The sequence below is a fragment of the Martinezella tropici genome (assembly GCF_008370325.1).
Taxonomy (GTDB): domain Bacteria; phylum Pseudomonadota; class Alphaproteobacteria; order Rhizobiales; family Rhizobiaceae; genus Rhizobium; species Rhizobium tropici_B.
Map to the genome: position 1 here is coordinate 1 of NZ_VNIP01000014.1, position 115,343 is coordinate 115,343.

Consider the following 115,343-nt stretch of genomic DNA (forward strand, 5'->3'; position numbering starts at 1 on the left):
GCTTGACAGCCGTAGCCGCGCTGGTGGTTGGAGATTCTCAGGCATGGCTGCTCATCCAGGCATTGCTCGGACGGAGCTCGTGCACAACACGCTTGGTCGGCGAAGCTGGGAAGGGCTCGCAAGGACATTCTTGGGGTTCCTGCTGCAGCCAGCATCACAGGGCGCGCTGCCTTCATTGTATGCGGCAACGTCTGCTCACGCGGTTGGAGGTGGCTACTACGGTCCCGACAGGCTCCGTGAAACCCGTGGGCACCCACACCCCGCGCGCATTCCCGCACAAGCACTTGATCCTGTTGCCAGGCAGAGGTTATGGGAAATATCGGAACGAATGACCGGGGCAGCGTTCTGAAGATCGTCGTCGCTAATAGCGAAAGCCAAACTCTAGCGGTCTTCAATTGGTGTCCGCTTAAGGCAACAGCCGCAACGTCAGGGGTCTGGATGGAAGGACACAATAACGCCGCAGGAGAGTTTGCGGCGTTAAACTGCTAGAGGGCGTCGAGAAACGACAACAGCTTGTCGTCAGCTTTAAACCTGCGGAAGGGCTGCTCATTAAGCGGCCCCACCTTCGCTAAGGCCGCCTCCTTTATCGCAAGATGTGCATGAAGGTACGCCTGGGTGGAACGGGAGGATTCGTGGCCTAGCCATAGCGAAATCACCGTGCTGTCGACGCGGCATCCAGCAATTCCATCGCCGCGCTGTGACGAAGAACGTGCGGTGAAATGCGCTTAGCTCGCAATGATGGGCATTGCTGTGCCGCCTGCTTCACATACTTCGCCAGCAAATACTGGACCGCGTCCGGACTCATCCGAGATCCATGCACGGGTGGGAAGAGGATGTCGGAGCGGGCCGGTCTTGGGTCATCCAGCCATTGTTTGAGGACGGAACTCAGAATTTTGGTGAGCGGCGTGACGCGCTCCTCCCGCCCTTTCCCGAAACATCGGATAATTCATTCCGGCGACGTTGATAACAGGCATCAATTCCGACCTTCCTGGGCGGATCACCGCGCAAGTCAGCCAGAATGTCTATGACAGCGCAACAGGCCATCGCCTACTGATCCCGCAGGGCACGAAACTGTTCGGTCGCTATGACAGCAAGGTTTCCGTCGGCCAGAGCCGCGTGCTCGTCGTCTGGTCCGATATCATTTTTCCGAGCGGCTCGACATTGCAGATCGGCGGCATGGCCGGCACGGATGCGGAAGGCTATGGCGGGTTCAAGGATAAGGTGAACAACCACTATCTCAAAACCTTCGGCTCTGCGGTCATGATTGCGCTGATCGGAACCGGCATCGACATGGCGGTGCCCCAGAGCTCAACACTTGCCACCCAGGATACTGCATCCGATGCGGCAAGACGCAATTTTGCCGAGACCTTCGGGCGAGTAGCCGATCGCACGATCCAGCGCAATATGGACGTGCAGCCGACGCTCGAAATCCGGCCTGGCTACAAATTCAATGTCCTGGTAGATCAGGACATCGTGTTGCCGGGCCTATATCGCTGAAAGAATGTCAAGATCTTCGGCTTGGTAGCTCTGGGATCGCTTGGCAAAATCGATTGCTATAACTGGTCTTGGCCCCCAAGCTGCCAAACCGGTCGTCGGACCTCCAGCGCTGGCCAGCCTACGCAGTATCGAGTACATACGTCAGCTGAACATCTACTTGGAAGAACTAGGGCATGAGTAAATTGACGAGCGTTCAGCGGCCGGAAACGGTATGGCTGGGGGAGCTTATACGCAGTCGCCGCAGGGGAAGATTTTCAATTGAATCGCTTGCTCAACGATCAGGGATCAGTGCGGGCCTTCTTAGCGAGATAGAACGAGGCAAGGGAAATCCGTCATTCTCAACGCTACTAAAGCTTGCTGAAGCGCTTGAGATGGACCCCGTTGAGTTCTTCCGCATCAGTGCAACAGCGTGGAAAGACGAACGGGTGGTCAAGAAGGCCGAGCGTCAGCGCATGTCGTTCGCGGATGGCCGTCTGGTCGAAATCCTTAGCCCCCGGTTGGACCTGCCTTTAATTATGTGGAAGGCAATCTATCCGATCGGTTTTGATGGCAGTGGACGCCCAATCACCATGCCTGCGGAGACCTGCCTCGTCATCACGCGAGGTCAACTCATTATCGAGCAACCAGACGGCGACACGTTGTATCTTAATCAGGGGGATTCTTTTCGCTTGGAGGCCGGCAGTCTTTTCGGACCACGGAATAGTGCCCCTGACATCACCGAGGCCATAGGTTCCTCACTCGTGTCGCCGCTATGAGAGTTGCGGTGGAAGCACGAGTTGACCAAAGGACTCAGCACCAATCCACTCCCTTATGTCGGACTCAACTGAATGGTCTCGTCGTCTAGTTGAACCCGGGCCTGCGCGATAACATCGGGCATGTCGCAGGCGACGACCCCTCGCAATCTGCCATCCCTATGGTAAGCTACGGCAAACGGACGCTCGCGCAAAGTGCCGTGCAGGAGCGTTGTGTCATCGCTGGAACTAATGCGGCCGATGATTTGATAACGATGCTGATACTGATCAGACCAGAAATATGGAATCGAATCATAGGGGCGGAATAAGTTCGGATCGAGAAGATTGGAAGCAAGTGCGCTCGCTTGCTCGCTCGCATTGGTCCAATGCTCAACGCGTAGGCTCTCTGCGAATCGGGAACTGGGACGAGAGGCGACATCACCAGCTGCCCAGACATGGCCTCCGCCCCCAATGACCCGACAGCGTTCATCGCAGGCGAGCCCGTTTCGTAGCAAAAGCCCGCTTCCGTCCAACCAGTCCGTTCGTGGATTGGCACCAACACCGACGACGACCAGATCGGCCTCAATGCGGGAGCCGTCGCTGAGATGCAGAGCTCGTATACGCTTGTCCGCCACAAAGGAGGAAACGGTCGTACCGAACCGCATGTCGACCCCGTTTTCGCGATGTAGCGCAGCAATCGTGCCCCCAACAAGGGCTCCGACGTCACGGATCACCGGAGAATGCCGCAGCTCGATAACGGTCACCTGCAGTCCGCGAGCCCGCGCCGAGGCAGCGATCTCGCAGCCGATGAAGCCTGCACCGATGACAACCACCCGAGGGCCTTCATCAAAGGCTTCGCGCACGCGTCGCGCGTCCGCGGCCGTGCGGAATGTCGTCACGCCCTTGATCCTGTCTGGCAGGCCGGGAAGAGAGCGGGCGCTCGCACCCGTAGCGATGATGATGTGGTCAGCTGCAACGCTTGAACCGTCATTGAGGGTGACCGCTTGGTCGCGCAAGCTCAGCGCCGTTGCCCGGACACCTAGACGCAGATCGACGGTGTCATAGAAGCTTGCCGCCTCCAGCAAGCGAGGTGTGATAGGCTCGTCGGAGGTAAGGAACTGCTTTGATAGTGGCGGGCGGTCATAGGGAAGCTCGCCTTCCTCGCCTATGAGCACAATCTCGCCGCCGAAACCCTTACGCCTCAGCGCCTTCACCGCGCGCACACCCGCCAACGATGCTCCCACAATCGCAATTCGTCCTGACACGCGCTCACTCCCCAAGCAATATCTCGGTTGCAGCTCTTTATTTCGATGGCAAGCTGGGGCAACACGACCTCATCAACAGTCTATCCCTTCGTTGTCGTCTGGCCAATCTTCTGTATGGAAAGGCGCCTCCATGTAGTGGATGAAGCGCCACGTTCCGGCACACCAGCGAAAAATCGTGGTGACCCGGCTGTAACTGGTCCAGTCGAGATCCCAGCGACATATAAAGGTTGCGAGGGCCAGCCCATCGGCAAGTTCACGCACATGAATATCGCGCAGGCGAACTCGCGAGGCGGTAACTCGATACTCCGTCCGTAACAAGTGGTCCGTGATGCTTGCTCGATCCAGCAAAATTACACCGAGTTCCTCGGCAATGTAGCTAAGACCAGCGTCTGCTTCGTCCCATCTGTCGGCTATTCTCTGCAGGTCGCGGGCAGTCCATGCGGATGCGTACTCGTCAAGAACCGCGGTCACCTGAGCCGCGACTGTAGCTGTGCTTTGTGTCACTGATGTCCCTCCATAAGTCTAGTTTCTTTAGGCGTCGAGCGTAGCAAGATGCAGCCGCTCCTCAATCGTCGAGATCCGCTGCGATAACAGCCGGCAGATGCATCATCAAATGACCGATTGGACTTGATGGACGAATTCTTTGCCGGCCACCAGCTGATCTTCGACAATTCGCGTAACAGCTCATAGCCCGATCTCTTTTCATATCCTTCCTCATCTTCGTTGACATATTGAAGAACCTTCGATAAATCGATGAATAAATCAAGACCTTCTGTTTGCGCCGGTCTGAGGAACTCCGGTTTGAACAGATTGAGACGTGGGCACCCCATGCAATACTGGTGCGCCCGCCGACTGACGTTGCGTGGACCCGAGGGAGGTGGGCTACTATGACAAACTATGATTACATCATAATTGGTGCCGGCTCGGCAGGTTGTGTGCTGGCGAACCGTCTGTCGGAGGATCCCTCTGTCAAGGTTCTGGTACTCGAAGCAGGAACTCACGACAGGTTCCTGTCAGTCCGTATTCCCGCAGCTATGGTCGGGATGAAGAAAAGCCTGGATTGGGCCTATCCGGCTGAGCCCGACGCATCGCGCAATGGGCTCGAAGACATATGGCCGGCCGGCAAGCTCATTGGCGGCGGCAGTTCGATCAACGCTATGTGTTGGGTTCGTGGTAACCGAGCCGACTACGACAACTGGGCGAAACTTGGTAACGAGGGCTGGGACTACAACAGCGTTCTTCCCTACTTCAAGCGGTCCGAAAATTGGGAAGACGGCGCCGACGCTTATCGTGGCGTTGGTGGCCCCCAGCAAGCTTCCAAAATGCGTGTATCGAGCAAGCTCATTCCCGCCTTTATTCAAGCTGGCGCAGAAGCCGGGCTGCCGATCAACAAGGACTATAATGGTGAAAGTCAGCTTGGCGTGAATATAGGGCAGGTTTCCCAGAAGAACGGGCTTAGAGCGAGTGCTGCGCAATCCTATCTCGTTCCTGCGCTGCGTCGGAAAAACCTCACCTTGACTCTTGGCGCACACGTTACGCGGATTCTCACAGAGGATGGGAAGGCCATCGGGGTCGAATATCTTCACAATGGCCGAGTTACTCGCTCGCACGTGGATCGCGAGGTGATCCTGAGTTCCGGTGCCCTTGCCTCGCCAAAAATCCTTATGCTTTCGGGCATCGGCCCTGCCGATCACCTGCGCGAGCACGGCATTTCGGTGGTTTCCGATCTGAAGGGCGTGGGCGAAAACCTGATGGAACATCCTCACACCTACGTCAAATATCAGACCACCGAGCGAACACTCAACACTGACCTCACGCCTGTACGGGCGTTAATGCACGGTCTGAATTTTGCCTTTCGCAGGCGTGGTGGCGTGACGGCCGGATTCAGCCACGGCATTGCTTTCGCGCAGTCGGAAGCCGCAGCGTGGCCAGACATCGAAATGCAGTTCATCACCTTCGGCCTTCATGGTACGATCAAAAAAGTCACTGACGCCACGGGTGCGACCCGCGAGGTCATGGCGCCGGTCCTCGACAAGGAGTCGGTGGTTACCGCAATGCCAGCGTTTCTGCATCCATCTGGCCGCGGGACAGTTTCTTTACGCTCGGCAGACCCGCTAGACAACCCTGTCATTCGCCACGAGTTGATCGGCCATCCAAACGATGTGGCTGGCTTGATTGCTGGCGTGAGGTTGGCTCGCCGGATCTTTCAGCAGCCATCCATCAGAAAGTATCTCTTGGCAGAAGTACTGCCGGGCGATGCGCTTCAGACTGACGAGGAGCTGGCGCATTATCTCAGTTTTGCTGCGTTCAAGGGCGCCCATGCCTCAGGCACCTGTAAGATGGGTATCGACGAAAACGCAGTCGTGGACCCCAGTCTGTGCGTTTATGGGGTGCAAGGGCTTCGCGTCGTGGACGCGTCTATCATGCCTGTCGTCGTCAGTGGCAACACGAACGCACCGACGATGATGATCGCCGAGCGTGCTTCCGATCTCATCAAAGCTGGCGCGGCAAACAAGGTGCACGCAAGGCGGATAGCCGAGCCCGCAGTCGCTGCGCAGTAATCACCGTTTTGCGGGTTTCTGTTTCTTGCCGCCACCCGTTTCATTTAATCCCCTAGAAAACGATTGGATCACACATGCGTGCCGCACTAGGTCTTGAAAATGGACATACGCTTTCGATTGAAAATGTTGAGATGCTGCCTCCGGGCCCGAATGACGTCATCGTCAAGATAGGCGCGAGTGGCGTCTGCCACACGGATGTCGCGATTCTACAAGGGGCTTTGCCGCTGCCGCTACCGCTAATCCTAGGTCATGAGGGCGCAGGTGTGGTCGTGGAAGTCGGGTCTCAAGTCACATCGCTGGCGGTCGGCGATAAGGTGATCGGGTCTGTCGGAGCCGTCTGCGGTCATTGCTGGCACTGCAATCATGGGATGACTCACCACTGTGATAACAGTGCCGTGATCACGATGGGGCCAAAGAAGATCCGCCGTGCAAATGGTGATACTCTGCCGGCTTTTGTTGGCTTGGGAACATTCGCGGAAGCGATGACTGCGCATGAAACCAGTCTCGTGAAGGTGCAAACTGATCTGCCTGATGAGCAACTCGCGCTCATCGGTTGCGCGATCACGTCGGGACTGGGCGCTGTTTTCAACACCGCGAAGGTGACGCCTGGCGCCAGCGTGGCCGTTGTTGGCTGCGGGGGTGTCGGGCAAGCGGTGATCCAAGGGGCGCGGATCGCCGGTGCCGGCCGCATCATCGCAATTGATCCCGTCGCAAAAAAGCGTGAGGCGGCTATCAAGTTCGGGGCCACCGACGCGATCGATCCGACGGAAACCGACCCGGTTGAATATGCTCGCAGCCTAACCGGAGGGCGCGGCGTGGATTTTGCCTTCGAGGTTGTCGGCAAGCCTGCCACAATTCTGCAGACGTGGGACCTCGCACGCAAGGCCGGCACAGTTACGCTTGTCGGAATGCCCGCGGTGGACGCGACGGTGACCCTGCCAGCGTTTGCTCTTTCCTCTGACGACAAGCGCCTTCTGGGCAGTCTTTATGGCGGCACTCAAGCGCGACGCGACATCCCGCTGATCGTTGAGCTGGCCGAAACCGGCCGCCTCGATCTCGGCTCGATGATCACACGTCGACTTCTTCTCGATGAAGTCAACGACGCTGTACGCGCCTTGGAAGCGGGAGAAGAGATTCGCTCCGTCCTGATCTGAGCCTGGAGCATAACAGTTGAAGATGAGCGGCGATGCATCTGCCGCTTATCAAGCCCGTGCCACGCGCAATATGGCCGCTTCCTCTTGGCCGGTCGCCAGTAATGGTCAGGGCTCCTCAAGCGAAGCTGAATCGCGCCGTAACAAGCGTTGATCAGGATATGGTTTAACGGGAGTAAAGCCATGACCAAGTCCGCACCTTTGCGAGGTCCAAAGGCACGCAATATAACAGTCGATACGCTCGTTATAGGCTCCGGAACCGGGATGGCCGCAGCGCTGGCGGCCAGAGAACTTGGTCTTTCGGTGCTCGTCGTCGAAAAGACGGCCTATGTCGGAGGGTCGACGGCCCGTTCAGGCGGTGCGTTTTGGATCCCCGCCAATCGCGTCCTAAAAAGGTCAGGCTCCGACGACACACTCGAAGAAGCGGGAAAATATCTTGAGGCGGCTGTCGGCGATGCCGCGCCGAAAGCACGCTATCACGCTTTCCTTAAACAAGGTCCAGCGGCTGTCGAGATGCTGGAGCGCACCACATCCCTGAAATTTTTCTGGGCGCGCGAATACGCTGATTACCATTCCGAACTTCCAGGTGGCTCTTCGCTGGGGCGCGCCTGCGAAAGCAAGCCGTTCGATCTTTCGGTGTTGGGCAAGGAAAGACTACGCTTAAGACCGCCTGCCGTGGAAGCTCCATTGCCGATGCCGATTACGGGCGCAGATTATCGCTGGATCAATCTGATGGCCCGTTTGCCCATGAAGGTTATTCCGCTGATGCTGAGGCGTTTGCTGAAAGGTATTGGCGGTCGCCTGTTGGGAAAGCGATATGTCGCGACGGGTCAAGCCCTCGCTGCCGGGATGTTTGCCGGTCTCATAAAAGCAGATGTGCCTGTCTGGACGAGGGCTCGCGTTGTCGAGCTGCTTGCCCACGATGAGTGTGTCGTCGGCGCTGTGGTTGAGCAGGATGGCGAGATCGTGCGTGTTCAGGTTCGCAAAGGTGTTGTCCTCGCCGCCGGTGGATTTGACCATAACATGACGATGCGGCACCAGTACCAATCGGCATCTCTTAAAGCTAACCTAAGCCTAGGAGCGGAGGGAAACACGGGGGACGCGATTGATCTGGCGCAGAGCTTGGGGGCTGATCGTCGCTTCATGAATGAAGCTTGGTGGTTCCCAGCTATTGCACCAGTCAAAGGTGGCTCTCCCCTTGTGCTGCTCGCCGAGCGAGCATCCCCCGGGTCTTTCATCGTTGACAGCAACGGCTCGCGCTTTGTCAACGAGGCGAAAGACTACATGAGCTTCGGCCAGAGCGTGCTCGCCCGCGAAAATGAAGGAAATCCTGTCGGGGATATGTGGTTGATCTTCGATCAAGGATTTCGCAACAGCTACGTCCTAGGCGGGACAGTTTTTCCTCGGGCCGCCATCCCTAAGTCCTGGTTTGACGAACGCATAGCGTTTGTTGCTGAAACACCGTCGGAACTCGCGCGCGCCGTCGGGCTACCTGAAGCAGCTTTCCAGGCGACGTTAGATCGTTTTAACGCTCAGGCTGCCCGAGGGCGTGACACGGATTACCATCGAGGAGACAGCGCTTATGACAGATACTATGGCGATCCGACTGTACAGCCGAATCCCAATCTGCGCGCCCTAGGTCAGCGGCTGTATGCAGTTAAGGTTGTCCTATCGGATCTTGGTACCTGCGGTGGCCTCGCCGCGGACGAGTATGCGCGCGTTCTGCGGACGGACGCGACCCCGATCAATGGGCTGTACGCAATAGGAAACAACGCGGGTAACGCCTTCGGACACGTCTATCCAGGCGCCGGCGCAACCATCGGGCAGGGCGTGACTTTCGGTTACATCGCGGCACAGCATATGGCCTCCACTGCCCAACACTTCGATATACCGAAGGCCCCACTTTCGCACGCATCTGCTGAGGTGCGACGCTAGCCGAGAACACCGGTGATGTCTCACTAATCCTAACCGACGGAAAGGCTTTCAAGCACAAATAACGAAAATTACAGTTGAAATATTGAAGGTTCTTCGATATATCGAATTCAAGCCCAAGGCGGTATTGTCCGCTGATGATTAGGAGGAATCAGATGAACGGCTCACCCTCAAAGGATCGTATCAAGGTCAAGGTGGTCGATTGCGACGTCCACCCGGTGCCTGAGAGCCTTGAAGCATTCACCGAGTTTTATCCGGAACCCTACCGCAGTCGGTACTTCACAAAACACGCGACAGAGGTTCCTCTTTCGTTCTTTCTTTACACCCCTCATCCAAATCTCGTGTCCTACGGCATGCAGGGACCGGGTGGATATGCAACACCCCCAGGCAAGATGGGCGGTAGCGGTAGCGATCCCGACTATCTCGCCAAACAGCTTTGTGTTGATCACAGTACCGACTACTGCCTCTTTAATCCTTTGTTCTTCCGTGCGCGTCACTGGGATCCACAATGGGATTCTGCCCACTGCAGCGCGATCAACAACTGGCTGGCGAAGTGCTGGTTGGAAGGCAAGGCCAACGCACATGGCCGTTTTTACGGCTCCATCCAGGTATCAGCGATGGATCCAGAGGGTGCGGTCAGGGAGATCGAGAAGTGGGCGGGGCATCCTGCTTTCAAGCAGATCTATTTCCTCGCCGATTCGGGGATTCCCTTTGGTCATCCGTCTCTCGAACCAGTTATGCGGGCGGCATCCAAGCACAATTTCCCCATTGGAACGCATCTGTTCCGGCACGCAGGCCTGCGCTCGATGACCCCGGTCGGCTTTCCTTCCTATCATGTGGAAGTGCTGCCCGAATGGATATTCACCTATATCGGACACGTATCGAGCATGGTGTTTGGTGGTGTGTTCGAACGCTATCCGAATCTCAAGCTGGTCTGTATCGAAGGGGGCGCAGAGTGGGCAGGTCCAATGATATGGCGCATGGACCGCCATTGGGAACAGCTGGGGGCGGAAATTCCCCATCTCAAACGCAAACCGTCTGAAGTTATTCGAGAACACGTGCGCTTCGCCACGCAGCCGCTCTGTGAGCCAGAGGGGCAGGGCGATCTTCGTCGCTTCCTCGAATGGGGTTTGGCGGAAAACTGCATAGTATTTAGTTCCGACTACCCACATTACGACTTTGACCCGGCCACGTGGGTGGCGAACCAGCTGCCATCTTCTTGGCGCGACCGCCTTATGGCGCAGAACGCCATTGAAACTTACGGACTGCCCGCCGAGCGTCCGCGCGACTATCTCGATGACATGGATGCAGGTGATCATCGCATGAGGGCTGGTGAAAAGCGGCAGCTCGCGCTGGCTCAGCTCGCGAATGGTCAACTTGGTGTCGCTGGAGCGCAATTCGATCGTACCGCAATCGAGTCTTCCGACTGATTGGTGCGCAGCCATAGTTGCCGGATGTCTAGAACTCCGGCGAGGGCGAAATTTCATGGGAGGAATAGGACATTATGACAAGCGGTTATGTTGTGGCTCGCGTTGATGAAATACCGCCAGGGACACATAAATTTGTATCGGTCGGAAAGTTTGGGATCGCCGTTTACAACGTAAATGGAGAATTCCGTGCGGTGACCAACTATTGCCCTCACAGGGGAGGCCCACTTTGCGTTGGGAAACGATACCCGATCGTAGAGTCTAGCGAACCTTATGACATCAAAGTGTCTGGAACGGACGAAATCCTGCGTTGTCCTTGGCATGGGTTGGAATTCGACCTGCGTGATGGTCAAGCGGAGGTCGGGAAACTGCGAGTTCGCATGCACCAGGTGCGCGTAGAAAACGATCAAATCGTTCTCCAGGGAGTTTAATCATGTCAAAAGAAGACGCCAAGCAGAAGATTGCTTTCGACGCCGCTGTGCATCCTCGGATGGCCTATCCCGAGCAGATCAACGAGTATACCGACGGCTGGTACAAGCAGCTCGTCTATAACCGTTCAAACCGCTTTTACAATCCGGTTCCGACTGGAGTGGCACCTTTCGGTGAATGGCTTGAGCAATCCCGTCCAACAAAAGGGGAAACCATCGCGACCGCGGCCGGAAACAGACCTATCTATGAAGCCGGCGCAGTGGCGGGGTTGGCACAGGACTTTCTGCGTAATAACGGCGTTCAGCGCGCCGTGCTGACGCCTATGCTTCGCGGCATCATCCCTGCCGCCGATCAGGGTAATGCAGTTTGTGCTGCCTATAATGACTGGCTTGCCGATACTTGGCTTGCTGAGACTGACGAGGATGTCGAGTTCCTCGGCACCATACGCGTCAACCCCATGGATTCCGCCTCGGCAGTTAAGGAAATCGAGCGCTGGGCCAGCAACGGCAAGATGGTGCAGATTGGCGTCCCCGTTGAGTCTCAGCATCCGTATGGTCAGCGCTACTTCCTCGATATTTGGGAAGCGGCTGCGGCTCACGGGCTCCCTGTGATCATCAAGTCCGAAGGCGCGATGGGCATCGATCTGCCCGTATCTATTCTTGGCACGCCGCGAACGCACATCGAGTACAGCATGATGCACCGCGATCGGTTCTTCCACCACGTCGCCAGCTTCATTGCCGAGGGTGTGTTCGATCGTTTCCCGGACCTGCGCATTATCTCCGCTGACGGTGGTTTCGACATGTTGGCTCCAGCAATCTGGCGAATGGACATGGACTGGCCGATTACCCGCACCGAAGTCCCTTGGGTGAAGAAAGCGCCGAGCGAATATCTTAAGAATCATGTCCGCTTCGTTGCCAGCAAGCTTGAAGGTCCGCCCGATTCACAGCCTGACACGGTAATCGAATGGGCACAAAGGACCGGAGCTGCAGATCTGTTGATTTACGGCAGCGGCTATCCGCTCTGGAGTGCGATGACACCGGATGAGCTTCTCCCTGCATTGAGCGCGGAAGATCGCGAGAGGATACTCTGGCGTAACGCCTATGACCTGTACGAGCCGCGGCTCGCTAAAATAACGAGTAGAGACACCGCTACCGCTAGATCGTCAGCGAGTACGCCGCACGATGTCCGGCCTTCCTAAGCATCCTCAAAATAATCAGGAGACAAAAATGACGGTTGAGACAAAGAAGATTGTCGAAGTCGATCTTAAGCTTTGCGAGCGCCAAGGCGTCTGCATTGGTATCGCACCATCTGTCTTCCAGTTTGGCAAAGACGGTCAGTTGGAGATTCTAGAGGCTGAACCGCCGGAAGACATGTGGGATGCGATCGAGGACGCGGCGGCTGCATGCCCGCTGAACGCAATCACTTTACGGAGTAAATAGTGATGGCTCGTCGCATCGCCATTGTAGGCGCTTCATTGGCTGGTGTCCGCACAATCAAGGCGTTGCGGCGAAAGGGCTTTGACGGGGATGTCGTCTTGATTGGCGAAGAGAACGAACTGCCGTATGATCGTCCTCCGTTGTCCAAGCAATTTCTGACATCAGATGATCCCGTCGCAGCAAAACTGTTGGAGCCAGAGAGTTTCTACGACTCAGTCGATCTGCGCCTTGGCGTCAGGGCGACTGGACTAAGCCTCCGAGACCAGTCGATCGCTCTCAATGACGGCTCCCGTGTCTATGCCGACCATATCGTCATTGCCACCGGCGCTAACGCGCGCTCCCTGCCCGGACTTCCTGACAGCGATAGGGTCGCACGGCTTAGGACCATCGAGGATGCACGCCGGATCCGCTCTGCTTTCGCAAACGCAGAGCATATCCTTGTCGTTGGGGGCGGCTTTATCGGCTGCGAGGTGGCAGCCGCCGCCCGAAAGCGCGGTCTGGCGGTTACAATCATCGAGCCGGCATCCGCGCCGGTCATACGGGGCGTCGGGGCACTTGTAGGCGGCATAATCGCCTCGCTGCACCGGGAACGCGGCGTCGACGTCCGGCTGGGGGTTAACGTGCGATCGGTTGATCAAGGTGTAGGTGGCTGCCTAGCAACGCTGAGCGACGGAACACAGATCGAGACCAGCTTCATTGTGGTCGGTGTAGGGGCAGTGGCAGGCACCGGTTGGCTCCAAGGCAGCGGTCTGGATCTCAGCAACGGGGTCCTTTGCGACGCGCATTGCCGGGCGGTCGGTGGCGGCGGCCATGTGTGGGCTGCCGGAGACGTCGCAGCTTGGCCGAGTGGCCTATTCGGAGAGGTCCGGCGCATCGAGCATTGGACCAATGCGGCCGAGCAGGCGGGGTGCCTTGCCACAAACCTACTCGACAGCGATGCAGCGAGTGGGCACGATCCTGTGCCCTATGTCTGGTCGGATCAGTACGAGCATAAGATTCAGATTCTCGGTAGCGTCAATGGAGACGACGACACCAAGTTGCTCCAAGGAAGTATTGAAGACCTGCGCTTTTCACTCGCCTACTCGCGCGCCGGATTACTCCGCGGCGTCGTTGCCTTCGACATGCCTAGTGAGGTCGTGGCGATGCGGCCTCTTATCGCTGGACTGGCGCCGATGGCGAGCATGTCATGAAAAAACTCAGCAGATGCGGCTGAACCGGAGCCGAAGCGTTTGACCGCCTCAAGGCAGAGGCGATGGACGATCAATATAAAGCCTTCTCCCACAGGGTGCGGGCAATCGAGAGAGCGGGTCCAAACGATGACACAGCTATCCAACGCGAACGACCCGGCAGGAACGGGAAGTGACGCAAAGATGGTCGGCGCCGATAAACTGCGGAGCCTTGCAACAGCCGAGAGTCCACGGGCTCTGGGCGGCTGGCTCACAGTTGCCTCCAGCGAATATCTAGCCGCCCTGTCGGCCTCTTCTTTGGATTACATCGGCATCGATTGCCAACATGGGCTCAGCAGTGAGGCCGACGTTGCGCGAATGCTGGTCGAAGCGGGTCCTTCGCCGGTCCCTCTGTTAGTGCGTGTGTCGGCCAATCGTACCGAACTGATCCAGCGCGTGATCGATGCAGGCGCCGACGGTGTGATCATACCGTTGGTCAACGATGCCGAGGAGGCTCGTTCGGCCGTGAGCGCGGTTAAATTTCCGCCAGAAGGCGTGCGCAGTTATGGCCCTGTAGCGCGTCACATTCCGCGTGAACCGGCAGAATTGGCTCGCCGCGTGCTCGTCCTTGCTATGATTGAAAGCGAAGCGGGGGTAAAAAATGTCAATGAAATCCTGGCTGTTCCGGGGATCGACGGCGTCTATGTCGGACCAGCCGACCTCGGCTTGTCGCTAGGCTTGGGTCACCAACAATTTCCTACGACCCCCCAACTCAGTGATGCGCTGAAAACGATTGCCGCCGCCGCCCATGGCGCTTCCAAAATCGCTGGACTTCACTCTGGAAGCGAGTTCTTTGTCGAGATGTATCGGTCCCTAGGCTTTACGCTACTTACGATGGGCATCCACTCCTCGTTTGTTCTGGCTGGTGTGGAACGCGCTCTTGAACGCGTGAACGCGCCCAAAAATATCCTGTCCGGCACGTCACCTTACGGATGAAGCAAGCAGCGCGGGAGGCGCTGCGACGTTCCGTAGCCATAGGCAATATCAAGAAAAGCAACCAGGGAGTGGATTGGGAGATCCACGCTCGACACTAACAGCTGAGACGATGATCAGATCTCGGGGGGAGCCGACCATGCAGCATGATAAATTCACAGATAATAATCTGAACTGTTCTTCGACGATGCCGGCGAAGCGAATATTGAGATCTGCGCTCTTTCTGGGAGCCGTAGCAATCATCATACCTTCACAAGCTTTTTCGCAGACTGTTGATCAGAAACAGGCGGGGATGAACGTTGTCAAAAAGCGCGAGCGTCATGCCCTCAAGGTGAAATCATTAGTTAATAATGACGAAGCCGCTGCGGCTGCCTTGAAGGCGTCTTCCTCCAGCCCAGCAATCTCCGCCGGCGATCAAGCTCTGATGCAAGCTCGATCGAAGACGGCTGCCCGTTTCGACAACTATCAGATCAAGGGGTTCAATATCCCTTACCCATCTTACTCGGACTCGCTTTTACAAGACTACGGCAGCATTCGTTCAAAGCTGGATGAATATGGGATCGGTATCGTCGGGGATGTGACGGCAATTGGCGCTTACAATCTTCTCGACGGTCCGCGAAGCGGGCCGGGGCCGGTCATGGCCGACGGGCGGCAGAGCGATCAGCAATTCTGGGGCCAGAAACTCTCTGGAACGAACTTTCTTCAAGCTGGACTCTCCTTTGATACTGATCGTTGGTGGGGGGTGCCTGATGGCCAGATCGTCGTGATGGGTGTCAACACGGTTAGCAGTTGGCAGAACTACAATCCCAATCAGACGGCGGTCGCCGCTATTACCTGGTACCAAACCCTTTTTGACAAGTCTCTCGAACTGAAGTTCGGGATTCAGACAAATGAAAAAGAATGGGTCGGCACGGTGATTGGTGGAAACATCGCGAATCCGATTGGAAGCAGCGCGGCGGTCCACTATGAGATGGGTCTGGGCCCCGTTCCGGCTGCTCAGCCATCGGCGAGGCTTAAGTGGAACATAACGGATAACATCTACGAACAGATCGGTGTGATGCGGAGCCTTCCCATCAACGGCCCCACCGGCAATCCGATCTACGACAACAGGATCTACAACCCGTCCAACCTGGATTTTGACGTCCCCAACGGCGGTTTGCTGGCGATAAACGAAATTGGATACAAGACGGCTGCCTCTCCGGGCGTTCATTCCACTTGGCTGCGCGGCGGTATCATGTGGAATAATTCCGATTTCAACAATTTCGCTACCGGCCGCAAACAGTCTGGTGCGGTTGCGGGTTACCTCCTCGGCGATTATCAGCTGACGCAAATTGCTCCGGATTCGATATTTAGTGCGTATCGCGGCCTTTATGCAGGCGCAACGATGATGATGGGCGATGAGGACGTGCTGCCTTTCTTCGCGTCTTATGAAGCTCGTCTCTATGGCATCGGCCTCATGGATTCGCGACCGCAGGACATGATCAGCCTTTCTTACACCTACAATGATATCAGCAAATCGCTGGGGCGGCAGATCAATTCGTTTTCCAATTTGTCCGGGCTCTTTGCGAATTCTGCCAGTCAGACAGCCCAGCTCAGCTACACGGCCCATGTGACCGACGGTGTGTCTGCAACGCTCGGTGTTGGTTACACGATGAACCCAAGTGTGACGCAAAGACGAGAAGATCGTAACGCTCTCAACGTCATCTTGGCGCTATTCATGCCGCTCTGAGCAGTTTTTTTCGAGCGATTATTCCCCTTATCTTAGGCAAAAAACTAATTTCCGGATTAATGTAGAGAAGGAAAAATGGCGATGAAGGCAGCCGTATTTCAGGCCGTTGGACTTCCACTTGAAGTCATTAGCATGGAGGATCCGAAGCCGGGCACCGGGGAGGTCGTTGTCAAGGTCGGGCGTTGCGGCATATGCGGAACCGATCTGCATATGACTGCACCCGGCGGAATGGCGCCGAGCCGCGGCAGCGTCATCGGCCATGAGATTTCGGGCGAGGTCATCGAACTTGGTAAAGGGGTGACTTCCCTTAAAGTCGGAGATCGTGTCGCCAGCCTTCCACTTAAAGGGTGTGGTCACTGCGGATCATGTCTCAATGGAGAACCCGTTTGGTGCGAGCGAGGCGCTGACTATCTCGGGGGAGGCTACGCTGAGTATGCAAGGGCTGGAGAACGGGAGTGCCTGCTTCTTCCCGCGGATCTCTCACTCGCTGACGGCGCCCTAGTGGAGCCGCTTGCCGTCGCGCTGCATGGTGTCAGGATGGCACAGGGTCTGCCCGGGTCAACCGTCACGGTCATCGGCGCCGGTCCCATTGGTCTTTCTGCCATTTACTGGGCGCGTCGTTTCGGAGCGTCCCGAATCCAGGTCGTTGAGGGGAACGCTGCCCGTATTGAAATGGCGATGGCCATGGGAGCCCACAGCAGTCGCCCGCCGGCACCGTCGGACGGTCAGGACCTCGGTTCCGTCAAAGAAGAGGGTGCGGAATTTGTTTTCGAGTGTGTCGGCAAGCCAGGTCTTCTAAGCGCGGCGGTCGCGATGGTCCGTCCGCGGGGAACCGTTGTGTCACTGGGATTTTGTATGGCGCCCGAGCCTTTCGTAACAGCTCAAGCTGCGATGCGGGAAGTGGTTTTGAAATTTCCGATCCTATATTCGATGCGCGATTACGAGATCGCGCTTGACTCTCTCGCTGCTGGCCATGTCGAGCCACGCGCCATGATCACAAACGTTGTCAGTCTGGATAGGCTCCCGGAAACCTTCGAGCAGTTGAGGAATCCAACCCACGAATGCAAGGTGATGATTGATCCATGGGGTTGATCGACCACCATCTTGCCGGGAGAGGAACCTGCGTCAAGGCGCTGAGGGCAGTTGGGATTCTACGCCGGTCATGCTGATGGAGATATCCCACAGCCGACGTGCGGCCCCCGTATCGCTCGCCCCGCTCGGCACGAGAGGCCTCTGTTGAGGGGCCTTTCAGCTCCTTGAAGTCGGAAGGCCCATAATAGCGACCGGAGACCACGTCACCTGTCGCGGCGGGCAGCGTAGGCCATGAGCCTTTTCTCGCGTTGTTCAGGAACAGGCCTATGAGCGGGAATAGAAAGAGAGCTGGCCCAAGGTGGCGTGCGAGATCTGTCGCGGCGACGACTGGATATTCAATTGTAATTTGAAGGACAGGTATATGGCTATCTCTAAAATCCTTGTAGCGAACCGATCCGAAATCGCCATTCGCGTGTTTCGCGCGGCCAATGAGCTCGGCATCAAAACGGTGGCGATCTGGGCGGAAGAAGACAAGCTTTCGCTCCACCGCTTCAAGGCAGACGAGAGTTACCAGGTCGGGCGCGGCCCGCATCTGGACCGGGACCTCGGGCCGATCGAGAGCTATCTGTCGATCGACGAGATCATCCGCGTCGCCAAGCTGTCCGGTGCCGATGCCATCCATCCGGGCTACGGCTTGCTGTCGGAAAGCCCTGAATTCGTCGATGCCTGCGATGCCGCCGGCATCATCTTCATCGGCCCGAGGGCCGACACGATGCGCCAGCTCGGCAACAAGGTGGCGGCGCGCAACCTGGCGATCTCGGTCGGCGTGCCCGTCGTGCCGGCAACCGAGCCGTTGCCGGATGATATGAATGAGGTCGCCAAGATGGCTGAAGAGATCGGCTATCCGGTCATGCTCAAGGCCTCATGGGGCGGCGGCGGCCGCGGCATGCGCGTCATCCGCTCCAAGGCAGATCTCGCCAAGGAGGTGACGGAAGCCAAGCGCGAGGCGAAGGCCGCCTTCGGCAAGGACGAGGTCTATCTCGAAAAGCTCGTCGAGCGCGCCCGCCATGTCGAAAGCCAGATTCTCGGCGACACGCATGGCAATGTTGTACACCTGTTCGAGCGCGATTGTTCGGTTCAGCGCCGCAACCAGAAGGTCGTCGAGCGCGCGCCGGCGCCTTATCTGACCGACGCGCAGCGCCAGGAACTGGCCGCCTATTCGCTGAAGATCGCCGATGCCACGAATTATGTCGGTGCCGGCACCGTTGAATATTTGATGGATGCCGATACCGGCAAATTCTACTTCATCGAAGTCAATCCGCGCATCCAGGTCGAGCATACGGTGACCGAGGTCGTCACCGGCATCGATATCGTCAAGGCGCAGATCCACATTCTCGATGGCTTTGCCATCGGCACGCCGGAATCGGGCGTTCCGAAGCAGGAAGACATCCGGCTCAACGGCCATGCGCTGCAGTGCCGCGTGACGACGGAGGATCCGGAGCACAATTTCATCCCGGACTACGGCCGCATCACCGCCTATCGCTCGGCTTCCGGCTTCGGTATCCGTCTCGACGGCGGCACATCCTATACCGGCGCGATCATCACCCGTTACTACGATCCGCTGCTGGTGAAGGTCACCGCCTGGGCGCCGAACCCGCAGGAGGCGATCGCCCGCATGGACCGGGCGCTTCGGGAGTTCCGCATCCGCGGCGTGGCGACCAATCTGACCTTCCTCGAAGCGATCATCACGCACCCGAGGTTCCGCGACAATACGTATACGACGCGGTTCATCGATTCCACGCCCGAGCTGTTCGAACAGGTGAAGCGCCAGGACCGTGCCACCAAACTGCTGACCTATCTTGCCGATGTGACCGTCAACGGCCATCCGGAGACCAAGGGCCGGCCGGAGCCGTCCGCCAAGGTGGCCAAGCCCGTTCTGCCCTCGATCAATGGCGTCGTTCCCGACGGCACGAAGCAGAAGCTCGACCAGCTCGGCCCGAAGAAGTTCGCCGAATGGATGCGCGCGCAGAAGCCGATCATGCTGACCGATACGACCATGCGCGACGGGCACCAGTCGTTGCTGGCGACGCGCATGCGTACCTACGACATCGCGCGGATCGCACCCGTCTATGCCCGGGCACTGCCGAACCTGTTCTCGCTGGAATGCTGGGGCGGGGCGACCTTCGACGTGTCGATGCGCTTCCTGACCGAGGATCCGTGGGAGCGGCTGGCGCTGATCCGGGAAGGCGCGCCGAACATTCTGCTGCAGATGCTTCTGCGCGGCGCCAACGGCGTCGGCTACAAGAACTATCCCGACAATGTGGTGAAGTATTTTGTTCGCCAGGCTGCAAGCGGCGGCATCGACCTGTTCCGCGTGTTCGACTGCCTTAACTGGGTCGAGAACATGCGCGTCTCAATGGACGCTGTGCAGGAAGAGAACAAGCTCTGCGAAGCCGCCATCTGCTATACGGGTGACCTCCTCAATTCGGCGCGTCCCAAATACGACCTCAAATATTACGTTGCGCTGGCGCAGGAGCTGGAGAGGGCAGGCGCCCATATCATCGCCCTGAAGGACATGGCGGGACTGCTGAAGCCCGCGGCCGCCCGCGTTTTGTTCAAGGCGCTGCGCGAGGCGACCAGCCTGCCGATCCATTTCCACACGCATGATACCTCGGGTATTGCCGCCGCGACGGTGCTCGCCGCAGTCGACGCCGGCGTCGATGCCGTAGACGCGGCGATGGATGCGCTGTCCGGCAATACCTCGCAGCCCTGCCTTGGCTCGATCGTTGAAGCCTTGTCGGGTTCGGAACGGGATCCGGGTCTGGATTCCGAATGGATCAGAAAAATCTCGTTCTACTGGGAAGCGGTACGCAACCAGTATGTGGCGTTCGAGAGCGATCTTAAGGGACCGGCGTCCGAAGTCTACCTGCACGAGATGCCCGGCGGCCAGTTCACCAATCTCAAGGAACAGGCCCGTTCGCTTGGACTTGAAACGCGGTGGCACAAGGTGGCGCACGCCTATGCCGATGCCAACCAGATGTTCGGCGATATCGTCAAGGTGACGCCGTCTTCCAAGGTCGTCGGCGACATGGCGCTGATGATGGTGAGCCAGGACCTGACGGTTGCCGACGTGGAGAACCCGGCAAAGGACATCGCGTTTCCGGACTCGGTCGTGTCCATGCTGAAGGGGGATCTCGGCCAGCCGCCCGGCGGATGGCCGGAAGGCATCCAGAAAAAAGCGCTGAAGGGCGAGGCGCCCTATACCGCCGTGCCGGGTTCGCTGCTGCCCGCCGCTGATCTCGACGCGGAACGCAAGGTCATCGAGGACAAGCTGGAACGGCCGGTCAGCGATTTCGAATTCGCGTCCTATCTGATGTACCCGAAAGTCTTCACCGACTTCGCTCTAGCCTCGGAAACCTATGGTCCGGTCTCCGTCCTGCCGACGCATGCCTATTTCTACGGGCTCGATGACGGGGAGGAAATGCTGGCCGATATCGAACGCGGCAAGACGCTTGTGATCGTCAACCAGGCGGCGAGCGCTCCGGATGCGCAGGGGCTGGTCACCGTGTTCTTCGAGCTCAACGGGCAGCCGCGCCGCATCAAGGTGCCGGATCGGGCGCATGGCGCTTCAGGCTCGGCGGTTCGGCGCAAGGCGGAAGCCGGCAACGTCTCGCAGCTCGGAGCGCCGATGCCGGGCGTCATCTCCCGCGTCTTCGTCTTCCCCGGCCAGGCGATCAAGGCCGGCGACGTGCTCCTCTCCATCGAGGCGATGAAGATGGAAACCGCCCTGCATGCGGAAAAGGATGGAACCGTCGCTGAGGTGCTGGTCAAGGCCGGCGACCAGATCGACGCCAAGGACCTGGTACTGATTTTTGGTCATTACAAAGTTCCATAAATCGTACTATGCCGGATCGGATGCCTAAGGCATTGATAATGTGGGATGCGACACGAAAGGAGCGGTTCGATTCCGTTCACATCAATAGATCCGCTTTTGTTGGCCGTGGCTTTTCGTCTTTAAAAAGTGGCGCCGCCGCCAAGCGCAGGACGACTGCTTTGCGTCTCCAAATCGGTCGTTCATGCGGTTACCGAACCGTCCTGAAAGCCGTCGTTCGCACGCGCCGACGGGAAGGACCAAGAAGGGCGGGGAGTTGTCGTTCGCTGCATCCTAGACAAACGGCAGCAATGCGCAGAGAGCTGCCGGTCGGTGTGCCGACCTGATAGTGAAGGACAGCGCAGGGAGCAGGCTTTGTTCCTGAAACAGACGTAGCACCTCAATCAACGTGACCGGCCGAGGCTGACGCCAATCCTGGCCGACAGCAGGCGCTCAGAAACTTCGTCCATACGGAAAACCCGATCGCCCTCACCGCCGCTGACAGGGACAGTGAGGCAAAGTGCCACCGGCCTAGCCTGCCGATTTTCGTGGGGTGTAGCTACTGTATGAATATACAGTGGGCCTTGACTTCAGCCAGAACTAGTGTGGACTGATACATAGTATTGCTGTGTCCCAAGCCCCCGTCAGAAGGTACGCGCAGGCTTATTTTCTTAAATCAAAAAAGGAGAGCATTCATGGCACTTAAACCAGGACCAAAGCCGATAGCGAAATCCACAGGGAAACCAGATCAGCGCCGTCGTGATAACAAAAGCACACCAGGGAATACACCGTCCCTCAAACCTAGCAAATCTAGCAAGCCCACCAAATAAGGCACATAGAAGAGGGCTCTCGCTGATTTGCACTTCTACCCCGGTATTCGATTGAACCTGCGCGAAATGCCGCGCGGACTGCGTGCCTGTCGGATGTTGGATGTCAGCTTTCTCGAATTCCCCGTCGATACCGGTCAGTCCGATAACGGCCCCAAATCGGTCATTCAAAGCGGACAAAGCCGATGTCTGTCACTGAGGAATTTCAGGCAGATAGCTTTTGCAAAAAATGGATCGACGGTTCAAAACCTATCAAGAGCGTAGTATAGTAGCTCAAGTTTTCGAAGCGGATCCCAACGGGGTTATTGTTCAGAGCGCGATTCGCAGAAGTCCTTTGCGTGCTGGGCGCCCTCGCTTTCCATCCGCAGCAGGTCGTCACCAATCGCTAGACGACGCTGCTTCCGCCGAGGGCGGCTGCCAGGGTAGTGACGAAGCTAGCTCCGCCGCGCCCGTCCGGATCTGCGACATCGGCTGGATGGGCGATCACGGCGCCTGGAGCCGCTGGATCTGGGCCTGACCATAGGGGAAGCAGCTTTCCGCGATTGGACCCGGCGGCAAGGGCGTCGGCAAAGACTTCATGCGCGCTGACGGGCTGGTGAAGCCTGACCCAATCGCCTGCCGGAGCGCCGACGGAATTTACCGGCACCCCGCCGCCCACAGGTGTCGGCCCGACACCCAGATGTTGTCCCATCAGGGCCTTTCGATGCGCCCGGATGGTGACGCTGGCCCCGCGATCAATTTGCCAGTCGACAAGCGCAACATCGGTCGCACCATCGAAGGTGAGGCCACGCCGGCTGATCGAGGAAGTACCTTGCAGGCACCAGACGTCGTCGACGATCACCGTCGTACTGCGGATGGCCAGTGGCCGCCCCGGCATGCCTATTGGATGACCGATCACGACCCGCGGTCGCTGCCCGTTAAGGCCATCGACCATGCCTCCCGCCAGGGCGAGCGTTCGCGCCACCTCGAGCCGGTTGGCAAAGAAGAAGGCGGAAAAGGGCTCATAGCCCGTCACGAAGGGCGGTTCTCGAGGCACGAGGATAACCACGCGGAGGCGCGGCTCTATGGTCAACCGGTTGGCGAGCGCGTTAACGAGGTCGACTGCCGCCGCCGGGTCCTGCGGTGGGCCGGCATCATGCGTCGTATGCGCCAGCAGCGGGGTCTCGATGTAAATGAGCTCGCGGGCGTGCGCTATGGCGCGACGGAGCGCCCATTGTGCGTCGCGACGACCATAGTTGGACGAGCGAAGCTCGCGTGCGATCTGCCGGTGCAGCTCGGGATCGTTCGGCGTCGATGCCCAATTGCCGAGTTGCGTGGTGACCCAGTTCACCGCTGCGGCGATGTCGGTATCGGGGATAATCGCGAGCTCGGGTGTCTCGACATAGGCCGGCACGGTCTGCAGCACCGCTGCCGCGATTGTCGAAGGGGCCGCCGGCGGAGTAGGTGGCACCGACGTGGCATTGGCCTGAAGCAGCACCCAATTGGTCGGCAGGCCGGCGATTGGTCCTGTCTGGAAAGCCTGCGCAACATCGGCGGTCGGCACGACCGGCCGCGTCCGATGAGCTGCAGCGATCCACAGATCGAAGCCGATCTGGCTCGTTGCGACAAGGCTCGGCGCATGCACTTCATGCCAACCGGCGCCACCGGGGTTGGCGAGCCGGGGAGATTGGGCGTCGGCCTCGCGCGTCAGCCAGGCGCCGGTGAGCATCGACCGGTAGATATCGGCTGCGGCTCCAGGCTGTAGCTGCAGCGCGAAGAGGCTTTCGTTGCGCGACATGGTCGGCAGTCGCGGCGCCTCGCGGGGGTTGGCATCGGTCGAGAGATGCCGGACGACGCCTTGGATAAAAGCGATCGGGTCGCCAAGCACTGCCGCCAGCGGAAACGGTCCACGTGACGGCGCGCCGATCATGGGATTGGACGCGGTACCGCGCCAGAACATCGCGGCGAGGATATTGGCGGGCGGCAGCTGGGGCGCCGGCACATCAGCGCCGACAGTCAGGTGCAAATTGCCCATCAGCTTGACGCGTGGCACGGCGCTGGCGGCAGTCAACCATGTCAGCGCCGCGTCCATGCGCAGCGTGGTTGTGCCGCCGGGACGAACGACGTCGGAACCGAGGTTGAAGGGATCAGCCAATCGGACGGTGTCGGTTGCCGCGCCAGTCGTGATGGTGGCATTGCCGTCGCTGCGCCGCAGCAAGGGCTGCTCGTCCGGCGAAACCCCCATGAGGATCTGGATGGGATAGAAACGTACGGCGACGCCCGCTGGCAGTCCCGCCGGCAGCGTGACGAGAACGTCGTTGCTGCCGGCGATCCAATTGGCCACCGCGGTCTTGAGCGGCGCCAGCGCAGCCATGACGCTGGCGTCATTGCCAGGAACTGGCGTCGCCGCGGGCGCGATCGGCCAGGCGCCGTTCGGCCCCGGGATATTCGGAAAAGGCCATTGACCAAGGTCAAAATAGGAGCTTGCGGCAAACATCGGCCCGGTCTGGAACGCTGCTGCCGGATTACCACCCTGCAGATTGAGGATGACTTGCCCGATCCAGCCGAGTGCCGAGCGGCTCTCTGGGAGCAAAGTGATTGGGCTGCCCTCCCTGAGGATCGAGGCCTGTGAGGCGTTGGTCCTGACGTCGGCGCCTGGCACGCCGTCGCGCGCGGTGAGCGTGATGTTGCCCAAGAGGTGGAATGTCGGATCGCACACGGCAAGGCGCATCGTGTCTCGCGCCGGCGTCTGCGGACCGGCTGCCGGCCAGCTCACGGGCAGGTTGTTCAACCGGCCTTGTACCTGCCAGCCAAAGCGGAGCAGCGCTGGCGTGGTCAAGGCGCTTTGCGTGCCGCTTGGATCGGCATCGGCAGCGATCGTCAGCCCAGTCGGGAATGCATAAACCAGGCCGTCGCCAATGTGCTGGCTTTGTATTGGCGCGGCCCCGGCGACCCCTGCGGTATAGAGGCTGATACCGGCGTTGACGCCGGGCGGGTCTTGCCAGGGGCGACCGTGCAGATCGACTGCGTGGACGAAGTTGCCTGCAGGCACAAGTCCAGCGATCGCAACCAGCGTTCCGGCTGGTGCTCCCGCTGGCGTGGGACCACCCGCGGCCGGGGTGCCGGCGATGATCGCCGCAAGCGCTGCGGCGAAGGCGAAGGGGTCGATCGCAAGCCCATGCTCGTCATACATCGTTACGTCGCCAACCGGCATGATTTGCTCGCCAGCATTGGCGATCCAAGGCGTTGCGAAGGTCATGCCAGGGTTGGTGATAAGGAATATGGCGGGTACTGGCCGGATTGACCGGTCGGGCGGCGCTGCGTTGGCCGGCTGCAAATTGCTGACCATGAGGCGTTCGAGCCGCAGCCTCGCTTGAGGATGGATGCGAAAGACCACGGCGTTGCCCGTCGTCGTCGGCCAGGGTGTCCCGTCAAGACGAGACAGCCCGAGGCCGGTAGGATTGGGCTCGGTGATCAGCATGCCGGCGAGCGGGGCGTACCACTGCGCGGCGACCGTGAAGCTGAAATTGGCGACGTTTGCCACCGGCAGCGCTTGCGTCCACACTGGCGAAAGCAAAGGGCCTGCCAGGCCGAGGGCCGCCAGCCCATCATTATTCAGTCGCTGCCGGATGTCGCCCTGACCTGCAATGGTTATTGCCATCTCGTCGATCCTTGCTGCGAGGCGCTCTGCCCGAGGCCGTTGGTCAGCGTGACGCTAACCGTCACCGCGACCGAGGCTCGGATCCAAAGCACGAATCTGCCGCCGCCGAGGAGGCGGCGCACCAACATGGTATCCATGGTGTGAGCCGGCGACGGCACCTGGCTTTCGGTCGCAACGAATGGCAGGCCTAGTACCGAGAAGCTGCGGGTCGTCCACGGAATGAGCACATTGCTCGGCCGGGAACGGACTTGCAGTGTCCAATCGTGGCCAGGTGCCAGCGTTTCCGGGGCGTTGGTGTCCATCGCGATCCAGAGCGCCGGAGCGAGGATATTCTGGCGCTGCGTCAGCACGAAGCTTGAGATGACCGGCGCCGGATCGGCGACGAAAGCTGGCAGATCGAGCAGTGCGTGCGTGGAGCGTCCGAGGGGATCGGTCACGTCGATGCTCAGGGCCAGCGGCGCCCCCCCGGTACGATCGATCCGGAGAAAAACATCGGCGCCGACATAGGCCGCGTGCTCGGTCGAGCCGAGCATGGCGTCGATGCTGGGGAAACTGGGTAGTCCGGCGAATGTCGACGATGCCATAACCGGCGCGCTGCTTCCCTGCCGGCTCATCCAGGACAATAAATGGTCGCCGATGGTCGCGCTTGCACGCGGCGCGTCGCTCGTGACTTTGACCACAGCAAGCGTCAGCGACCGCCGAGGCGCAATCTCTGTCAGCGCAAGCGCTGGCGGCCCGGCAGGCGGGAAGAGCAAGCCGTAAGAACGGGAGGTAGGCGAGTCGACGGCGAGGCCGGCCCTGTCGAGGTCGTCGTCCGGCCGGATCACCGCCCGGTATTGCAGCAGTTCCCAGCTGCGGACGGCCGTCGCATCGGTAAAGGTCGTCGTGGTCCATGCGGCGGGATTCGGCGACACGGCTGCAACCCTCTCCATCGTGCCGAGGGTACGTGCCACGACGGCGTTGCGTCCACGGTAGAGTGTGACGCGCGTGGGCGGAGTGGCGCCGGCTGCCGTCACGGTGATTTCGGGGGAGCCTGCCGCACCCATCGTTGCCCTGATTTCGGGCATGGGGAGCCGCAAGGGGTGCGGGATGGCGTACGCCAGAAACCCCTTTCGGCCATCGGCATCCGGCACGGGCCAGCCGGAGACGACGTTCGTCTCGCTGACACCGACCACGATGAAACAATGGATCAGGCTGCTGCCGCGCGGAAGCAGCGCCTCGTAGCGCATCGTGCCGTCGGGGTGGATGGGCGGCAGGATCGGTTCGTCGCCGAGCTTGCGGTACGCCGCCTTGATCGTCGCTAGATGCGCATTGCCCTTGTGGAGATCGAAGAGTGTCTGCATCCGGCTATGGAAGCCCTGGGTCAGCACAGGGCCGGGCAGGCCGCAGGCCGCGAGGATCGCCGCTTCGGTGGCCTCGAACACGCGATAGCGCCAGGCCCCGGTCGGCGCCCAGGCGACACTGGCGTAGGAGAGCCCGGCGGCGTCCGGCAACGAGGCCCAGACCGGATATTCGGGAGGCAGCGGTATCGGTGTCGGTGGAGGGAGCGGATTGGGGGCGATCACTATTTCGCGGGCGTGACCCCACCCGCTCCATTCACCGGGCCGGATCGTCTCCTCCGCCCGAGCGTAGATCGAGACCGCCTTTTCCTTTGCGACGCCATAGACAATCGACAACGCCGTCCATTCGATACGATAGCGGCGCTCCGTGCCAACAAAGGGGCTGGCGTTGGTTACTTCGGTATCGTCGGGATGCAACGGTGTTACGGTCACGTCAGCAGGCTTTTGGATGACCATGCCCGACGCATCGAAGCGAATGAAGGTGTCGACGATGCCGGCCCCGAGCTGCGGCTTGTCCGGCGGATCTGCGAGGGGATCAGGGGGCGCCGGGTAGGGATCGAACAGGTCGACGACGAGGTGGAGCTGCCCAAGCGTACGCTCGCTCGCTTCCCAGACGATTTCGGTGCTGGCGTCGAGCGCACAGGGATCTGCCCCGGTCGGTGCACTCGCGCGCGCCCGGCAAATCGTGACGGTCGGCATCTGCACGTCGCCAGGCCCGAGGGCCAGCCACGCACCGGACCAGCCGCTCCACTGGCCGAAGAGGTCGCCGGCGGCCGCCGCATATTGATAGTTGAGCGCGGCGCCGGTGATCGGCCTCGGCACGCCGCTGTCGCGAAGCATGACGGTATTCGGCGTCAGTGCTGGGTCGGGCGATTGCCCCATCGCCCGCACGGGGGTCGCCGCGCCGATCGGTACCCAGCTGTCGCCTTTGGGCCGCCGGCGCATCCGATATTGGCCGACACCCGGCTTGTCGAAGCGGGCGAGGGCATAGGCACTGGCACGGCTGCGACCGGGCTGCGGCGAGGTGCGCGGCGTCTCGATCTTCATCGCGCTGGTAAACGGTGCGTCCGGCTTGGGGGCGCCCTCGACGAAGCTCGGCGCGGGCAGCAAAGGGTTCGGCGCATCCGGTGCTGCGCGGAAGGTCGGGGCGAGCACGATGGCGGCCAGCTCGCGATCGACCTGCCTGGCAATGATTTGCGGCGGCTTGTTGCCGAATGGCCAGATCGAGGGTGTTTGCACGGCGGCCTTGATCTGGCCGCTCCATGGCACCGTCACCATGAAGTCGTCAAGCTCCTGGAGGCGGCCGGTGGGCTCGCCGACGTCGGCGCCGGTGCCGTAGCCGAGTGCCAGGCTGGCCCAGGTGTCGGTGGCAACAGCCGTGGTGAGATTCTGCAGCGGCCGCGTCGTCATCTCCGAACGATCGATCGTACGACCGTCCCCGAATTCGTATTTGAGGCCAGCGATCTGCTGCTCGAATCGTGGCAGCAGCCTCGGCTTGGCGTTGGCAAGTTGCTGCGCATCGACATCCGGCGGCGGATGGTCGGCGAGCACTTGCAGCAAGTCGCTCATGATGTTGGCGCCGAGTTGATCGACCAATGCCGCGGGGTCGGGCGGTACCCAAGGGTCGAGCCCTGCGAGCGCCGGCCATCCTATGACCGGACCCCAGTCCTTGAGCCGCTGTATTGCCGCGGCCACGGGGTCGTCGATATAGGAGGAGACGTAGCCCTGCTGATCTGAACGATAATAGCTTGTGTTGACGAGGTGCGCCGGCACCGGCAAGCCGACGCGCTGGATTTCCTGCCATCCGCCGTCATCTGCCATCACGATGGCGGAGAGGCCTCGGGCGTCGATCAGGGCGCTTTCATCGCTCAGCCGGACCCCGAGCATAGGCCCGCCACGTAGCGTGATCATGCCCGGCCCGCCACTGGCCATCGCCACTGGATCGTTATCCGCACGCGACAGGCCGTATGCGGTCACCGGAGCATTCACCTCAAGCTCGATGAGGAACATTTCGGTGAGCCCGTCCCACCAGAAGGTGTCGGGAGCGATCCGGTGCCAGTTGTCGATGGATTTCGCTCGAGGTCGTTTGAGCGCCGTCCGCCGCCACACTGTGAATGGCTCGAGTGGGATGCCAAGGCTGGCGTTCAGTACCCAGCGCAGGGCGATGTAAGGGCCGCGTCCGCGGGCTTTGCGCGCCGTCCGGTCGTCAATGGGCGCCGGACGCGCCCAATCCTGCGCCTCCGGTGAGCGGTCCTGCGCGGCAAGTTGCCGGCGTGGATCGACGACGATCGCATCCAGGAGGAATTCGCCCGGCAGACAGACGCGCGGTGCCATTATGCCACCTCCCAGATTGCAGCATCGAGGGTCATCTTGAGCAGCTCGATATCCGATATGTCGCTGCCCTCGCCGAGAAACTGGTTTTCATGCACCCTAAGCGAGAGCGCGATCGGCTTGTTGCGGCCCGCGTCGATGGCGACGATGACAAGATTGAGGCCGGGCTCGCTGATGATATGAAGCGGTGCCGCGCCTCCGATACCCGCCGTCGGGACCACCTCGAGGTAGGGCTTGTCGACGAGGCTGATTACCTCGCGCTGCAGCCGCGGCTGTCCAGGCGGCTCGTGGTTCTGCGGCTCCTTGCGGGTGCGCACCAGCGGTTCGGGGGTGCGGATGACGATGAGCCGGGGCTGCAGCGCGCCACCATCAGGCACCCACAATACCTCGACCTCGGGGCTTTTTACTTCGACGACGGGCCGCAGGCCTGCCTCGCCGAGCGCCGCATCGATCTGCGACCGCGACAGCTGAGGCGCGTTGAGCAAGGCCAGGAGTGCAGCGATATCTGCACCGCTGGCCGGAAACTCGACCGGCTTGCTCACAGAGACGTCGGCGCACATGGCCGCCGGATTGGCGTAACGCGAGGTGGTAAAGGCACGTCGGAAGAGCGGCGTCATGAGCTTGCCAGGTGGAGGCGGCGGCGGATTGACCGGTTCGATGTCGAGGATGAAATCGGTGCTCGGCTCGAGCAGCAGGTTGATATCGACGATGGTGTGACGGGTGACGGCCCCTGACGTGGGGATGCAAGGCGCGTTGGCCAAGACATCACGGATCATGCCCTCCCACGGAGACAGCACCGACACGCCAACGAGCGGTCGGGTATTGACCTGATCGGTTGCCACTGCGGTGACGGCGTCCTTGATCACGGCAAAGGTGTTGGGGAACCCAGGCGAAGTGGGCGCGGCGTTCTTGTAGGAGGCAGCGCGGACCTTGGCCTGCAGCTCAACTCCGTAAGTCTTGAACATCGTCAGCAGATAGTCGACGGCGAAGACGATTCGGATCGGCAGGCCGTGAAAGTAGAACCGTTCGCCCTCATCGGGATCCGTCGTGATGACCCACGGGTCGAGCCTGACCGGCATCGTCTTGGCCTGATCCTGCCGGTCACCGGGTGAGGCGATGACACGGGGCGCCAATGGCTGGTTGTCGGTGCGGAAGCGGAAGGTCTGTGTCGGGGCAGCGTTCCACGTATTCGCATCCGATCCGTCGGCGTTGCATGTTGCCCATTCCCACTCGACCGAAACCGCGTATTCGGTATTGGGGAGGAGGAGCGCGGGCGGTGCCGTCATGGGTGCGAGCGCGCCATTGATCTCGCTCTTTTTGTGGTTCTGGATCAGCGTCTCGTCGGTTTCTCGTGCTACCTCGGCTGCGGTCAGCGTCTCAATGACGCCGACGAGATAGGAGGGGCGGTTAAAGCCCTCGGCGATGATGCTCTGCAGGTCGACGATGCCGAACTGGACATAGGCGGTTCCAGCCGGGGTGTTCGTATCGACGAGGATGATGGCGCCGTCCTCTTTTCGATTGGCGGTTGAGAGTAAATTGAAGACCTCGATAACGCGGCAAGCCCAGGGTCCCTTAGGATTGATCCATGATTTTGGCAGGTCGTTTTGTGTCTGGATGCGGAGGCTGCCGTTGCCATCTGCCGCGATCTTGACCGTGTCGAGCTGGTTGCCGTCGGCATCGAAGTACCGCATCTGAAGGCGGCCGCTCCGCACGAGCTGGTCGGGCGCGAAGATCAGCACCCGAAGCGTCACGATTTGACCGGTCGCAAGCGTCAGAACGTCCGAGTAGTCGTCACCCCGGCTGGCTTCCGCGAGCAGTTCGTCGATGATCTCGGCGAGTGGATAGCCGCGCCGAAGGTCCGGTGCCTGCGGCCGTTGGAACGGCGCTTCGAGCAACTTGGCGTAGCAGCCGCGGGAAACCCGCTGCCGTGTCGCATCGGCAAGCCCGGGCAGGAGCCACGCCAAGCTGGCCCGCTGGTCCGACGAGCTCGTTACGGCGGCGAAATCGCGGATCGTGGTGAACCTCGGGCGTTGGGCTTGCGCCAAGTGGACATCGGGGCGCTGCAGCGCCACCGCGCCGGCAGCGGTGCAGCCGTCAGGGCATGTGACATATCCTCCGATCACTCGGGCAGGCGCAACGTCGACCAAGAGATCGGCGACTGGATTGCCGGAACGCCAGTTCTCGGCGATGTCTAGGCGAAGCTTGGGTGCGGTCTGGCGCATCGATTGCGGCGGATCGGGCCAGGCGGTGCCGAATATCTGCCAGCCGATGCTCGACGGCCCGAGCGGCTGGTCGTGGAACGTCCAGAGCACCGATGTGGCAGGCGCGACCTCGTCGCAGATCGTTGCCCAATGTTGGCGGAGAAAATCCTCCGCGTGGCGGCTGCGTTCGACGGCGCTGGGGTGCGCATCAGGTACGCGCGTCAGCAGCGCGAGCTCGCGCTTGCTCTCGGCGGTGGGGTTGGGAGCGTTCGGCCACCAGACAGCAGGAACCTCGCCGGGGGTTAGCGCATGGTCGATGGAAATGCCTTTGAGACGGTATGTATAGTAGGGCGTCCCGCGATGCACCGCCGGCGAGGATGGACCAATGGGGCCGATCGCGACACTGGTCGTGATGGTCTTGCTGGCATCGTTCGGGTCGGGCTGCGTCGCCGAGAAGACGCCGTCGATGCGGGGCGTGCAGTCGAAGTGCAGCACGATGATCGCGTCGATCGGCACGGCTTCGCCGTCGGGGATGGCGCTGCCGTCGGCATGTGCGTCGACAAGCTTGCCATCGATCGGACGGTCGCTACTGACACCGGCCAGCAGTGCCGCCGCTCGCGACTGCAGGCTGACGCCATTAACGAGCGGCGGCGGGGCCGGTGGATCGTCGGGACGGGAGCCCAGTGTCACGTGCACGGAGCCCGATACGGTGAAGAAGAACAGGTCGACTTCGCCATGCACTTCACCGTCGATCTGAACGACGTTCTTTGTCGGCTGATAGAGATGGGTCGGATCACCGGGATAGTCCGGATCGTGCACCGGCGGGCCGTCGGGCACCTGTCCCGCGACGACCGTGAGCTTGGCCGCTGCCTCGATGCTCACCACCCAGAGATGCAGCTCTCCCCATAGTCTGATCTCGCCGGTAAAGAGGATCGGTGCAAAACCGAGGCCGGCATCGGCAGCGGCGCCGACCGAAAGATAGAGCCCATCATCCACGTCGCCCCAGGTGAACGAGACGGAAACGCCCGTCGCGATAGCGAAACCGCCGAGCCGCAAGGGTAGCAACGGGAAGGTGCTGTCCTGGCCTTCATCGTAGTTGTCGGGAGAGGCTGAACTGTCGGGTATACCCTTGCCGCGGATCATGAAATAGCCGCGAGCCTTGAAGAGGTCGAAGAAAGTGACCGTGGCCGGGTTGTACCAGGAGCCCACGTCGATCGCGAAATGCGCCAGGTCATCGAAGGGAAAGATTGCGCGCGTCGGTATGTGGACAGCAAGCAGAGGCTTGATCTCGTAGTCGAAAGTAAGCCCGATGGTGATCCGGCGCCGCCCGAGGTCGATGTCGATGACCGCAAGGATCGTCGCAGTCGGATTGCCTTCTCGTGGCGGCCGGATCGCGATGATCTTGGCCTTCATGACGAGAAGGATGCGCGGCCCGGGCATCTCGAAGATGAGCATGCCCTTGACGTTGAGCGTAAAGCCGGCGTCCATCGTTCCGAGCACGGCGCCGAGGCCGATAGCCCAATGATCGATGTCCGGCACCCAGCCGGTAATCTCCATCGGATTGCCGTTGACGCGCGTTAGCCAGTCGAGCGCCGGGACTGGATCGTTGGGATGCTCGTCGCGGCGGAAATGCAGTGCGAAGAGACCGCCAAAGCCGAAAATCCCAAGCCCCGAATTGCCAAGGGCAATGGGCACGGGGAAATCGACCTCGAGCATCAGCAGGATTGCGGTGGCCTGCGGTCCCGGCGCGGGCGGCGTCGGCACGTGGCGGACGGAGAGCCCTGCCGCGACACGGACGCCGAGACCGGGCAGAGAGACATCGAGCTGGCCGGCGAAGCCGTCTGGATAGATCGCGAGATATCCGCCGCCCTCGATGGCGCCGCTGATGTTGATGTGGACGCCAAGCGCTGTGATCGTCGGCAGCTGCCCGCCTTCGAGCGGGATACGGATGGTCGTCTTGTCGACGGTGATGACGCCCAGGTCGACCTTGAGGCCGAGGTCGAGTTCCAGATTGGCCGGGTTTGAGCGGGCTATGCGTGCGCCGGACACCTGAAGGATGTCGCCGAGCGGTGCAGGCACCCTGATGCCGCCTGTGCTCGGGATATTGATGGTAAATCCCTTCGAGGAGTCGAAGACCGGGATTACGTCGCGGATTTGCGGCTTGTCGGAGGTTTTGAACCCCACAGCCTTGTAGCGGACGGTAATGGGATTCGTGGGGTCGGTATCGATGAGCTGCGTGCCGGCGAGGTTCAGCGTGACGACGAGCGCCACCTCCACGTCAAGCAAGAGCGCACCCTGCGTACCATTGGGATCGTGCGCGACGACCAGCTCGCCGCCGTAGAGGGTGATGCGCGGTACGTGGACGACATCAAGTTCGGCCGCGGCAAGCGGGACGCTCGCTCCGATACCCAGCGCGACGAGATCACCAGCCGGCGTGTTGGAGGTTGCGACGGCGTCGAGCAGCGGCGCGAGGGCAATCAGCAGGCCGAAATAGTCGCGCCAGAAGTAATCGGCTACGGGGCCGGCGGCAAGCGCGGTGGGCGGCGGCGTCTGCAGGAATCCATCGCTGTCCTGCTCGAAGAGGCTCGCCAACATCTGCCATCGCCCGACGGTGTCGTCGAGGGTAAGCTGGAGGCGTATGTCGAGCACGCCGTCATTGGGATCGGCCGCCTTGCCGACTGGCAGCGAGATCGGTCCCTGACCCCGAGGTATCGGGTTCTGCTGCTGGACGGTGGTCAGGTAGCTCTCGAGAACCGTGGTGACGTCGACCTTGAGGCGGATCTCGATGGCAATCAGGCGATTGTGGTCGAGTTCGACACGGACATGCAGCTCCTTGAAGCGGATGCTGTCGTTGCCAGGCGCTTCGCGCTTAATGACTGGCGGTTTAAAGGGAGCCGGCACAGGCTTGCGGGCAGGCCGGGCAATCTGCACAGCGGCTGTCGCGGTAGTCGCCGGCCGACCGCCGGTCGGGATGCTGGCGAGGACACGGCGATAGGCGCCGCGCCCGGGAGCAAGGTAAGGATCGGTAGGGGGCTGCTCGCCCTCCGGCAGCTCGATGATCTGGTTGGTGACGCCTTGCGCTGTGAGCAGCTCACGGATCGCCCAGATGCGGCGCTGCGACAGTGCAAAGTTGTACTCGATGACCGGGACTTTCTCCTTGCTGGCCTCGCCAGCGAGGGTGATAGGTGTATCCGGTTCTGCTTTGGCGGCGGCCACGAAGGCGTTGAAGTCCGAGCTGGTCACGAGCTCGTTGTCCACACCCTGCCAATTCTGCTGGTTGGGATTGGCGGTATCCGCCGAGGGAATGGTCCGGATATTCTCTGGATTGCTGGCGAAGGTAGCCCAGGCGGGATCGTCGACCGTCTCCGGCGTCGCAGACGAGCGGAGCGGTTGATCGTATTGGAACTGGCCATGGAAGGTGACCGGGCTCGGCGGTTGGGCCGCGATATTCCAGGTGGCGCCGATGTCCACCAAGGCGCCGTGGGGCAACGACACGGAAGCGCGGCCGGCGGTGATCGGCAGAGCCCGTGGTGGTTCCCCGGCCGTTGAAAGCGTCGCAACCGCCGTCTCTGGCGCAAAGACGATGGTGAGTTTTTCCTGCTCGGGGAAATCCAGCATGCCGATGGCATAGCCGGGAGGACCCGCGGTTGTAACGGTCAGCACGGCCTTTTCGGAAGTGGCATTGAAGCCACCCTCCGGAGCGGTCAGCGAAGGCGGTAGCAGAGCCACGCGCACATCGGCATGGCGCGGCTGGGCGCCAGCGTGCACATCGAGAATGTCGATGCCGACAGTGCGGCTCGTCTGATTGGGCGCCAACTGGACGACGATGGGGTCGGTGGTCTGCGTCTTCCCGTCGATATTGATGTTGTAAGGCGGCTGCCCGCCCGTGACGTCGACCACCCATAGCGATTTCCGCGGAACCGGTACGATCTCGGACGTGAAAGGCGGAGCTGGAGGCGCCGCGACGTCAGGCACGGCGATCTTGTCGACCAGTCCGCCGAACTCGTCGTAGATAGTGATCGTCGCCCCTTGCGCTGCGTCCGGGTTGACGACATCGAGGCCAAAGATTGCCGACAGGCCACCGTCGCTGCCGAACTGGAACAGCAGTTCCCGCGCTGAAACGTCGACACCGAGGCCTTTGAACGCCGGCGGCTGGATGAAGACCCGCACATCTGGAGCATAGAAGCCGCGAAAATCATCGCCGACGCCGAACTTTTCGAGGATCGCTGCTGGCGTCTCGGTCCCCGAGAGGTCGAGTAGCAGGCTGTTGAAGCCGAAGCCGAGAACATCGTCGGGGCCGAAGAAGGCGTAGGGCGGCTGCATGCGCAATAGATCGCCGTAGCCGGCACCCGCCGGATCGTTAATGTCGAAAGCGGCCCAGGAATCGAAGTTGATTGATACCTGCGGATCGCTACCACCACCCGTGGTGGCTCCGGCAGTTTGGTCGATCGACAGCTTTATTTTGGGCAGAACGAGCGTGACCTCGGGATTTTGCGGGTCAGGGACAAGCATGCCGTCCGGCTGCAACAAGGCGCCTGTGAGGAACGGCAGATGCAACGTTGCAGCATCGAACAGTAGATCGAGATGGAAGACCGTATCGACAGAATCCGCTGCGGTCTGACCCGGCGCGGGTTGGCCCTGGCCAAGCCCTGCCAGAAGCGCGGCAAGCGGGCCGTTGTTGAGCGCTGCCGGATTGCCGCCGGGACCGCCGGAAACGACGAGGTCGGCAACGGGTGAAGAAATGCGGGGGGCGGTCAGCTGGAAGGTGATCGCGATGTCGGGAAAATCCCAATATGCGCCCTGCGTGCGCTGCGTACGATGGTCGACTGTCGCGTTGGGGTTCCAAGTGATGGTGAAGGGTGGTGTGAAAGTCGGCAATGCATTGCTAACGTTGGCGCTGAAACGGGCAATCCCGCTAAGGCAGATTCCATTGTCATCGAAGGCTGTCTCGATTTCGGTAACGAATAGCGCGCTCAGCAGTTCGTGCAGCGGTTGGCCAATGGCCGCACCGCCGACGACATAAGGACTGACCATATCGAGCAACGCCAACGTCGCCATAGCGGCCTCACGAGAGACAGTCGCAAATGCTGTTGAGTTCAAAAACTCAACGATCGGGAAATGTCGTTAGAAATGCACTCGGCGTGCTGCGAAAAAACAGAATCTCGTCAAGAATTCGGAACGAGACGCGATTTTCGATTGAATGCCCCACTACAGGATCGGGAGATTACCCCTAAAACGGGAGCTTTGAAAGGGCATTTTTATACAACGGTTGTACAAGGTTCTGTCGCAAACTTTTCACCCGGGTTTGCAACTAGTATGGTAGGCGTAGATCCGGGTTGAAGATGAGCAGGCAGATTGAGTTTTCCCGATCATGGTCGATTTCAAAGGCAGTCATTACCCGAAAGACGTGATTTTATACTCGACTCATTAAGCTTTCTCTGGTGCATTGTTTTCCATGGCCGGTCGCGTGGTCATCTGCGGCCGGCGTTTTCGCGTCGAGATAGATGGCGTGGTGCGCAGACTATCGGGACAGTCGATGTTCGTCGTCGATCAGGATCAGACGGCCAGGCGGTGTGCTGCCCCATGTCCAGAGGACGAGATTGAGATCGTCATTCGCTGCAGCGGGTGCGAAGCTCTTCACGAGCAGCCCGCAACAGCCGTCGGCGGCAAGCTGGCGCGCGAAGGCTTGTGTTTTCGCTTCACCCGAAACCTTCATCTGGTCACGCCAGGTCGGATCGGCGAGGGCCGCCGCATCCATGCCCAGCGCCCGAAGGGCCGCGTCGTCCCGGCAGTCGAACACACGTTCGATATCGGCATCATAGGAAACCAGCGTCGTCGGTTGCAGATTTCCGACCTGATTGGCTTCTTTCAGCGCCGTCATGATTGTCAGCGAGGTATAGAGGGCCGGCACACCCTTCGGGTTGAAGCGACCGCCATAGAGTTCCGCGCCGCGTCCCGACAAAGGCTCGCGGGCATAGATCGGGTTGAGCGCCCGGTAGAGCTTTCCTTGATACTGCATCGGCCGGGGGTTATGCGTGAACGCCGGCGTCGACCGCGTCGATATAATCAAGCACCTCGTCGGCGCGACCATTGCGGACCAGTTGCATCGCGGTCTGACCGGAGAAGCCAGACAGCGGCTCGGAGCGATACCAGGCATAGGCCATCAGCGCCGACCCGAAGCGCGGTTCGACCTTATTGACGACCTCGATCATCTCGCGCAGGCGTCGCTGCGTTCTGTCGGAGCGAATACGATCCTTGCGTTGAATCGCGTCTTTTCCGAGTCCGGCGGTGCGGGCGATCTCTTCGCTGGTCGTGCGAAATGCATCCGCGATCTTGCGCGGTGCGAACAGCCCATCGTCTGCATATTGGGCGATGCCCATGATCCGCCTCCATCTTCAGAGTGCCAATAATATAGACGCTATATAGCGTCAATAATGGCGGCATTCAACGCCTCTCGGGAAAAATGAGGGAGGAAGGGAAACCCGTCGCAGATCGGTCCTCCTGCCGACGCTATCGCACAACTGCCGCCTGCGCCATCCCGGCCGCTTGTTCGTCGCAGGGCTGGTAGCCCCACTCGTCCTGCGGAGCAGAGATGCTCGGCCGCAGTTGCGCGACCGGACCGCTAGAGGCGCTCCGAGTTGGACGCGATACGCGCGAGAATCTCTTTCAGTTTGGGCCTGCCGTTGTAATATAGCGCCGCGGTCCGCTCATACGCGCGTTCGAGCGCACGAACCGGATACAGGCCGATTAGTCTCCTCGCGGTTGCAATTGGAAAACCGCCTAATTAGGCAGGTCGAGGGCGCACGCGCGGCGCACCTCCTGAACCGTGGCTGGCGCTCGCAAGTTGAACAGGCCGGAGAGGCCGCGTTCTATTCTTGATGCCCGGATTGCATCCTTGATGGCAAAGAAGACCGAATTTGCCAGCACCAGGGGAGGCTCGCCGACTTCCTTGGCAGAGAAGATCCCCTGATCGTCCGGAGGGATGTTGACAACCGACGGATCGTTTCGCGGAAAAAGCGACACATTGAACTCGAGTGGGATCGTGACCTGCGCAGGGATCTTATAACGCCAGGTATTGGTCGTATTGAGTTGCCCCTTCTCATTTCCAGCATTCGTGTCGGGCTGGTATACGAGATCCTCTGTCATGAGGAAGCCGACACCTTGGACGAAGGCGCCTTCGACTTGCCCGACGTCGAGCGCGGGGTTCAGACTCCAGCCAACGTCGTAGACGAGGTCGGAGCTGCGTATCTTCGTCTCGCCTGTGAGGATGTCGACCTCGACGACGGAGCAGGCTGCCGAGTAAGTGAAACCTACGAACTGGTTCTGGACATCTGTGACGGTTGGGACGTTCGCCCTCGTGATGCCTGGAATATTCGGCTGATCCTCTGCCTGCTTGAAGGTCAGAACCGGCATGTCGAAGTCGCCGTGCTCGATATTGGCATTGAACGTTGCCGTCAGCGGCAGTCGCTGCACATAGGCGTAGTAAACCAGGTTCTGCCAGATCAAGGCTGTGTTGCCGTTGATGGTGACCTCGGTGTTCCAGCCGGCCTCGCCGTAGTTCCAGAAGTCAAACCCATGTACTCGGCACCAGTCATTTCCGTTGTCCTTGAGGAGCCGATAGCCGAATTCTGTCAATTCTTGCCGCAACTGTTCGCAGGTACGCTTCACTGCCTCGGCGCTATAGGGCGTTCCCGTCGAGGCACCCGAGCTGCTGGTGTTGGGGGTCGTATCCGTCTGCGGACTTTCCACGTGGATGAGTGACTGCGGGATGTTGAGCACATAGGCTGCCACCTGCCTGACCTGGGTCAGCAAGCCCTGGCCCATGTCGACACCGCCCTGATGGATGACGAGCGAGCCGTCCGATTGATTGACTACGACGATCGCAGACGACTGCTTCAATTGCTCGAAATTGTATCCCGATCCGTATTTGACGGGAATGAGCGCAATGCCTCGCTTCCTCCATTTATTCTGCGCATTATACGCTTGAACCTCCATAAGCTTATTTTGGAATTGACATTTTTCCTTCAGGTAGTTCCAGACTTCAAGCATGTAACAGGCGGTCAAGGTCTGGCCGTAAGGGGTGACTTCGCCCCGCTGGTAGAAATTCTTCTCCCGCAGGTCCTCCGGGCGAAGACCAACCGCAGTCGCCGCGTCGTCTATGAGGTTCTCCAGGATATTGGTTGCCTGAATGTCTCCGAACGCTCTCATCGCCGTATTTGGCGGCGTATTGGTCCTGCAGGCGTCGATCTGACTCTCGAAGTTATCGATCATATAGGCATTATCGATCCGGGTCTGGATGCAGTTCGTGACCACGAAGGAACAGTCGTAGTAGGCACCACCGTCTGCCCAAAGGGTCAGATGCGTGCCTTTGATTCTACCCTTATCGTCCGGGCGAACCGAACCGTCATCGACGGCTATCTGTCCCACGCCATAAAGGGCATGCCGCTTGCCGATCATCGCCATATCGCTGTCGCGAGCCATTGCCAGACGCACGGGCGCATCCATCACCGCGGCGGCGACGGCGGTCGGCCCCGTTGTGAAACGCGCCTGTTCGGTTTTTCCGCCAAAGGCGCCGCCCAGCAATCGCGTCTGGATCTTCACCTTGTTGTACTGTCGTCCCAGTGCCGAGGCCACGGTCTGATGCATCTCCATCGGGCTCTGGGTCGACGAATTGACAATAATCCTTCCTTCGTCCGCCGGAATTGCCAGGCAGGCTTGCGTTTCCATGTAGAAATGGGCTTGCCCGCCGGTTTTCTGATTGTTGACCACGCGGATGCAATTCGCCCCGTCGACAGCCACGTTGTCCGTCGTTGACGGCTCGGCGTCGAAATCGCTCGGTACAGCCGGCAGGGACGTCATCCAATCAAATCGACTGCGCGGGCGCGTGATCTTCCAGATGTGGCATAGATACCCTGCCGTGGATGGAGTATCCGGAAAGATACTTCCCTTTGCAATAGCATCCTCGATCGCCAATATTGGTTCTTGCCAACTCGGGTCCCAATTAATCGGCTGATAGCCGAGGCAATTTTCGGAAACATAGTCGGCAATCAGATTCGCATCCTCCTCTGTATCGGCAAGCACCATTGCGATCGCCTGCCCGAAATAAAGAACGGAGCCTTCGGCAAGCATGGGTTGATCGCCGCCCATGCCTTGGAAATTGGCCGGCCGGACCGGCACGTCCTCGCATGTCAGCAGTCGACGGAAGTGCGGGAACATGTCCGCCAGCTTGTCGTTGAGACCATCGGGTTGAACAGGGTTGCTTTCCCATTGGAATGAAAACTGGGCTAGCGCGCTGCGACTCCGGACAAAAGCTGCATGCAGGGTACCTTGGGGATAGGCGAGCTCGTGGGTATAGTGCGTGCGGCCTGAACACTGTTCCAGGGCGGTCGCCTTGACATATGGCTGTCCGACCGGAGCTTTGAAATCCTGCCGGGTGTAATCCTGAAGACCATCGCTGACGGCCCAGGTCCCCCAGGTCATTTCGCCGGCGGAATTGGCGTTGACCGGCATTGCAAAGCCCAATCTGACAAGGACCGCAACACCCGCCTTGTAAAACATCGCAACGGCAAGGTTTGCCTTGTATTCGTCGGTAAATCCTTCCCATGGAGCCTCGTCCCTTCGAGCCGCAGAATCCGCCAGAGCTTGTGTTACGTCTGCCTTGAGTTGCGCGCAGGCGGACAACAGGTTTTCATAGGAGAAAACCTTGCCATTCCAGAACCAGCCCTCGATGGTCGATGCCCTCCAATAGGAGGCATTTATTCCTCCGAATATGACCTTCCCGGGACTGTCCACGTTGCCCGATTGAGTATCAATATCAAATGAAATGAACGAGTTAACGATGGAGTGTGAGTTTACCTCCCGCAATGCCACCTTCTGGGCAAAGGAAAAGTAGCGCTCATAGGGGTCCGAGATGGACGTACGGGTGGGAGTGATCTGAAAGCTGACGATCACAATTTTGCTCGGGAAGGTTGGATCAGCTTCAATCCTGGTAAGGAGCGCATCGACCTGATCGGTCGATTGCTGTCCCGGCACTCCATTGACGAGATCCAGTTCATAATAGGTTACGGTCAGGTTTGTGCCAATCAGGGCGAGCGTCAGGTCGGATGGGAACGGCTCACCGCTGCCGCCGGCAACGTGATGCAGCCACAACATGAAGTTGCCGCCGATCGAAGCGGCATTTCGAACGATGCGTCCCGCCGTCCTTTCGGCCATATACAGAATGGCGGCAAAATCGGGAGAGTCATCATCGAGGCTGGCGATAAATTCGATGAGTTCATTGTAGGTGGTGCAGGCAGGAAGAGTGTAATTAAGCTGATCGTGAAATGCCGGGCTAGGTTTGCCTTGCAGTTCCTGCACGTATCGCAGGTCGATAAAGGCATCGACTGTCTCGAATTCGGTCTTGTAGATCCCATAGGACGTGCCGCCATGTATGAAACGGAACGTCTTGCCGCCATTCGTCAAGTGGGCCGCATCCGCTGCCAGTTCATCCATGGTCGATGGCGTGAACCACTGCACAGACCCCGGAACGTCCAGGGGCTCTACTGGAAATGATGAGGTCGGGGCGTCGATTCTGACCGGCGTTCCATTTGGAATATCGATTTCCGGATCCTCAAGACACTTCATCCGGTTGTCCTCGTCGTGCGAGGACCAGTCGCTGGCCAGGGTCTTCATGCCAGTGAGGATTGGACGGTATCCCGTGCACCGGCAGAGATTGCCATCGAAAATGCCTTCGATATCTTGCTTGGTAGCCTGAGGATTGTTTGTGATGAACTCCGACATGTTCATCACGAAGCCAACACTGCAATAACCGCATTGGCTGCCATTGTTGCTTGAAAGTGCATGGGCAACAGGATTGATTTGAGAGATATCAGGCCCCGCGGCAAGTGTGAGACTACCGTTGTTGCTTGCGTTGACCTGCTTGATCGCTTCAACCAGGCTGGTGGGCAGGGAATCCTGGAAATCAGGACCTCCGCGTGAGGCGGTCGGATGATGTGCGGGATAAGCGGCCAACGAGGCCGGCATGCTGCCTGTCCCTTCGACGGTTGTAATTGCCATTCCATTCAGCGAACAGAGTCTGCGCAGGCAGGAGTTGATGGCGCGGTGTCTGATAGACCCTCCATCCGGCCAGTCCGAGAGAATTACCGTGCAACCACCGCACCCGCCTTGCCCGCAGGGCTTCTTTGTGCCTGTCAGCCGCACCTCCGGCGACCGCAAATAGTCAACGAGCAAAGTGGACGGAGAGGGGTTCTCGATAGTCACTGACTTACCGTTGAGATAGAACTGCAAGGTCGACGTGGCTGTCATTTTTGGCTCCCTGGCTGACTACGATTAAAATTCGCCGCTACAGCGGAGGCCCCGCTGGTCGTGAGGCGGCTGCCTACCTAAGATGATTAATCTGCTTCGGCCCGGTCCGGTTGTTCTAAGCGGGAATCGGCCCGTGAACTTGCTTCTGTGCGCAGAAAGGCGCAGCCTGTGCGTCAGTTCAGCGGTATGGCGTTTTGATGCTTGCCCTGCTGATAGAGCACCGACAATGAAGCGTATTTGTCTGCTATTGCGGATGCGCGCTCTTCGAAATGCGAACGCACCGTTTCGTCTGAAACGGCGATCATGTCGCGAATGAAGCGGCTATGCCAAAAGGCGTTTTGGCGCCGATATTGTCCAGGAGCCAGCCCAAAAACCTCCTTCAGGATCTTCAAGTCGTGAGGAATGCTGAAGGCGTCGCGGGAATCTTCATGCGTGAAGAATGAATAGAAGTTGTCGAACCCTGCCCAGGTGATTGCCGAAAGGCACATGGGACAAGGTTCGTGCGTGGACAGAAAGATCAGATCCTTCGGGGGCGGCCTTTTTGGGGCCGGCAGTTCGGAAAACCGCTTGAGAGCATGGATCTCGCCATGCCACAACGGACTTTCTATCTCATTGTTCGTTTCCGCCAGGACGACGGAGTAGTCGTCTTTTCGCAACAAGGCGGCGCCGAAGATCTTGTTGCCACGCGACACACCCTGCTGCGTAAGAGGCAGCACATGGTTCTCAAGTGCGGCCGGAAGTGCATTCAAAAGTAGGTTTTCATCGTTCGGACCAACCATTGATTGTTATCCCTCACGATGCCAGAAGGCAGGGAATATGCGTTCCAAGCAGCATGCCAAGCACGCGATTGGCGTCTACGCTGACCGCAACTTTCTGATCGGGCGCCATATCCCATTCGCCGGGTGGATAAAGGGTTCCCCAGTCGCGTTGAATCGTCTGCCCGACCGCAACTCCTTCCGTTGCGACGCGGATCGGCCCTGATCGCACTTTGAACAAGGATGGATCGATCACGTAGACCGCAGCGGTGGCATCGTGAACGTAGTAGCCGTCTATTCCGAACTGCGCATGAAATGCGCGGTATCCTTTGGATATTTCGACAATAAAGCGACCTGCCTCGCCACCATGCGCGGCGAGGCGATTGAGTTCTGCCGGTCCCATCACAACCTGCCGGGTGACATCGAGACCAATCGCGGTGACAGACCATGTCGCGCCGAACACCTCGTCGGCCGCAAGAGGATCGCCGATCATGTTTGCTTCGGCCACCGGCGTCACGTTGCCATTGTGCCCGGAGAGCGAAAACGCGCCACCCATGATGACGACTTCCTTGACAAGGCTGGCGATATCGGGCGCCTCCCTCAGGGCAAGTGCAAGATTGGTCAGCCGGCCGACGGCGAGGAGCGTGACTTCACCTGGATTTTCCCGCACCGTATCGATGATGAATCTGTGTGCTGGTCGCGGGTCCGGCTCTGGGAGGTGGGACTCATCCAGTGCAATGTCTCCAATGCCGTTTTGACCATGGATATGAGCCGGCGGCAGGCTTGTCTCGCCGGCAAGCGAGATGCCGGCGCCGCGCGCGACCGGTGCCGGAATGGCGAAGCGCTTCTTGAGATAGAGAGCGTTGCGCGTGACCGTATCGATGTCGGCATTACCGAAGACGGTGGTAATGCCAAGGAGCGTGACATAGGGATAAGCGTTAAGGAACAGAAGCGCTGCCGCATCATCGACGCCAGGGTCCGTATCGAAAATGACCTTGATCGATCTGTTCCGTGTGGAGGTTTCCGGGTTCCGCATCGTCGTCATGCTTTCGCCAGGAGCTTCGGGAAGAAGTGTTTCTTGCCTGCTTCGGCTTTTTTTGCGTCCCAGCTGGCGAGAATGACCACCGCGCGGCTGGCAACAGCACAGCACCTTTTTATTGAATCGGCGGAATCCTCGCGTTTGCGCGTGATGCGGTTGGCTCCCACAGAGCATATCATCCCGCCGCGAAATCCGAACAGTTGGGCCAGTGTGAATATGGTTGCTGCTTCCATCTCGAAATTCGCGACTTTGGCCTTCTGCAGGTCATCGATGACATGGTCCATTTTCGACTGGCGGAAACCGCCCGGCATCGGATTGACCTCACCGGCATAGAAGCTGTCGACGCTGGCGGCGAGACCGACATGATAGCGTTCGCCCATGTCTTCGGCCGCCTGGATCAACGCCAGCAACACCTCATGATCGGCAACCGCCGGATAGGATCTGTCGACATAAGCGTCGACCGTGCCCGAAAGGCGGAGCGCGCCAGTCGAGATGACCAGGTCGCCTGGCTCGATCTCCGGCTGAAGGGCTGCACAGGAACCGACGCGGATGAAGGTATCGGCTCCGCAATTCGAAAGTTCCACAACAGCGATGTCCGCCGAAGGACCGCCAACGCCGTGAGAGCAGGCGGTAATGTCGACACCATCGAGTGTGCCGCGCGCCGTCCGGTATTCACGGAAATAGGCGACCTCTTCATAGGAATCCCAGGAGCTGCCGACGACCGGCACGCGGCCGGGGTCGCCAGGGGTCAGGACGTAGCGGGAAACATCGCCGGGCCTGATCTTCAGGTGCATCTGCAAGCCGCCGGGATGAATGGGGGTGTGTTGGATTGTCATGATTATGTCCTCAGCTGGGCAATTATTTCGGGGGGATGAATTCGGTCGAATAGGTCTTCGAGACGTCGACCGCTGACTTCAGATCGCCGAATTCCCGAAGCGTTTTCTCGGTCTCTCCGATCACTGCGCCGTCGAAGGCGCAAGCGCCCCTGGCGCGCGAGAAATCGGTGTAGACGAAGCTTTCCTGCAGCTCCATCTGCTTGGCCTGCTGTACCGGATCGAGCTGGTTGTTGAGGCCGACGATGATCTTTACGGCCTCGTCCTTGTGGGCGTAGGCATAGTCATAGCCTTTCTGCGTTGCCGCCACGAAACGCTTGACCAAATCCGGATTGCCGTCGACCGTCCTGCGGGCTGCAAAGATCACCTCGGCATAGGTGCTGACACCAAAATCGGAGGGCAGCAGCGTCGACGTCTTATGTCCCTGCAGGTCGAGAGCGACCGCCTCGTTTATGACGAAGCCGGTTTTGGCGTCGACGGAGCCGTTGACCAGGAGCTGGTCGCTCGGTGACACTACGAGTTTGATCTTCTCGAGCGGTACTCCCGCCTTGGCGAGCATCGCCTTGGTCAATGCCCATGGACCGCCTTCATTATAAGCGAGCGTCTTGCCAACCAGATCGGCGGGTTTCTTGATGTCGCTCTTCTCCAGGGAGACCACGCCGGCCGGATGCCGCTGGAAACATGCCGCAACCATGACAAGGTCCATGCCATTGGCATCCCCCAACAGGATCTGCCCGACATCATTCGTTCCGAACGTATTGGCGCCTGACGCCACGAGAGCCGTCGAATTCAGGTTGGGCCCGCCTGGCATGATATCAACGTCGAGGCCGGCATCGGCGTAGAAGCCTTTTTCGCGGGCCATCACGTAACCGGCGGACTGCACGTTGAGGAGCCACGGCAGGCGAAGCGAGATCTTGTCGGCCGCAAGAGCGGGCGCCGAAACAACGACGGGAGCCAGCATGAGGGCAGCAAAAAGGGCATATGCACGTGATCTCATTGCAAAGTCTCCAACAGGTTGTGAACGGTTCAGGCGTCCATGCTGGCTTCGGGCCAGAACAGACTGATTTTTTCGACGAGGACCACGAGGTAGAACATGAGGATGGTTGCGACGGATGACGCAACGATCGCAGAAAACAGCATGGCGGCATCCTGCTGGTAGCCGGCCGTAACGATGACCGTGCCGATCCCGAAATTAGCGCCGGTGAATTCCGCCACGATGGCACCGATGACGGCGGTACTGGAGCTTACCTTGGCGGCTGCGAAAATATAGGGAAGGGCGGCGTAGAGCCGCGCATGACGGAAGACTTGCGCCTTTGTCGCGCCGATGACCGAAAGAAATTCCAGGCTTTGTCGATCGACCGTGCGCAATCCCTTCACCGTATTGACCAGTGTGGGGAAAAAGCAGGCGATTGCAGCGATCGCCACTTTCGGCTGTAAACCGAAACCGAGCCAGATGGTGAGAAGTGGAGCGATGGCAAGGATGGGGATTGCCTTCAACGTGATCGCCCATGGAAAAAGCGCCCGTTCGGCGGCTCTTGAATAAAGGAAGAGCACGGCCAGCGAAACCGCGAATGCCGTTCCGATGATGAAGCCGAGAACCGCGGCGGCCATGGTCCAGGCGAGATTTTGCAAAAGCATGTCATGTGCTTGCCAGATTTTCACGCCGATGGCGCTGGGAGACGGAAGCAGGTAGGTCGGAACGGAAAAGGCCCTGACTGCGACCTCCCAGAAAATCCCGATTGCAACAAACAGTCCGATAGCCGGTGCCAGGTCGATGATGCGGGAAACAATGCGGGCGACGGCAATTTGCATGAAGGGTGCGACGGATTCATTGCTCATGGATCAATGCCTCCAGATCCCGCATTTGAGATACATACTCCGGATTGGCGCGCAGCGCGGGATCGCTGACACGAGGATTGAGAGCGGAAACGATCGATTTTATCCGGCCGGGACGAGGAGCCATGACGACGATCTGATCGGAAAGATATAGCGCCTCGCTGAGCGAATGCGTGACGAACACGACCGTCAAACCCCGTGCGTTCCAGATGCGGATCAATTCGTTGTGCATCTCCTTGCGCGTTAGATCATCAAGCGCGCCGAACGGCTCGTCCATCAGCAGAATGTCTGGCTCGTAGGACAAAGCGCGTGCAATCGACACGCGTTGTCGCATGCCACCGGAGAGTTGGGCCGGATAATGATCGGCGAAGGCATCCAGACGGACGAGATCAAGAAGATCGAGAACCTTGTCTCGGCGCTCCGCCGGAGATCCGGCGCCAAGAATGGCCAGAGGGAGTTCTACATTCTGGAAAACCGTCTTCCAGGCAAAGAGGCTGGCATCCTGAAACACGAAGCCGAATTTCTTGCGGCGCTGGTACTCGACCGAGGAAAGGCCGTGAACGCGTACCTCACCCTTCGTTGGCGGAAGGAGATTGCTGATGATCCGAAGCAAGGTCGACTTGCCGCAGCCACTGCGACCGATGATCGATATGAAGCGATTTTCAGGGATGTTCAAGTTGATGTCGACCAGTGCCTCGACAGTTGCCCGCTTTCCGGGAAAGGACATGGACACATTTCTGATTTCGATCGCGGCACGCAGTGGGGATATAGCTGATATCGTCTGTTCAATGGGGGAAAAGGCCTCCTCCGCGGGTTTGATCAGCATTTCAATCCCCTGTGTTGCGATTGTCCTGAAGTGACCCACTGCCCACTTTGCGGCATCGCTAAAGATGCCCTAGGTGCTTAGGTTCAGTAATATCGATGATATGGTCGTCGGGGGGCCTTGCACCAGCAGATTTATTGGCGCTCTCTGCTCGAATAATTCGCTCACTTGGAGGTTGGCATGGCGCTTCTCAAAACTTCGCTTGTTCATTTCGATGCCGCGATCCGGCATGGCTCCATCCGAAAGGCAGCGGAAAGTCTGAACGTCGCGTCCTCAGCGATGAATCGCCAGCTCCTGCAACTCGAACGGGAGATTGGTGCTGAACTGTTCGAGCGACTGCCGCGTGGTATTCGTCCCACGGCAGCAGGAGGTGTCCTTCTAAGTTACATCCGTCGCTGGAGCCGGGAGGTGGCACTGGTCAGGCAAGAGATTGGCAGCCTCAGCGGCGGTGTGCGTGGCACGATCCGCATCGCTGCCGCGGAGACTTTCACCGAGGACCTGTTACCGAACGCAATGATGAAGCTGCAGGCCGCTTTCCCGCACGTGAATTACACGCTGATCTCAGGCGACAACCAGCGCATCACCAACGAGCTTCTGGCAAAAGAGGCGGATCTCGTGCTCGCTTATGACGTCAGCGACCATGTCCGTGCCGAAAGAGCATATTCGATTATCGATCCGATCGGGATTATCACTGCCCCAGATCATCCGTTATCCCGAAAGGAATTAGTGACACGGGCTGATATTGCCGACTGGGCGCTCATTGCACCTGGCGATGACTGGCTCCGGCATAGCGGCTTGAAGCACATTTTTGAGGGAGAGCAGGCTCCTGGCCGCATCGTCGCTCGAGCGGAGCGGCCCGGTATTCTCAAGGCTCTCGTTCGCGCCGGGCTAGGTATCGCTTTCCTCTCGTTGCTCGGCGTGGAAAAGGAGGTCTCCGAAGGTAAGCTTGCGTGGATACCGCTTGGCCCTGGTATCATGGAGCCGGCGCAGATTTCGCTCCTGATACCACGCGGTCGCGTGCAACCCGTTTACATGATGGAATTTATAGAAATCGTGAAGGGCGAGTTGAGCGAGTATTTGCGCGTCAATCGTTGGGGTTCAGGAACCTCGCAAGCGTGAAATCTTTGCATGCCAGCGCTGGATTATCGAAGGGCCTGTTCAAACCTTGACCATTACTGAGCGTAAATTCAATAAATTGTGGTTGTCGCCCGGTCGGAACAACGGGTCGCCGGTTCGATTCTCTTCAAGAGCGGGGGACTGTTCATTTGTATCGCGATCTCACCCAGTAGGGGTGTGGACAGAAACTTGGACTACCAGGAGGGAGTTCATGTATTCGTACGAAGACAGGATCCGCCTTAGTTCTCATCAAATCGGGACACGGTGCCCGCGAACTTGCACACGGCAACCCAATCCATTGGATCTATCCCTCCATCCGGTACAGCTGATATAAGATACTTCGCTCCCTTAGTCGGCAGAGCGTTAGGGCTGAAGACGCTGCAGGCAAATTCGCTAAGCCCGCCCGAACCTGTTCCACCCTCTAGCAAATAATCTCCGCCAATTTCAGGCTGAACATATACATTTGTCCAATCAGACATATCTTGATCCTCCTTTAGGTTTGTCCGACGTGATGCAACTCAAGATATCATTGCGCGTCGATGTTTACTTCTGGCCTGTTGATGAGGTGCCCTTTTCGACAAGGCTCGTGGTCAACTCGGCCACGGAAGCGTGAGGTCGGGGTTGGGGCATTCCGGAAAAATAGTGGAAATGTACCCAAAAATCTGCGGCGCTCCGCTGAACTGAAATTCAGCCGGGGCGCCTGACGATAGCCGTGTGCCAGCCGGAGCCGACGCGACGCTATCCAGTATGAATGGCCCGTAGCGCAGGCGCTTTCCAGCAGCAAGCTGCCTTTGAGTCCAATCGGCAACGGGCGAGGAAGCCATGGAGACCTTGACGTCCTTGGCAAGCAAAGCCGTCATCGGTAAAACCGGCATGACACCGCTTGCCGTATGATTGCCGGCGACATTGCCGCCGGTGGAAACGGTAATACCCCAGCCAATGCTTTGGGGCGACCAGCGCCACAGGCGGCTGTAGAAGACATTCGCGTCCATCCACGGGCGCATGATATTGATGCGCTTGAACGAGCATTCGAGCTTTGTCGCGCCTTGACTGTAAGCATGGGGCAGCGGTTCTTCCGTATCGGGCGAGGCATCACGCCAGGCGGCGATGATATCGCTGATATTATGGCGTGGGGATCGAACCGGCCGGCTGAGATGAAAGCCCGGCCCGAAGCCGGACGGGGGGCCGCCGACGGGATGGGAACGGCTCACGAGACCAGCGTCGAAATACTGATGGCCTCCTTGGCAGCAACAGCAAGCGCTGCCACGCATTCCTGTGCCGCCGGAGCGACGTTGTCGCAGAAAATCGTTCTCATCGAACGAGAATGGCGTCCAGAGATCCTGATTGAACCAATGTTCGTAGAGGGGAAAGCTCGTGACACTTTGAAATCGGCTGCCGTTCGGTAGAGCGCGCGTATGTTCGCCGTAAAGCTTAGCCAGCGAATGCCAATACGGGAAAGGATCGCGTCCCTCGAGCTGCTCGACCACGGCAAGTGCGTTTTCTATGTCGTTCTTATGTCCCTTGGTCTGCCAGTCAGTGCTTGCCTGGGTATAGGCGTCACGTATTGCTTCACTGACCGGCGGTCCGCCGTTGTCGTGCGTTGCTTGGGCGGTGTCGAGCGTGTCTTGTGCCGTGTAAAACCGATAGGCGTAGTCGTCATAGGCGACATAGGCTGGTGACGGATTGCCGCCAGCATCGAGCAAATAATCACGAGCCAGCTTCAGTTTCTCTTTTTCTGCCGAAGAAAGATCTATCAGGGGAAGTTCTTTGCCGTCGAGGATTAGTTTGTAGACGTCCGACACCGATGCTGCCTTGGATGTGGCCACATAATCGCATTCGAGTGTCAGATTGAGAAAGTTACTGACGTAGTATTCCGTCTCGGGATCTTTGGGGTCGAGTCCTGGCTTGACAACCACGCCGGGCAGTTGAATCGCCAACAGCCCGGACGGGTTCTGTCCGACGACCCCAGACACCGCCAGCGATTGCGCCATTTTCGAATAAAGCTGAACGAATTCGGCTTTTTCGTCTTGCTCTGTTGTCGATCGGAACATGGCAGCCTCTCACGGTTTCTCGACGTCTACTATTGGCGGCCGCGAGAGGCGTTCAGACCCCTCGCGGATGCAACCAATCTGAGTTACTCTTAGCTCATGTCGGCCAAGGCAGGTTCGGATCGGGGTTGGGAAGCTGCGGCAGGATCTGACTTATGGCCGCAATAATCTGCGTGTCGGCGATTTCGATCGTATTGCCGGCGATCGATCCCCGGATCTTCTCGGTCCTGTCATTGTAGCTCACTCTCCCGGTGATCGAGAATGGGCCGATGCCAAGGCTGGCCTGACCATTGATCGCGGTGCTTACCATCTCTTCTTCAGTCTTAGTGAGCTTGCCGATGATTTTCACGTTGCGCGCCAGGATCGCGGTCGTGGGCAAAGACACGAATGGCCCCTTCGGTATGATGATATTATCGATGCTGCCGCCACTCGAATATTGCGCAGCCGGGGCGGCGGCGTCGAACTTCCAGGCCCGGCTATTGAACAATAGCGGGTTCATCCAGGGGCGATTGATTGTGACACGCATCAACTCGCAGGTGAAGTCCAGCTGCGTTTGATCGATTTTTTCGTATTTCTGTTCTTTCGTGTAATCGCCGGAGCCTGAGATGGTGAAAATGCCGAATTTGCCATCCAATGCGCCCGCGACGCCAAGGGCGCTCGAGTTTTTCTGGTTATCCATATCCGTTTGGTTGAAGCTGAACTTCGTCCAACCTTCGGCTTTGAACCAGTTTTTGTAGGACGGCGCCAGGACAGCCGGCGGAAACTCCATGCCTGACGGTAATTTCCCCTGGTTGCTGGCCCATCGCTGATCAAGCTCTTGCCAGAACGCGGAGCCATCGCGTCCTTCCAGCTGTTGGATGATGGCGAGATTGGTCTCCTGCTGGACTTTGCCGGCAGCAATCCATTTGTTCATCGCGTCCTCAACCGCGCCCTTCAACCGCCTGGATGGTGCTGGGCCGGTCTTATTGTCATAGCTGGCCTGGGCTTCGTCGAGCGCATCGCATGCGTCCCAGTAGGCATACATGGCTTGATCGCATGCCTCTTTGAGTGCCGCGTAACTCTTGCGTGCGTTCTCGAGCTTTTCCTTCTCAGATTTCGACAGATCCGCTATCGGGAACAGCTTGTAGTCCAACACGCTCTTGTAGGCGTTCGATACGGTCAACGAGCTAGGCGCATAGGTGAAATCGAACATGGGCGATGTGTCGAAGATCTGAGAGATTTCCTGGTTGTCCAGGGGCGATGTATCGGGGCTAAGCCCAACAGGCAGGTATTGTCCCGGATTGTAGATCGATAGCAGCGACTCGCCGATCATGTATCCGCCGTCGCGCGTCTTGCTGCCCATACCCAACGCAATGGCGAGCTTTGAATAAAGTTTTTCATAGAGCTTTGCATTATAGTCCGGTTCATCAGGCATGATACGTCTCCTGGTTGCGGTTCGATTGATCAATTGAGGCTAGGTGGATTTATCGACGGCGGGTATCAGAAGGCGGGGGCGAGTACGTTGCCCCAGTTGAATTTGTAAAATCCAACTGGGGTATTGGCGAGGCTGGCATTGCAGGCAGCGATGAAGTCATCAATATTGCCTAGGAGATTGACGATATTGGCTCGCAGGAAAGCCTCGTAATTGGCGTCTAGTGTAATGCCTGCATTGAGTTGGTCGGTCAGAAGCTTGAGAGCGACCACGTTGTCGGGACCGTTACCCGGGTAATTATTGCGATGGTTATCGCTCGGGGCGCGGCAGATATTGACCGGATTCCAGTTGATGACCGAGAAATAGCCGCCCAATCGTTCTTCAACATCATTGCCGGCAGGATCAACAAAGATTGTCGCAGCCGCACCACCTGCCGTCATCAAACGGTTTTGGATGTAGGTCGTAACTGTTTGAAAATTCAAAGTTGGAAAGTGATGGATGAGCCGGGCATTGGCATTGGTCAGATTGTACGGACCGTGGGCGCCACGCAGGTCATTATCAATCTGGGTTGCTATCGCCAGCAATCTTGGACCGTAGTTATTCTGTGGAATAATATGGCCTTGATGATCGAGAAGCGTCGTGCCGGGAACTTGTTCGAAGTGGAATCGCGTCGGCCTTGGGTGCACGGCATGCATTTCAAAAGCGTCGAATCTAACACCGGCACCCGTGTCGCGGTACTGGGGGTTGTAGCCGTGGATGGTATCGGTGTCGAACAAAAGGAAATCAGCAGGCTGCATGCTACCATTCCTTTAAAGTTTATGAGATTAATGCAACCAATATACACATTAGTAAATGCTTAACAAGTGGCTCTTAATGAATATTATAAGTCGCTATCAAAAAACGGTTCCTCTCGAACTCGGTCGGACGAGTGAACGCGTTGTTGACTTCGAAGGTGCCATCGGGGCCTTTCTCATGACGCCTCACGAGACCCAATCGGAGAGCAGCGACGGGTCATAAGCACTTTATACGAATACGCAGATGGCGAGCTAGTTTTCAACAAAGATCCCAACGGTTTGGCGCCGTGCAACAGTAAACGAGACTGTATTGATCGTTGCTTCGAGCTTTGCCTACGCCGGATCACGGTATAGCGTTTCAGCGATGCCTGTCCGCTTCCGGTGGCAATTCTGGTTGGCCGCAATGGGATAGACATTTCTAATAGTATAGGGCTCGTCGGAGAGGAAATATGGAGAAGATCGTCGCCACAAGAATTGACGGTATGATAATGGGTGCCATGGGCAATTTAAATGCAATTGCAAGCTATATAAAAAATAATTGTGAGGCGGCGGAAGCGAAAACACTCATCCGGAAGATAGGCGGCTCGATGGCTGAATTAATTGAAATAGCAGACTCTATTCATGCCGAATATCCAGATATCATTCCACAAGAGCTTCGGCCACCTAATTCGGAATAACTGATCTGCCACTGAACTTCATCCAACGGCGATTAGAGCCTCGGCGGCTTTTGATCCGCTCCCAAACATTGGACCACCGGAGACTAGAGTTTTCCGGCTTGTTTCAGGAAGGCGGGCTGGTTGCGCCTCCCGAATTTACCAACGAGATCGGCACCTTGTTGCCGATCGCACCATGAGGTCTTTCCTCATTGTAGTATCGACGCCAATCCTCCATCTTTTCGCGGGCATCCGCAAGGGTTAGGAACCAGTGCTGGTTCAGACATTCGGCACGGAAGCGGCCGTTGAACGCTTCAATAAAGGCGTTATCGGTCGGCTTGCCTGGTCGTGAGAAGTCCAGGGCTACGCCCTTGGCATAGGCCCACAGGTCGAGATCGCGGGACACGAACTCCGTTCCCTGATCAACACGGATCGTCTTGGGATAGCCAACTTTCCGGCATACTCGTTCCAAGGTTTGCACGACATCTTCACCTCGATAGCTGTGACGCGGATCAAGTACCAGCGCGTAGCGCGAGAAGGTGTCGACCACCGTCAGTACCCGCAGCTTCTTCCCGGTGGCGAGTTGGTCGTGAACGAAGTCCATCGCCCAGACGTCGTTCGGTCCGGTGGCCATTTGCCGATCTTCCCTAAGCTTGGCTTTCACCCTTCGCTTCGGTGTCTTGTTCCTCAACTGCAGGCCCAAGTCTCTGTAAATGCGGTAGGTTCGTTTGATGTTCGTGCCCCAACCCTCGCGTTCCAGCAGCACATGCACGCGGCGATAGCCGTAACGCACACGGATCTCGCAAATCTCGCGAATGCGACGTTCCAGAGCGGCCTGATCGGCACGGCGAGAGGTGTAGTGGTAGGTCGAACGATCGAAGTTCAGCGCCCCACAGGCACGCCGGATCGAGATCGCCCAATCGCGGCACATAGCCTTCACCACCTCGCGCTTCCGAGCAGGCCTTACAGCTTTCGCCGGATGACGTCCTGTAACATCTCCCGATCCAATGTCAGATCCGCGACGATCTTCTTAAGCCGCGCATTCTCGTCCTCGAGCTGCTTCAGCTTCTTCATCTCCGGCGGCAGCATGCCGGCGTACTTCTTCCTCCAATTGAAATAGGTCGCCTGGCTAATCCCTGCCTTCCGGCAGATCTCCGCCACCGGCACACCTTCATCACCCTGCTTCAAAATGAACGCCTTCTGCGCGTCCGAAAACTGCGATGCCTTCATCGTCTTCCGTTCCTTTCCCCAGCCAGGAAAATGCACCGGAAAACTCTAACCAAAACTGGTCCAGTTTGAAGGGTTCAGATCAGGTTCAGATCAACGGACCGGGCGCCCATTTCGATTTCGCTCGCATGCCAGCCCATACCGGCGTCACTACTAATGATTTGTTAACCACACAGAGTGAGGAAGACCCCGATTAAATGCAAAACAACAGTGGGAGAAAAGCCAACGAAGTGGCCGATTGCTTTGGGGCGGAATCGGCACTGCTGTAGCCACGATCGCGATCAGGGCGAGTGTTCAGATCGCCAGGCACCGAAGGGGCGACCGTCTGTATAATCGACGCCACTGATGCGCCGGCGGCGCGCGGCGTCATATGCCAAATGAGGGATGAACGTCCGGCGGTGCCGCAACCTCGACAATTGCTCTACCTCACGGCATAGTTGCCGTGTGCAGACGACTGCGCCGAAGGGAGCAACATATGAGTGACGTCATGTCCACAAGCGACGCCTTGGGCGAAGTAATGTTCTTTACGCTAGCTATCGCCGTAGCATATTTTGGTTACGCAGGGCCGCTCTTCTATGCGCCGATTATCCTAATTCCGGCCAATGTTGCTTTGATTTTACTAATTTGTCAAAACAATGTGCCGATATCCGCGCAGACGATTGTATTTTATGCCATCACTATATCAATCACTATCGTTTATCTTTCCTGGATAATTCGATTGCATCGGCGATCCGTGGAATGGATTTTCTTGAGAGTCGTGCTCAGATTGCTCCCTGCTGTCGGAATACTGATGATCGATTTGCAAGCAAATCCATACGCGTTTGTCATCTACGCCTCGGCGGTAGTTTTTTCCAACATATCGATGTTGAAAAGCCTGTACAATCTTATAACCGGCAGGAAAAAGTTCTATGGATTTTCCGGACATGTCTCTCTGCTAATAATTATTTTCCTAGATGTGGCGACATGTCTACTGTGCTACGCAAAACTGTTCGCCGAGTTTGGAATAAGAGTTGGTTCTGACTGGGATAAGCACTCAGATATTATTTCAAATAATTTAATCGACACGCTTTACCTCTCCGTCGTTACATGGACAACACTAGGATATGGTGATTTTTCTCCGATCAATACAAAAGGCCGAATCGTGTCGGCAGCAGAAGCCATCAATGGTTATCTTGTCATGGCCGTCATAGTGGTTGGGCTGCAAGCGTTGTTTACGCTATTGAACCACGTACAGCCCCCAGCAAGCAAAGCTGAGGACGAGGATAAAGTGTTCTTTGATGCTTCTTGAAAGCTAACGCCCGAAGGCCGACCGGCCCTCGGCTTTCGGTCATGGACTCTTGGTGCGGCATTGCATGCGGACCAGCACCCACTGCGCAGAATTACGGCGACCGCCTTCAGCATGATACACGCACGCCAATCTGAACCCGTCGGTGGTGGCCTGATGCCGAACTGCCGGGTGAGGAAAGAATACGCCGGGCAGGTTGCCGTGTGCCCTCTGCATATTCGCAGGGGTGGCGAGTACGAGCTTGAAAAATTGGCAACCGGCCCGAGGATGGATGGTAGCGGATCTACGTATGGAAAGCATTCGAAGATTATTCATGCCAGAAAGATTGAGTTGCGGCTATCCAGTTCGCGTCGTGGGACGGTTTTTCCTGAAACTGTGAGCCGCAGGGGACCAGCCTGCAAACAGGATGGGCGGCAATCCTGACATCTGCGAAACCGGCCACGAGTGACGACTGGTCGATCACTTTGGCGTCAACATTGTCGCAGATATAATCAATGGCGCGCCAGTAGATTCGGTTAGAAAGATCGAAAGAATCCCCTTGCGAATCAAGAAGTTGTTATTTTGTCTGCTCCGATGCAATTGATTTGCAGGCGTTTTTTCTGAGGAGGTCACAGGTTCAGATCTCATCACATCAACGGATCTCATCTTTTGGCTATGGGTTGTCGTCTTTAAAAGAGTGGAGTCGCAGCCGAGCGAGGGACGATTGCTTTGCGTCCTCACATCGGCCGTTGATAACGGAGCATCGTGCATAATCCGCTGAGTTGCACGTTCGATTTTCTTTCAAGAGCTACGCCCGGTGAACCGTCTGCACTCAAGGATATCCAGCAAGCTTATCGGCGCGCTGAGCGAACTAACGGCTCGTGTGCGCCTAGCTTACGGGAGAGCTCGGCGGCAGCTTGCGTCAATACGCTAAGATGGGAGGATTGGGCGTCTGGCGTGAACCTTTGCATCTGGACGGTAAGGCCGATGGCCCCAACCAGCGCATTACCAACTCCGAACACAGGCACACCGATCGCCCCGGTATCCGGATCTCGTTCCCCGAGTGAGATGTAATAGCCTTTATTCCTGATATCGTCGTAAAATGGTCCGGGCTCACCCGAAAACGCGACAAGGATGCGGGCGGTGGCGCCTTTGTCCAGCGGCAGGGCCGCACCTTCTTCCAAGTAGTGCCGGAAGATCCGTTCGGCGTGGTGCCGGTAAAGGCAAATACGCCGGTCGCCATCCTTGATGTAAAAGGCAGCGGTTTCTTGCGTGCTGTCGACAAGCTCCCTGAGCGTCGGCCGGACATAGTCGGCGAGGTTGAAGGCGCGCTGGTACTGATTGCCGAGGCGGTAGAGCGATGATCCTAGCCGAAAGCGGCCGTCAGCCTCCCGAAACAGATATCCGAAACGTTCAAGCGAGGCGGCGAGCCGCAAGATCGTGCTGGGATAAAGGCCTGTTCTTTGGGCGAGCTCGTTCAGGGTTAGTCTTGGATCCGCATCATCGAATGCGTCGAGAATGGATAGCGCGCGTTCGACGGCTTCCACACGCTGTTCTTTCTGCCCGGCCATCAAACCCCTCCACCCTTTGTAAACTCTTCATGCACATTTGCTTTCGCCGGTGCGCCTTGCGAATCCATATAGTGTATTCGGTGCGCGATGACACCGGGAGAGAGGGCCGCAGAAGCCGTATCAGCGGCGTGTGATGATTTTCCACACCCCGTGGGCGCTCGCGACATGTCGATCCTCAACGAACAGTTCCCCCCGCATGAAGACGAGCTGACGGGTTTCTCGCACCACTGTGCAACTGATATCGACAGTTTCGCCGATCTTGACCGGTTCGAGGAACTGCATGTCGAACTGCACGGTGGCCTGAGCACGGGTCGGATCGCCCTGTCGGGCAGTCTTGCCCATCGCACGATCCGCGAGCGTCATCAACATCCCACCCTGGACGTAGCTGGCGCGGTTTTTGTGCTTGGCCTCGGCATGAAAGCGGAACCTTCCGTTCCCGTCGGAAGTCGTTTGATGAAAGATAGGCCCAACAAGTTTGATGAAGCCACCGTCTTGTTCCTCAACCCAGTCGATCTCGTTGTTCATGCACCCATACCCCGTAGCGGAATGATGCCGAGCGCGCCAGCAAGCATCGCAAACATCAATTCGATCACCCATCCGATAGCGGCCTTCTGGTTCTCACCATAGTTGATGTCGAGGAGCGCGCGGACGGATCGAAAATGTCAGATCGAGAGTGGAAGCACCACTCAGGCGTAGTGGAAGCCCTTGGGCAGGCCCGCGTCCTGGACATGGCCGTAGAGCGCCTCGCCTGGCAGGCCGGACAGAATGACCGGACGCGCGGCGATCAACGTGTCGATGTCGATGCCGGTTTTGAGACCCATGGCCTCGAGCATGAACACAAGGTCTTCCGTTACGATATTGCCGGTGGCGCCCGGTGCATAGGGACATCCACCCAGGCCGGCCTGGGAGGAATCGAAGGTGGTAACACCGACTTCGAGCGCCGCCACGACATTGCCGAGACCCTGACCGCGGGTGTTATGAAAATGCGCGCCACCGGCCTTTTCGCCAATTTCGCTCTTCAGCCGCTTGAACAGCCGCTTCACCTGCGTCGGATTGCCATATCCCGTCGTGTCGGACAGGCCAATCGTGTCTGCACCTGCTTCGGCAAGCATGCCGGCAAGCCTGATGACCCAGTCTTCCGAAATCGGGCCTTCCATCGTGCAACCGAAGGCAGTTGAAATCCCGACCTCGATGCCCGGCCTGTAGCCATCCGGTTGCTCGTGACGAAGGCGATTGACGCGTGCGACATCCTCGACCGCTTCCTCGACAGTGCGGTTGATATTGGCCTTGCTATGCGCCTGAGAGGCGGAAACCGGCATGGTGATTTTGTGCGTGTGGGCCGCAAAGGCCTTTTCGGCGCCGCGAAGATTAGGAACGAGCGCCAGGACCGTCAGGTCCGGAATCGCGATCGCCGCCTGGACAATATCTGCGCAGTCGGCCATTTGCGGAAGAAGCTTCGGCGAAACGAAAGACCCCACCTCGATCTCGGACAGTCCGGACGCGGCGAGTGCCTTGATCCATGCGATCTTGGTCTGCGTTGGCATGATGCGCTTGATGCTCTGCAACCCATCGCGCGGTCCGACTTCACTGACGATGATGTCGCGGTTCACCGGTTCCATTAGAATCTCCTCCAACTCCAGAAATAGAAGCATGTTCTACTAGATGGAAATATAGGCTTCGTCAAACCTGTGGCAAGCGGATTTTGATTGGATTTTGCGCATCCGGTTGCTCGAAGACGAGCCTCATCACGGTAGTGCTTTGCTTTCAAACGAATAAAGCCGATTGCGGAATTGCTCAGGTGAATCTGATCTTTTTCAACCGAGCTGGGGCGATTGAGGGCAGACATCAGGCACTCAGGTTGCGGCGCAGCATCTAATTTTCTTGACAATGAGAAAGGACGAGGACAGATTTCACATTAATAGAAAGTAATTCTATCTGACAGAATTTGGGAGAGCGCTTTTGAACCAGCCGTTCCGCGACAATAGCAGCCTGCCGCTTGCGGGCATCAAGGTCGTTGAGTTCTCGCACATGATCATGGGCCCGAGCTGCGGCATGATCTTGGCGGATCTCGGCGCTGATGTGGTCAAGATCGAGCCCTACCCAAACGGCGACAATACACGCCGTCTGAATGGCTCGGGTGCAGGCTTTTTCCCAACGTTCAATCGTAACAAGCGCAGCCTTGTCCTCGATCTGAAGTCGAAGGACGGCAAGGATGTCGCCCAGAAGCTGATCGACCAGGCGGATGTGTTGATCGAGAATTTCCGCCCCGGCGCGCTCGACAAGCTCGGCTTCGGCTATGCGACTCAGAGAGCAAGCAATCCCGGCCTGATCTATTGCTCGCTCAAGGGTTTTCTGTCCGGCCCCTACGAGCACCGAGCAGCCCTCGATGAAGTGGTCCAGATGATGGGCGGGCTTGCCTATATGACCGGCCCTACGGGGCGCCCCTTACGCGCCGGCGCTTCGGTCAATGATGTCATGGGCGGCATGTTTGGAGCTATCGCCATCCTCGCCGCCTTGCACGAACGATCGAAGACGGCCAAGGGTCAGTTTGTGCGCAGTGCACTCTTTGAAAACAACGTGTTTCTGGTCGCCCAGCACATGTTGCAGATGGCAGTCACCGGAAAGCCCGCCGCCCCCCTGCCGGAACGTATCTCGGCCTGGGCCGTCTACGATCTGTTCGATACCGGTGACGGCGAGCAGATCTTCGTCGGCGTCGTCAGCGACACCCAGTGGGCGGCGTTCTGCAAGGCCCTCGGTCTGGAGAAGTTCCTGGACAATCCCGATCTGCAGACGAACGCCAATCGTGTCCTGCATCGGGCCGGCTTCATGCCCGACATCAAGGCGATCTTTGCCGCCATGACGCTGAAAGATGCACTGGCGCGCTGTGAAGAAATCGGCCTTCCGTTTGCGCCGATCGCCAAGCCGCAGGACCTGTTCGACGATCCCCATGTCAGCGAGCCGGGCGGCATGGTCGATGTCGTCCTGCCCAATGGCACGCCGACCAGGGTTCCAACCTTGCCCATCGATTTTAACGGAGAGCGGCTTGGTCTGCGCCTCGATATTCCGCGCTGTGGTGAACACAGCCTCGAGCTCCTGCGCGAGCTTGGCTACGCCCAGGCCGACATCGACCGCATGGTCGCCGATGGTCGTGTCGGCCGCGAAGACGAGCGCGACGAGCCGGCGCCGAGGCGCAAGCTTGCATGATTTTTGATACGCCGCGTAGCGCGCGGCGTATCATCCCGCACAGGGGAAACGTGGATCGGGTTGAGAGATTGGCCGCGGATGACTGCGGCACGCCATTGGGAGGAGCCCATGACAATGCAATCAGCCTCGGCTGTGGAACTGAGAAACGTCGCCGTCAAATTCGGCGCCTTCACTGCGGTCGCGGAGATGAACCTGACCGTCAAGGATGCAGAGTTCGTCGCGGTCGTCGGACCGACGGGCTGCGGAAAATCCACCATCCTTAATGTCGTCACCGGATTGTTGAAGGCCGCCAATGGCGATGTCGAGATTTTTGGCGAGAGGCTGAAGGGTCTGAATTCCCGCAGCGGATACATGCTGCAGCAGGAGGCGATCCTGCCGTGGAAAACCGCCGAGGACAATGTCGGCCTCGGCCTGGTCTTCCAAGGTGTCGCCAAGGATGAGGCTCGCGCGCGGGCCCGTGAATGGATGGCAAAGGTCGGGCTCAAGGGCTTCGAAAAGCGCTATCCGCACCAATTGTCGGGCGGGCAGCGCAAGCGCATCGCCATGGCACAGACGCTGATCATGGAGCCGAAGATAGTCCTGATGGACGAGCCTTTCTCGGCACTCGATGTCCATACGCGGCGCCTGATGCACCGTATTCTTCTCGATCTCTGGCAAGCCGACCGGCGCTCGCTGATCTTCATAACCCATGATCTCGAGGAGGCGATCGTACTGGCGGACCGTGTGGTCGTCATGTCGGCCGGTCCTGGCAGCCGAATCGTCGGGGATGTCGAGATCAATCTTCCCCGTCCGAGAGATGTCTCGCAGCTCGCGACGACCGACGAATTTATGCGGCTGTACCGACAGATTTGGGACATGCTCGGCAAGGAAGTGGAGAAAAGCTATGTCAATCAGTGACACGTCCGCAAGGGCCGGCGCACGACGTGCAGTCGGCGGTTCCATGCGGCTTCCCTATAAGGCCAAGGTTCTTCTGGCCCAGGTGATCATCATCGTCGGCTTCCTTGGCCTTTGGGAAATAGGTGTGCGTAGCGCGCTGCTCGACCCGTTCTTCTTTCCGGCGCCAAGCGCGATCGTGCTGCGCGTCTTCGAATGGGTTCAGACGCGGGAATTGTGGACCGATCTCGGCATTACCCTGCTCGAGACCGTGCTTTCCTTCGTCATCGGCATCACGGGTGGCACCGTTCTTGGCGTTTGGCTCGGTTTGTCGAAATTCGCTTCGGACATTTTCCAGCCCTTCATCAAGGTCTTCAATGCCATCCCACGCGTGCTGCTCGCACCGATCTTCGTCATCTGGTTCGGCATCGGGCTCGCCTCGAAAGTGGCGCTCGGCGTGATGATCGTGCTGTTTATTGCTTTCTTCAACACCTACCAGGGTGTGCGCGAAGTCAATCCGGTCGTGCTCGCCAATGCCAGGCTTTTGAAGGCAAGCAAGCTTGCCCTGTTGCGCCACGTCTACCTGCCGTCGGCGACCAGCTTTATCCTTTCGTCGCTTCGCGTCTCGGTCGGCATGGCCGTTCTCGGTGCGGTCGTCGCCGAATATCTCGGATCGTCCTACGGCCTCGGCAACCGTATTGGCCAGGCGGAGGGCGTCATGGATGCGACAGGCGTGTTTGCAGGTCTCGTCATCCTGTCACTTTTCGTCGTCGTCCTCGACGGCCTCGTCGACCGTCTCGAGAAGCGTCTGCTGGTTTGGAGACCGGTATCGCATCCCGAGCATGAAGCATAATTCTATTCTGAGGAGGAGAATGGACATGAAATCACGTATTACAGCCCTGAGCGTTACCGCCTGCCTTTCCCTGTCGTTGTCACTGGCGCAGGCGGGCGCCGCCGAACCCGAAAAGAAAGACATTTCCCTAGGCGTCGGCTCGGTAATCATGAGCTACATGCCGGTCGGTCTGGCCGATGCAACAGGTGCCTTCAAGAAGCAGGGTCTCAACGTCACCGTCGAAAATTTCAAGGCCGGCGGCTCGAAGGCGCTGCAGGCGCTGATCGGCGGTTCGGTCGATGTGGTCGTCGGTGCCTACGACCACACAATCCAGATGCAGGCGAAGGGCAAGTTCGTCGAATGCGTCGTGCAGTTCAACACGCTCCCCGGCAATTCGCTGGCCGTCCGTTCAGCGCTCGCCGATAAGGTCAATTCGGGCGCCGATCTCAAAGGTCTGAAGATCGGCATCACGACACCCGGTTCCAGCACCGATATGGCCATTCGCTACTATATGCAGCGCAATGGTCTGAAGCCGACGGATGCGCAAATCATAGCAGTCGGCAGCGGGACGCCAGGCATGGTGGCGCTGGAACAGGGCAATGTCGATGCGCTGATCTACTGGGACCCGGTCGCCACGATCCTCGAACAGAAGAAGGCGGTCAAAGTGCTGTTCGATGCACGCACACCGGAAGGCAATGTGAAGGCGTTCGGCGGCCCGGTCTCGCCATTCGCCTGCCTCTATGCCACCAAGGACGTTGTCGACAAGAACCCGGAGACGATCCAGCGTCTGGTCGACGCCTTCGTTTCGACCTTGCGTTTTATCCACGACAAGCCCTCAGCCGAGATTGTCGATGCACTCCCCGATACCTGGAAACTCCCGAACCAGCGTGATCTGAATATCGCGATCATGGACGCGTCGAAACAGATGTTCTCCACCGACGGCATGACGATCCCCGATAGCGTCAAGATCAATTACAACATCGTCAGTGCCTATACGGACGAGGTTAAGAACGCCAAGATCGACTTGACGCAGACATATACCAATCGCTTCGCCGAGCAAGCAGCCAAGCGGTTGAAATGAGCTTTACCAAACCGCGGCGGGAATAGCACCGCCGCGGGGTCTCTACGGAGCGTGACGATGTTTCTCTTTAATCCGCCTGCTGCGATTGCATCTGAAATTTTTACGACCATGCCGGACGAATTCCGCAAGACGGGGATCAGGTCCGCCTGGGGCGATGCCAACAAGCAGGGCCACCCTGTTGATTGTTTCATCGAGGGCCCTGCCTTCGATAGCAACGGCAATCTCTACATCGTCGACATCCCGCACGGCCGGATCTTCCGGATTTCGCCAAAGGGCGAATGGATGCTGGCTGCCGAATATGACGGCCAACCGAATGGCCTGAAATTGCATCAGGACGGCCGCATCTTGGTCGCCGATTATCGTCGCGGATTACTGCAGTACGACCCCGACACCAGCAAGGTCAGCGAAGTTCTGGCGCATCGGAATTCCGAGGCTTTCAAGGGGCTGAATGATTTGTCTATCGCCTCGAACGGCGATATCTATTTTACCGACCAGGGCCAGTCTGGACTGCATTCGCCCACCGGACGCGTCTTTCGTTTGGCGCCGGGAGGCCGCCTCGACTGCCTGATGGACAACCTACCAAGCCCCAATGGCCTTGTCCTTAGTCCCGACGAGAAGGTGCTGTTCGTCGCGATGACACGCGATAATTCCGTCTGGCGGGCACCTTTGATGCGGGATGGATCGGTCTCGAAGGTCGGGCGCTTCTGCCAGATGTTCGGCACCAGCGGTCCCGACGGGCTCGCGATGAGCGAGGACGGCAGCCTGTTTGTTGCTCATGCGTCGCTTGGCGCCGTCTTGATGTTTGCGCCAAGCGGCGAATGCGTCGGTGTTATCGAAAGCGCTGCCGGCAGGACTTGTACCAATATTGCTTTTGGGGGGTCGAGCAACAGCGAGGTGTTCATCACGGAGTCAGCAACCGGCTCGATTCTGCGCGCGAGGACCAAGCACAAGGGAATTGCGCTCCCCCGTTAAGACTCGGTGTCTCGGACCGACGAATCTGGACGGCCCGCAGACTTTGATAAATCAACTCAACCAGTTAGATCATTTCTGTTTAGGGGATTAAGACGGTCACAGGTTCTGATCCTGTCAAGAGCTGCACTATTATCGGGGGCCTTGGAAGCAGCGCTATGCCTTGTGCTTGCGAACAGCATCTGCGACCGTCACCTTCTTAGGGATGAGCTTCAGTTTGAAAAAGGCGTCGGCGATGGCTTGCTGTTGTGCCACAACGGAGTCATCGAGGCTGCTGACGCCATAGGATTGACGCTCTAGTGCCTTGACAAGGATAGGTTCAGGGATGCCGACCGATGGTGATAGTTCCGCAGCCGCAGTCGCGGTGTCGGACTTGGTCCATGCGTCAATCTCCGAGATCGCTTCGATCAGGACATCAACCGCTCTGGCGTGATTGTCGACTAGAGCGTTGGTGCCGAGATAGAACTGGTGATTGGGAACGATGCCCTCACCGTTTCGAAGCTCTCGTGCCTCAACCGCCACTTCCGCCGCTGCTTGAAAGGGATCCCAGATGACCCACGCATCGACCGCGCCCCTTTCGAAGGCTGCGCGGCCGTCGGCTGGTGCGAGAAAGGATGGCTCCACATCCTCATAGATCAAGCCTGCTTCCTCAAGGGCCTTTACGAGCAGATAATGGACGTTCGAGCCCTTATTGAAGGCGACTTTTTTACCCTTCAAGTCTGCAACGGTTTTGATAGGACTATCTTTCGGGACAAGTATGGCTTCGCCGCGCGGGGCAGGCGGCTCATGTGCGATGTAGACCAGGGGAGCGTTCGCGGCCTGGGCGAAAATCGGCGGCGTTTCGCCTGTCGATCCGAAATCGACGGCCCCCGCGTTCAACGCTTCGAGGAGCTGAGGACCACCTGGAAACTCGGCCCATTCAACCCTGTAGTTGATCGCCTCGAGTTTCTTTTCCAGCGTTCCTTTGCCCTTGAGAAGCACCAGCGTTCCATATTTCTGATAGCCGATACGCACTACCTTGTCGGCCCCCTTGGCAATTCGAATATCTGCCAGCGGCGCCGCGATTGCACTGGCTACGGCTGCGGTGAACGCTCGTCTTGTGATCTTCATCATGCTCTCCGAAACAAGGTCACGCCAAATTAAAGTATCCTTATGTTTTTTCTAGGAAGTCTGTGCTCCACTATATGTTTCTCTGGGGTTCACTTTTTTCTTCCGTCGCCATAGTAGGCAAAAGAAATGCGTCTCTTTGGCCTTGAGCTTCCCCAATAACGGAGCCTTGTGCCCGATATTGCACGCGCGCCGCGCCAGAGATGCGTTGGACGCAGCCCGGGGGGCTCGATTCCGGCTTGCACTCCCCACACCCGAGATCTGATCTCTCAGACCATTGCGATATTGCAGAGGCTTGCCTCAAGGGCGACCAAATCATCAAAGTTTATTGAATGGATAGGGTAGGCCGTAGCGCTCGCGCATCGTATTTTCCTTGTAGGCCGTTCTGTAGACGCCGCGGTCCTGAAGGACGGGGATGACGTTGGCAACGAATTCTTCGATATCGTCGGGCGCGCGTGGCGGCTGCAACGTATAGCCATCCACCGTACCGTCGGCCCAGAGATCTATGATGGCGTCGGCGACCTCTTCCGGTGTCCCAAGCACGAGGCGATGGTGGCCTTCGGAGCAGCGCACTGCCTGACGTGCGGTGAGTTGTTCGTGGGACAGAAGATCCGATAGGCCGAGCCCCATGCCGACGGCCTCAATACGGTTTGGATCGGGGATGAAACGTTCCGGATCGAGAACGGCATCGGGATCGAAACCATCAGGGTCGATGCCGTTATCCCTAATGAAGCGGGCAATCAGCCCATCCTCGGAGCCGGTACCGCTAAACAGTTCATGCTTGCGTAGGGCTTCCTCTCGGCTCTTTCCCATAATGGCCACCAGGCCGGGAACAATGCGTATTCCGGAAGGATCCCGGCCTAAAGCTGCGGCCCGCTCTTTGACCTTTCTGCCAAAGGCCCGGCCTGCCGGCCGCGAGAGAACATTGCAGTAGATGATCTCGCCATGGCGGGCCGCGAGATCAATGCCACCGTCGGAGGCGCCCGCCTGAGCGATCACGGGATGTCCCTGCGGTCCGACGGGTACGTTCAGCGGACCTTGCACGGTAAAATAATCGCCGGAATGATCGATCGCCTGCGCACTTGCTGCATCCCAGAAGCGATTTTCGGGGATATCGCCTTCGCGGGCGGGGTCCCAGCTCGACCAGAGCCGCTTGGCGACATCGAGGAATTCGGATGCCTTCGCATAACGCTCGCTGCGCGGCGGCAAGGGTTCCGCGCCGAAATTCGCAGCAACATTCGGATTGAAGGAGGACACGATGTTGATGATCATGCGCCCGCCCGAAATGATATCGGCGGACTGTGTGCGTCTGGCAAGATTATAAGGCGAGTTGTAGGTGGACGACATGGTCGCGACAAAGCCGATGTCAGGCACTTGCGCCGCCAGCGCGGTGCACAGGATCAGCGGGTCGATCGTATGGAAGGGGCGGCCATTCGGATCGGTTATCAAGGCGGGGTGATCGGAGAAGAAAACGGCATCGAACAGCCCTTTATGTGCCAGCTCCGTCAGCCTGCGATAGTAATCGGGGTTGTTGATGTCATGGCGATCGCCGGTGCGGTAGCGCCAGGCATTGGCAAGATAACCTGTCGTGTTGATGCCGATATTGAGATGGAGCTGACGTTTGGTAGCGGTCATGCGGCTGCGCCTTTTGTTCCGTGAGGCGATGCACGCCAGTTCGCGCAGCTAATTCTCTACAGAATTTATAGACTAACGTTGCACGGCTGTGGGAAAATAATTTCCGTCGATCGTAAGCCGAGAAGGTGCCTGCATCGTTCCACGCCGCAAATGCGCGAATATCTGGGTGCGGGAAGGATTGCTTTCGCAGCGCGCTAGAAAAACTAACTTTGGATCTCACGCTTTCGTGACGATGATTTTCGCGATGGGCCATCATGCCCGGTAACGCCAAATTTCGGAGCGAGCAAATGTCGATCAATCGCCGTCACTTCAATCAATTGCTGCTCTTAGGTGGTGCAGGCCTCGCTTTTGGCGGCATTCCGTCAGGGGCAAGCGCTGCTGAAACACCGGTCAGCGGCGGAACGCTGACCTGGGCTTACTATCCTGATCCGACGGCTCTGATCGCGATCAACACCTCCTCCGGCACAGGTCAGGCGATCGGACCGAAGATCAATGAGGGGCTGCTCGATTTCGATTACAATCTCAATCCCGCTCCATTGCTGGCGACGTCCTGGTCGGTAAGCGATGATGGTCTGCGCTACACCTTCGCGCTCCGCAAGGGCGTGAAATGGCACGACGGCAAGGATTTCACCTCCGAGGATGTCAAATTCACCATCTTTCGCCTCAAGGAAGCCCATCCGCGCGGGCGCATTACGTTTCAGAACGTGACATCGGTCGAAACGCCCGATCCGCTGACGGCCGTCATCGTTCTGTCCAAGCCGGCACCCTACCTGATTTCCGCGCTCGGCAGTTCGGAATCGCCGATCGTGCCGAAGCATATCTATGAAACCTTCAAGCCGACAGAGCAGCCGACCCTTGCCCAGACGATCGGCACCGGTCCCTTCATCCTCAAGGAATGGGTGCCTGGAAGCCATCTGATCTTCGATCGCAACCCGAATTATTGGGACGCCCCGAAACCCTATCTCGACCGGGTGGTCCTGCGCGTCATCCTCGATCCGGCAGCAAGGGCCGCAGCACTTGAGACGGGAGAGATCGACATTGGCGCGAACCCCGTGCCGCTGGCGGACATCGAGCGGTTGAAGGCCAATGCCAACCTCGTCGTCGATACAACGACCTACGCCTATTCCGGGCCGCAGCAGCAGCTATTCTTCAACTATGAGAACGAGATTCTCACGAAGAAGGATGTGCGGCTGGCGATCGCTCATGCCATCGACCTGCAGAAGCTCGTGGACATCGCCCTCTTCGGCTATGCAAAGGTCTCTCCAAGCCCGATCAGCACGGCATTGCCGAAATGGTATGATCCGAGCATCAAGGCGCGTGAACACGATCCCAAGCTTGCCAACAAGCTGCTCGACGACGCCGGCTATCCGCGCGGTGCCAATGGCACGCGCTTCAAGCTGCGGCTTGCCTATAATTCATTCCTGCAGCCATCCTATGCCGACTTCATCAAGCAGTCGCTCGTTGCCGTCGGCATCGATGCCGAAATCCTGAAGCTCGATCTCGCCACCTTCCTGAAGACAGTCTACACGGATCGTGCCTGGGATCTGGTCATCGAATCCTTGTCCAATACGTTCGACCCGACGCTTGGCGTACAGCGCGCCTATTGGTCGAAGAACTTCAAGATCGGCCTGGTGTTCTCCAATGCCAGCCATTACTCCAACCCTGAGGTCGATGCCGTTCTTGAAGCCGCTGCCGTCGAGCCGGATGAAGGCAAGCGTCGGCAGCTCTGGTACAAGTTCCAGCATATCATCCATGATGATGTCGTCTCCGTCGATCTGGTGGCGGCAGGCGCGCAGATCGTTGCCAACAAGCGGGTCAAGAATTTCGCACCCGGTGCGCAGGGCATCAACAACAGTTTCGGTCAGATATGGCTGAGCCCAAACGCCTGAGCTGGGCAGGCAGCACTGTTTGTGAACGGGAGCCGGCTATCCAAGCCGGCTCAATGCATTCCGCGCTGCAATCGTCCGGATCATATGGCTTTGCGGCGCGTGCGAGCGGGCGGTGATCGCGTCGCGATGATGGCGTTCGAGCTGGAAGTCGCGGTTGAGGCCGGGATTGCCGGCGAGCTCGAGCGCAAGGCTAGTGACCGCGACAGCGTTGTCGATGACGACATGGCGAACATGCATGCCGTCCATGCCGACCGGTCTGCCTGCATCGACATCCTCTCCAAGCGAGCGCAGCAATCGAGCATTCGTCGCAAGCCGCACCTCGATTTCTCCGAGTCCGTCCTGGATGCGCGGCGCCGTCGCGATCGCCGTGCCAAGGCTCGCGGGCGTGTGGCTGCTGGCGAAGGCAAGAACGCGGTCGCGGGCAGCGCTGGCGACGCCATGATAAACCGCACCCAGCAGGCCAAAGAAGAAGGCAGCGGCATGTTCGTTGCGGCGGATCGGTTCCGTCGTGGGCTGCGCCTCGATGACATCGTCAATCGGGATCGATACGTCTTCGAGAATGATGTCGTCGCTCGCCGTGGCGTGCATGCCGGCCGCATTCCAGCTCTTCTCGATCCGAAAGCCGGCGGCATCGGTCGGCACCAGAAACGAGGCAAGGCGCGGTTCCTCCTCGTCGGTTACTGCCAGAAGCGATACCCATTTCAGGATGGGGATGCCGGTCACATAGCTCTTATGGCCGGAAATGCGCCAGCGATCGCCGTCACGGCGCGCGATCGTCTCGGGCAGGGCGCCATGGGCGGGCGAACCGATGCGCGGTTCGGCTTGTGCATTGTTGATCAGTGCCACGCCCTGCCTGTTTGCCGAGAGCACGTGCTCGGCCAGATGCTTTGGCCATTTGCCAAAGCGGCGGATGGCAAAATGCGAGGTGTAGTGCATGGCAAGCACCAGCGCGGTCGACGGCTCGCCCCGGGCGATCTCGCTGATAACGGCCTGTGCCGATGTCAGGCCCCCGCCGTGACCGCCATGGTCTCGGTCGCTGACGAGGCCGAGCAGGCCGGCATCGAAAAGCCGGTCGAAGTTCTCGAAGGGAAAGGCACCCGTCGCATCGTGATGCGCGGCTGTTCTGGAAAAATCCTCGGCAAGGTTTTTTGCCTTGCCGATCAGATCATCGGTGGTCTCTGTCATCTCGTTACAACGCGGTTTAGGCGACGGCACGTTGGACCAAGCCGTCGATATGGCGGCGGTCGACCCACTCGCCAATGTCGAAATCGCCGGCCAGGAAACCGAAGTCACGCAGGAAGTTCTTGTAGTGCTCGACGGCGTCAACCAGGTCCGGCTCCAGTCCCAGGCCAAGGTGGCGATGGATATCCGGACCGTTGGCGGCAAGAACCTGTTCTTCGGTCGCTCCGGATTCACGCGCCACGAAGCGACGGGTTTCTTCCGGATGGGCTTCCGCCCAGGCGCTTGCCTTGAAGATCGCCTCGATCAGCTTGCGCACGAGATCTGGTCGCTCGTCGGCTAGCAGGTCATCGACCGTCAGCACCCGCGGCGAGCCGGAGTTGATGCGGATTTTCGGATCGGGATGAAAACCGAATTCGGCAACCTGCACCGCGCCGATGAGATTGGCGACGTTGATCCCGGCGGTTCCCTTGACATAGATAGCATCCACCTCGCCGCGCAACAGCGCTGCGATCTCTTCGCCATAGGCCTGCCGGCGCTTCAGGCCGAAGAGGCATGGGCCTTCCTGACTCGCGAGCACGGAATCGGCAAGCGCAATCTCGACGATCTCGACATCATTGATGGAGAAGCCTTCAAGTGACAAAGCCGAGATAAGGCCCTTGAGCGCCGTGGCGCGCATGAAGTCGACGATCCCTTCCGGGCGGCGGGCAATGCCGAAGCGGCGACCCTTGAGATCCCTGGTCGTCCTGATGCCAGTTTCCGGCAGCGTGATGATTGCCTGAAACTCGTCCGTCCATGTAATACCGACAAGGCGCGTGCGGCGCCCTTCCGAGCGCGCGCGAATGGGTGGCACGTTGCCGCCATGGCGGAAGGACCAATCGAGCGTGTGGTTGAAATGGCTCTGCCGGATGTTCCTGTCCGGAGAGTCGATGATGGATTTCAGGGTTACGCCTTCGCTGCGAAAGCCGTCTTCGAGATAGCCGAGCTGTGCTGCAAGGCCGACCGGGGTCGGAACGGGGCAGCGTGTGTACCAGATTTCGGAAATGGCATTGCTGGTCATGGTCGTTCCTTTCAGTTGCGAAGCCCGGCCTGTTTCATCAGCGGCAGGACTTCCTCGCCGAAGAATTCCAGATCGTCGCGGAAATCGAAGAAGCTGAGCTGGAGGCCGTCGACGCCAGCCGCTTTGAGCTTGAGGAACTGGTCGACCACCTGTTCCGGTGAGCCTATGACGCGGATGTTGCCGCCGATGAAGCGGTAGGGATCCTGCGGGTTGCGGCCCTTCCATGCCTGGGCGTCGGAATTCAGCGACTGGAAGCCCTGCGGGGAGCGCTGATCGGCATGGGCGACGATCCGGTCCGCCAGCTCCCATGCCTCCTTCTCGGTCGGTCGACAAATGACCATCGGATTGAGCAGGGTGCGCACGCTGCGTCCGAGATCGGCTGCGGCATCCTTCACCCTCTTCGTATGCGCTGGCAGGGAGGCGAGGGCGCTGTCGATGTCGGCACCCGTGGGGCTGGTGATGAAGATGATATCCGAGTAGCGGCCGGCAAAGGCGATGCCTGCATCGGATCCGGTGGCGTTCACCAGGATCGGCCGGCCGAAATTCGGCTTCGGCGTGACGAAACCGCCGCCGAGCTTCCAGCTGCTTTCACCTTCGAAGGAGTAATTCTCGTCGTCGCTCCATAGACGCTGGACGACTTCGAGAAATTCCGCTGCGAGTTCATAGCGCCTGTCATGCTCGATGCGCTGCCAGCCGAACATTTCGTGCTCGACGGCCCTGTGGCCGGTGACGACATTGATACCCCAGCGGCCGCCGGTGATGTGATCGAGCGTGGCGCCGAACTTGGCAAGGTGCAGCGGATGCCAAGGTCCGTAGAGAACATGCATCGTCGATATGAGCATGATCTTCTTGGTGAGGCCCGCAAGCGCTGCGGTCGAAACGAAACTGTCGAGTGCCTGGCCGTCGAAGACGCCGCCGTAGCCGCCCTTGGGAAGCCATTGCGATAGCGCAAACACCAGATCGAAACCCAGCTCCTCCGCGCGCACCGTCAGCGCCTTGTTATAGTCGAAGCGCCAGTCGGTCGAGCGCTCCAGGGTCGACTGCGTCCAGCCTCCAGCCTGGATCGGCAGGAAGAGGCCCAGCAGAACGGGCTGCTTCAACGCCTGCGATAGCGGGCTTTCCGGAAAATCGGTCGGTGCGGCGAATTTCGGCAGGCCAACGATGGAGCCGGGTGCGTGCTGGATGGACATGGCGTTCTTCGCTTTCGATGCCTCAGGCGGTTGCGACATAGGAGTAGGCAAGGCTGCCGGCTATGCCTTCGCCGCCGAGCGTGTGATCGGCGATACGCTTGTTGTAGATGGTGAGCTCCGGCTGGCTGACGATATCGAGCGCCGGCAGGTCCTCGACGAGGATCTGCTGTATCTCGCGCCATTGTTCGACGCGCTTTTTGGGATCGACTTCGATGGCGGCGGCCTCAAGAAGGGCATCGACCTTGGGGTTGCTATAGGCGGAACCATTGGAGAAGGGCACGCCGGGCTTGAAGTTCTTGCTCCAGTAAAGCCGCTGCACGCCGACCGTGGGATCAAAGAGATTGCTCATTCCTTCATAGGCGAAATCGAAATCGCGATCCGTATAGATGCGTTTGGTATAGGTGGCGAAATCCTGGCTGCGCACGCTTACCTCGACGCCAATCTTGGCGAGCGCCTGGCGGATATATTCCGAGCCTCGAATATAGGGCTCGCCGCTCGGCACATAATCGAGATTGAGGCGAAAGCGTATGCCGTCCGAGCCACGCGGGTGACCGGCTTCATCCAGCAGCTTTTCCGCCGCGGCAATGTCGATCGGATAGGTCTTCAGATCGGCAACATACCATTTCGTGAGGTTGGGATTGATCGGCCCGGGGATCGGTTCGCCATAGCCATAATTGATCGTATTGCGGATCACCTTCCGATCGATGACATGCGCAAAGGCCCGCCGCACGCGGACATCCTTGAAAACCGGTTTCTCAAGATTGAATTCGATGCGGCTGACGCCGTTCGCATATTGATAACCGCGCGTTTCGAAAGCGAGGCTCTCCACGGTCTTGAAGCGCTCGAGATCGCTTAAGGGGACGGGCGTCGATGGCGCCAGATCGATCTCGCCTGTTTCGATCGCGATGGAGCGGGCAGCGGCATCCGGGATGAAGCGGACGATCAATTGGTCGAGATATGGACGGGGCTGATCCCAATAATCGGGATTACGTTCATAGACGATGTGGCTGCCGCGCACCCATTCCTTGAATTTGAAGGGGCCCGTGCCGATTGGGGCAAGGTTGACCGGATTCTCGGCAACCTTCGTGCCTTCATAGAGATGGCGCGGAACGATCGGAGACTCCGATGCGGCAAGCGCCGTGATCAGGTAGGGGGCAGGCTTGGACAACACCAGAGTCACGGTCAGAGGATCTGGCGTTTCTACGTCGACGAGGTTGAGAAACGTATTGCGCCCGCGTGGGTGAGCGTCCTTGAGGGTCCTGATCGAAAAGGCAACATCGTCGGCGGTAAACGGCTTGCCGTCGTGCCATTTGACGCCATCGCGCAGCTTGAAAGTGTAACGCAGGCCGTCGTCGCTAACGGTCCATTGCCTGGCGAGCAGCGGCTGCGGGTTGAGGTCGAAATCATAGGTCAGCAGGCCCTCCGTCACTTTCGGTGACACATAGACCGAATTGTAGGCCGTGTGAGCGATCGTCGTCAGAACCGGCGGTTCGGCGGCGAGCAGGAGGGTCGCCGAGCCGCCGCGGGATGGGGCCGCATATGTGGCGGTTCCTGTCATGACGGATGCGCCGAGCGCTGCCGAGGAGAGTAGAAAACTGCGACGGGTGATAGCCGGAAGTTTGATCATTTAGGATTGCCTCGCATGTCGGTGGCCGTGCTGCGACTTGCCAGCGGCGGCTGGTTTTATCTTCCCGAGGAGCCCGCTCTTGTGGGTTTTGTTTGTTCCGACAATCCGATTATTGGGAAAAATAACCACAAAATATCATTATTAAGCGATTAAGTTCCAAATAGAGCGGCGCTTTCGAGAAATTCTGGAAATATCTACCAATACTGATTTGACAAAACCTACAGATTTAGTCAACTAATATTGCGACGCGATGATGAGAAATTCGATGACGCTGCCGAGGAGTTTCGATGTCGGCTTACATGCGGATTGGGCGAACACTACGCCGGACGGCCATTCAGGCGGTGCCGACGGTGCTTGGCATCGTCATCCTGAATTTCTTCCTGCTGAAATTGGCGCCAGGTGATGCGGCCGACGTCATGGCCGCCGAAGCCGGCTCGGCAACGGTCGAGACGATGGCGGCCCTGCGCGAACGCTTCGGCCTGGACAATCCGATCATCGTGCAGCTGGCGAACTATCTGAACAATCTTGCGCATTTCAGTCTCGGCTTTTCGCCGCGGTATGGCATTCCGGTGGCAGATCTGATCGGCCAGCGACTGCCCGGGACGCTCACCCTGATGCTGGCGGCGCTCATCTTTGCAATCGTGATCGGTCTGACGCTCGGATCGCTGATGGCAAGCTTTGCCGGACGGCTGCCGGACCGGTTGATATCGATTATTTCGCTGCTCTTCTATTCGATCCCGGGTTTCTGGATCGGCCTCATGCTGATCCTCTTGTTTTCCGTCAAGCTCGGATGGCTGCCAAGCGGTGGCGATGGCACCATCGGCTCGCGGCTCACCGGCCTGCCGGCACTGCTGGACCGGGCGCGCTACATGGTTCTGCCGGCCATATCGCTTGCCCTTTTCTATCTCGCCATCTATGCGAGACTGACGCGAGCCGCCATGCTGGAGGTCAAATCGCAGGATTTTGTCCGCACCGCGCGGGCGAAGGGTGTGTCGCCCTTCGTGCTGACGACGCGGCATGTGCTGCGCAATGCGCTGATCCCGATCACCACCATGGCGGGCATGCATTTCGGCGGCATGCTCGGCGGCGCCGTCGTCGTCGAAACCGTCTATAGCTGGCCCGGCCTCGGGCGACTGGCCTTCGAGGCCGTCATGGCTCGCGACTTCAGTGTGCTCCTCGGCATCCTGCTTCTCTCCTCACTTCTCGTCATCATCGCCAACGCTACGGTCGACCTTCTGCAAGCCTGGCTTGACCCCAGGATCGGAGCAAGCCGATGAAAGCGCAGGAGCTCAAGGTCCATACGGAAACCGCGCGCGACTTCAGTGCCAAGGTATCCGAAACGCCGGCAAAGGCTACGCCCGTTCCAGAACGCCGCTGGACCCATATCCACGCACCCGACGCGCGCACCACGGCCGTCTCGGGTGGGCGTTGGCAGGGGCGGCGGCGCGAACTCAGGATCTTTCTTGCCAACCCCAATGCGCTCTTCGGCATAGCTGTTCTTGTCGGCATCATACTTGCGGCCCTGCTTGCGCCGATCCTGTATCCTGGCGATCCGCTGGAGATGGTGGCACGGCCCTTCCTGTGGCCGGGGCAGAATCCGGCCTATCCGCTGGGCACGGATTCCATGGGTCGCGATGTTCTTGCTGGCATTCTGCACGGTGCTCAGATCTCGCTGACGGTCGGCATCGCTGCGACTTTGCTCGGCCTTGGTGCCGGTGTGACCGTTGGCGCACTTGCCGGATATTTTGGTGGTCTGGTCGATGATCTCCTCGTCAAGCTCATCGAGATCTTCCAGACCATACCGAGCTTCGTTCTCCTTGTGGTGCTGGTCGCGATCGCCCAGCCGACCACATCGACCGTGACCATTGCGATCGTCATCGTCAGCTGGCCGACGGTTGCGCGCCTAACCCGCGCCGAATTCCGCGCCATTCGCGAGAAGGATTACGTGCTCGCCGCCCGCAGCCTCGGCTTCGGCCACGCCCGCATCATCTTCCGGGAAATCCTGCCGAATGCCCTGCCGCCGCTGATCGTGACCTCTTCCGTCATGGTCGCAAGCGCGATCCTGATGGAATCGGCGCTGTCCTTCATGGGGCTCGGCGATCCCAATCGCGTTTCTTGGGGCTCCATGATCGGCGCCGGCCGCGATGTCATCCGCACGGCCTGGTACCTCACCGCCTTGCCGGGCCTTGCCATCGTCTTCACGGTCCTGTCGCTCAATCTGATCGGCGACGGCCTGAACGACGCCCTTAATCCACGCTTCTCGGAGGAGCGCTGATGCCGGGACTTCTGAACGTTCGCGATTTCTCGGTCGGCTTTGGCAGTGCACAGCCGGTCAAGGGTGTCAGCTTCAGCGCTGCAGCCGGTGAGATGCTGGCGATCGTTGGCGAATCCGGTTCCGGCAAGTCGCTGACGGCGCTTGGCCTGATGGGCCTGCTACCACGGCATGCCAAAACCGCAGGCGAGATCGTCTTTGACGGACGCGACCTCATGAAACTGTCCGAAAGAGAGTTGCGTGGCATTCGTGGGCACGACATCGCCATGATCTTTCAGGAGCCGATGACGTCGCTCAATCCCGTGCTGACGATCGGCGACCAGATCATCGAAGTGCTGCGCATTCATGAAAAATTGAGCCGAAAGCAGGCGCGCCAACGCGGGATCGAGTTGCTTGACCTTGTTGGCATCCCGGAGCCCGGCAAGCGGGTCGACGACTATCCGCATCAGCTTTCGGGGGGCATGCGTCAGCGTGTGATGATCGCTATCGCCGTTGCCTGCAATCCGCGGCTCCTGATCGCCGACGAGGCGACGACGGCGCTCGACGTGACGATCCAGGCACAGGTCCTGCACTTGCTCGATCGCCTGCGCAGCCAGCTCAACATGGCCGTGATCCTCATCACGCATGATCTCGGCATCGTCGCGCAATGGGCCGATCGTGTCGTCGTCATGTATGCCGGCCGGAAGATCGAACAGGGCCTGCCGGGCGCATTGTTCGAGACGCCCTATCATCCCTATACGCAAGGGCTGCTTGCCGCTTCGCCGCGGCTGAAAGCCGATTATCACTATCGCGATGGACCGTTGACGGAGATCCGCGGCTCGATCGTCTCGGCGGCCGGCGAGCAGGGCTGTTCGTTTCGGCCGCGCTGTCCGGTGGCGCGATCGGCTTGCGGGCAATCCGTGCCGCCGCTCATCGAGGTTTCGGCCAACCGTGAGGTAGCTTGCCCCTATGTTCCAGCCATTGCGGAGAGAGCCCATGTCGCTTCTGTCGGTCGATAGGCTCTCCACGCACTATCCGGCTGCGGCTGGAACGGTGCGGGCTGTGGATGACGTATCGCTTGAGATCCTGGAAGGCGAGACGGTGGCGCTCGTCGGCGAATCCGGCTGTGGCAAGTCGACCCTTGGCAAATCCCTGATGCGTCTCATCGATCCCACCTCCGGCCGCGTGACCTTCAAGGGACGGGACGTTGCTGCGATGTCGGGCAAGGAATTGCAGTCGATCCGCCGGCATATCCAGATGATCTTTCAGGATCCGTTTGCCTCCCTCAATCCGCGCCAGACGATCCGGACGATCCTGACGGCGCCGCTTGCGGTCCACGGTATCGGCGATCGCAAGAGCCGCGATGCGATTGCCGCCTCGATGGCCGCTCATGTCGGCCTGCCGTCGGATTCGCTCGATCGCTATCCGCACGAGTTCTCCGGCGGCCAGCGCCAGCGCATCGGCATTGCCCGTGCACTGATCCTGCAGCCGGAACTTGTGATCTGCGACGAGCCCGTTTCCGCACTCGATCTCTCGATCCAGGCGCAGATCCTCAATCTTCTCGTTGAGATGAAGACGGAGCTATCGCTTTCCTATCTCTTCATCTCCCACGATCTTTCGGTCGTGCGCTATTTCGCCGACCGTGTGCTGGTCATGTATCTCGGCCGGATCGTCGAAAGCGCGCCGACGGCGAGGCTCTGGAGCGATGCCAAGCATCCTTACACACAGGCGCTCCTCGCTGCCGTGCCCGATCCGTCGCGGCGCAAGCAGGCCGCACCGATTAACGGCGATCTGCCGAGCCCTCACAATCCCCCGTCCGGCTGTCGCTTTCACACGCGCTGTCCGCTCGCAACAGACATCTGCCGGACCGATGATCCGGCCTACCGGCAAATGGGCACCGGCCACGCGGTTGCCTGCCATCACGCAGAATGAAATGGAGAAATGACATGGTCGACTATCGCTATCTCGGGCGCAGTGCGCTGAAGGTATCGCCTCTCACCCTCGGCACGATGATGTTCGGCGGCCCGACGCCCGACGATGTCGCCTTCCGCATCATCGACAAGGCCCGTGACCAGGGCATCAATTTCATCGACACCGCCGATGTCTACCATGATGGCAAATCGGAAGAGGTCGTCGGCCGTGGCATCAAAGCAAGCCGCGATCACTGGGTGCTGGCGACGAAGTTCGTCAATTCCCACACGAAAGGTCCCAATCTCGGCGGCCATTCCCGCAAGTGGGTGATCGAGACGGTTGAGAACTCGCTATGCCGCCTCAACACCGATTATATCGACATCCTCTATTTCCATCGCGCCGTCTTCGACGTGCCGCTGGAGGAGCCGGTACGTGCGATTGCCGATCTCATCCGCGCGGGCAAGCTGCGCTACTTCGGTGTCTCGAACTTCCGCGGCTGGCGCATCGCGGAAGTCTCACATCTTGCCGACCAACTCGGCATCGACCGGCCGGTCGCCAGCCAGCCGCTCTATAATATCGTCAACCGCACCGCCGAGGCCGAACAGCTGCCGGCCGCCTATCACTACGGTCTCGGCGTCGTATCCTACTCACCACTGGCGCGTGGCGTGCTGACGGGCAAGTATGAGCCGGGTCAGGCACCGGCGGCGGACACGCGCGCCGGTCGCGGCGATAAGCGCATTCTCGAAACCGAATGGCGTCCCGAATCCATCGCCATCGCCCAGGAAATTGCCGCGCATGCCGCCGCCAAGAAGATCTCGCCGACCGAATTCGCCATCGCCTGGGTGCTGAACAACAGGCTGATCACCTCGGCGATCACGGGGCCGCGCACGGAAGAGCATTGGGACAGCTATGTAAGAGCTCTCGATGTCAAGCTTACTGCCGAGGACGAGGCTCTGGTCGACCGTCTGGTCACGACAGGCCATCCGTCCACGCCGGGCTTCAATGATCCGAGCCATCCGGTCGAGGGCCGGGTTCCGGTGAGTGTTGCCGGCGATGCCGGAAACGTCGTGCCGCTTGCCCGCGCCGTCGCGTAACGACCAAGCCCAAGGCCCTGCTTGAGCTGGGCCTTCTCCTTCCGGCGCAAAAGAACCGTTCATGCCCACTATCGCTACATCAGCCATACCTTCCGCTCCCGCAATGACCGATCGGGCAACGCTGCTTGCAAGAGTGCCGGACCTTACCGCGGAGATCGCGAAAGGCGCGGCAAGACGGGACCTCGAACGTGAGCTGCCACACGAAGCATTCGAGCTTTTCAGGCAAGCAGGTCTTGGCGCGTTGCGCATACCGACGAGCCTTGGCGGGCCTGGCGGATCGGTGCTCGACTACATCGAAATGGTCATGACGATCGGCACAGCCGACTCCAATGTCGCCCATGCGCTTCGGAGCCATTTCAATTTCACCGAGGCGCTGCTGCTCAATCCCGGCAGTGCGATCGATCGCACGCAGCTTGCCCGCGTGTTGGCGGGAAAGCTCTTCGGTGGCGCCCATACGGAGCAGGGGACAAAACGTCCGGGCGAAGTGACGACGCGGCTGACGAAATCCGGCGACAGCTTTCGGCTGAACGGACGCAAATGGTATGCGACGGGTACAGCATTCGCCGATTTTGCCTCGTTCAGCGCCAAGGATGATGAAGACCAGCTCGTCAGCGTATTGCTGCCGGTCGATCGCAAGGGGATCACCATTCTCGATGACTGGGATGGTATGGGGCAGCGCCTGACCGCAAGTGGCGGCGTGCTTCTCGAAGACGTCGAAGTCCTACCGCAGGAGATTTCAAGGCGTGGGCTCAGCACTCTCATCGACCGGCATACGTCCACGCTGCGCCAGCTTCATCTCGCCGCCTCGATGGCAGGTGCCGTGCGCGGTGCGTTGAATGACGGCACCGAATATGTGTGCAGACAGGCCCGCTCGGCCGCTCATAGTGCAGCCGAGACAGCCAATGCCGATCCTTTCGTGCAAAAGATATTGGGCGAGGTCGCAGCCAATTCCTTCGCTGTCGATACGCTGATCCGCGAAAGCGCCCGCGCGCTCGATCGGACGGCCGAGGCCTTTGCAGGCGATGATCCGCAGATACTGGAAACGGCATTGGTCGAAAGCGCGCTGACCACGGCGCGCACCCAGATCGTCGCATCGCAACTCGCGCTTGCCGCCGCGACCAACGTCTTCGAACTCGGCGGCGGTTCGGCGACATCGCGCCATCTCAATCTCGACCGCCACTGGCGCAACATCCGCACCGTACTCAACCATAACCCTCTGCTGCACAAGGCGCGGGTGGTGGGCGACTATTACATCAACGGCACCACGACGCATCTGGAGGAAGGCAAGGTCTTCTGAGCCATGTACATCGACCCGCATTCGCATCATTCCATCGTCATCATCGGCGGCGGCTTTGCTGGCGCCCTGACCGCGATCAAGCTGCTCGACCGAACGGAAGTGCCGCTGTGGATCACCATACTGGAGCCTCGCGAGGAGCTCGGGCGCGGGGTGGCCTACAGCACGACCGAGGCGGTTCATCTCGTCAACGGGCCGGCGAGCACATTCTCACTTCATCCGGAAGAACCCGACCATCTGGTTCATTGGCTCGCCGGCAATGCCTCCCAATACGGCTGGACACCGCCCGCCGATATCGCCGGTAGCTTCCCGCCGCGCTGCCTCTATGGAACCTATGTCCGCGACGAGCTGAGCCGTGCGATCGCGGGCGCACGAGCGGGATCGACATTCCGTCATATCAGGGCTTCGGCGACCAACCTCGTTTCCGCTCCACACAAAGTGCGGATCACGACGAGCGCGGGTCAGACGCTGGAGGCGGACGAAGTGATCCTGGCGCTTGGTGTTTTCCAGCCTCCACTCAGCCCGCGGGAAGCTTCCGTTGCGGATCACCCGGCTTTTGCGGCGTCTCCCTGGGATGTCGCCGCCTTGGATCGTGTGGCAGATGCCGGCGAAATCCTGCTCATCGGGTCGAGCCTGTCGATGGTCGATGCGGTCGCCAGCCTGGAGGCGCGCGGCTTTCGCGGCCGGTATCAGGCGATATCCCGGCGAGGGCAGTTGATCGAAGTTCGGCGCAATGCCGAGCTCGAACGTGATTTTCTCGCCGAAGGACCTTTGCCGACGACGGCACGGGCGTTGCTGTCCGTTGTCAAGGCCGAGCGCCGCGCCTTGGCCGCTGCAGCCAAGGACTGGCAGGCGCTGCCGCTAGCGATCCGGCCCTACATTCTGCCTCTGTGGCAGAAGGCTGGTGATGCGGAGAGATCGCGATTTGCCCGCCACTTGCGCGCATTTTGGGACGTGACGGCCCATCGGGCAGCACCCGACAGCTATCGTGCTGTCACCGATGCGATTGCCGAGGGACGGTTCCAACATCAGCCCGCAAGATTGCTTGCGCTGAAGCCCGCCGGCGGCTTGATCGCAGCCACGTTGAAGACGCGATCGGGCACTCACAGGCGTTCCTTCGGGGGCGTCATCGATTGCCGTGGTCATCAGCTGCATGACTGGCGGTGCATTTCCGATCCCTTTGTCAGGAACCTTGTCGAAAGTGGCGAGGTCAGCCCGCACAGCACCGGCTTTGGCATCGATGCCACGCCAGAGGGCGACGTCATTTCCGAAGAAGGGCGTGTCCATCGCAACATCAGCGCCATCGGTCATCCGCTTCGAGGCGTTGCCTGGGAATCGAGCTCGATCACCGAACAGCGTACTCAGGCGATTGCGCTGGCGGATCGCATCCTGAGTAAACTCACCCCGCTTGCTCTTGCCGCTTCGTAAAACGACAAAAAGAAGGGGGCGCCGCATCGCCCCCTCAAGAAGAATACGTCGTCTGCCGCTTCAGCCTTCGCTTTCCTTGATATAGACATCGGCGAAATTCGACTGCACGCCTTCGGCGCCGATCGTGTGGTTCCTGACGCGCTTGTTGAAGACGGTGACGTTTTCGAGCGAGATCAGATTGATGACGGGTAGCTCGTCGGCGATGATCTTCTGGAAGTCGTTGAATTCCTGCTTCCGCTTTGCTTCGTTGACTTCGACCGATGCCGTCTCGAGCAGCCGGTCGACCTCCGGATTCTGATAGTGGCTGGCGTTGGAGAAGGGCAAGCCGAGCTTGAAGTTCTTCGACCAGTAGATGCGCTGCACGCCGAGCGTCGGGTCGAACTGATTGCCGAGATATTCCGCCGTCAGGTCGAAGGCGCGCTCGGTATAGACCTTCTGGATGTAAGTCGAGAAATCATAGGAATCGATCCTCGCATCGATACCGATGCGAGCAAGATTCTGTTTCAGATATTCGGCGACGCGCTTGAAGCCTTCATTGTAGGAATTGTGCGTCAGGCGAAGCGTAAATCGGTTGCCGCTGCCGTTCCGTTTATAGCCGGCCTCGTCCAGCAGTTGCTCGGCTGCCTTGAGATCGAAGGCATAGGGCTTGATCGTGGTGTCCCGATATTGCGGCAAGAACGTACTGACCGGTGTCGGCGAGACGTGCCCATAGCCATACCAGACCGTATTGAGGATGACGTTGAGATCGATCGCATGGGCGATCGCGCGACGGACGCGGATGTCCTTCAGATACTCGTTGTCGAGGTTGAGGATGAGCTGCGTCTGGTCGCCCTTTGTCTCATAGCCGCGGGAATCGATGCCGATGTTCGGCAGTGCCTTGATGCGTTCGAGATCGGCGAGCGGAATGGGATTGTCGCCGCCAAGATCGAATTCGCCAGTTTCGAAGCCGGCCGCGCGGGCAGCACCATCGGGCACGAAACGCACAACGATCTGGTCGAGATAGGGCTTACCGGCATCCCAGTAATCGGGATTGCGCTCGAGAATGATGTGGGAGCCGCGCACCCATTGCCGGAAGACGAAGGGGCCTGTGCCGATGGGCGCGCTGCCGTTGGGATTGGTCGGAACATCGGCGATCTTCACGCCTTCATAGATATGTTTGGGCACGATCGGAGACTCGGCCGCATAGAGCGCCTTCAAGAGATAGGGTGCCGGCTTGGAGAGGCGGAATACCGCCGTCAGCGGATCAGGCGTATCGACTGCGATGACGTTGGCAAATGAGCCGCGCCCGCGCGGATGAACCTGCTTCAGAAGTTCGATCGAATAGGCCACGTCCGCCGAGGTAAACGGCTTGCCGTCATGCCACTTGACGTTGGGTCTGAGCTTGAAGGTATAGGTCAGGCCATCGGAAGCGATCGACCATTCGGTTGCGAGCTGCGGCTTCGGCGTGAGGCCGAAGTCGTAGGTCAACAGACCCTCGGTGATCTTCGGGCTGATCTTCTGCGTTCCGCCGGCCGTATGAGCAAGCGCCAGGATCGTCGGTGGCTCGGGTTCGACGATGAAATTAAGCGTGCCGCCGCGAGCCGGCGTCACCCCTGTTGCGTAGGCGGCTACGGGCGGCAAGAGCCTCGCGGCAGTGGAGAGCAGAAGCAGTTGATTGAAACGGCGGCGATTGATAGTCATTCGGTTTCCTTGCCGGCTGAAATAGATTGGTTCCCGTGTGGATATGCGGCGATCAGGCTGCCAAGAGGCTGCAGACCGGCCACGGCTGGCGCATCTTCGGGTCGCGAGCCGGCAAAACGGAAGAATGTTTTTCTCGTCCACTGAGAAAGAAAAGCTTCGCGAAATCCCGTTTCGCTGGAAGCCGTCGCGGACATTTGTCTATTAAAAATATAGACTATTTTGCGATTTTAGTTTTTGCTTCCCTGATGCCCTCCAGGCATGGAAGAAAATGTCCGTCCGCTTACCGGTAAACGCAAAGCGCGTTCTCGTCTTTGCCAGTCGGATTGTGCTGCAATCGCGCCATGAACACGATTGCGCATGCCCGGAAAAAAGCCATCCAGCCGACTTTGGCGCGCTTGCCGCCATTGACATCGCTGCGCGCCTTCGTCGCCACCGCCCGGCATTTAAGCTTTCTTGGCGCTGCGGAGGAATTGCATGTGACCTCGGCCGCGGTCGGGCAGCAGATTCGGCTCCTGGAAGATTATCTGGGGCAATCGCTTTTTCACAGGGTTCGTGGGCAGCTGCAATTGACGGCCGCCGGTCTCGCGCTCGTTCCGGGCCTGACGAATGCATTCGACGCGGTGCTGGCGACAATGACGCAATTCGTCGCCAGCGATCACGATCTTCCGATCCGCGTATCCGTGGCGCCGTCCTTTGCGAGCAAATGGCTAATCCCGAGATTGGACGCTTTGAGACAGGCAGCGCCCGGCTTGCAGATCCTCCTCGATGCCTCGACGCAATTGACCGATCTGAATGCAGGCGACACCGATTGTGCCATTCGTTATGGGAGCGGCGGCTATCCCGGCCTGGTCGTCGAGCACCTGTTCTCTGAAGCCGTGGTGCCCATCTGCAGCCCGGAATTCGCCGAACGCCATTGGCTCTGGAATGGCCCGCAGGCGATCGAAGGCGTGCCGCTCTTACATGAGGATGGGGCGGAGCACGACCATTCCTGCCCCGACTGGAGTGCCTGGCTCCGCGCGGAAGGGCTGGTCCTACGTCTGCCGAATGGCGGCTTCCGTCTCAGCCAGTCTTCCCTCGTCATCGATGCTGCGCTGGCGGGGCAGGGGCTTGGTCTCGGAAAGGTCCGTCTGGCGGAAGCCGAGCTGAAGGCGGGACGTCTTGTCAGCCCGTTTGGCAGCCCGCAGCCGGTAAGCTTTTCCTATTTCTTCGTGACGACGCCCGCCAAGGAGCGTCTGATGCGTGTCGAGCTGTTCCGCAACTGGCTTCAGGCTGAGGTCAAGGCGCTACGGACGATCGGCGATATTCTGTTGCGGAACTCATTGCGCAAATTCGATGTCGCCGCCGCCGAATGACATCGCTCATTTCAGCCTGAAGCCAAGGCGGCGCGCGGCAACGCCGAGCAGATGTCGCCCCTTCAAGGCTTCGACGGTACCGATCCTGTTTTTCACCTGTACCGTCCAATCAATGCGCGGCATGCGCTGTTCGGTCTGAAAGTCCTGCAGGACGGTATTGTAATGCCGCAGGTCCTCCGACCGCCGGCGATGATCATAGCGTTCGTCATGAAGCACGCTCGTTTGCGGCAGCCGCGGCTTGACGGCGGCCGATGTGGCGGGATCGGGGTAGCCGACCGTCAAGCCGAAAACCGGAAACACGCCCTCCGGCAATTCCAGTTCGCGTGCCACGGTTTCGGGATCGTTGCGGATCGCGCCGATATAGCAGGTGCCGAGGCCCTGCGATTCCAGGGACACGACGGCATTTTGCGCCGCTAGTGCGGCGTCGATGACGCCGAGCAAGAAGCTTTCGACATAGTCCAGCCCGTCGGCAGCGGAACCCTGGTCCGCCGCAATGCGGCGCGGCCTGGAAAGGTCCGCGAGCCAGATCAGCAAAAGCGGCGCCTGCGTGATCTGCCTCTGTGTTCCGGCAACGGCGTTCAGCTTGGCCCTGCGCGCCTCGTCCCTGACGGCAATGACGCTCCAGGCCTGCAGATTGGATGAGCTCGGCGCCGATTGCGCCGCTGCGATCGCAAGGTGGAGGATATCGTCCGGAACCGTTTTCGGCAGATAGTCCCGAACCGTGCGATGGGAGAGCAGTGTCTCGATCGTTTCGTTCCAGTCCGCGCCGATATGCTGGCTATTGCGATAACGCTCGCCGACAAGAGCGGCGAGCCGATCATCGTCGGGAAGTTTCGCCGTTGTTGCTGATGTCATACTGTTCTCCTTCATTCGGCGGCAATGGCATAGGGGTTGGCTGGCCGGGAAAGACCCAGGTGATCGCGCAGGGTATGGCCCGCATAGTCTTTCCGGAACAGACCGCGGCCGCGCAGGATGGGCACTACCTCGTCCACGAAGACCTCCAGGCCATGCGGCAGCACATCCGGCATCAGGTTGAAGCCATCGGCGGCGCCTGCCTCGAACCATGTTTCGATATCATCGGCAACCGCCTCGGGTGTGCCGACGATGGTGCGGTGTCCGGTCCCGCCGTTCAAGGCGCGAATGAGGCCGCGCACGGTCAATTTCTCGCGCTGGGCAAGAGCAAGCGTTGCCCGGAAAAAGGTATGTCCTCCATCGGCCGGCAAGGGAATATCGTCCGGCAGGGGTTCGTCGAGCTTCAGCCTGCCTGGATCGACCTGCAATACGCCCGACAGACGCGCAAGGCTGTATTCGAGCGGAATGAGTTCGCGCAGTTCCTCTTGCCGCCGCCTGGCTTCTGCCTCGGTGCTGCCGATGATCGTCGCGAGGCCGGCGAGCACCAAAAGGCTGGACGGAGCGCGACCGTAGCGAGCGGCTCTCGCTCGGAGGTCGTGCGCATAATCGAGCGACTCCTCAAGGGATTGCGAGGCTGAGAACACCGCTTCGGCGTGCCGGGCTGCCAGCTCCCGCCCATCATCCGAGCCGCCGGCCTGCACGATGACGGGATGCCCCTGCGGCGGACGCGGGACGTTGTGCGGGCCATGAACGGAAAAATGCTTGCCGCGATGGGCAATCGCATGAACCTTGGTAGTGTCGACGAACCGACCGCTTTCGACATCGCCGATGAAGGCATCTTCCTCCCAGCTGTCCCAGAGGGCCTTGACGATGGATGTAAATTCCTCCGCGCGCTCATAGCGGCTCTGATGCGCGACAGGCTTTTCCAGGCCGAAATTCCGGCTCTGCGAGAGATCGGCGCTGGTGACGACATTCCAGCCGACCCGGCCGCCGCTCGCATGGTCGAGCGTCGCGAAGCGACGGGCGATATTATAGGGCTCGTTATAGGTGGTGGAAGCCGTGGCGATCAGGCCGATATGCTCGGTATGGGCCGCGACCGAAGCCAACACGATGGTCGGCTCGAGAGATGTCAGTGGCCGGAAATCGACGCGATCGGAGATAGCCGCTTGATCGGCGAGGAAGACCGCGTCGAAAGTGCCGCGCTCGGCGATCCGGGCGACATTGATATAGTGATTGATATCGAAGGATGCGCGCGGGTCGCTTCCCTGCATACGCCAGGCGGCCGGCGAAAAACCGGAATGCAGGATGTTGATGTTGAGATGGAGTTCGCGTTTCCTGCTCACTGGAATATCCCCGGTTCCGGAAACTCGCCGTCCAGGAACCATGTCCCGACATTGCGGATCTTGTATTCGGCGGGATTGTGAAGCGTGTGAATGCGCACATTGCGCCAGAAGCGGTCGAACCCGAGCGGCCTGACGGCGGACCGTGCGCCCATGACTTCGAAGATCTCGCTTGTCACCTCAAGAGCAACCCGGCCGGCAAGCACATTGGCGGAGGCGACCGTGATTGCCGCCTCACCGCGCTCCTCTACCGTCAAATCGTGCCCTTTGGCATAGACGGCATCGACTGCCGAGAGCGCCCGATCGGCAAGCGCCGTTGCCGCCTGTACCTTGATCCATAGCTCGCCATACTGTCTCTTGATCCACGGATCGTCGGCATGCCGTTCGACGCCGGAATAGATCCACGGGCGCGATTTCGTGACCGTATAGTCCCGGGCTGCCGCCAACGCTCCTTGTGCGGAGCCGACGAAGACGTTGAGAAGTACGCTCTGCTGCTGCAACGGTGCCAGTAGGGCGATCGGATCCTTGGGGCGCTCCGGCAATATTTCGTCGTCGCTGATCTCGACATCCTTGTAGAGAACGCGGCCGCTTCCCGTCTGGCGCTGGCCGATCCCGTTCCAGTCGTCGGTGATGGTGATGCCTTTGCGGTCAGCCGGTATATAGGCAAAGCTCCGCTTGTTGGTGTCCTCGTCTTCCCAGGCCACCATCAGATAGTCGGCGACATGCGAGCCGGAGGCGAACGGACGGAAGCCGTTGAGAATGACCTTCCCGACGTCCTGCCGGCCGAAGAGGCTCTTGGAAAAGCTGTTCGTCGTATTGCCCCAGAACCAGCGTCCGGCGGCCGAGCGGCGCAGGATATCCTGCGAGCGTTCGTCCTCGGCCGTGGTGACGGCATTCTGCAATGGGCTGAAATGATAGCCATAGAGATGGCCAAGCGAGCCGTCGACCTTGGCGAATTCGCGCACGATCCGCATGGCGGTCGAGTAAGGTTCGCCAGCGCCGCCGAATTCTTTCGGGATCACCAGATTGACGAGGCCGCTTTCCTTGAGAAGCCTGATCTGCTCGGCGGGTCTGCCGCCGGATTGATCTCTCTCGATGGCATCGAGGGCGAAGAGATCCCGAAGCTCGACGGCCTTGGCGAGATTGGGGTTTGATGTGTCGGCCTCGAATAGAGAGGGCGGAGGATAGGGCGGCTCGAAGCCATCTGGCTTTATGGTCATGGCAGGCACCATCCCTAATGCAGGCGCGGAAAGCCGTGCCGTTCGGCAAGCAGCTCGAGAATGCGATCGGTCGAATTGACGAAGCGCGTGCCGTTCCAGCCACCGGCATCGTCAGGCGGGTTTTCCGCGAAAATGAGAAGCGGCAGCGACTGGTTTTCCTCGCCGGCAACCTCGATCACCTTGTGTCGTGGTCGCAGGAAGGCAACCCTTTCGACATCGATCGCCGCGGCAAGATCCGGGAATGAGGCGAGTAGTCCCTCAACGGCGTTGCAATAGGGGCAGACGAAGCTGACGCCTGGATGTTTCGGATCGGCAAAGCCGGGTGAAATGAGGAACAGTTTGTCACGCGCCATTTGGTCTTCTCCTATTCTGCTGCGACCGCATTGCCTGCGGAAAAACGATTGGCCGGACGCTTGAGCCCGAGATTTTCGCGCAGCGTCGTGCCTTCATATTCGGTGCGGAACAGGCCGCGGCGGCGCAGCTCCGGCACGACAAGCGTGATGAAATCGGCAAGGCCTCCGGGCATGATTGGCGCCATGATGTTGAAGCCGTCGGCGCCGTAATTTTCGAAGCGTTCTTCCATCACGTCGGCGATCTGCGTCGGCGTGCCCACCACCTGCCAATGACCACGGGCACCGGCAATGCGCAGATAGAGCTGTCGGATGGTCAGGTTTTCGCGGCGGGCGAGATCGAGCACCAGTTCCTGGCGGCTCTTGCCGGCATTGGTGACCGGTGGCTCCGGCGGCACGGGACCGTCAAGCGGATAGGAACTCAAATCGACGCCGGTCAATTGCGAGAGGAGGTTAAGACCCACTTCCGGCTGGATGAGCTCCTGCAGGGCTTGGAATTTGTCTTCAGCTTCCGCCTCGCTTCGCCCGACGACAGGAAAGATTCCCGGCAGAATCTTCAAGTCGTCGGGCGAACGGCCATATTTGCCGAGCCGGCCCTTGACGTCGGCATAGAACGCCTTGGCTTCGTCAAGCGTGATCTGCGCGGCAAAGATCGCTTCGGCGGTGCGCGCGGCCAGTTCCTTACCGGGCTCGGAGGCCCCGGCCTGGACCACGACCGGGCGCCCCTGCGGCGAGCGCGGAATGTTCAGCGGCCCGCGCACCTTGAAGTGGCGCCCTTTGTGGGCGAGCCGATGCAGTTTTTCGGGATCGAAATAGCGGCCGCTCTCGCGATCGCGGATGAAGGCATCGTCCTCCCAGCTGTCCCAGAGACCGAGCACGACATCGGCGAATTCCTCAGCTCGGTCGTAGCGGTCGGCATGCAGGACCTGCGCATCATGGCCGAAGTTGAAGGCGGCATCCGGATCGGAAGAGGTCACCAGATTCCAGCCGGCGCGGCCGCCGCTTAAGCGGTCGAGCGAACCGAACTGGCGCGCAAGATTGAAGGGATCGGAAAAGCTCGTCGAGGCGGTGGCGATCAGGCCGATATTGCGGGTGACGCTGGCAAGCGCCGACAAGAGCGTGATCGGTTCGAACGGATAGATGCCGCTATGCGCCTTCCGGCTTGCCGCATTCAAATCCTTCAGCCGCGCCGCAACGCCGTCGGCAAAGAAGATGGTGTCGAACTTGGCGGCTTCGGCGAGTTTGGCGAGCTCCAGATAGTTCTCGAACTCAGTCCCCACGGACGCCTCGGGATGCCGCCAGGCGGCTACGTGATGACCGGTGAAAAGCAGAAAGGCACCGAGCTTGATCTGATCCTTGCGTCTGGCCATGGAATGTTCTTTCAGCGGTACATTGCCGGAATGGGGAATTCACCTGTGAGCAGCCATGTGCCGAGCGTCCGTTTCTTGTATTCGGCAGGATTGTGCAGCGTGTGGGTGCGTACGTTGCGCCAGAAGCGGTCGAAACCGTTGGCCGTCGTTGCCGAGCGTGCGCCCATGACCTCGAAGATCTCGCTGGAGACGGAAAGCCCGACCTCACCGGCATAGAGGTTGGCCGTGGCGATATCGATGGCGGCGATCCCGCGATCTTCATGCGTCAGGCCAGGCCCCTGGTTGAAGGCGCCGTCAAGGCTGCGTGCTGCCTTGTCCGCGAGCTCGGTGGCTGCGAGCGTGCGGATATAGAGATCACCATATTGCCGCTTGATCCAAGGATCGTCGGTGTGCTTGTCGACGCCGGAATAGATCCAGGGCCGCGACGATGTCGTCGTGTAGGCCCGGCCTTCCTCCAGCGCTCCCTGTGCGCTGCCGACGAAGACGTTGAGCAGCACACTTTGCTGTAGTAGTGAGATCATCGACGTATAGGGGGTCAGCGGGACCGCTGGGGAACTGATGAGTTCGTCATCTGCTATCTCGAGGTCATGAAAGCTGACCGTGCCGCTACCGGTCTGGCGCTGGCCGATGCCGTCCCAGTCATCCTCGATGACGATACCCTGGCGGTTGGCTGGCACGGCCGCCGTCAGGCGCTCGCCCTCGGCATTTTCGAAGGAGATCTGAATGTAGTCTGATATGTGCGAGCCTGAGGAGAAGGGGCGCTTACCATTGACCAGCCAGCCATGGTCGATCCGCCTGCCCGATGAGGTTTTCGACATGGCATTGCCGGAATTGCCCCAAAGGAAATTGCCGGCAGCGGAGGCCCTGAGCAGGCGTTCTCGCTGCACGTCCGAGCCGCGGAAAAGAACGAGGTTCAAGGGCAGGTGATGGTAGCCGAAGAGGTGGGCAAGCGACCCGTCGGTGCGGGCAAATTCCCGCACGACACGCAGGATGGAGAGCCATGACGCGCCTCGACCGCCATAGCGCGTGGGGATCTGGGCGGAAGGCAAGCCGCTTTCCTTCAGCAGGCGGATCTGTTCGATAGGCCGTCCGCCCGCCTTGTCGCGCGCCACTGCATCCCGGTGGAACGCCTGCCTGAGTTCGATGGCCTTGGCGACCAAAGGATCGGATGTGTCTGATGGGAAAGACATGTCTGCTCCACGCCTATGGATCTAAGCGGTGATCGCCGCTCTCAGGCACGGAGGGTTCGGCGACTGCCGCTCCAAGTCCAGCAATATCTATTTGGCTCCTCGGGAAGAAATTCTTTTCCTGGCAAGGCGGGCGGGTGCCTGTGCCCGCAATTTCCAGCCGGCACGACGGCAGCTGCGAAACGATCTTGGCCGGTTCGGCATGCTGCGCGACGAACAAATCCGAACAGGCCGCGGTAAATAGAATATAATTTCTATAGATTATTATCTTTAGCGATTAGCCTTCGTTCGGCTGCGATGACGGAGAAGACGATGGCGAGTAAACAACGGCAATTGAAGCTCGGGGCTTTTCTCTACCCGACCGGCCATCACATTGCCGCTTGGCGACATCCTCTGACGCAGGCGGACGCCGGCTCCAATTTTGCGCATTATGTCGGGCTTGCACAAATCGCCGAGGCGGCCAAATTCGATCTGATCTTCCTGGCCGATGGTGTCGGCACCCGTGGAGACGATACCGAGGCGTTGCAGCGTACGGCACAGCGCTATGTCGCGCAATTCGAGCCGATCACATTGCTCTCTGCGTTGGCGGCGGTGACGAAGAATATCGGCTTTGTCGCGACCGCCTCGACCTCTTTCAACGAGCCCTATCACATCGCCCGCAAATTCGCCTCGCTCGACCATATCAGCGGCGGCCGCGCCGGTTGGAACCTCGTGACCTCCTCCACCGATCATGAAGCGCATAATTTCGGCAGGGACGAACATTATGCGCATGCCGAGCGCTACGAACGGGCCGAAGAATTCGCGAATGTCGTTCTTGGCCTTTGGGACACCTGGGAGGAGGACGCTTTTCCTCGCAATAAGCAAAGCGGCATCTATTATGATCCGCAAAAGCAGCACATCCTCAATCACAAGGGAAAATACTTCAAGGTTCGTGGTCCGCTGAACGTGGAGCGCGCTCCGCAGGGCCACCCCGTTCTGGTCCAGGCGGGTTCGTCCGAGCCGGGCAGGGAGCTCGCCGCCCGAACGGCTGAGGTCGTTTTCACCGCGCATCAGACGATCGGGGACGCGCGGGCCTTCTATGCCGATCTCAAAGGCCGTCTTGCCAAATACGGGCGGGATCATGATGACCTCAAGATCATGCCTGGGATCTTCCCGGTCGTGGGCCGGACGCGCGAGGAAGCGCAGCGGAAATTTGCCGAACTCCAGGATCTCGTCCATCCGGTGGTCGGCCTTTCCCTGCTGAATGGCATGTCCGGCGGTGTCGACCTGTCGCAATATCCGCTCGACGGTCCCATTCCGGATCTACCGGAAACCAATGGCAGCAAGAGCCGCCAGAAATTGCTGCTCGATCTTGCAAGGCGCGAAAAGCTGACCATTCGTCAGCTCTATCTCCGTGTCGCTGGTGCGCGCGGGCATTGGCAGATCGTCGGAACGCCGACTGAGATCGCCGATCAGATGGAGGAATGGTTCAAGACGGGAGCCGCCGACGGCTTCAACGTCATGCCGCCGCAACTGCCGACCGGTTTTTATGATTTCGTCGAGCACGTGTTGCCGGAACTGCGCCGCCGCGGTCTTTTCCGCAGCGATTACGAAGGCGCGACGCTGCGGGAAAATCTCGGATTGAAAGTGCCCCTGCATCCGGCGCGGCACGCGGTTGCTGCGGAGTAGCAAAGCCATGGGCAATTCCCTGCATGTTCAGATCAGTCATGTCACCCGCCAGTTCAAGGTGAATGGCGAGATATTGACCGCTCTCGACGATGTCAGCCTCGATATTGCCGAGGGCGAGTTCGTCACCATCGTTGGGGCGAGCGGTTGCGGGAAGTCGACTTTGCTGCGTTTGGGAGCCGGCCTTGATCTCCCGACGGCCGGTTTTGTCGGCCATGCCGGACGGCCGGTCAAGGAGCCGAGCCTCGAGCGCGGCATCGTTTTCCAGGAGCCGCGGCTTTTCCCCTGGCTGACGGTCGCCCGCAATATTGCGCTCGGGCTGGAGAATTCTGAGCTGCCGAAGGCGGAAAAAAAGAAACTCGTCGAATCCCACCTCGAACTTGTCGGGCTTTCCGGCTTCGCCAAAGCCTATCCGCACCAGCTTTCCGGCGGGATGGCACAGCGCGCCGGTATCGCTCGCGGTCTGGTCAATTGTCCGAATGTCCTGTTTCTCGATGAGCCCTTCGGTGCACTCGATGCCATCACCAAGGCAAGATTGCAGGACGAGCTACAGACGATCTGGGCCAAGGAACGCATCACCATGGTTCTGGTGACGCATGATGTCGAGGAAGCCGTTTATCTCGGTGACCGCGTTGTCGTTATGTCGCCTCGGCCAGGCCGCATCCGAGACGTCGTCCCGGTGGATTTGCCGCGTCCTCGCGATCGCACGTCTCCCCGGCTGGTCGAAATCCGCAATCGGGTTCTTGAGAACCTCAACGCTACGACGTCAACGCCTCGCCCGCCATCGAGCATCACAAGTCCGGCGGTTGAAACCCGGCCCGCCGTCGTCGCCGCAGAATAATCACGGAGCAACAGATGAAACTGTCCATTATTTCCCGCTTGGCCGCCGGTGCGGCGGTCGCCCTGACCTTGTTATCCGCCTCGGCCTGGGCGCAGGATCCCCTCGTCATTCACGTCGGCTATGCCGCGATCGGCGTCGACAATAAACCCTATGCCGAGGGAACGTCGGCTGCGACGGCGCGCGCCGGCGAATTTCTGGAAAAGGAATTCGCCAACGATCCGAACGTCAAGATCGAATGGACCTTCTTCAAGGGCGCTGGCCCGGCGGTCAATGAAGGCTTTGCCAACGACCAGCTCGACTTTGCCTATCAGGGGGATCTTCCCGCGCTGATCGGCCGGGCAACCGGCCTGAAGACGAAGTTTCTGCTGGCGAGCGGCGCCCGCAAGCCGCTCTATCTCGCCGCGGCCAAGGGCTCCGGCATCAAGACGATCGAGGATCTGAAGGGACGCAAGATCGCGTTGCAGCGCGGAACCAACGGGCATCTTGCGGCCATCAAGGTGCTGCAGGCGCACGGGCTTACGGAACGGGACATCCAGGTCGTCAATCTGGATACGGCCGGCACTGTCGCAGCCCTGACCAGCAAGGATATCGACGCAGCCTTCGGCGACACCCAGCTCATCAATCTGGCAGCCAAAGACAGTGCCGATGTCATCTACACGACCAAGGGCGACGATCCACGCTTCGGCCGCAATGCGGGCATCATCGGCCGCGAAGCTTTCATCGAGGCTCATCCGGAGATCACGCAGCGTGTCGTCGATGCCTTCGTCAAGGCGGCGCAATGGTCGTCGGAGGAACAGAATCGAGCAGCACTCTTCGAACTCTGGCACAAGTCCGGCACGCCCGTTCCGATCCTTGAGGAGTTTTTTCGCAACGATACGCTGGCCTATCGCAACTCACCGCTGATCGATGACCTGCTCACGTCCCAGTACAAGGAGCAGGCGGTCAAGAGCAAGGAATACGGCCTGATCCGCCGCGACGTCGATCTCAATGGCTGGTTTGAGCCGAAATATCTCAACAATGCACTGCAACGGCTCGGCCTGACGAAGTTCTGGCAGCCCTACGGAGCCGACGGAAAGCCGGTCGCTTCCTGATCGGAGGCGCGATTAAGACTAGGAGGCTGGCGTGAGCGCTGTTGTCGAGACTACCGGTCGGACCGGCTTGTCCATATCGCCGGCAAGGTTCCAGCGTCTTGCCGTTCTCTTGACCGGCTTGATCTTTCCGCTTGGCCTGTTTGGTCTCTGGTGGGTAGCCTCCGCCAGAGGCTGGCTACCGGAGCAGATCCTGCCGCCGCCAGCCTATGTCTACCAGACCGGCCGGGACATGATCCTGAGCGGCGAGCTTCTCTATCACACCGGGGTCAGTCTCGGACGCGTCGTCATCGGCTTTGCCATAGGCGCCGGGCTTGGCCTGTTGCTCGGCATCGCCATGGGGCTTTCCGAAACGGTCGAGGACTATGTAAAGCCGCTCTTCCTCGCCTTTGCGCAAATTCCGACGCTCGGATGGATTCCGCTCTTGATGCTGCTCGTCGGCATCGAGGAGACCTTGAAGATCATCATCATCGCCAAGGGCGCCATCGTGCCGATGACGATGAACACGCTCGCCGGAATCCGCGGCGTCTCGCCGAAATATCTCGAGGTCGGCAGAGCGCTGCGCTTCAGCCGCTGGCAAACCCTGCGTCTGATCGTGCTGCCGGCAGCCGTTCCCTCCATATTCACCGGCATCCGTTATGGACTCACCCATTCCTGGACATCGCTTGTCGGCGTGGAACTGCTGGCCTCTTCCGAAGGGCTTGGCTTTCTGCTGGTCTGGGGGCGGCAGATGTTCTGGCTCGATACCGTCATCGTGACAATGATCGTCATCGGCCTGGTCGGCTTTGTCATGGACAAGGGGCTGGACCGAACCGAACTGCTGGTTCAGCGCTGGAAGCGGCAGGAGCTTTGACGATGGCAAGAGCAAGCCGTTTCGTACGTTTCCGGCGTGGCATCACGCTGCCGATCCTTCTCCTTGTCGCCTGGGAGGTCTCAAGCCGGGCCGGTTTGGTGGATGCGCGCTTTCTGCCGCCATTGGAGGACGTAGTTGCCACAGCCAAGCGCGAGCTGATCGACAATGATCTTATCGGCGAGCTCGGCTTTAGCCTCATGCGCAACATTGCCGGCTTTCTTATCGGATGTGTGCTGGGCGTCGGCTTCGCCAGCCTGCTGGCGCTCTCGCGTATTGCCGATCGGCTGATCATGCCGACTTTCAACGGCCTGAAGCAGATCTCGCTGTTGGCGTGGATACCGCTGATCTCGGTCTGGTTTGGCTTCGGCGAGCAAGCGAAGATCGTCTTCGTCGCGCTTGCCGCTTTCATTCCCATCGTTCTCAACACCTATGACGGCATGCGCGAGGCACCGGCCGAACTGCTTGAGGTCGGGCGCGCGTTGAAGTTCAATGCGCGCCAGAAAGCATTGCGGATCTATATTCCCTCGGCAATGCCCTCTATCGCGACCGGGGTCCACCTGGGCTTGATTTATGCCTGGCTCGCGACCGTGGGCGCGGAGTATTTCCTGGCCGTCGGCCCGGGGATCGGCGGTCTGGTGATTGCCGGCCGTGAACGGTTCGACATGGCCATGGTCATGGTCGGCGTCCTGATATTGGGCCTGGTCGGTTTCATCCTCAATCGCCTTGCCTATGGGCTGGAGGCTTATCTGCTGCGCTGGCGACCCAAGCAGATCACGTAGGTCGCGCTGTCGATAGTTATGGGCAGGCAGTTGTTACTGTGTCAGCCGACCGCATCGCGCCGCAGCAGCAAGGCTGCATCCATGAAACGGATTTCTGCCTCCTTGTTCATAAACGCACCACGATACCTTTAGTCTATCATTTTTATAGACAATTATGATCCCGTTCAGACCGCGCGACCCCCATTCTCCTCCAGAAGCGGATGATCGGAGCGGCAGCGACCAATATTAAGGACGGGATATGAGCGAGAGATATTTCAGCGTGAATGGTGCGAAGCGAGGCAAAAGCGGCATCGCCCTTGCATTTTCTCTTTTGGCGATGATCGGGACCGCAGCGAATGCCGCATCCGAAACGACAAAGCCGATCGATGGTGGTGTTCTCAACGTCGGGCTGGCAACGGATGCCTCTATCATCGACCCGTCGATCACGGGCAATTCCGTCACGGCATTGATCACCCGCAATATCGTCGACTCACTCGTCGGGCAGGCTGAAGATAATAAATTCACGCCATGGCTTGCAGAAAGCTGGGACATCAGCGGTGATAATACTGTCTATACCTTCCATCTGCGTCAGGGCGTGACGTTCAGCGACGGCACTCCGCTCGACGCAGCCGCGGTCAAATACAATTTCGATCGCATTCTCGATCCGAAGACGACATCGAGCTACGCCAAGTCGCTGCTCGGACCGATCGACAAGATCGAGGCGCCGGATAGCCGTACGGTGGTGATCCATTATCGCCAATCCTTTGCTCCCTTGCTGCAGGGATTGAGCCTTCCCTATCTCGGTATCCAGTCTCCGACCTATCTTCAGAAGGCTCAGAGCACGACGAATACCGTCATCGGATCGGGTCCCTACGTGCTCGACAATTTTACCAAAGGCAGTGGCAGCAAGCTCAGCCGTCGCGCGGATTATAATTGGGGTCCTGGTTACGCCGCGCATAAAGGGCCGGCTCATTTCGATCAGATCGTCTTCAAATATCTGCCGGAGGCTTCCGTGCGCCTCGGTGCGCTGGCAAGCGGTCAGTTGCAGGCGATCGACGCGGTACCGCCGGCAAATTATCGCTCCGTTCAGGGTAACGGCAAGCTGCAGGTGGTGACGCGAGAAAATCCAGGCGTCAACAGCGCCTATTTCCTGAACACTTCGAAAGGCCCGTTTCAGGACTTGAAGGTGCGGCAGGCTTTCCAGAGCGCGGTCAATGGGCCTGCAGCGGTCAAGGCTGCCTTCTTCGGAACCCTGAAGGCGGCCGACAATATCCTCGGTCCCTCGACCCTCTATTACGACCACGACATCTCCCGTTCATGGGGCTTCGATCTGGCAAAGGCCAACCGGCTGCTTGATGAGGCGGGCTGGTCGCAGAAGGATGCTGATGGTGTCCGCAAGAAGGACGGCGGCCGCCTGACGCTGCATTATGTCTACGACAGTACCTCACTTGCCGCGACGGAAGTGATCCTGGCGCAGGCCGTTCAATATCAGGTGCGGCAGGCGGGCTTCGATCTGCAGCTCGATCCGGTCGATTCCGGCGGCTGGACCGCCCGAACCAATGCCAATGATTACGATCTGGTCTCGTTCTTCTATGTGCGTGCGGAGCCCGATATCCTGCGCACGGTATTCCATTCCGCCTATATTCCGCCAGCCGGTCAGAATGCGTCTCGCGTCAAAAGCCTCGACGAAAAGCTGACGAAAGCGGTCGGGGCTTCCGATGCCGAGCGTAAGAAGCTCTATGCGGAGGTGCAGAAGGAAGTGATCGAGCAGGCCTATGCCGTCCCCCTTTTCGTGGCCGCTTATCAGCTCGGAGCCTCGAAGGGCCTGAATGGCATTTCTTGGGCCACCAACGCAAAACCGAATTTCTACGATGCCTGGTTGGATCGCTAAGCTCTTCCAAACCGCTGTTCGGCGGATCGGGGTGGTCGTTGCCGTGCTTTGGGGCGCGGCAACGATCGCTTTCATCGCCGTGAAGCTCATTCCCGGCGATCCCGTCGCGATATTGGCTGGCGGGGAGAACGTCGTCGATGAGGCGGAACGGGCCGCATTGGTGCATCAATACGGCCTCGACCAGCCGCTTGCGCTGCAATACGCGCATTATATCGGCAAGGCTCTGAGCGGCGATTTCGGACAAAGCTACCAGTACAGGCAGCCTGTTTCCGAGGTGATCTATGAAGCGGCGCGGCCGACATTGCAGCTCGCCGGGAGCGCGATCGTGCTTGCTCTTCTTCTGGCGATTAGCGTGGCTCTCGCGACAGCCGGTCGTCGTAGAAGCCTGACGCTGTTGTCCTCGGGAATAGAATTGATCCTTCTAAGTACACCCGTCTATTGGATCGGCATCGTCCTGCTGACGGTCTTCAGCTTCAACCTCGAATGGTTTCCGGTCACCGGCAATGACGGACCATCGGCGCTTGTGCTGCCCGCCATTGCCTTGAGCATGCCTTTGGCCGCGCTGTTGAGCCAGGTATTGCGCGATGGCTTGGAGGAGGCACTCTCCCAGCCGTTCTCTCTGACGGTCCGGACACGCGGCGTCGGCGAGACGGTCTTGCGTGTCAGGCATGGTTTGCGGCACGCCGCGCTGGCGGCCTCGACCCTTACCGGCACATTGCTCGCCAGTACCCTCGGGGGCTCGATCCTGACCGAGTCAGTATTCGGCCGTTCGGGCATTGGGCAGATCACGCTTCAGGCGATCAAGACCCGCGACATGCCGTTGATCCTCGGTCTGGTGATGCTGTCTGCCCTTGTCTTCGTTGTCGTCAACCTGCTGGTCGATGCGCTCTACCTTTTGATCGATCCACGTTTAAGGAGGACAGGCCTTTGAGCGATGTCGTGCTGGCAGAACGCGAGCAGCAGCGCCGCATCAGGCGCCGCCCGATCTGGCTGTCTTTCGGACTGCTTGTTCCCTTCGCCTTTGTGGTCGTTCTTTGTGTTGCGGTATGGGCGCCACAATGGCTCTCTGCTCTCGATCCCGAGGCAGTCGATCCGAATGCGATCCTGTTGCCGCCTGATGGGCAATATTGGTTTGGAACGGACGAACTAGGCCGGGATCTGTTTTCGCGCGTCGTTTACGGAACCTCGCAATCCCTGACCATTGGCATCGGCGCGACCCTGATTGCCAGCCTCGGCGGTATCGTATTGGGGACGACGGCTGCGCTGGCTCCGAGGCCGATCGGCCGGCTTCTCTTGCGCATCATCGATATCCTGCTTGCCTTTCCGGAAATGCTGCTTGCGCTGCTGGTGATTGCCGTTCTCGGCCGCGGGCCTGCCAACACGCTCTTGGCGGTCGGGCTTGCCAGTATTGCCGGCTATGCGCGATTGATCCGCTCGCAGGTGCTTCGCATCAAGCTGTCGGGCTATGTCGAGCATGCCGTGGCACTTGGCGAGCATCCGTGGACGATCATCAGCCTGCATATCGTCCCCAATGCCATCCGGCCGCTCCTCATCCTCGCGACGGTTGGCGTGGGGAGTTCGGTACTGTCCGCCTCGGCCTTGAGCTTTCTTGGCCTAGGCGTCGTGCCTCCGGCGGCTGAATGGGGTGCGCTCCTCGCCAATGGCCGCAATTTCCTTGATATCGCGCCCTGGACCAGCCTGTTGCCTGCGACGGTGGTCGCGCTTTCCGTCATTTCGATCACCCTGCTGGGCCGCAGGTTGCAAGCCCTTCTCGCGACGGGGGATCTGCGATGAATATTCAGCCCGGCCTGCAAAACTTTCGGACTGCTGCTTCCGAGCCGTCCCAGCTGCTTGTGGTCAAAGGGTTGAATGTGGTCTTTCAGACCCCGCAGGGCCGCGTGGACGCCGTTCGCGACCTATCGCTGCAAATCGCCCCCGGCGAAATCCTCGCATTGGTTGGCGAATCCGGTTCCGGAAAATCGGTGACGGCCCGGGCGATTGTCGGCCTTGCCGGATCGCGCTCCGTGGTAAAAGCCGAGGGGATGGAACTGACCGCCCATGATGGCCGGCCGCTCAACCTCCTCGATCTGTCGGAAAAAGCCTGGCGCGATGTGCGCGGTCGCGAAATCGGTTTCATTCTCCAGGATGCGCTCGTATCGCTTGATCCCTTGAGGACCGTCGGTCGCGAAATCGCCGAGCCCATCCTTACGCATCGTTTGGCGCCGCGCTCGCTCGTATCGCAGCACGTTGTGGAGTTGCTGGAACGCGTCGGTGTCCCCGAGCCGGAATCGCGGATGGGCCAATATGCGCATCAATTGTCCGGCGGGTTGCGGCAAAGAGCGTTGATTGCCTCAGCGCTCGCCGGCCAGCCGCGCCTACTCGTCGCCGACGAACCGACGACGGCGCTGGATGTCAGCGTCCAGAAAAGGGTGCTCGCTATTTTCAAAGAACTGACGGCTGCCGGCCACGGCATCCTTCTGATCACGCATGATCTTTCCGTTGCCGCCCAGCTCGCGGACCGGGTCGCCGTGATGCAGAAGGGGCAATTGGTGGAAACCGGCCCGGCGCGCGGCGTTCTGTCAGATCCGCAGCATGCCTATACCCAACAGCTCCTGGCTGCCGTACCGACGGCTGCCAATCGCGGTCGTCGTCTCAGCGCCCCGGATAAGCCCTTGCCGCATAGGGAGGCCATTCGTTCGGGTGAGCGGCTCATCGACATTCGCAATGTGTCGATGAGCTTCAGGCACACGGACGGCAGTCTTCTGCACGCTGTCAGCGATGTATCGCTTCATGTCGACGGTGGAGAAACATTGGGTGTGGTCGGCGAATCCGGCTCCGGCAAGACGACGCTTGGCAAGATCGCGCTGGCACTTCAGCATCCGGATATGGGGGAGGTGTTGTTTGAAGGGCGGCCGTGGAGCACGCTTTCCGAGCGCGCACGCCGTCCTTTGCGAGCCGGAATGCAGATCATCAGCCAGGATCCACTCAGTTCCTTCAATCCGCGCTTCACGGTCGAGCGCATCATCGGGCAACCCTTGCTGCTTCACGGCAAGCTGAACAGATCGGCGCGCCGCGAAGAGATCGTCAGGTTGTTGGAGCTTGTCGGACTGCCACCCGATCTCCTTGCCCGCAGGCCAACAGCACTTTCCGGCGGCCAGCGCCAGCGCGTCTCGATCGCGCAGGCTCTGGCTGCGACGCCGAAGCTTCTGATTTGCGATGAGCCCGTTTCGGCGCTCGACGTCACGACACAGGCGCAAGTTCTCGATCTGCTGGTCGATTTGCAGGCAAGACTCGGTTTGTCGATGATCTTCATTTCGCATGATTTGGGAGTGATCCAGCATATCAGCCATCGGATCATCGTCATGAAACAAGGGGCTGTCGTCGAGGCGGGATCGGTCGAAGACGTATTCGAGCGCCCCCAGCATGCCTATACGCGCGAACTCATCGCATCCGTGCCGAGATTTAGCGATGGCTAGGGATAGTCGCGCCGCCAGACGCCCTGCAATGAGCTGGTTCTTGGGCAAGCCTTTCGTCCTAAACGCTTGTCCGGCGAAAAACATTTCGCCGCTCTTTTCCAGATTGGATGGGTCTCTCTCCACAACGGCCGGCTCTAAAAGTAGATTCATGATGTTGAGTTCGAGGAGTTCGGATGTCCCAGGCTGCTAATGTCATCGATTTCCAGGCCTATCGTGATGCGCGGGAAAAATCGTCCCTTGCGGTATCACAGGCGCGTGCGGCTTGGCCGGCCCAGCCTTTCGTCATGTGGGTTCCCTATCTCGGTTTCATTCCTGTAATGCCCATCGGCAATCAGACTTATGGTGGCTGAGGCGAGCGGAACGCTCGTTGTGGCCTCAAGAGCGGAGTCGATCGACGAAATATCTGCCTTGACTGGCCAAAATCTTCGGCGCCTAAGGACGCGCAGAGGATATTCGCTTGATCGATTGGCGAAGATTTCCGGCGTCAGCCGGGCAATGCTTGGGCAGATCGAGACAGGCAAGAGCAGCCCGACCATTGCAATTCTCTGGAAAATTGCCGCCGCGCTGGATGTCTCTTGCAGTTCGCTGATTGCCGAGCCTCACGAGACGGCTCTCCGGGTTCTCACCCATGCCAAAGCGAAAGTCCTTTCCGCTTCGGAAGGCCGCTTTCAGACGCGGGCCTTATTCCCCTACGAGAGCGAACGGAAAGTCGAATTTTACGAATTGAGAATAGCCGCGCATCACACGGAGAAAGCTGACGCGCATCGTCCGGGAACCGTGGAAAATCTGGTCGTTTCGCGGGGCACCGTCGAGATCGTCGCCGGCCGTCATGCGCCGCAAATCCTGGGCGAAGGCGATGCGATCCTATTCGAGGCCGATGTCGCTCATAGCTATCGCAATATGACCGGAAGTGAAGCGGTTCTCTTTTTGGTGACGACCTACGTCGAGGAAATCAGCGGCTGAACGTGCGATCCGCTTCCAGCCAAAATCGGGCCGCCCAGAGAGCGACCCGTCGATCATTTTCTCGCCGAAATCGTGTCGGTCAGGCAGCTTCCATCATGCAGCACATCATCATGTTGCCGCACATCATCATCATTGGCATGCCAGACGACATCATGGACATCATGCGCTTGCAGCACTCCATGAACATGTCCTTGTCCATGCCTTCCATCGGCATCGTTTCGCAGACCATGCCCGTGGGCGTCATCTTGCAGGTCATTTTGCCCATCATCATCTGCATCATGGGCATCATCATTGGATTCATCATCGGCATGCCGCCCATCATCGAACCCATCATCGGGTTCATCATGGGCATTCCACCCATCATCGGCATGCCGCTCATCATGGGGTTCATCATCGGCATCATGTTCATTGCAGGGTTCATCATCGTCATCTCCCGAAATTGACCGCGTTCTGGCCTTCGATGAAGTTTTAGTTATGTCAACCAATTTTTCTGTTCAATGTAAAAAATTATTTTAATATTCTTTCCTCTGATAGAATAGAGGCGTCTCCGCTGCTTCGATCGATATCTTCGTTATGGCAGAGATTCATCCGCTATTGCAGATGGCGAGATTGCCCTTGAAGTCGCTTTCCGCCTCAATGCCGAGTGCTCAGCGAGGCGAAAAATTCATTTTGCTGATTCACGCAGCAGCGGCGGAAAGCTATTTCTTTAGTCCAGTAAATTTATAGATATTCTTTCGGCATCGACTGACCTTTTGCCTGTGGCATTTCCAGCCAATCATCCGGTGAGTATCGCGTGACGAAAATCTATCGGAGCTTCACGGAGCTGATCGGCAATACGCCGCTGGCCCGGCGACCCGACAATACCGGCAAGCTCATCGTAGCCATCTTGCCCGATATCGGTGAACGCTATTTATCGATCTCGACGGAGCAGCCACAATGAGCAAGAACAATCGCCCTGCCAATCAGACCGGCCCCAACACCCAGCTGGTGCGCGCAGGCTATGATCCCTTCGACTATCATGGCTTCGTCAATCCGCCAAAGGTTCATGCATCGACGATTCTGTTTCCGGATGCACAAACGATGGATCGCAACGGGCAGAAATACACCTATGCGACGCGTGGCACACCAACGACCGACGCACTTTGCGATGCAATCAATGAACTCGAAGGGGCGGCCGGTACGGTCCTCGTCCCGTCCGGGCTTGCGGCCGTTACGACCGCGCTGCTGGCCTACCTGTCTCCCGGAGACCACGCGCTGATCGTTGATTCCGTCTATGGCAATGTCCGGCAGTTTTGCGACACCATGCTTTCCCGGTTCGGCGTCGATGTTCAGTACTACGACCCTATGATCGGCCATGACATCGAGAGGTTGTTCAAGGCCAATACGAAGCTGGTTCATACAGAGGCGCCTGGGTCGAACACCTTCGAGATGCAGGATATTCCCGCCATCGTCGAGGTCGCGCATCGGCACGATGCCGTCGTCACCATGGACAATACCTGGGCAACGCCGCTTTTCTTCCGGCCCCTCGACGCAGGCGTCGACGTGTCGATCCAGGCATCGACCAAATATCCCGCCGGTCATGCCGATGTGCTGATGGGCACGATTTCGGCAAATGCCAGGCATTGGAGGGCGTTGAAGCGCGCCAATGGAGCGCTTGGCTTTTGCGGCACGCCCGATGACGCCTATCAGGTTCTTCGTGGACTGCGCACCATGGGCATTCGGTTGGAGCGTCATCAAGCGAACAGCCTCGCTGTCGCGAAATGGCTGGAGGGACGGAGCGACGTCGTCCGTGTCCTTAACCCGGCTCTGGAAAGTTTCCCCGGGCACGCGCTTTGGCGGCGTGACTTCAAGGGAGCCGGCGGCGTCTTTTCCTTCGTGCTCGCGGCCGACCAAACGGAAGATTTCAAACTGAAGGCCCAGAGATTTCTCGATGGACTCTCCTTGTTCGGCCTCGGCTATTCCTGGGGTGGGTATCAGAGCCTTGCGTTGCACGTCGATCTGAGTGATCGCCGCATCGCATCGGCACCCATGGGAGGACCGGTCATCCGCCTTCAGATCGGGCTGGAGGACGTCGAAGATCTGATCGCCGACCTGGAGCGCGCCTTCGCAGCTTCATCAACGGTCTGAGCGTATCTCTCGATAAAAAGACAGGCTTGCTGCCAAGCTCTATCCGCGATGCCGGCAGCAAGCGCCGCGGATGGATTGTGGGGCCTATGGCGCGCCTTGCGTCAGGCGCGCTTGGCCGGGCTCAAGCTACCGTTTGCGCTTATGTAGGGCGGTAGCTCCAGATTCGCGCGGAAATCGTCGCCGACATAATCGGTGTCGATGATTGAACGCCGCCGCAATTCGGGCAGCAGCCCGTTCACCAGCAGGTCTTCCTGGTCGGGATTGCCGAAGCCATGCAGGGAGAGAACGTCAAGAATGCCTGCTCGATAGCGCTCCTCAATCGCGTCGGCAAGCTGCTCCGGCGTGCCGGCAACCGACCAGTGGCCGGTTTCCTGCGCCTGAATGATGAGCTGCCGCAATGTCAGTCCCTCGCGCGCATAGCGGCGGAAGATTTCCACGCGGCCGCGCCGCCGGTTGATGCTGGTAACCTCGGGCAGCAGCGATTCCGGCAAAGGCTTGTCGAGCGGCAGTTCGGAAAGATCGAGATCGCCGCCGAGCATGTCCACCAGTTTCAGGCGGCCCTGTTCGTAATCGATCCGCTCGTGCTTTTCCTTCAGGCGCCTTGCGACATCAGCATCTGAATCGCCGATCACCGAGTGGAAGGAGTTCATGATGAAGGGGAGGCCGGCTGCGCGCCCGAAGCTTGCCGCACGACGCCGCAGCTCCGTGGCAAAAGCGATGGCATCCTCGAGCTCGGGCTGTGAGGTATAGACCACCTCGGCATATTGTGCGCCGACGGTGACGCCGGCTTCTGACTGGCCCGCCTGAAACTGGACGGGACGGCCCTGTGGCAAAGGCGGCACGTTGAGGGGACCGTCAACTTTGAAGTGCCTGCCTCGATAGTTGATCGGATGGAATTTTGCCGGATCGATACCGATGGCGCCGGACGCCTTGCGTTCGGCGGCATTGCGCTCATTGGCATCATAAAGCGCATTGACGATTTCGATGAATTCAGCAGCCCGCTCGTAGCGCTCCTCCGGACTTGGCAATGTCTCGCCGAAATTCTCTTCGCCGACCGAGGAGGTCACGGCATTCCAGCCGGCGCGCCCGCCGCTTGCATGATCCAGCGTGCCGATCTGGCGGGCCAGATTGTAGGGATAGTGGAAAGTCGTCGAGACAGTAGCGATCAGGCCGATGTGGGATGTTACCTGGCTCAAGGCGGCAAGCGCGATGATCGGCTCCTGGATGCCGGCGGTTCCGGCAAGTCCCGCCGGATCGATGTGGAGCAGGTCGGCCGTGAACAGCCCGGTGATCTTTTCTGCTTCCGCCTTGCGGGCGAGTTCGGCGGCGCGCTTGATGCCGGTGACGGAGCTTGTGTCGTTTCCGGCGGAAATGACGCTGCTTGCTCCGGTCAATGTCTTCAGGCGTCGGGGACGATTGTGGGTCATCGCGAATTTCCTTGATCGTTTGAAATTCCGGTCTGCGCCGGTGTTTGGATTGTGCTTTCAGGGCAAGGCCGGAACCGCCTCGAGGAGCGTGCGCGTGTAGCTGTGATGTGGTTTGGTGAAGACATCCTCCACCGCGCCTGCTTCGACGATGCGTCCTTCCTTCATAACGAGAACACGGTCCGTCAGGTGATGGACGACGCCGAGATCGTGAGAGATGAAGAGGAGCGAGGTTCCAGATGCCGCTTGAAGTTCAGCCAGAAGATCGAGCACTTGCGCCTGCACCGATACGTCGAGCGCGCTGACCGGCTCGTCTGCCACGAGAAGACGCGGGCGCGGCGCAAAGGCGCGTGCGATCGCGACGCGCTGACGCTGGCCGCCGGAAAGCTCGCGCGGATAGCGCTTCAGGAACGCGTCGCTGAGACGAACCGCGTCCAGCACCTCAAGCACGCGTTCGCGGCGCGCGGCGCCGAAGATCCCGGCGCTATCAAGGCTTTCGCCGATGATCTTCTCGACCGTATAGCGCGGGTCGAAGGAACTGAGCGCATCCTGGGCTATAAGCTGCATGCTGGAGCGCCTGGAGCGACGCGCGGCCTCAGTGACATTGCTCCAGCCTCCGCCGTCAAGACGAACCGATCCATGATCCGGTTCGACGAGGCCAAGAACGATCTTGGCGACAGTCGTCTTGCCGGAACCGGATTCACCGACGATGCCGAGGGCTTCGCCGGCTGCGAGGTCGAAGGAGACGTCGTTGACGGCGAAGATGCCGCCCGATCCGCCATAGCGTTTGACGAGATTGCGGGCTGACAGAATGTGGTTGTGGCGATCGATTGCTTTTGCAGGCAAGGGGACGCGTTGCCATGCATTTGGCGTGGGGGCCGCTTGCACCTGCTCGCTCTGTGCTTGTGTGACAGATGCCGGCGATAGCCGGAATCCCTTGGAGGCGGCCGAAGGCACGGCATCCAGCAATTGCTGCGTATAGGGATGCCGAGGTCTCTTCAATATCTGTTCGGTCGAACCTTCCTCAACAATCCGGCCGTCGTTCATGACAAACACGCGATCGGCAAGATGGGAGACGACGGCAAGATCATGACTGATCAGAAGAAGCGTATGGCCGGCCTTGCGTCGTTCGAGAAGCAGGTCGAGGATCTGCTTTTGAACCGTCGCATCCAGCGCCGTCGTCGGCTCGTCGGCGATCAGCAGTGAAGGCCTGCGTGCTATTGCCGTGGCGATGAGAGTGCGCTGGCGCAAGCCGCCCGAAAGCTGATGCGGGTATTGCGGCAGCCGCCGATCCGGATCGGGGATGCCGACCGATTGCAGCAGCAGGCGGCTGTCTTCGCGTCGATCGGGCCGCCGAAAGAGACTGCGCCCGCCGAAGGCGTCGGACAGTTGCTGCGAAATCCGTCTCAGCGGGTCGAGGGAGATGAGGGCATCCTGAAGAACGAAGCCGATTTTTTCGCCGCGAAGGCGCTGCCATTGCCGTTCATCGAAGTCGCGAACATCGTTTCCGTCGATATCGAAACGGTCGGTGCCGACAACAGCATCGGGGCCGGCAAGACCGATGATCGAGCGCGCAGTCACCGATTTGCCGGAGCCGGATTCGCCGACAAGCGCGACGGCTTCGCCCTTGTCGATCCTCAGATCGATGCCGCGGACCACCCTGTTGTCGCGGCCGTCCCGAGGAAAGCCGATCGCCAGATTGCGGATGTCGAGTACCGGTGTCACGATGGCCTCCTGCCTTCAAATGCAAGTTGCCAGCGTCTTCCAAGCACGCTGATGGAAATGACCGTCAGCGTGATGGCGAGACCTGGCCAGACGCCGATCCACCAGGCCACACGAAGATAATTGCGCGCCTCCGCCAACATGGCTCCCCATTCCGGGGCGGGCGGCTGCGGGCCCATGCCAAGGAAACTGAGGCCTGCGGCCTGTATGATGGTCGTGCCGAGACCGATCGTCGCCAGGATAGGCACCTGGGCGAGCGCATGTGGCAGGATATGGCGAGCCACCAGCACGCTGCGTCTCAGTCCGAATGTTCTTGCCTGCTCCACATAACCGCTTTTGGCGATCACGAAGGTCTGCGCGCGCACGACTCTTGCAAAGCGGGGCACGGAGGCAAGGCCGAGCGCGAAGATGAGGTTGATCGTGCCGGGTCCTGTAAAGGAGATTAGCACGAGAGCCAAAAGCAGGTCCGGGAACGACGAAATCACGTCCAGAAAGCGGGAGATGGCCTCATCGACGGGACCACGGGCAAGGCCCGAGAGAAGCCCGAGAAAAGTTCCGACGATCGCGGCGATGGCTACGGCGCTGACGCCGATGAGGATGGAGTAACGCGCACCGTAAACAACCCGCGAGAAGACATCTCTGCCGAGATGATCCGTGCCGAACCAATGTTGCGTCGATGGCGGCAGCTGTGCCTGCAAGGGATCGGCGGCGATCGGGTTGGCAGCGGTCAGAACTTGCGGCCAGAAGGTGGCGATCGCCACCAACAGCAGGAAAATCGCCGAAAGGGTAAGCCCAGGATTTGCGACGCGCCAATAAAGTCGCTGTTGGCGCGGATCGGTTTCCTGTTCGGGAGACGAGGAGACGCTCAATGGCCGGCCTCCACGTTCTGATTGCGCAGTCGGGGATCGAGCAGAAGGTAAAGTACGTCGACCAGCGTGCTGAGAACGACGTAAATGAAGGCCGACAGGATGGCGACGGCGAGCACGACTGGCAGGTCATGCGCCAGCACGGCGTCGACTGTAATCCGCCCAAGCCCGGGTCTGCCAAACACCGCTTCGGTGATGACGGCGCCGGACAGCAGATTGCCGACCAGCCAGCCGGCAAGCGTCACGGCCGGAAGTGCGGCGTGCCGCAGGCCGTGACGCAGCCTCAGCACGAAGTCATTGGCGCCCCAGCTCTTGACCGTCAGCATAAAGGGTTCTTCCAAGGCCCGTTCGAGCCCTTGGCGCAGCACCTGTCCGATGACGGCGCCAAGCGACAGACCCAGCGACAGAGCTGGCAGGACCAGCGCCGAAAACGTCCGGTCACCGGCAACCGGAAAGATCTTCAAGGTGAAGGAGAATATGAACAAAAGCACGATGCCGAGCCAGAAGGACGGCGTCGAGATGAGAACAAGCTCGAGACTGCCTGCGATGCTGCGCGGCAGGCGTCTGCCGGCCGTCAGCAGGGCGCTGGCAACGGCAAAGACCACGGCGACGACAAGGGCTGCCGCAGTAAGCTTCAATGTCGGCAGCATCTGCGATAGGACGAGGCCGGAAACATCCGTCTGCAGGATATAGGACCGTCCGAAATCGCCATGCAGAACACGCAGGAGATAGGTTAGGTATTGCGTCAGCAACGGCTTGTCCAAGCCCCATTCAAGGCGGATGGCCGCTTCTACCTCCGGCGTGCGCAATTGCTCGCCGATCAACAGGCTGACAATATCGCCGGGCGCCAGATGAATGCTGATGAAGCTCAGCGTCACCGCTGCCCATAGGACCGCGATGGCCGATCCAATCCGCACCAGGATCTGCGATGTCAGGCCGTTGCGCTTCAGCCGGTGTTTGCGTGAAAACCACGCCGAAGGACTCTGGTCGAAGGCCGTCGTATTGTCAGCAGTCATGATCGGTCACTCCTTCACCGTCCCGGCTGTTGCCGGGGACGCGTTGACGGTACGGTTCACTCGCTGCGCCAGATGTCGTAGGCGCTCTCCGGCAATTGCTTGAAGGGCCGGAAGCTGACGCCCTTCACATAGCTTGCAGCTGCCACCTGGTCCTCGGGCTCGTAGAGCGGCAGGGCATAGGCCTGGTCGAGAATGGCGAAGCGTTGCAGCTTCGAATAGAGATCGAAGCGCTTCTTCTGGTCCAGCGTCGAGGCGGCTTCATTCAGCCATTGCAACAGCTCGGGCGCAAAGGCGCGGCTGTAGTTGATGCTGCCGCCCTTATCGAGGGGCAGGTAATGGTATTCGATGTCGATCGCATCGGTCGGTGTATTGGAATTGGCGATCGAGCCGAACTGGCCGGTCTTGCGCCGATCGGTATAAGTGCCGGCATCCACGAAGACGATCTTGAGATCGATGCCGGCATTCTGTCGCGCCTGCGCTTGCAGGGCCTGCAGCAGGACGTCACGCTGATCGCGCACCGTCGCCTGAGCCTGGATGACCTCGATGGTCAGTCGCTGGCCGTCTTTCGTCCTGAAGCCGTCGGCGTCCCGGGCGGTCCAGCCAACTTCGTCAAGAAGCGCATTTGCCGCCTTGGGATCGTGCTTGTATGTCGCCTCGATGCTCTTGTCGTAGAATTGCGGATCGATCGGCGAGGTGATGCCCCATGCGCGGGTGCGTTCTCCGCGATAGACGGCTTTCAGCACGGCATCGACATCGATTGCTGAGATAAGGGCCTTGCGCACCTTGAGATCCTGGGTCGGTCCCCAGGTGGCATTGAGGAACAGCGAATAGGGCGTGCCGGTATTGAGGGCCGTCTGATAGCTGAAGTCCGAATTGTCCTTGAAAAGGCTGGCATCGTTGCCAGCGATCCCTTCGATCACGTCGACCTGGCCGGACGAGAGCGCTCCTGTCCTGACAGAGGATTCGGAGAGGAAGCGATAGGTCACCTCGTCCAGATAGGCCGGGCCATTATGAGCTGATGTCTTGGGTGCCCAATTATAGGCCGGATTCTTGACGAACTGAATGTCCTGTCCCTTGGCATATCGCTTCAGAATGAACGGACCGGTTCCCGCAATTTCCGGTCCGCCGGATTTCAGCTGCGTCGAGTTAAAGGCCGCAGGCGAAAGGATCTCCAGGCTTGCGGCATAGTCGAGAAAGGGCGCATAGATCCGGTTCAATGTGAAGGAAACGGTATGGTCGTCCAGCGCTTTCGCTTCGACGATACGTGAGACCGGGCCGGCGCTCACGCTGCCGCTATAGGCCGCGTCCTTGAGCTTGGTGAAATTGGTGATGACGGCCTGCGCATTGAGCTTTTGACCATCGGTGAAGCTCACATCGTCACGAAGCTTGAATGTGTAACTCTTGCCGTCGTCGGAGATCTTGTATTCGGTCGCAAGCCAGGGAACGTAGCCACCGTCTACGGTGCGCGCCAGCAGCGACTCATAGGCGTTGCGCAGCAGCAGCTTGGTCTTGTCCTGCCCGTTGAGCTGCGGATTGAGCGTGGCCGGCTCCGTCTCGACGCCCCATGTCAGCTTGCCGCCGCTGATTGGCGTGCCGTCCCCAGCCATGCCAAGGCTTGGCAGCGCCCCCGTCACCAGCATGGCTGCCGTCAGGCCGAGAAAATGTCTGCGCATAAGCATTCCGAGTATCTCCTTGAAATAATCTTTTTTGAGAGGAACAGCCGCGGCTCAGGCCGGTTGCTCGAGCCAGATGTCGTAGGCGTTTTCGGGAAGGCGCTTGAAGGGACGGAATCCCACTCCCTTGACGGCAGCCGTTGCTGCAATCTGATCTTCGGGAACATAGAGCGGCAGGCCGAGCGCCTGCTCGCGGAGTGCGAAACGCTGCAGCGCCGAATAGATCTCGAAGCGCTTCTTGACGTCGAGCGTGGAGGCTGCCTCGGCAAGCCAGGCGGATATTTCAGGCGCCACGGTGCGGCTGTAATTGATCGATCCGCCCTTCTCGCGCGGCAGATAATGAAAATAGAGGGTGAGGCCGTTTTCCTGCGTCGTGGTCGAATTCGGGATGATGCCGTATTGCCCGTCGTTCTGCCTGTTGGCATAGGTTCCGGCGTCGACATAGCGCAAGGCGACATCGATGCCGGCATTCTGTCTGGCCTGTGCCTGGACGGCCTCGAGAAGAACGTCGCGTTGGTCGCGCAAGGTCGCCTGCGACTGGACGATCTCGATCGTCAGCCGTTTGCCATCCTTCGTCCGGATGCCATCGCCGTCTCTACTCGTCCAGCCGGCCTCGTCGAGCAATCTGTTGGCGAGATCGGTATCGAAGCCGTAGCTGCCTTCGATACTCTTGTCGTAGAAATCCGTGTCCGCAGGAGTCAGGACACCCCATGCGCGCTTGCGTTCACCGCGGTAGACGGACTGAATGATCCGCTCGACGTCGATCGCCGCAAGAAAGGCCTTGCGTACTGTCACCTCGCTTGTCGGGGCGCTGGTGACATTCAGGTAGAGCGTATAGGGCGTGCCGGTATTCAGCGCGCTTTGATAGGTGAAATCGGGATCGTCGCGGAAAAGTGCTGCGTCATTGCCGGAAATGCCTTCGATGACGTGCACCTGGCCGGAGGTGAGTGCGCCGGTTCGCACAGCGGATTCGGGCAGGAAGCGACAGACCACTTCATCGAGATAGGCCGGGCCTTGATGACCGGCATTGGCAGGAGCCCAATTATAGGCCGCGTTTCGAATGAAACGGATGTCCTGACCTTTGATATAGCGATCGAGGATGAAAGGGCCGGTGCCCGCGATTTCGCGCCCACCTGCCTTCAGTTGCGAAGAGGAGAATGATTTCGGCGAGATGATCTCGATGCTAGTCGCGCCATCGAGGAAAGGGGCATAAACATCGTTGAGCTTGAGTACGACGGTATGAGCATCGAGCGCGGTCGCCTCGGAAATGTGGGAGACGTGACCGGCACTGATGCTGCCGGAGTAGATCGGCTCCTTCAGTTTCAGGAAGTTTGTGACGACGGCCTCAGCGTCGAATTTCTCGCCGTCGCTGAAGATCACGTCATCGCGGAGGTTGAAGGTATAGGTCCTGCCGTCCTCGGATACCGCATAGTCTTTTGCCAACCATGGCACATAGCCGCCATCCGGAGAGCGGGCGAGAAGACATTCATAGGCGTTACGCAGAATAAGCTTCGCCTTGGCCTGACCGTTCAGATGCGGATTGAGTGTGGTCGGTTCTGTCTCGACGCCCCAGATCAGGGACCCGCCGCGCGCCGGCTTGTCATCCGCCAGCGTTTCGGTCGCTTGTAGTCCGGTGGATAGAGACAGAGCGGCAATCGCTGAACTCTTCAGGAAATCTCTTCTGGTTACCACGCAATTCTTTCCTACGTCATTTTGGCCCATGTCATTCTTGGACCGGCTCCCAATCAGGCAGCGGCGACCTTTCGCGCGCCGGCCAGCAGTTCGATCGTGCTGAGACGGTGCGCGCCTTCGGAAACCGGGCAGTCGATCACGAATTCTTCGATGCCGAATCCCTCGTGCAGGCGCTGGAGCTCGAGATGGACGTCGCCCGGCGTTCCGCGAATGACGCGCGGGCTTCTCTCTTCGATCCGATAGTCCGTGGCGCCTGCCTGGCGAACATATTCCAGCGCCTGCTCGCGGCTGCCGACATTGACGCCTTGTCCACCCTTGATTTGCAGGTGGAAACGGCGTGTATCGCCTAGGAGACTCTTGGCAAGCGAGGCCATTTGCGCTGTTGCGACGCTGACGGCGAGCAGCGCGGTCTTGCCGCCCGCCTGCCGATAGGCCGATAGCGACTGCGAGATTGCTTCGTCGTCACCATGGATGTGGCCAGCATAGACAAAGCCCCAGCCGAGACGGGCCGCCAATCTTGCACTATTCGGGCTCGCGCCGAGCAGGAAGCGACCGGGCGGCTCGTCGGGTGCTGGAAAGGCTGCAAGGTGCTCGGTTTTGTCTTCGGCGTCCTGTTCATGGCGCAGGAAACCATCCAGTTCGGCCAGCTGCTCTTCGAACGACGGTTTGCGGGTGGGATCATATGCTCTCTGAAGAGCTCCGGTCGAAAGTGGAAGACCGCCTGGCGCCTTGCCGACCCCAAGGTCGACACGTCCCGGCGCTAGCGACGCCAGCAGATTGAAGTTCTCGGCGACCTTATAGGCGCTGTAATGCTGCAGCATCACGCCGCCGGAGCCTATCCGGATGCGCTGCGTATGCGCGAGCAGATGGCCGATCAATACCTCGGGCGAGGAGCTTGCAAGCTTGGGGGAGTTGTGATGCTCGGCAACCCAGAAGCGCCGATAGCCCAGCTCTTCGGCTCGCCTGGCAAGAGCAAGGCTGCGGCGCAATGCTTGCGAAGCAGGCTCGGACCCGTCAATCGGACTCTTGTCGAGAAAACTCAGGGTGTAAGACATCTGTCCTCTTGGCAATGGGCGACAA

At 59.3% G+C, this 115,343-nt stretch carries 87 protein-coding genes and 1 pseudogene; 45 read left to right on the forward strand and 43 right to left on the reverse strand.

The window, feature by feature from the left end:
- Positions 1-652: 652 nt before the first annotated feature.
- Positions 653-946 (reverse strand): tyrosine-type recombinase/integrase, encoded by a 294-nt coding sequence (locus FP026_RS30655; RefSeq protein ID WP_348642335.1) that lies wholly within the window; start codon positions 944-946, stop codon positions 653-655.
- 2 nt (positions 947-948) lie between these two features.
- Between FP026_RS30655 and trbI the strand changes: the two are divergent.
- Both trbI and FP026_RS25745 read left to right on the forward strand, forming a co-directional pair.
- A pseudogene (gene trbI, locus FP026_RS25740) lies at positions 949-1,497 on the forward strand (IncP-type conjugal transfer protein TrbI); the annotation flags it as partial.
- Between the two features lie 173 nt (positions 1,498-1,670).
- Positions 1,671-2,252 carry a helix-turn-helix domain-containing protein gene (locus FP026_RS25745; protein ID WP_149637424.1) on the forward strand — a complete coding sequence of 194 codons (582 nt, stop codon included), beginning with the start codon at positions 1,671-1,673 and terminating at the stop codon, positions 2,250-2,252.
- Between the two features lie 53 nt (positions 2,253-2,305).
- Here the strand turns inward: FP026_RS25745 and FP026_RS25750 are convergent, their stop codons facing one another.
- Both FP026_RS25750 and FP026_RS25755 read right to left on the reverse strand, forming a co-directional pair.
- The gene (locus FP026_RS25750) at positions 2,306-3,493 is read right to left on the reverse strand and encodes an NAD(P)/FAD-dependent oxidoreductase (protein ID WP_348642334.1); all 1,188 of its coding nucleotides are present in this window, start codon (positions 3,491-3,493) and stop codon (positions 2,306-2,308) included.
- Between the two features lie 72 nt (positions 3,494-3,565).
- On the reverse strand, positions 3,566-3,997 hold the full coding sequence (locus FP026_RS25755; RefSeq protein WP_149637426.1) for a nuclear transport factor 2 family protein: 432 nt from the start codon (positions 3,995-3,997) through the stop codon (positions 3,566-3,568).
- Positions 3,998-4,380: 383 nt separating this feature from the next.
- On the opposite strand from FP026_RS25755, the gene FP026_RS25760 reads away from it, so the two are divergent.
- From FP026_RS25760 to pyc, 12 genes are all read left to right on the forward strand, one after another.
- On the forward strand, positions 4,381-6,054 hold the full coding sequence (locus tag FP026_RS25760) for a GMC family oxidoreductase (protein WP_149637427.1): 1,674 nt from the start codon (positions 4,381-4,383) through the stop codon (positions 6,052-6,054).
- Between the two features lie 74 nt (positions 6,055-6,128).
- Positions 6,129-7,208, forward strand: coding sequence for a Zn-dependent alcohol dehydrogenase (locus FP026_RS25765; protein WP_149637428.1), 1,080 nt, complete (start codon positions 6,129-6,131; stop codon positions 7,206-7,208).
- 180 nt (positions 7,209-7,388) lie between these two features.
- Positions 7,389-9,140, forward strand: coding sequence for a 3-ketosteroid-delta-1-dehydrogenase (locus FP026_RS25770; RefSeq protein WP_149637429.1), 1,752 nt, complete (start codon positions 7,389-7,391; stop codon positions 9,138-9,140).
- 152 nt (positions 9,141-9,292) lie between these two features.
- The gene (locus FP026_RS25775; RefSeq protein WP_188112689.1) at positions 9,293-10,567 is read left to right on the forward strand and encodes an amidohydrolase family protein; all 1,275 of its coding nucleotides are present in this window, start codon (positions 9,293-9,295) and stop codon (positions 10,565-10,567) included.
- Between the two features lie 74 nt (positions 10,568-10,641).
- Positions 10,642-10,995 (forward strand): Rieske (2Fe-2S) protein, encoded by a 354-nt coding sequence (locus FP026_RS30985; protein WP_149637431.1) that lies wholly within the window; start codon positions 10,642-10,644, stop codon positions 10,993-10,995.
- 2 nt (positions 10,996-10,997) lie between these two features.
- On the forward strand, positions 10,998-12,191 hold the full coding sequence (locus tag FP026_RS25785; protein WP_149637432.1) for an amidohydrolase family protein: 1,194 nt from the start codon (positions 10,998-11,000) through the stop codon (positions 12,189-12,191).
- A gap of 28 nt (positions 12,192-12,219) precedes the next feature.
- Positions 12,220-12,432: a ferredoxin gene (locus tag FP026_RS25790; protein WP_149637433.1), complete on the forward strand. Its 213-nt coding sequence runs from the start codon at positions 12,220-12,222 to the stop codon at positions 12,430-12,432.
- Positions 12,433-12,434: 2 nt separating this feature from the next.
- On the forward strand, positions 12,435-13,619 hold the full coding sequence (locus FP026_RS25795; protein ID WP_149637434.1) for an NAD(P)/FAD-dependent oxidoreductase: 1,185 nt from the start codon (positions 12,435-12,437) through the stop codon (positions 13,617-13,619).
- A gap of 126 nt (positions 13,620-13,745) precedes the next feature.
- Positions 13,746-14,591, forward strand: a complete 846-nt coding sequence (locus FP026_RS25800; protein WP_149637435.1) for an HpcH/HpaI aldolase family protein — start codon at positions 13,746-13,748, stop codon at positions 14,589-14,591.
- A 136-nt stretch (positions 14,592-14,727) separates the two neighbouring features.
- Positions 14,728-16,317 carry a carbohydrate porin gene (locus FP026_RS25805; protein ID WP_188112690.1) on the forward strand — a complete coding sequence of 530 codons (1,590 nt, stop codon included), beginning with the start codon at positions 14,728-14,730 and terminating at the stop codon, positions 16,315-16,317.
- An 81-nt stretch (positions 16,318-16,398) separates the two neighbouring features.
- Positions 16,399-17,409: an alcohol dehydrogenase catalytic domain-containing protein gene (locus tag FP026_RS25810; protein ID WP_149637437.1), complete on the forward strand. Its 1,011-nt coding sequence runs from the start codon at positions 16,399-16,401 to the stop codon at positions 17,407-17,409.
- Positions 17,410-17,770: 361 nt separating this feature from the next.
- Positions 17,771-21,244, forward strand: coding sequence for a pyruvate carboxylase (pyc, locus tag FP026_RS25815; RefSeq protein WP_149637438.1), 3,474 nt, complete (start codon positions 17,771-17,773; stop codon positions 21,242-21,244).
- Between the two features lie 1,188 nt (positions 21,245-22,432).
- Here the strand turns inward: pyc and FP026_RS25820 are convergent.
- The 12 genes from FP026_RS25820 to FP026_RS25880 all read right to left on the reverse strand — a co-directional run bounded on the left by FP026_RS25820 (position 22,433) and on the right by FP026_RS25880 (position 48,152).
- Entirely contained in the window at positions 22,433-25,687 is a 3,255-nt protein-coding gene (locus tag FP026_RS25820; RefSeq protein ID WP_149637439.1) for a hypothetical protein, read from the reverse strand.
- Positions 25,678-29,361, reverse strand: coding sequence for a hypothetical protein (locus tag FP026_RS25825; RefSeq protein ID WP_149637440.1), 3,684 nt, complete (start codon positions 29,359-29,361; stop codon positions 25,678-25,680). Before FP026_RS25825 ends, FP026_RS25820 begins: the two co-directional genes overlap by 10 nt.
- Positions 29,361-36,617, reverse strand: a complete 7,257-nt coding sequence (locus tag FP026_RS25830) for a hypothetical protein (protein WP_149637441.1) — start codon at positions 36,615-36,617, stop codon at positions 29,361-29,363. The genes FP026_RS25825 and FP026_RS25830 overlap by 1 nt, the downstream gene beginning before the upstream one ends.
- A gap of 463 nt (positions 36,618-37,080) precedes the next feature.
- Positions 37,081-37,578: an RES family NAD+ phosphorylase gene (locus FP026_RS25835; RefSeq protein WP_149637442.1), complete on the reverse strand. Its 498-nt coding sequence runs from the start codon at positions 37,576-37,578 to the stop codon at positions 37,081-37,083.
- A 10-nt stretch (positions 37,579-37,588) separates the two neighbouring features.
- Entirely contained in the window at positions 37,589-37,939 is a 351-nt protein-coding gene (locus tag FP026_RS25840) for an antitoxin Xre/MbcA/ParS toxin-binding domain-containing protein (protein ID WP_149637443.1), read from the reverse strand.
- Positions 37,940-38,339: 400 nt separating this feature from the next.
- Complete coding sequence (locus tag FP026_RS25850; protein ID WP_149637444.1) at positions 38,340-42,863, reverse strand: molybdopterin cofactor-binding domain-containing protein; 4,524 nt, start codon at positions 42,861-42,863, stop codon at positions 38,340-38,342.
- A 173-nt stretch (positions 42,864-43,036) separates the two neighbouring features.
- The gene (locus FP026_RS25855) at positions 43,037-43,642 is read right to left on the reverse strand and encodes a deaminase (protein ID WP_149637445.1); all 606 of its coding nucleotides are present in this window, start codon (positions 43,640-43,642) and stop codon (positions 43,037-43,039) included.
- A 13-nt stretch (positions 43,643-43,655) separates the two neighbouring features.
- Positions 43,656-44,663: a nucleoside hydrolase gene (locus FP026_RS25860; protein WP_246665455.1), complete on the reverse strand. Its 1,008-nt coding sequence runs from the start codon at positions 44,661-44,663 to the stop codon at positions 43,656-43,658.
- Positions 44,660-45,493, reverse strand: a complete 834-nt coding sequence (locus FP026_RS25865) for a nucleoside phosphorylase (RefSeq protein WP_149637446.1) — start codon at positions 45,491-45,493, stop codon at positions 44,660-44,662. The genes FP026_RS25860 and FP026_RS25865 overlap by 4 nt, the downstream gene beginning before the upstream one ends.
- A 22-nt stretch (positions 45,494-45,515) precedes the next feature.
- Complete coding sequence (locus FP026_RS25870; protein ID WP_149637447.1) at positions 45,516-46,487, reverse strand: ABC transporter substrate-binding protein; 972 nt, start codon at positions 46,485-46,487, stop codon at positions 45,516-45,518.
- A 29-nt stretch (positions 46,488-46,516) separates the two neighbouring features.
- The gene (locus FP026_RS25875; RefSeq protein WP_149637448.1) at positions 46,517-47,329 is read right to left on the reverse strand and encodes an ABC transporter permease; all 813 of its coding nucleotides are present in this window, start codon (positions 47,327-47,329) and stop codon (positions 46,517-46,519) included.
- Positions 47,319-48,152 carry an ABC transporter ATP-binding protein gene (locus FP026_RS25880; RefSeq protein WP_149637449.1) on the reverse strand — a complete coding sequence of 278 codons (834 nt, stop codon included), beginning with the start codon at positions 48,150-48,152 and terminating at the stop codon, positions 47,319-47,321. The genes FP026_RS25875 and FP026_RS25880 overlap by 11 nt, the downstream gene beginning before the upstream one ends.
- A 177-nt stretch (positions 48,153-48,329) precedes the next feature.
- Here FP026_RS25880 and FP026_RS25885 point away from each other — a divergent pair, with 177 nt between their 5' ends.
- Positions 48,330-49,268: a LysR family transcriptional regulator gene (locus tag FP026_RS25885; RefSeq protein ID WP_149637450.1), complete on the forward strand. Its 939-nt coding sequence runs from the start codon at positions 48,330-48,332 to the stop codon at positions 49,266-49,268.
- A gap of 587 nt (positions 49,269-49,855) precedes the next feature.
- On the opposite strand, the gene FP026_RS25895 is transcribed toward FP026_RS25885, so the two are convergent.
- The 3 genes from FP026_RS25895 to FP026_RS25905 form a co-directional block, all read right to left on the reverse strand.
- Complete coding sequence (locus tag FP026_RS25895) at positions 49,856-51,316, reverse strand: hypothetical protein (RefSeq protein WP_149637452.1); 1,461 nt, start codon at positions 51,314-51,316, stop codon at positions 49,856-49,858.
- Positions 51,317-51,410: 94 nt separating this feature from the next.
- Complete coding sequence (locus tag FP026_RS25900; protein ID WP_149637453.1) at positions 51,411-52,727, reverse strand: hypothetical protein; 1,317 nt, start codon at positions 52,725-52,727, stop codon at positions 51,411-51,413.
- Positions 52,728-52,792: 65 nt separating this feature from the next.
- On the reverse strand, positions 52,793-53,521 hold the full coding sequence (locus FP026_RS25905; protein WP_149637454.1) for a hypothetical protein: 729 nt from the start codon (positions 53,519-53,521) through the stop codon (positions 52,793-52,795).
- A 446-nt stretch (positions 53,522-53,967) separates the two neighbouring features.
- Between FP026_RS25905 and FP026_RS25910 the strand changes: the two genes are divergently transcribed.
- Positions 53,968-54,195, forward strand: a complete 228-nt coding sequence (locus FP026_RS25910) for a hypothetical protein (protein ID WP_149637455.1) — start codon at positions 53,968-53,970, stop codon at positions 54,193-54,195.
- Positions 54,196-54,298: 103 nt separating this feature from the next.
- On the opposite strand, the gene FP026_RS25915 is transcribed toward FP026_RS25910, so the two are convergent.
- A protein-coding gene (locus tag FP026_RS25915) for an IS3 family transposase (protein WP_149637456.1) occupies positions 54,299-55,401 on the reverse strand; the annotation gives its coding sequence in 2 pieces (ribosomal slippage) (positions 54,299-55,140 and positions 55,140-55,401; 1,104 coding nt in all).
- Positions 55,402-55,873: 472 nt separating this feature from the next.
- Here FP026_RS25915 and FP026_RS25920 point away from each other — a divergent pair.
- Entirely contained in the window at positions 55,874-56,686 is an 813-nt protein-coding gene (locus FP026_RS25920) for a potassium channel family protein (RefSeq protein ID WP_149637457.1), read from the forward strand.
- Positions 56,687-57,513: 827 nt separating this feature from the next.
- Here the strand turns inward: FP026_RS25920 and FP026_RS25925 are convergent.
- The 3 genes from FP026_RS25925 to FP026_RS25935 form a co-directional block, all read right to left on the reverse strand.
- Positions 57,514-58,233 (reverse strand): IclR family transcriptional regulator, encoded by a 720-nt coding sequence (locus FP026_RS25925; protein WP_149637458.1) that lies wholly within the window; start codon positions 58,231-58,233, stop codon positions 57,514-57,516.
- Positions 58,234-58,353: 120 nt separating this feature from the next.
- Positions 58,354-58,758 carry a PaaI family thioesterase gene (locus FP026_RS25930; RefSeq protein ID WP_149637459.1) on the reverse strand — a complete coding sequence of 135 codons (405 nt, stop codon included), beginning with the start codon at positions 58,756-58,758 and terminating at the stop codon, positions 58,354-58,356.
- Between the two features lie 161 nt (positions 58,759-58,919).
- Positions 58,920-59,852 (reverse strand): hydroxymethylglutaryl-CoA lyase, encoded by a 933-nt coding sequence (locus FP026_RS25935; protein ID WP_149637460.1) that lies wholly within the window; start codon positions 59,850-59,852, stop codon positions 58,920-58,922.
- A 340-nt stretch (positions 59,853-60,192) separates the two neighbouring features.
- Here FP026_RS25935 and FP026_RS25940 point away from each other — a divergent pair, with 340 nt between their 5' ends.
- The 5 genes from FP026_RS25940 (at position 60,193) to FP026_RS25960 (ending at position 65,195) form a co-directional block, all read left to right on the forward strand.
- Complete coding sequence (locus FP026_RS25940) at positions 60,193-61,437, forward strand: CaiB/BaiF CoA transferase family protein (protein ID WP_246665456.1); 1,245 nt, start codon at positions 60,193-60,195, stop codon at positions 61,435-61,437.
- 108 nt (positions 61,438-61,545) lie between these two features.
- Entirely contained in the window at positions 61,546-62,334 is a 789-nt protein-coding gene (locus tag FP026_RS25945) for an ABC transporter ATP-binding protein (RefSeq protein WP_107339681.1), read from the forward strand.
- A gap of 43 nt (positions 62,335-62,377) precedes the next feature.
- Entirely contained in the window at positions 62,378-63,163 is a 786-nt protein-coding gene (locus FP026_RS25950) for an ABC transporter permease (protein ID WP_149637518.1), read from the forward strand.
- A gap of 25 nt (positions 63,164-63,188) precedes the next feature.
- Positions 63,189-64,223 (forward strand): ABC transporter substrate-binding protein, encoded by a 1,035-nt coding sequence (locus FP026_RS25955; RefSeq protein WP_149637461.1) that lies wholly within the window; start codon positions 63,189-63,191, stop codon positions 64,221-64,223.
- Between the two features lie 57 nt (positions 64,224-64,280).
- Complete coding sequence (locus FP026_RS25960; RefSeq protein WP_149637462.1) at positions 64,281-65,195, forward strand: SMP-30/gluconolactonase/LRE family protein; 915 nt, start codon at positions 64,281-64,283, stop codon at positions 65,193-65,195.
- Between the two features lie 153 nt (positions 65,196-65,348).
- Here FP026_RS25960 and FP026_RS25965 read toward each other — a convergent pair whose 3' ends face one another.
- Entirely contained in the window at positions 65,349-66,302 is a 954-nt protein-coding gene (locus tag FP026_RS25965; protein ID WP_149637519.1) for a sulfonate ABC transporter substrate-binding protein, read from the reverse strand.
- Between the two features lie 315 nt (positions 66,303-66,617).
- Positions 66,618-67,934 carry an NtaA/DmoA family FMN-dependent monooxygenase gene (locus tag FP026_RS25970; RefSeq protein ID WP_149637463.1) on the reverse strand — a complete coding sequence of 439 codons (1,317 nt, stop codon included), beginning with the start codon at positions 67,932-67,934 and terminating at the stop codon, positions 66,618-66,620.
- A gap of 287 nt (positions 67,935-68,221) precedes the next feature.
- Here FP026_RS25970 and FP026_RS25975 point away from each other — a divergent pair, with 287 nt between their 5' ends.
- Positions 68,222-69,823: an ABC transporter substrate-binding protein gene (locus FP026_RS25975; protein WP_149637464.1), complete on the forward strand. Its 1,602-nt coding sequence runs from the start codon at positions 68,222-68,224 to the stop codon at positions 69,821-69,823.
- 36 nt (positions 69,824-69,859) lie between these two features.
- On the opposite strand, the gene FP026_RS25980 is transcribed toward FP026_RS25975, so the two are convergent.
- From FP026_RS25980 to FP026_RS25995, 4 genes are read right to left on the reverse strand one after another with little or no spacing between them, the layout of a single operon-like run.
- The gene (locus FP026_RS25980; protein WP_149637465.1) at positions 69,860-71,008 is read right to left on the reverse strand and encodes an acyl-CoA dehydrogenase family protein; all 1,149 of its coding nucleotides are present in this window, start codon (positions 71,006-71,008) and stop codon (positions 69,860-69,862) included.
- 16 nt (positions 71,009-71,024) lie between these two features.
- Complete coding sequence (locus FP026_RS25985; protein WP_149637466.1) at positions 71,025-72,062, reverse strand: ABC transporter substrate-binding protein; 1,038 nt, start codon at positions 72,060-72,062, stop codon at positions 71,025-71,027.
- Between the two features lie 11 nt (positions 72,063-72,073).
- Positions 72,074-73,252, reverse strand: coding sequence for an LLM class flavin-dependent oxidoreductase (locus tag FP026_RS25990; protein WP_149637467.1), 1,179 nt, complete (start codon positions 73,250-73,252; stop codon positions 72,074-72,076).
- A gap of 22 nt (positions 73,253-73,274) precedes the next feature.
- Positions 73,275-74,879 (reverse strand): ABC transporter substrate-binding protein, encoded by a 1,605-nt coding sequence (locus FP026_RS25995; protein WP_149637468.1) that lies wholly within the window; start codon positions 74,877-74,879, stop codon positions 73,275-73,277.
- A gap of 15 nt (positions 74,880-74,894) precedes the next feature.
- Here FP026_RS25995 and FP026_RS30355 point away from each other — a divergent pair, with 15 nt between their 5' ends.
- The 8 genes from FP026_RS30355 to FP026_RS26030 all read left to right on the forward strand — a co-directional run bounded on the left by FP026_RS30355 (position 74,895) and on the right by FP026_RS26030 (position 82,857).
- A complete protein-coding gene (locus tag FP026_RS30355) occupies positions 74,895-75,032 on the forward strand; it encodes a hypothetical protein (protein WP_188112691.1) in 138 nt (45 codons plus the stop codon).
- Positions 75,033-75,166: 134 nt separating this feature from the next.
- The gene (locus FP026_RS26000; protein ID WP_149637469.1) at positions 75,167-76,156 is read left to right on the forward strand and encodes an ABC transporter permease; all 990 of its coding nucleotides are present in this window, start codon (positions 75,167-75,169) and stop codon (positions 76,154-76,156) included.
- Positions 76,153-77,154: an ABC transporter permease gene (locus FP026_RS26005; protein WP_149637470.1), complete on the forward strand. Its 1,002-nt coding sequence runs from the start codon at positions 76,153-76,155 to the stop codon at positions 77,152-77,154. Before FP026_RS26000 ends, FP026_RS26005 begins: the two co-directional genes overlap by 4 nt.
- Positions 77,154-78,149, forward strand: coding sequence for an ABC transporter ATP-binding protein (locus FP026_RS26010; protein WP_149637471.1), 996 nt, complete (start codon positions 77,154-77,156; stop codon positions 78,147-78,149). Before FP026_RS26005 ends, FP026_RS26010 begins: the two co-directional genes overlap by 1 nt.
- Positions 78,127-79,062 carry an ABC transporter ATP-binding protein gene (locus FP026_RS26015; protein WP_149637472.1) on the forward strand — a complete coding sequence of 312 codons (936 nt, stop codon included), beginning with the start codon at positions 78,127-78,129 and terminating at the stop codon, positions 79,060-79,062. The genes FP026_RS26010 and FP026_RS26015 overlap by 23 nt, the downstream gene beginning before the upstream one ends.
- Positions 79,063-79,076: 14 nt before the next feature.
- Complete coding sequence (locus tag FP026_RS26020) at positions 79,077-80,135, forward strand: aldo/keto reductase (protein WP_149637473.1); 1,059 nt, start codon at positions 79,077-79,079, stop codon at positions 80,133-80,135.
- Between the two features lie 61 nt (positions 80,136-80,196).
- Positions 80,197-81,432: an acyl-CoA dehydrogenase family protein gene (locus FP026_RS26025; RefSeq protein ID WP_149637474.1), complete on the forward strand. Its 1,236-nt coding sequence runs from the start codon at positions 80,197-80,199 to the stop codon at positions 81,430-81,432.
- A 3-nt stretch (positions 81,433-81,435) separates the two neighbouring features.
- Positions 81,436-82,857 (forward strand): FAD/NAD(P)-binding protein, encoded by a 1,422-nt coding sequence (locus tag FP026_RS26030; RefSeq protein WP_149637475.1) that lies wholly within the window; start codon positions 81,436-81,438, stop codon positions 82,855-82,857.
- Between the two features lie 60 nt (positions 82,858-82,917).
- Here FP026_RS26030 and FP026_RS26035 read toward each other — a convergent pair whose 3' ends face one another.
- Positions 82,918-84,537 (reverse strand): ABC transporter substrate-binding protein, encoded by a 1,620-nt coding sequence (locus tag FP026_RS26035; RefSeq protein WP_149637476.1) that lies wholly within the window; start codon positions 84,535-84,537, stop codon positions 82,918-82,920.
- 341 nt (positions 84,538-84,878) lie between these two features.
- Between FP026_RS26035 and FP026_RS26045 the strand changes: the two genes are divergently transcribed.
- A complete protein-coding gene (locus FP026_RS26045) occupies positions 84,879-85,889 on the forward strand; it encodes a LysR substrate-binding domain-containing protein (RefSeq protein ID WP_149637478.1) in 1,011 nt (336 codons plus the stop codon).
- Positions 85,890-85,895: 6 nt separating this feature from the next.
- Here the strand turns inward: FP026_RS26045 and FP026_RS26050 are convergent, their stop codons facing one another.
- The 6 genes from FP026_RS26050 to FP026_RS26075 are packed head-to-tail and all read right to left on the reverse strand — an operon-like array spanning position 85,896 to position 92,211.
- The gene (locus FP026_RS26050) at positions 85,896-86,744 is read right to left on the reverse strand and encodes an NADPH-dependent oxidoreductase (protein WP_149637479.1); all 849 of its coding nucleotides are present in this window, start codon (positions 86,742-86,744) and stop codon (positions 85,896-85,898) included.
- An 11-nt stretch (positions 86,745-86,755) separates the two neighbouring features.
- Positions 86,756-88,084 (reverse strand): LLM class flavin-dependent oxidoreductase, encoded by a 1,329-nt coding sequence (locus tag FP026_RS26055; protein WP_246665457.1) that lies wholly within the window; start codon positions 88,082-88,084, stop codon positions 86,756-86,758.
- Positions 88,081-89,301 (reverse strand): acyl-CoA dehydrogenase family protein, encoded by a 1,221-nt coding sequence (locus tag FP026_RS26060; RefSeq protein ID WP_149637481.1) that lies wholly within the window; start codon positions 89,299-89,301, stop codon positions 88,081-88,083. Before FP026_RS26060 ends, FP026_RS26055 begins: the two co-directional genes overlap by 4 nt.
- Positions 89,302-89,315: 14 nt before the next feature.
- Entirely contained in the window at positions 89,316-89,654 is a 339-nt protein-coding gene (locus FP026_RS26065) for a DUF3088 domain-containing protein (protein ID WP_149637482.1), read from the reverse strand.
- An 11-nt stretch (positions 89,655-89,665) separates the two neighbouring features.
- Positions 89,666-91,021, reverse strand: coding sequence for an LLM class flavin-dependent oxidoreductase (locus tag FP026_RS26070; protein WP_149637483.1), 1,356 nt, complete (start codon positions 91,019-91,021; stop codon positions 89,666-89,668).
- A gap of 11 nt (positions 91,022-91,032) precedes the next feature.
- Positions 91,033-92,211, reverse strand: coding sequence for an acyl-CoA dehydrogenase family protein (locus FP026_RS26075; RefSeq protein WP_149637484.1), 1,179 nt, complete (start codon positions 92,209-92,211; stop codon positions 91,033-91,035).
- 309 nt (positions 92,212-92,520) lie between these two features.
- Between FP026_RS26075 and FP026_RS26080 the strand changes: the two genes are divergently transcribed.
- From FP026_RS26080 to FP026_RS26125, 11 genes are all read left to right on the forward strand, one after another.
- A complete protein-coding gene (locus FP026_RS26080) occupies positions 92,521-93,876 on the forward strand; it encodes an LLM class flavin-dependent oxidoreductase (protein WP_149637485.1) in 1,356 nt (451 codons plus the stop codon).
- A gap of 7 nt (positions 93,877-93,883) precedes the next feature.
- Entirely contained in the window at positions 93,884-94,714 is an 831-nt protein-coding gene (locus tag FP026_RS26085) for an ABC transporter ATP-binding protein (protein WP_149637486.1), read from the forward strand.
- Positions 94,715-94,728: 14 nt separating this feature from the next.
- On the forward strand, positions 94,729-95,805 hold the full coding sequence (locus FP026_RS26090; RefSeq protein ID WP_149637487.1) for an ABC transporter substrate-binding protein: 1,077 nt from the start codon (positions 94,729-94,731) through the stop codon (positions 95,803-95,805).
- 136 nt (positions 95,806-95,941) lie between these two features.
- Positions 95,942-96,655, forward strand: coding sequence for an ABC transporter permease (locus tag FP026_RS26095; RefSeq protein ID WP_432444154.1), 714 nt, complete (start codon positions 95,942-95,944; stop codon positions 96,653-96,655).
- A 2-nt stretch (positions 96,656-96,657) separates the two neighbouring features.
- Positions 96,658-97,434: an ABC transporter permease gene (locus tag FP026_RS26100; RefSeq protein ID WP_149637489.1), complete on the forward strand. Its 777-nt coding sequence runs from the start codon at positions 96,658-96,660 to the stop codon at positions 97,432-97,434.
- 238 nt (positions 97,435-97,672) lie between these two features.
- Entirely contained in the window at positions 97,673-99,304 is a 1,632-nt protein-coding gene (locus tag FP026_RS26105; RefSeq protein WP_188112692.1) for an ABC transporter substrate-binding protein, read from the forward strand.
- The gene (locus FP026_RS26110) at positions 99,285-100,235 is read left to right on the forward strand and encodes an ABC transporter permease (RefSeq protein ID WP_149637490.1); all 951 of its coding nucleotides are present in this window, start codon (positions 99,285-99,287) and stop codon (positions 100,233-100,235) included. Before FP026_RS26105 ends, FP026_RS26110 begins: the two co-directional genes overlap by 20 nt.
- A complete protein-coding gene (locus FP026_RS26115; RefSeq protein WP_149637491.1) occupies positions 100,232-101,098 on the forward strand; it encodes an ABC transporter permease in 867 nt (288 codons plus the stop codon). Before FP026_RS26110 ends, FP026_RS26115 begins: the two co-directional genes overlap by 4 nt.
- Complete coding sequence (locus FP026_RS26120) at positions 101,095-102,780, forward strand: dipeptide ABC transporter ATP-binding protein (RefSeq protein ID WP_149637492.1); 1,686 nt, start codon at positions 101,095-101,097, stop codon at positions 102,778-102,780. The genes FP026_RS26115 and FP026_RS26120 overlap by 4 nt, the downstream gene beginning before the upstream one ends.
- A gap of 173 nt (positions 102,781-102,953) precedes the next feature.
- On the forward strand, positions 102,954-103,130 hold the full coding sequence (locus FP026_RS30360; RefSeq protein WP_188112693.1) for a hypothetical protein: 177 nt from the start codon (positions 102,954-102,956) through the stop codon (positions 103,128-103,130).
- Entirely contained in the window at positions 103,120-103,743 is a 624-nt protein-coding gene (locus FP026_RS26125) for a helix-turn-helix domain-containing protein (protein WP_149637493.1), read from the forward strand. Before FP026_RS30360 ends, FP026_RS26125 begins: the two co-directional genes overlap by 11 nt.
- Positions 103,744-103,822: 79 nt before the next feature.
- Here FP026_RS26125 and FP026_RS30365 read toward each other — a convergent pair whose 3' ends face one another.
- Positions 103,823-104,173: a hypothetical protein gene (locus FP026_RS30365; RefSeq protein WP_188112694.1), complete on the reverse strand. Its 351-nt coding sequence runs from the start codon at positions 104,171-104,173 to the stop codon at positions 103,823-103,825.
- Positions 104,174-104,536: 363 nt separating this feature from the next.
- Between FP026_RS30365 and FP026_RS26135 the strand changes: the two genes are divergently transcribed.
- Together FP026_RS26135 and FP026_RS26140 are read left to right on the forward strand one after the other, a co-directional pair.
- Positions 104,537-104,683, forward strand: coding sequence for a hypothetical protein (locus FP026_RS26135; protein WP_246665459.1), 147 nt, complete (start codon positions 104,537-104,539; stop codon positions 104,681-104,683).
- Positions 104,680-105,870 (forward strand): cystathionine beta-lyase, encoded by a 1,191-nt coding sequence (locus FP026_RS26140; RefSeq protein ID WP_149637495.1) that lies wholly within the window; start codon positions 104,680-104,682, stop codon positions 105,868-105,870. Before FP026_RS26135 ends, FP026_RS26140 begins: the two co-directional genes overlap by 4 nt.
- A 101-nt stretch (positions 105,871-105,971) precedes the next feature.
- Here the strand turns inward: FP026_RS26140 and FP026_RS26145 are convergent, their stop codons facing one another.
- The 7 genes from FP026_RS26145 to FP026_RS26175 all read right to left on the reverse strand — a co-directional run bounded on the left by FP026_RS26145 (position 105,972) and on the right by FP026_RS26175 (position 115,318).
- Complete coding sequence (locus FP026_RS26145) at positions 105,972-107,297, reverse strand: NtaA/DmoA family FMN-dependent monooxygenase (protein ID WP_149637496.1); 1,326 nt, start codon at positions 107,295-107,297, stop codon at positions 105,972-105,974.
- A gap of 57 nt (positions 107,298-107,354) precedes the next feature.
- Positions 107,355-109,022, reverse strand: a complete 1,668-nt coding sequence (locus tag FP026_RS26150) for an ABC transporter ATP-binding protein (RefSeq protein WP_149637497.1) — start codon at positions 109,020-109,022, stop codon at positions 107,355-107,357.
- The gene (locus FP026_RS26155) at positions 109,016-109,885 is read right to left on the reverse strand and encodes an ABC transporter permease (protein ID WP_149637498.1); all 870 of its coding nucleotides are present in this window, start codon (positions 109,883-109,885) and stop codon (positions 109,016-109,018) included. Before FP026_RS26155 ends, FP026_RS26150 begins: the two co-directional genes overlap by 7 nt.
- Positions 109,882-110,898 (reverse strand): ABC transporter permease, encoded by a 1,017-nt coding sequence (locus FP026_RS26160; protein WP_149637499.1) that lies wholly within the window; start codon positions 110,896-110,898, stop codon positions 109,882-109,884. Before FP026_RS26160 ends, FP026_RS26155 begins: the two co-directional genes overlap by 4 nt.
- Positions 110,899-110,954: 56 nt before the next feature.
- Positions 110,955-112,577, reverse strand: a complete 1,623-nt coding sequence (locus FP026_RS26165; RefSeq protein WP_149637500.1) for an ABC transporter substrate-binding protein — start codon at positions 112,575-112,577, stop codon at positions 110,955-110,957.
- Between the two features lie 48 nt (positions 112,578-112,625).
- A complete protein-coding gene (locus tag FP026_RS26170; RefSeq protein WP_432444155.1) occupies positions 112,626-114,227 on the reverse strand; it encodes an ABC transporter substrate-binding protein in 1,602 nt (533 codons plus the stop codon).
- 89 nt (positions 114,228-114,316) lie between these two features.
- Complete coding sequence (locus tag FP026_RS26175) at positions 114,317-115,318, reverse strand: LLM class flavin-dependent oxidoreductase (RefSeq protein ID WP_149637502.1); 1,002 nt, start codon at positions 115,316-115,318, stop codon at positions 114,317-114,319.
- Between the last annotated feature and the right edge of the window lie 25 nt (positions 115,319-115,343).

Excerpts from the sequence above, each read along its gene's own strand:
- FP026_RS25965 (WP_149637519.1), bottom strand. The coding sequence starts at position 66,302 with ATGAAGATCACAAGACGAGCGTTCACCGCAGCCGTAGCCAGTGCAATC.
- FP026_RS25875 (WP_149637448.1), bottom strand. The coding sequence starts at position 47,329 with ATGAGCAATGAATCCGTCGCACCCTTCATGCAAATTGCCGTCGCCCGC.
- FP026_RS25810 (WP_149637437.1), top strand. The coding sequence starts at position 16,399 with ATGAAGGCAGCCGTATTTCAGGCCGTTGGACTTCCACTTGAAGTCATT.
- FP026_RS25860 (WP_246665455.1), bottom strand. The coding sequence starts at position 44,663 with ATGACGACGATGCGGAACCCGGAAACCTCCACACGGAACAGATCGATC.
- FP026_RS25795 (WP_149637434.1), top strand. The coding sequence starts at position 12,435 with ATGGCTCGTCGCATCGCCATTGTAGGCGCTTCATTGGCTGGTGTCCGC.
- FP026_RS26050 (WP_149637479.1), bottom strand. The coding sequence starts at position 86,744 with ATGACATCAGCAACAACGGCGAAACTTCCCGACGATGATCGGCTCGCC.
- FP026_RS25770 (WP_149637429.1), top strand. The coding sequence starts at position 7,389 with ATGACCAAGTCCGCACCTTTGCGAGGTCCAAAGGCACGCAATATAACA.
- FP026_RS25830 (WP_149637441.1), bottom strand. The coding sequence starts at position 36,617 with ATGGCGACGTTGGCGTTGCTCGATATGGTCAGTCCTTATGTCGTCGGC.
- FP026_RS26080 (WP_149637485.1), top strand. The coding sequence starts at position 92,521 with ATGGCGAGTAAACAACGGCAATTGAAGCTCGGGGCTTTTCTCTACCCG.
- FP026_RS25980 (WP_149637465.1), bottom strand. The coding sequence starts at position 71,008 with ATGACAGAGACCACCGATGATCTGATCGGCAAGGCAAAAAACCTTGCC.
- FP026_RS26165 (WP_149637500.1), bottom strand. The coding sequence starts at position 112,577 with ATGCTTATGCGCAGACATTTTCTCGGCCTGACGGCAGCCATGCTGGTG.
- FP026_RS25825 (WP_149637440.1), bottom strand. The coding sequence starts at position 29,361 with ATGGCACCGCGCGTCTGTCTGCCGGGCGAATTCCTCCTGGATGCGATC.
- FP026_RS25870 (WP_149637447.1), bottom strand. The coding sequence starts at position 46,487 with ATGAGATCACGTGCATATGCCCTTTTTGCTGCCCTCATGCTGGCTCCC.
- FP026_RS25790 (WP_149637433.1), top strand. The coding sequence starts at position 12,220 with ATGACGGTTGAGACAAAGAAGATTGTCGAAGTCGATCTTAAGCTTTGC.
- FP026_RS25970 (WP_149637463.1), bottom strand. The coding sequence starts at position 67,934 with ATGACCGCTACCAAACGTCAGCTCCATCTCAATATCGGCATCAACACG.
- FP026_RS26140 (WP_149637495.1), top strand. The coding sequence starts at position 104,680 with ATGAGCAAGAACAATCGCCCTGCCAATCAGACCGGCCCCAACACCCAG.
- FP026_RS26110 (WP_149637490.1), top strand. The coding sequence starts at position 99,285 with ATGCCTGGTTGGATCGCTAAGCTCTTCCAAACCGCTGTTCGGCGGATC.
- FP026_RS26075 (WP_149637484.1), bottom strand. The coding sequence starts at position 92,211 with ATGTCTTTCCCATCAGACACATCCGATCCTTTGGTCGCCAAGGCCATC.
- FP026_RS25850 (WP_149637444.1), bottom strand. The coding sequence starts at position 42,863 with ATGACAGCCACGTCGACCTTGCAGTTCTATCTCAACGGTAAGTCAGTG.
- FP026_RS26030 (WP_149637475.1), top strand. The coding sequence starts at position 81,436 with ATGTACATCGACCCGCATTCGCATCATTCCATCGTCATCATCGGCGGC.
- FP026_RS25895 (WP_149637452.1), bottom strand. The coding sequence starts at position 51,316 with ATGTTCCGATCGACAACAGAGCAAGACGAAAAAGCCGAATTCGTTCAG.
- FP026_RS25955 (WP_149637461.1), top strand. The coding sequence starts at position 63,189 with ATGAAATCACGTATTACAGCCCTGAGCGTTACCGCCTGCCTTTCCCTG.
- FP026_RS25745 (WP_149637424.1), top strand. The coding sequence starts at position 1,671 with ATGAGTAAATTGACGAGCGTTCAGCGGCCGGAAACGGTATGGCTGGGG.
- FP026_RS26045 (WP_149637478.1), top strand. The coding sequence starts at position 84,879 with ATGAACACGATTGCGCATGCCCGGAAAAAAGCCATCCAGCCGACTTTG.
- FP026_RS25785 (WP_149637432.1), top strand. The coding sequence starts at position 10,998 with ATGTCAAAAGAAGACGCCAAGCAGAAGATTGCTTTCGACGCCGCTGTG.
- FP026_RS26070 (WP_149637483.1), bottom strand. The coding sequence starts at position 91,021 with ATGGCCAGACGCAAGGATCAGATCAAGCTCGGTGCCTTTCTGCTTTTC.
- FP026_RS26125 (WP_149637493.1), top strand. The coding sequence starts at position 103,120 with ATGGTGGCTGAGGCGAGCGGAACGCTCGTTGTGGCCTCAAGAGCGGAG.
- FP026_RS25775 (WP_188112689.1), top strand. The coding sequence starts at position 9,293 with ATGAACGGCTCACCCTCAAAGGATCGTATCAAGGTCAAGGTGGTCGAT.
- FP026_RS25800 (WP_149637435.1), top strand. The coding sequence starts at position 13,746 with ATGACACAGCTATCCAACGCGAACGACCCGGCAGGAACGGGAAGTGAC.
- FP026_RS25950 (WP_149637518.1), top strand. The coding sequence starts at position 62,378 with ATGCGGCTTCCCTATAAGGCCAAGGTTCTTCTGGCCCAGGTGATCATC.
- FP026_RS30365 (WP_188112694.1), bottom strand. The coding sequence starts at position 104,173 with ATGACGATGATGAACCCTGCAATGAACATGATGCCGATGATGAACCCC.
- FP026_RS26000 (WP_149637469.1), top strand. The coding sequence starts at position 75,167 with ATGTCGGCTTACATGCGGATTGGGCGAACACTACGCCGGACGGCCATT.
- FP026_RS30355 (WP_188112691.1), top strand. The coding sequence starts at position 74,895 with ATGTCGGTGGCCGTGCTGCGACTTGCCAGCGGCGGCTGGTTTTATCTT.
- FP026_RS25865 (WP_149637446.1), bottom strand. The coding sequence starts at position 45,493 with ATGACAATCCAACACACCCCCATTCATCCCGGCGGCTTGCAGATGCAC.
- FP026_RS26015 (WP_149637472.1), top strand. The coding sequence starts at position 78,127 with ATGTCGCTTCTGTCGGTCGATAGGCTCTCCACGCACTATCCGGCTGCG.
- FP026_RS26005 (WP_149637470.1), top strand. The coding sequence starts at position 76,153 with ATGAAAGCGCAGGAGCTCAAGGTCCATACGGAAACCGCGCGCGACTTC.
- FP026_RS26090 (WP_149637487.1), top strand. The coding sequence starts at position 94,729 with ATGAAACTGTCCATTATTTCCCGCTTGGCCGCCGGTGCGGCGGTCGCC.
- FP026_RS25960 (WP_149637462.1), top strand. The coding sequence starts at position 64,281 with ATGTTTCTCTTTAATCCGCCTGCTGCGATTGCATCTGAAATTTTTACG.
- FP026_RS25930 (WP_149637459.1), bottom strand. The coding sequence starts at position 58,758 with ATGAACAACGAGATCGACTGGGTTGAGGAACAAGACGGTGGCTTCATC.
- FP026_RS26100 (WP_149637489.1), top strand. The coding sequence starts at position 96,658 with ATGGCAAGAGCAAGCCGTTTCGTACGTTTCCGGCGTGGCATCACGCTG.
- FP026_RS25910 (WP_149637455.1), top strand. The coding sequence starts at position 53,968 with ATGGAGAAGATCGTCGCCACAAGAATTGACGGTATGATAATGGGTGCC.
- FP026_RS25985 (WP_149637466.1), bottom strand. The coding sequence starts at position 72,062 with ATGACCAGCAATGCCATTTCCGAAATCTGGTACACACGCTGCCCCGTT.
- FP026_RS26065 (WP_149637482.1), bottom strand. The coding sequence starts at position 89,654 with ATGGCGCGTGACAAACTGTTCCTCATTTCACCCGGCTTTGCCGATCCG.
- FP026_RS25925 (WP_149637458.1), bottom strand. The coding sequence starts at position 58,233 with ATGGCCGGGCAGAAAGAACAGCGTGTGGAAGCCGTCGAACGCGCGCTA.
- FP026_RS30985 (WP_149637431.1), top strand. The coding sequence starts at position 10,642 with ATGACAAGCGGTTATGTTGTGGCTCGCGTTGATGAAATACCGCCAGGG.
- FP026_RS26120 (WP_149637492.1), top strand. The coding sequence starts at position 101,095 with ATGAATATTCAGCCCGGCCTGCAAAACTTTCGGACTGCTGCTTCCGAG.
- FP026_RS25905 (WP_149637454.1), bottom strand. The coding sequence starts at position 53,521 with ATGCAGCCTGCTGATTTCCTTTTGTTCGACACCGATACCATCCACGGC.
- FP026_RS26160 (WP_149637499.1), bottom strand. The coding sequence starts at position 110,898 with ATGACTGCTGACAATACGACGGCCTTCGACCAGAGTCCTTCGGCGTGG.
- FP026_RS25760 (WP_149637427.1), top strand. The coding sequence starts at position 4,381 with ATGACAAACTATGATTACATCATAATTGGTGCCGGCTCGGCAGGTTGT.
- FP026_RS26035 (WP_149637476.1), bottom strand. The coding sequence starts at position 84,537 with ATGACTATCAATCGCCGCCGTTTCAATCAACTGCTTCTGCTCTCCACT.
- FP026_RS25840 (WP_149637443.1), bottom strand. The coding sequence starts at position 37,939 with ATGGGCATCGCCCAATATGCAGACGATGGGCTGTTCGCACCGCGCAAG.
- FP026_RS25820 (WP_149637439.1), bottom strand. The coding sequence starts at position 25,687 with ATGGCAATAACCATTGCAGGTCAGGGCGACATCCGGCAGCGACTGAAT.
- FP026_RS25990 (WP_149637467.1), bottom strand. The coding sequence starts at position 73,252 with ATGTCCATCCAGCACGCACCCGGCTCCATCGTTGGCCTGCCGAAATTC.
- FP026_RS25880 (WP_149637449.1), bottom strand. The coding sequence starts at position 48,152 with ATGCTGATCAAACCCGCGGAGGAGGCCTTTTCCCCCATTGAACAGACG.
- FP026_RS25855 (WP_149637445.1), bottom strand. The coding sequence starts at position 43,642 with ATGGTTGGTCCGAACGATGAAAACCTACTTTTGAATGCACTTCCGGCC.
- FP026_RS26175 (WP_149637502.1), bottom strand. The coding sequence starts at position 115,318 with ATGTCTTACACCCTGAGTTTTCTCGACAAGAGTCCGATTGACGGGTCC.
- pyc (WP_149637438.1), top strand. The coding sequence starts at position 17,771 with ATGGCTATCTCTAAAATCCTTGTAGCGAACCGATCCGAAATCGCCATT.
- FP026_RS25995 (WP_149637468.1), bottom strand. The coding sequence starts at position 74,879 with ATGATCAAACTTCCGGCTATCACCCGTCGCAGTTTTCTACTCTCCTCG.
- FP026_RS26020 (WP_149637473.1), top strand. The coding sequence starts at position 79,077 with ATGGTCGACTATCGCTATCTCGGGCGCAGTGCGCTGAAGGTATCGCCT.
- FP026_RS25920 (WP_149637457.1), top strand. The coding sequence starts at position 55,874 with ATGAGTGACGTCATGTCCACAAGCGACGCCTTGGGCGAAGTAATGTTC.
- FP026_RS25900 (WP_149637453.1), bottom strand. The coding sequence starts at position 52,727 with ATGCCTGATGAACCGGACTATAATGCAAAGCTCTATGAAAAACTTTAT.
- FP026_RS25935 (WP_149637460.1), bottom strand. The coding sequence starts at position 59,852 with ATGGAACCGGTGAACCGCGACATCATCGTCAGTGAAGTCGGACCGCGC.
- FP026_RS26025 (WP_149637474.1), top strand. The coding sequence starts at position 80,197 with ATGCCCACTATCGCTACATCAGCCATACCTTCCGCTCCCGCAATGACC.
- FP026_RS25805 (WP_188112690.1), top strand. The coding sequence starts at position 14,728 with ATGCAGCATGATAAATTCACAGATAATAATCTGAACTGTTCTTCGACG.
- FP026_RS26060 (WP_149637481.1), bottom strand. The coding sequence starts at position 89,301 with ATGACCATAAAGCCAGATGGCTTCGAGCCGCCCTATCCTCCGCCCTCT.
- FP026_RS26085 (WP_149637486.1), top strand. The coding sequence starts at position 93,884 with ATGGGCAATTCCCTGCATGTTCAGATCAGTCATGTCACCCGCCAGTTC.
- FP026_RS25945 (WP_107339681.1), top strand. The coding sequence starts at position 61,546 with ATGACAATGCAATCAGCCTCGGCTGTGGAACTGAGAAACGTCGCCGTC.
- FP026_RS25975 (WP_149637464.1), top strand. The coding sequence starts at position 68,222 with ATGTCGATCAATCGCCGTCACTTCAATCAATTGCTGCTCTTAGGTGGT.
- FP026_RS25835 (WP_149637442.1), bottom strand. The coding sequence starts at position 37,578 with ATGCAGTATCAAGGAAAGCTCTACCGGGCGCTCAACCCGATCTATGCC.
- FP026_RS30360 (WP_188112693.1), top strand. The coding sequence starts at position 102,954 with ATGTCCCAGGCTGCTAATGTCATCGATTTCCAGGCCTATCGTGATGCG.
- FP026_RS26010 (WP_149637471.1), top strand. The coding sequence starts at position 77,154 with ATGCCGGGACTTCTGAACGTTCGCGATTTCTCGGTCGGCTTTGGCAGT.
- FP026_RS25765 (WP_149637428.1), top strand. The coding sequence starts at position 6,129 with ATGCGTGCCGCACTAGGTCTTGAAAATGGACATACGCTTTCGATTGAA.
- FP026_RS25885 (WP_149637450.1), top strand. The coding sequence starts at position 48,330 with ATGGCGCTTCTCAAAACTTCGCTTGTTCATTTCGATGCCGCGATCCGG.
- FP026_RS26105 (WP_188112692.1), top strand. The coding sequence starts at position 97,673 with ATGAGCGAGAGATATTTCAGCGTGAATGGTGCGAAGCGAGGCAAAAGC.
- FP026_RS26145 (WP_149637496.1), bottom strand. The coding sequence starts at position 107,297 with ATGACCCACAATCGTCCCCGACGCCTGAAGACATTGACCGGAGCAAGC.